Origin of the sequence: Frigoribacterium sp. CFBP 8751 (assembly GCF_014841545.1) — a bacterium.
Taxonomy (GTDB): domain Bacteria; phylum Actinomycetota; class Actinomycetes; order Actinomycetales; family Microbacteriaceae; genus Frigoribacterium.
In genome coordinates this window covers 167,234-280,220 of sequence record NZ_JACYUB010000001.1, presented here as the reverse complement: position 1 = coordinate 280,220, position 112,987 = coordinate 167,234, and the positions used below count along the sequence as shown (strand labels likewise).

Here is a 112,987-nt window from a genome sequence, read left to right as displayed (position 1 = left end):
TCGGGGTAAAAGTCGCGTTTCGGGAGCCGTCCAGGACGCCTAATCGAGACAGGCCTGTGAGCAGGCCCGGGGCGACGTTTCCAGCCTGTGGAGGCAGGCACTTGCAACAAAGGTGCAAGCAAGTCTGGGATAGCAAGGTGCCTTTGATCAAGCTTTTTGTCGCACCTGTTTCAAAGGGCGCACCGACGTGCAAGCAAATTAGCGCTTCGGCGCCGAGTCAGGAACATAGGAACGGGCCTTCGCTCCGACCGAGGTGTCGTAGGTCTTGATGACGCCCTCGATGATTCGTGTGCGGATGAGGCGGGAGACCTTCGCATTGTCCTTCTCAGGGATGCCAAAGCGTGTGCGCAACGAGGTGTTGGTCACACAGTCTCGGCGCGACCCGGACGGACGCTGCCCACGACTCGCTCTAGCGGGACGACGACCCACTCGGAAGTCGGGTCGATGTAGCGTCTCGCGCGGAACGTCAAGCCGACCGTGAGTCAGGCCCCTCCGCATAACGCCCGAATATCTGGCACATCCCGAAAAGCCAGATGAGACCCCGATTGCCGCCAAATGAGGCCGAAAGCATCACATCTTTTTCGCGGCCGCACCCCGAAAACGCACATCCCAAATGCGGACAAACAAAGGCGCCTCGGGCCCAGAACACTGAACCCGAGGCGCCTTCAGGGCTGAACTAGCCTGTGGCGGTACCGGTGGGATTTGAACCCACGGTGGAGTTAACCCCCACACATGTTTTCGAGACATGATCCTTCGGCCGCTCGGACACGGTACCGAGGACGAGTTTAGTACATCCGGCGGCAGGGACGAAACCGGGGGATTGCTCGTCCACCGCACCGCGCCTCCTCGGGGTCGTGCACAGGGTGCACAGACGCCCGGCACGGGCATCGGAGCCCGGCGTAGCCTCGGCCCATGCCCTCACGCCACACCGTCACCGCCTTCCTCTCGGGCGTCGGCGTCACCCTCGCCACCACGGCCGCCGCCGGCGCCGGCGTCAGCCGCTTCATGCAGCGCCGCAATGCCGCCGCCGCCGACCTGAACGCCCTGCTGCCCGTCCACTCCGCCTGGTGGCGCGACCGCTTCGACCGCAAGGGCAAGCTGCTCTACGTCGCGATGGGCGACTCCGCGGCCCAGGGCATCGGCGCCTCGAGCCCGGCCCGCAGCTACGTCGGCCGCCTCTCCGCATACATGCGCCGCCAGAGCCACACCTCGCTGCGCGTCGTCAACCTCAGCGTCAGCGGCTCGACCACCTGGCTCTGCCGCAAAGACCAGCTGCCCAAGTTCGAGAAATACGAACCCGACGTCGTCACCGTGGCCATCGGCGCCAACGACATCATCCAGTTCAACCCCGAATCGTTCGAGAAGAACCTCCGCGTCATCTACGGCGCCCTGCCCTCACACGCGATCGTCGGCGACCTGCCCGCCATGTGGATTCCCGACCGCGAGAAGAAGCTCGTCGAGGCCAACGACATCGTCCACCGCATCGCCGGCGAGTTCGGCCTCACCGTCGCCCCGCTCTACGAGACCACCCGCCGCCAGGGCTTCTTCCGCACCTACCGCAACTCGGCCGGAGACCTCTTCCACCCCAACGACCGCGGCTACCGCGTCTGGGCCTCCGCCTTCGAACCCGCCATCGCCGCCCGCCTCGCCCGCATCGCCGCCGACGAGGCCGCCACCACCCACGAGGCCCGCGAGGCCGAAGCCGTCGCGGCCCACACGGCCGCGGCAGCCGCGGCCCCGACTGCCGGCACCAGCAGCGACACCCCGACGACGGACACCGCAGGAGGCGCGACCACGTCCCCGACGGAGGCCTCCGCCGATGTCGGGGGCGCCTCCTAGGCTGACGGCATGGCTCGCACCACCACTCCCCCGTTCCGCTGCACCGAGTGCGGGTGGACGTCGCTCAAGTGGGCCGGGCGCTGCGGCGAGTGCCAGAAGTGGGGCACCGTCGTCGACGTCACCTCGGCCCTCGTCAGCGCCCGCGGCACCGCCTCGGTCCGCGTCGAAGGCGACCGGGTCGCCCGACCCATCACCCAGGTCGAGGCCAACAGCGTCGCCTACTGGCCCAGCGGCATCGCCGAGTTCGACCGCGTCCTCGGCGGGGGCATCGTCCCCGGCGCCGCCATCCTGCTCAGCGGCGAGCCAGGCGTCGGCAAGTCGACCCTGCTGCTCGAGGTCGCCTCCCGCGCCGCCGCCACCGGCGCCCGCGTCCTCTACGTGACCGCCGAAGAGAGCGCCTCCCAGGTCCGCCTCCGCGCCCAACGCACCGGGGCCATGCACGACAACCTCTTCCTCGCCGCCGAGGTCGACCTCGCGGTGATCCTCGGCCAGATCGACCAGGTCGACCCCCAACTCGTCATCGTCGACTCGGTGCAGACCGTCTCGTCCTCGACCATCGACGGCATCGCCGGCGGCACCTCCCAGGTGCGCGAAGTGGCGTCGACCCTCATCCGCGTCAGCAAAGACCGCAATCTGCCCGTCCTGCTGGTGGGGCACGTGACGAAAGACGGGACGATCGCCGGCCCGCGCCTGCTCGAACACCTCGTCGACGTCGTCTGCCAGTTCGAAGGCGACCGGCAGACCGCCCTCCGCTTCATCCGCGCCCACAAGAACCGCTTCGGACCCACCGACGAGGTCGGCTGCTTCGAGATGACCGGCGACGGCATCGCCGAGGTCGCCGACCCCAGCGGCCTCTTCATGTCGCGCAACGGCACCCCCGTCAGCGGCACCTGCATCACCGTCGCCATGGAAGGCCGCCGGGCCCTGCCCGTCGAGGTCCAGGCGCTCATCGTCGCCAGCTCGACACCCCAACCCCGCCGCGTCGTCAACGGCGTCGACTCGTCCCGCGTCGCCATGCTGCTCGCCGTGCTCGAACGCCGCGCCGGCATCCGCCTCGGCGACGCCGACGTCTACGTCAGCACCGTCGGTGGCATCAAGATCACCGAACCCGGCGCCGACCTCGCCATCGCCCTCGCCCTCGCCAGCGCCAGCCGCGAGAAACCCTTCCCCCAGACCATGGCCGCCGTCGGCGAGATCAGCCTCGCCGGCGAGATCCGCCCCGTCTCCTCCCCCAAACAACGCGCCTCCGAAGCCCGACGCCTCGGCTTCACCCAGCTCGTCGACGCCGAATCGGGCAACCTACGCGAAGCGCTCCGTCGGGCGTTCAGCGCCGCGGGCTCCGAACGCGACCGCGAGCTCGACCGGGCCTTCTGAGTCGAGTCGACCCGCGCCTCCTGACCCGGGACCCCCGTCTCTCGGCCCGACCCGCACCACTTGACCCGAGGCCGACGCGGGCGTGCTGACGCGTCCCGCGATTCCTGACCCGGGCCAGGGGCCGGGCCCGGCCGGCGGGCGCCCGATCCAGCACGTCCGACACCGGGCGCGGGTGGGCAGAAGATGCGGCTCCCACGCACCTGACGAGCACCTTCCGCCCACTCGACGCCCGAACCCACACCCGCACCTTCGCGCCCACGAGCACACACCCGCCGAGTGGTCCCGAACCGTCCTTCCGACGCACCCGCAGGACGATCTGCGACCACTCGACCCGCGCCTCCAGAACCAGAGCCACACACACCGGCCCGTCCCACACGAGGCCAGGGCACGAGTGGGCAGAAGATGCTCCTCCCTCGCCCACGACGAGCATCTTCTGCCCACTCGGCCCCACGTCCCGACCACCCGATCCCCCGCACCAACCCGGCAGAGCCCGCACCGGGGTACACCCGGGTCGGCGGCCTCACCAGGCCCCTGCACCCCGCTCCACGCGGATTCTCAGCCCACACGCCGCGCTGGTCCCGGCCAACCCCCTGACCGGCCCTTAACCTGTGCCCATGTCGACGTTCAAGAACCCGGTCGGGCCGCAACCGCCCTCGGTCTACTGGCGTCGTCGTGCGGTGCTCGCGCTCGGTCTGATCGCGGTCGTGGTCATCATCGTGTTGATCGTCGTCCGACCCGGGTCCGGCTCGGCAGAACCCGGTGCCGCCGCGACGACCTCCGCACCCCCTGCCGATGCCGCCCCCAGCGAACCGGCCGCCACCGAGACCGCCCCTGCGGCTGACGCCACCGCCGACCCGGCCGACACCTCGACCGAGGGCGCCTCCGACGCCGCGACCTGCTCGACCCGCGACATCGAACTGAAGCCGGTCACCGACAAGACGAGCTACGCCGCGACCGAACTGCCGCAGATCTCGATGTCGATCACCAACTCGGGTCGCTCCGACTGCTCGATCGACCTCGGCTCGGCGCAGCAGACGCTCGTCGTCACGAGCGGCGAAGAGCAGTACTGGTCGTCGAAGGACTGCCAGGTCAACGGCACCAACCAGGTCGTCACGCTCACCGCCGGCCAGACCCTCAGCACTCCCCCCATCGCCTGGGACCGCACGCGCTCGTCCGCCGACACCTGCGAGTCGACCTCGCGTGAGCCCGTCACCGCCGGCGGCGCGACCTACCGCCTCGCCGTCTCGGTCGGCGACATCACCTCCGCCGACACCGCCCAGATGATCCTGAACTGACAGTGACCCACCCGTGAACGCCACCCCTGCTGCCCCCACGCCCTCCGAGCCCGTAGACCCCCGCGAGCCCGTCGACCCGGCCGATCGCAACGGCACCTTCCGCTCCGAGTCGCTCGAGCTGGCCCTCGCCGCCCAGGACGCCGCCGCCGTCGCCTTCGCCCTGCGTCACGACGTGGTCGTCGTCCCGAAGCTCGTGCTGCCGACCGACGCGAGCGCCACGAACGACACCGCCGACGCCGCACCCTCGACCGGCGGCCCCGACGACGGAGCCCTCCCCGACGAAGGCGACCAGGTCCGTGTCTTCGGCCGCGAGAACACCGACAAGCGCATCCTGCTGCTCTTCTCGTCGGACGACACCTACGCCGCGATGGTCCCCGACGACCCGAACCGCCAGGTCATGCTCTACGACGCGCTCTCGCTGCGCGCCTTCCTCGAGGCCCACCTCGACGTCATCGAGCAGGTCTTCTTCGACATCGCCGGCCCGCACACCATGGCCGCCAACCCGGAAGACCTCCTCAAGGCCCTCGGCTAGCGCCGGAGCCCCCAGAGCCCAGGAGGCGCGGGTCGAGTGGTCCCGAATCGTCCTTCCCGGCGCGACGAGGGACGATTCGCGACCACTCGACCGGCCGCAGCGAACGCGAGTTCGTGCGCGAGTTCGCGAACGACTACAGCGCGGGCAGCGCCTTCAGCATCCGCGAGTTGCCCAACGTGTTCGGCTTCACCCGGGCCAGGTCGAGGAACTCCGCCACACCTTCGTCGGTCGACCGGACGAGCTCGCCGTAGACGTCCGGCGGCACGAGCCCTTCGTCGCCCACGTTGAGGTACCCGTGCTTCTCGAAGAAGTCGACCTCGAACGTCAGGCAGAACAGCCGGCCGATCTCGAGCTTGCGGGCTGCCCCTTCGAGCGACTCGAGGAGGCGGTGGCCGACCCCCTTGCGAATCCAGGCGGCGTCGAGGGCGAGCGTGCGCACCTCGGCCAGGTCGTCCCACATGACGTGCAGCGCACCGCAACCGATCGGCACCCCGTCGGGCCCGACCGCGATCTGGAACTCCTGCACGTCGCCGTACAGCGTCACGAGGTCCTTGCCGAGCAGGATGCGCTTCTGCACGAACGGCTCGCACAGCCGCTGGATGTGCGGCACGTCGCTGACGACCGCGTTCCGCACCGTGATGCCGTGCCGGTCGGCCCCGCCGAGCCGGTCGGCCCCGCCGAGCCCGTCGACACCGGTGGGCGCGTCTGCCGCGTCTGACATGGGACTCCCTCGAAGACCACGACCCGAGGAGGCGCGGGCCGCCGCCCAGCCTAGCGACGCGTTCGCGACCCGGCCCCGGGTACGCCGAAGGGCGGCCTCCGTCGTGGAAGACCGCCCCGGGCGTCGAAGGCGACCCGCGCCTCCTTCGGTGTTGCCGTCGTGCCGGTGTTGCTGTCGTGCTGGTGTCGCGCCTAGCTCTCGATCTCGGGGGCGTCGCCCACGAGGACCTCTTCGCGACCCGGCTGACGCGAGGTGGCGAAGGTGAACTCTCCGTCGACGAAGTCGACCTGGACGTGGTCGCCCGCGTTGAGCTCACCCTGGAGGATGCGCTCGGACAGGCGGTCTTCGACCTCGTGCTGGATGGCACGACGCAGCGGCCGGGCACCGAGCGACGGGTCGAACCCGATCTCGATGAGCCGCTCTTTCGCGGACTGCGAGAGGACGGCCGTCATGTCGCGGTCGAGCAGACGGTCGGACAGGCGCTTGATGAACAGGTCGACGATCTGCAGCAGCTCTTCTTGGTTGAGCTGCGGGAACACGATCGTCTCGTCGACGCGGTTCAGGAACTCGGGCTTGAAGTGCTTCTTGAGCTCTTCGGTGACCTTCGAACGCATGCGCTCGTAGGAGGTCGCCGTGTCGCCCTCGATCTGGAAGCCGACGGGGCCGCCGGTGATGTCCTTCGTGCCGAGGTTGGTCGTCATGATGATGACCGTGTTCTTGAAGTCGACGACACGACCCTGACCGTCGGTGAGACGACCCTCTTCGAGCACCTGCAACAGCGAGTTGAAGATGTCGGGGTGGGCCTTCTCGATCTCGTCGAACAGCACCACGGAGAACGGCTTGCGGCGGACCTTCTCGGTCAGCTGCCCGCCCTCTTCGAAGCCGACGAACCCGGGAGGGGCACCGAACAGACGCGAGACGGTGTGCTTCTCGCCGTACTCGGACATGTCGAGCGAGATCAGCGCGCCCTCGTCATCGAACAGGAACTCGGCGAGCGCCTTGGCCAGCTCGGTCTTGCCGACGCCCGTGGGCCCGGCGAAGATGAACGAACCCGAGGGACGCTTGGGGTCCTTCAGGCCGGCACGCGTGCGGCGGATGGTCTTCGAGAGGGCCGCGATGGCCTGCTCTTGTCCGATGACGCGCTGGTGCAGGGCCTTCTCCATGAAGACGAGACGCGAGGTCTCTTCTTCGGTGAGCTTGAAGACCGGGATGCCCGTGGCCTGGGCCAGGACCTCGGCGATGATGCCCTCGTCGACGGTTCCGCCGGCTCCGGCCTCGCCCGAACGCCACGTCTTCTCGAGACGGAGGCGCTCACCGAGCAGCTTCTTCTCTTCGTCGCGCAGCGAGGCGGCCTTCTCGAAGTCCTGGTCCTCGATCGCGCCCTCTTTCTGGCCGCGGACGCCGGCGATGCGCTCGTCGAACTCGCGCAGCTCGGGCGGCGCGGACAGGATCGACAGACGCAGGCGGGCGCCGGCCTCGTCGATCAGGTCGATGGCCTTGTCGGGCAGGAAGCGGTCGCTGACGTAACGGTCGGCGAGGTTCGCCGCCGCGACGATGGCGCCGTCGGTGATGGACACCTTGTGGAAGGCCTCGTACTTGTCGCGCAGCCCCTTGAGGATGTTGATCGCGTGGGGCAGCGAGGGCTCGTTGACCTGGACGGGCTGGAAGCGGCGCTCGAGCGCGGCGTCCTTCTCGAAGTGCTTGCGGTACTCGTCGAGCGTGGTCGCACCGATCGTCTGCAGCTCGCCACGGGCGAGCAGCGGCTTGAGGATCGACGCGGCGTCGATGGCGCCCTCGGCGGCACCCGCACCCACGAGGGTGTGGATCTCGTCGATGAAGACGATGATGTCGCCGCGCGTGCGGATCTCTTTGGTGACCTTCTTCAGGCGCTCCTCGAAGTCACCGCGGTAGCGGCTGCCGGCGATGAGCGAACCGAGGTCGAGCGAGTAGAGCTGCTTGTCCTTCAGGGTCTCGGGGACCTCGCCCTTGACGATCGCCTGGGCCAGGCCCTCGACGACGGCGGTCTTGCCGACGCCGGGCTCACCGATCAGGACGGGGTTGTTCTTCGAGCGACGGGAGAGGATCTGCATGACCCGCTCCATCTCTTTCTCGCGCCCGATGACCGGGTCGAGCTTGTTGTCGCGCGCGGCCTGCGTCAGGTTGCGACCGAACTGGTCGAGCACCTGGCTGCCGCCCTGCGCGCCCTGGGTCTGTTCGCCGCCCACGGCCACCGCCTCTTTCCCCTGGTAGCCGGAGAGGAGCTGGATGACCTGCTGGCGGACCCGGTTGAGGTCGGCGCCGAGCTTCACGAGCACCTGGGCGGCGACTCCTTCACCCTCGCGGATGAGGCCGAGCAGGATGTGCTCGGTGCCGATGTAGTTGTGGCCGAGCTGCAGCGCCTCGCGCAGGCTCAACTCGAGGACCTTCTTCGCACGAGGCGTGAAGGGGATGTGGCCGGTCGGCTGCTGCTGGCCCTGGCCGATGATGTCTTGCACCTGCTCGCGCACGGCGTCGAGCGAGATGCCCAGCGACTCGAGGGCCTTGGCGGCGACGCCTTCGCCCTCGTGGATCAGACCGAGCAGGATGTGCTCGGTGCCGATGTAGTTGTGGTTCAGCATCTTCGCCTCTTCTTGGGCGAGGACGACGACGCGACGGGCACGGTCGGTGAATCTCTCGAACATCTTCTTTGCTCCCTAGGTGGCGGGGTGGTTGTCGCCACCGAATGTGCATCTGGCGCCCGCAGGGTTCGGCACCGGTTTACAGAGAGAGTAACCAGGCCCCGCGGCTTAATCTGCCCCTGTTCGCTGGGGGCATAGAGCAGTGCGCAGGCGGGCTGACAGGGCGCGCTGACAGGGGTGGCGGCTAGCCTCGCGTCCATGGGCAAGTTCACGGTCGGCCTCGTTCCGCACCCCACGAAGTCGGTGCTCGACAGCGTCGAGATCATCCGCGGCTGGACGACCCGCTCACAGGCGCACCTCGTCGCCATGACGAGCGACGCGGCCCGGGTCGGCGACGGCGTCGAGCTGGTCGACGAGCGCACCTTCCGCGAGCGCGTCACCGTCGTGGTGGCCCTCGGCGGCGACGGCACGATGCTGGGCGCGATGCGGCTCGTCGCCGAACGTCCCGTGCCCGTGCTGGGTGTCAACTACGGCAACGTGGGCTTCCTGGTCGAGGTCGAGCCGCACGAGTTGCCCGAAGCGCTCGACCGCGTCGGCCAGAAGCAGTTCTCGCTCGAACCGCACCACGCCCTCGAGGTCACGCACTCGACGACCGGCTTCGAGAACACCTACCTGGCCTTCAACGACGCCTCGGTGGCCCGCCGCCCGGGCGAGGGCGTCGTCTCGGCAGACCTCGTGCTCGACGAGACGCCCTACGGCTACTACAAGGCCGACGCGATCGTCGCGGCGACGCCGGCCGGCTCGACCGCCTACAACTACGCCGCGGGCGGGCCGATCCTGTCGCCCGCGATCGCCGCCGTCGTGGTCACCCCGGTGGCGCCGATGTCGGGCATCGACCGCTCGGTCGTCCTCGGCCCGCGCGAGCAGCTGCGGTTCGAGATCGGCGACGGCACGCACTCGGCGGCGCTCGAGGTCGACGGCCGCGTGGTCGCCGACGTCAGCGAGGGCTGCGTGATCAAGCTCGTGCTGCGGCGTGACGCGGGCCAGGTGATCCGGCTCGACGCCGACCGGCACGGCCGCAAGGGCCGCCTCAAGCTCAGCCTGCTCGACCTGCCGCTGAGAGAAGACCAGTTGCTCGAGCTCGTCCCGACCGACGTCCGGGCCCGCTTCCGCGAACGCGCCGAACGCGCCGGCGGCCTCGCCGGTGTCGCCCACGACGACGACACCGCCGTCACCGGCATCAGCCCCCTGCACTGACGCGGCCGCCCGGGGGCATCAGCCCCGGGCACCGACGCACCCGCCTTCAGGAGGCGCGGTGCGCGGTGGTCGCGCGCCGCGCCTCCTGCGCTCTGCCGCCGTCGTGCGGCCCGGCCGCTCGGCCGCCGCGAACCCGGGCGGCTTCGGCCTCGGCGGGCGGTCGCGGACGCCCGACTCACACGAACACGCCCGCCCTGCTCTGGCCCCCGGCCCCGGCCCCGGGCCCGGCCCCGGCACGAACCCGGGCGGCTTCGGCCTCGGCGGGCGGTCGCGGCCGCCCGACTCATACGAACACGCCCGCCCTGCCCTGGCCCCGGCCCGACCCCCGGCCCCGGCCCCGACTCCGGCCCCCGGCCCCCGGCCCGCCCCGCCTAGTACACCTCGCCCAGCGCCTCGGCGAAGACCTGCTCGGGGTCGCGGACGAACCCGCGCCGGGCGAACCAGGCGCAGACGTTGCGGCAGTCGCGTTCGAGCAGCTCGACGCCGGTCGGGTTGCTCGCGACGTCGACGAGCTGGGGCACGTCGATGGCGACGACCCGTCCGTCGTGGACGAGCAGGTTGTACGGCGAGAGGTCCCCGTGCGCGAAGCCGGCCCGGGCGAAGCCGATCACGATCTCGTGCACCTGCTCGAACAGCGGCCAGAGGGTGGCGCCGTCGTCCTTGACCTGGGCGAGGCGTGGCGCGGCTTCGACCCCGTGCCCGATGAACTCCATCAGGATCTCGGTGCCGCTGATCTGCACCGGGTACGGCACGGCGACGCCGAGGGAGTGCATGCGGCAGAGCGCGTCGAACTCGGCCGCGGCCCAGAGTCCGGCCTGCACCCGGCGCCCGTGGGCCGACCCGCGTGCCATCGCCCGGCCGTCGCGGGTGTTGCGCACGCGACGGCCCTCGCGGTACTCGGACGAACGGTGGAAGTCGCTCTGCTCAGGCCCGCGGTACCGCTTCGCGGCCAGTAAGGAGGCGCGGGCTCCGTCACCGGCGCCCAGAACGACGTCCGCCGGCACGGCTCGGTCGATCAGGTGGACGTCGGCCTCCTTGCCGGACTTGACGACGCCGAGCTCGGTGTCGATCGCGGCGGCGGAGGTGACGACCCAATCGGGCCACGGCCGGGGCCCGCGTTCGGTGGGGGTGGCGGCCGGCCAGGTGGACCAGCGCTGGTCGGCGTCGGGATCGACGGCGGAGAAGGTGGGTACGACGAAATCGTCGGAGAAGGTCAAGCGGTGCTCCAGGGGAGGCGTGAGACCGGCCCGGTGGGCGCGACGAGCGTCGCGCGACTGTCGCTACGGGCGGAGGGTCTCGGGGTGAGTGGGGTACGCGTGGCGTGCGTTGACGGCAGTCATGCTCATCACCCCTCTCGTGGAGTGTCTCGTGGCCCGGCCAGCTCGTGGCCCTGGTCCGCTCACGGTACCGCGCCGCGCCTCCCCTGTCGACGGTCGTCCGGGCCCGAGGGGCCGACCAACGATCGGCCGGGTGGGCAGAAGATGCTGCTCGGACCCCGACGAACAGCATCTTCTGCCCACTCGATCGCGTCACGAGAGGCGACGACGCACGCGGGCGACGAGCTCGTCGGCCCGGCGGCCGCGGAGGTCGTCGTCCGTGCATCGGACGGTCCACCACCCGGCGTCGGCAAAGCGCTCACGGCGGAGGATGTCGGTGCGGAACCTCCACGGATCGCGGCGGTGTTCGTCGCCCTCGTACTCGACGGCGAGCTTGCACCACGCGTACCGGAGGTCGGGCCTGCCGAGGTAACGCCCGCGATCGTCGTACGTGCGCACGTTGATCTCGGGTTCGGGAAGCCCAGCCCGCAGCAGGAGGAGGCGTAGCTCGGTCTCCTTCGGCGACTCGACCCCGGGCCGCACGAGCTCGAGGGCCTCGCGTACACGTCCCACACCACGTCGACCCCGGGCAGACGCCACCGCGCGTCGGAGTTCGTCGACGGTGCGCCCTCTTGCCACGTCGAACTCGGACCAGGAGCCGAGGAGTGCATCGCCGGCACGCACGAGGTCGTCGACCGTCATCAGAGACCCGCTCTCCACCCAGGCGACGACCGGATCGTCGACCGGCAGACCGTCGGCCAGCAACCTCAGACGAGCTGGCCCGGCCGATGCCGCACCCGCACTCGTCACACCCTGGACGTCGAGGGACGACCGTGCCCGGTGCGTCACGACGCCCGGCCGACGTGGACCCCGTCCGTCGGTCGAGGTGACGTGCAGGGGTTCTCCGCCGTCGCGGACCCGCCACGGCACCGGGAGCCCCCAGAGACCCAGGGCCGTCACCCGGGAGAAACGCCAGTCGTCGAGCATCACCGGAAGCAACGCCCGGGCACTCGCCAGCAGGGCGGTCTGCGGGTCGTGCGGGTCGTGCGGGTCGTCCGGGTCGTGCGGTTCGGAGCCCCGGCCGACGAGGCGCCGGACGCCGCGGTGCGGAGCCTCGAGGTCGGCACCCCGGAGACGCCCGACCCCGAGACCCGCACGGCGGGCCTCGTCGACGGCGAAGGGGCGATCGGCAAGCGGAAGGGGGACGACGATGCGCGGCACCCGTCGAGACTGACCGCCGGGACGCGGCCCGCGCCTCCTGATGTCGTCGCCTGGGGACAGGCGTGAGTACATCGGCCCTGGGGACCAGACGACCCACCGCCCGAGTGGGCAGAAGATGCTCCTCGACGACCCCCGAAGGGCACCTTCTGCCCACTCGGCAGAACGGGACTCCGGCTGGCACGACCGAACGGCGACGAGTGGGCAGAGGATGCTGCTCGCCGACTCCGGACGAGCATCTTCTGCCCACTCGAGGGTCCGAGGCCGAGGAGGCGCGGTGCGGGAGACCACGCACGACCGGCGAGGCGGGCCGATGCGAGGGCCCGGGCATGACGGAGGGCCGCCGCCCCGGGATGACCCGGGGCGACGGCCCTCGCGTGGTGCGGCATGCGGCGTGCGGCGTGACCGCAGACGACCTACTGCAGGTAGAGCTGCAGGTCCTGGCTGACGGCCTTCGCGAACATGCGGAGGCGGGCACGGCTCTCGACGCGCGAGACGGCTTGGCGTGACGAGTGGACGCGCTTCGAGATCTCGTCGAGGGTCATCGGCTGGTCGTCGTCCAGGCCGAAGCGCATGCGGATCACGCGCGCCTCGTCCTCGGGCAGCGTCGCCACGAGGGCGTGCATGTCGCGGTTGAGCAGCGAGCTCTCGGTGGCCTGCGTGGGCGACGGGGTCTCTTCGTCCTCGATGAAGTCGCCCAGCTCGCTGTCTTCGGCATCGCCGACGACGGTGTGGATCGACACCGGCTCGTGCGAACGGGACTTGAGCTCGATGAGGTCGGCGACGTCCATGGCGACCTCTTCGGCCACCTCGTCGACGGTGGGCGCACGGCCCAGGTCGACGGTCAGGTCGCGCTCGGCCCGCGAGATGCGGTTGATGCGCTCGACCGTGTGCACCGGGATGCGGATGGCGCGCGCCTTGTCGGCGAGGCCGCGGGCGATGGCCTGACGGATCCACCAGGTGGCGTAGGTCGAGAACTTGTAGCCCTGCGTGTAGTCGAACTTCTCGACGGCACGGACCAGCCCGAGGTTGCCCTCCTGGATGACGTCCATGAAGGGCAGGCCGCGCTGCGTGTAGCGCTTGGCGATGCTGACGACGAGGCGGAGGTTCGCGGTGATCATGCGGTCCTTCGCACGCTCGCCGTCGTGCTGCAGCCAGCGGAGGTCGCGGAGCATCTCGGCGTGGGCCTTGGTGCGGTTCTTCTTGACCGCGTCGGCCGCCTGCAGCTCTTTGAGCTTCTCGCCGGCGAACAGGCCGACCTCGATGCGGCGGGCGATCTCGGTCTCTTCCGCTGCGTCGAGCAGTGGCATGCGGCCGATGTGGCGGAGGTAGTCGCCGACCTGGTCGGTGGAGGCCCCTCGGACCTGCGACAGGACCTCGACCTCGGTGTCGTCGGTGGCTGTGGTGGTGTTGCGCGTGGTGACGGAAGTGGTCGTCATCGTTCTCTCCCTGCTCGAGTACTGACCTGGTGTCGCGTCGATTAGTTCGTGAAGCTCGTCGGCGTACTTCGAGTCTGGCGTGCGGAGGCGTGCGGGAAAAAGCTGGTGCAGGCCCTGACGGGACTACTCCGAGCGCACGTCCAGAGTTTCGACGTCGACGGGGTACGAAGGCGAACGACGTTTGACAGCAGCCCCGATCGGGTATAGGCGACCGCTATCACGCCGGGGGTACACATTCCCAGGTCGCTCACCGGAAACTCGGCCGCTGATCTGTCGGGGTACGACGAACGGCACCGCGAGCCCAGGAGGCGCGGTGCCGTGACCCGAGGACGCGCGCGTCGGCGACGCCCCCGGTGGTGGGACGGACCGAGGTCAGACCGCGCTGCGACCGCTGCGGTCGGCGCGACCGCTGCGGTCGGCTCGAGCGGCGACGCCGGCGCGGTCGGCGAGGTCGGCCAGGTCGCGCGACTCAGCGCGCTCCTCGGCCTCGGCCTTGGCGCGCTCTTCGGCCTCGACCCTGGCGTAGACGGCCCGCTCGGTGCGGTCGGAGCGCAGCAGTGCCCGGACGATGAACCAGAAGATGAGGCCCACGACGATGGTGGGCGTCACGGAGAAGACGATGGCTCCGGCAAGGGACTCAGGCACCCGACCAGGGTACGTCGCCCTCCCGGGGAAAACCACGTGCACCTCTCGACGACGAGACGACGGAGGCGCGGTGCCCGACCGGCACCGCGCCTCCTGAACTCGAGCACTCGAGCACTCGAGCACTCGAGCACTCGAGCACCCCACGAACCACGTCCCGCGCGATGAACCACGAAGACTCGGGGTTCATCGCACGGAACGTGGTTCACGGGCGGACGAGCAGACTCGCCGCCCGCCGCTTACTTGACCAGCGGGAAGAGGATCGTCTCGCGGATGCCGAGGCCCGTGATCGCCATCAGGAGGCGGTCGATGCCCATGCCCATGCCGCCGCTCGGCGGCATGCCGTGCTCGAGCGCGGTGAGGAAGTCGTCGTCGAGGCGCATGGCCTCGGCGTCGCCGCGGGCCGAGAGGGCGGCCTGCTCGACGAAGCGCTCGCGCTGGATGACGGGGTCGACCAGCTCGGAGTACGCGGTGGCGAGCTCGAAGCCGCGGACGTAGAGGTCCCACTTCTCGACGACGCCGGGCTTGGAGCGGTGCTGGCGGACGAGCGGGCTCGTGTCGACCGGGAAGTCGACCACGAAGGTCGGGCGGTCGAGCGACGGCTTGACGAAGTGCTCCCAGAGTTCTTCGACGAGCTTGCCGTGGGTCTCGTGCGGAACGACCAGGTCGACGGTTGTGGCGAGCGCCTGCAGGTCGGCGACGGTGGTCGACGGCGTGATCTCGACTCCGGCGGCCTCGCTGAGCGACTCGTACATCGGCACGCGGGCCCACTCGCCGCCGAGGTCGTACTCGGTGCCGTCGGCCAGGGTGACGAGGTGCGAACCGGACACGGCCATGGCGGCGTTCTGCACGAGCTCTTGCGTGAGTCGGGCCATCTGGTCGTAGTCGCCGTAGGCCTGGTACGCCTCGACCATCGCGAACTCGGGCGAGTGCGTCGAGTCGGCGCCCTCGTTGCGGAAGTTGCGGTTGATCTCGAAGACGCGGTCGATGCCGCCGACGACGGCCCGCTTGAGGAACAGCTCGGGCGCGATGCGCAGGTAGAGCTCGGTGTCGAACGCGTTGCTGTGCGTCTGGAACGGACGGGCCGCGGCGCCGCCGTGCATCGTCTGCAGCATGGGCGTCTCGACCTCGAGGTACTCGTACGAGTCGAAGGTGCGGCGCAGCGACGAGACCGCAGCGGCCCGGGCGCGGACGGTGGCGCGGGCCTGGTCGCGCACGATCAGGTCGAGGTAGCGCTGGCGCACGCGCGTCTCTTCGCTGAGCTCGGAGTGCAGGTTCGGCAGCGGCAGGATCGCCTTGGCCGCGATGGACCACTCGGTGACCATGATCGACAGCTCGCCGCGACGCGACGAGATGACCTCGCCCTTGACGAAGACGTGGTCGCCCAGGTCGACCAGCTCTTTCCAGTCGGCGAGGCGCTGCTCGCCCACCTCGGCCAGCGAGACCATGGCCTGGATGCGGCTGCCGTCGCCCGCCTGCAGCGCGGCGAAGCAGAGCTTGCCGGTGTTGCGGGCGTGCACGACGCGACCGGCGAGGCCGACGACGTCACCCGAGCGGCTGTCGGTCTCGAGCTCGGCGTACCGGGCGCGGACCGCACCGATCGTGTCGGTGATCGGCACGCCGACCGGGTACGCCTCGACGCCGGCCTCGAGCAGGCGGGCGCGCTTGTCGAGTCGCACCTGCTTCTGCTCCGACGCCTCGCGCGCGGCGGTGGCCGCCTCGTCGTCGGGGGTGGTGGTCGGGTCGGGCGCGGCGGTCATGTGTCAGGTGCTCCTGGGGTGGTGGAGGGGGCGGGAGGCGCGGGCCGGGTCAGGCGCGCGGGTCACCGAACGCGGTGGGGCCGTCGTCGAACGAGGCCATGTCGATGGTACCGGGGCCGACCGCGCCGCTGGCCTCGCCGAGGGCGGCGTCCATGGCCGACCGCATCAGCGGCGCGAGCAGGCGGCCGGGCTCGGGCAGGCCCAGCTCGGTCAGCAGTCCGACCGACTGCGCGACGATCGCGGCCGAGAACTCGGTGGCCGTCGCGATCGCCTCGGCGTAGCGCTCCCGGTCGGCCTCGGCCACGATGACGGGCTCGGCTCCCATCTCGACGACGAGCGCCTGGCCGATCGGCTGGACGGGGGTCGGCGCGGTGACGGCGCACCACGCGTCACGCAGCCGGACGAGGTCGATGGTCGTGCCCGTGAAGGCGAGGGCCGGGTGGATCGCCAGCGGGATCGCCCCCGACGAGAGCGCGGGCCGCAGCACCTCGAGCCCGTGCCGGGGAGACGTGTGCACGACGAGCTGGCCGGGCTGCCAGGTGCCCGTCGCCGCGAGGCCCTGCACGAGGTCCGCGAGCTGGTCGTCGGGCACGGCGAGCAGCACGAGTTCGCTGCGCTCGACGATCTCGGGCACGGTCAGCACGGGCACGCCCGGCAGGATCGCCTCGGCCCGATCGCGGCTGCGCTCGGACACGGCCGAGATGCCGACGATCGCGTGACCCGCGGCGGCGAGTGCGGCGCCGAGCACGGGCCCGACCCGACCGGCACCGACGATGCCCACGCCGAGGCGGCCGCTGCGGCGGTCGGAGCCGCCCGCGGGCCGGCGGGTGGCGTCGCGCGAGTCGCGGGGGTCGCGGGGGTCGGTCATGGGGTCTCCTCGCTCCAGCGGTGGGTGCGGTCGGCGTGGGCGGCGGCGACCGCCTCGCGGCTGGCGGTCGTGAAGAAGCCGAGGGCGTCGTCCTGGTCGAGCGCGCCGATCTCGGCCACGATCGGCCCCTGGACGGTGTGCAGGTGCACGGTCGCGAGCCGCAGCCGGCGGCGCAACGGACCCTGCACCAGGCCGACGCTCTGCACCCGGGGCAGCGGCACGATGACGAGCTGACGCCAGATCGCGCCCTTGCGCAGCAGCAGCGCGCCCGGTGCAGAGCGGAACCCGTTGCGCCGCCACGAGAACCAGCGCAGCACGGCGGCCCGCCGCGGCGACACGGTGAACCCGCCGTCGGTGCCGCTCGACCTCAGGCCGCCCTCGACGAGCGAGAGGGTGTGCTCGGTCGTCGCCTCGACGGCGTCGCGGACGGCAGGGGGCGCGGCGTCGCCGGCCACGGAGGCATCCGTCTCCGGGCCTGTCGCGGAGGCGACCGCCTCGGGGACGTCGGCCGACGCGCTCGACCCGGCCCGCGCCTCCTCGGCGGCGACGCCCACGGCGGCCACGCCGACCAGCTCGGGCAGGACGAGTTCGAGGACGCGGCGGACGTCGTCCTCGTCGCCGACCGGCAGGATCGTCGTGTTCTCTTGTCCGGCGGCACCCTTGGTGCTCGAGCGCGAGGCGCGGTTGATCTTGACGTCCCACCAGCCGAACGGGCGCCAGAGCAGCGGTTGGCTGACCTTGACCGAATGGATGCGGCCGGGCGGCAGCGTCTCGTTCGAGGTCGAGAACAGGCCGTAGCCGATGCGGACCCCGTCGCGCGTGCCCGCGATCGTGTAGCGCAGCGACTTCGTGATGCGGTTGACGTAGAACCCGCCCGACCCGAGCACGGCCGGCAGCAGCACGAAGAGCAGGAACCACTCGCCCGTCGTCACCACGCTGATCACGATCGCCACGACGGCGGCCAGCAGGAAGAGGGTGTAACCGCTGAGGACGGTCGACCCGATCAGGCGGCCGGGCGAGAGGGCCACGACGGACTGCGGCGGCGCCTCGTCGGGGTCGAGCTCGGGCGCGAGGAACTCGTTCGCGCGCTGCTCGACGAGGCCGCCGAAGCCCTGGCGGTGCGGAGCGTGGGCGTCGGGGTGACCCGGACCCGCGGTCCCCGCGACGGCGGCGGCGTCGGTCACATCGCCCGTGCCGGCGGCTGGCGCCTCGACCGGCGAACCGGCCGCACTCGGGGCCGGCGCGTGCGGCTGCTGCGCCCCGCCCGCGCGCCGCAGGATCTCGCGGCGCAGGTCGTCCGCCGACGCCGACCGCAGGTAGGCGAGGTTGACGTTGGCGTCCTGGCCGGCCTGGTTGACCTCGAGCTTGGCGGCGCCGAAGACGCGGGCCAGCAGCGGACGCTGGATGTTGATCCCCTGGATGCGGTCGAGCCGCGCCCGCCGGTTCGTGCGGAACACGATGCCGCTGCGCACCTCGACCACGTCCTCGCCGACCCGGAAGGTGTGCATGCGCCACGACAGCCAGAACCCGCCGACGAACAGGGCGATGACCACGACCACGGCGAGCAGCAGCAGGCCCAGCCAGCCCTGGTCGACGACGTACCCGAACGGGTCGCCCTCGTCGCCCCGCCGACCGCCGGGCACGAACAGCTCGACGACGTACTCGCGCGCGTTGTTGAACAGGATGACGAGCACCGCGGCCAGCGCGATGCCGCCCTTGAGCAGCGGGGTGGCCGGGTGCAGGCGGTGCCACTCGCCGTCGGTGAGGGCGGCGACGTCCGGAGGCGCGGGTCGGCCCCCGCCCCCGTCCGCACCGGTGCGGGGGTCGCTCACAGGCCGGCCCGCCGCGATTCGGCCAGCTCGACGAGGCGGTCGCGCAGCCGCTCGGCCTCGTCGGCGGGGACGCCCGGGATCGTCACGGCCGAGGCCGCGGCCGCGGTGACGAACTTCAGGTCGCTGAGACCGAGCGCCCGGACGACCGGGCCCCGGTTGATGTCGATGAGCTGCATGCGGCCGTAGGGCACGGCGACGACCCGCAGGTACAGGATGCCCTTGCGCAGCAGCAGGTCGTCCTCGCGCAGCTGGTAGCCGATCGCCCGGACCCGACGCGGGGTCAGGGCGGCGACGACGATCGTCACGAGCACGACGGCGGCGGTGATCGCGTAGGTCCACCACTCGCCGATGAACCAGAGCGGGACGGTGGCGGCGGCCACGATCAGCCCGGTGACGACGTAGCCGATCAGCTCGGGCCAGACGTACCGGGGCGAGACGCGGGTCCACTGCGCGTCGGGGATGTCGAGTCGGTCCATGTCGGCGTCTCTTCCGGTCGGCGGCGGTGTCGTGCGGCAGCGGTGTGGTGCGACGGCGGCGGGGCCGCGGGCGGTCAGACCGCTTGCGTCCCCGGGCCCTGGCCGTTCTCGTCGTCGGCGGGCGGGACGGTGCACATGCGTTCGGCGACGATGCCGGCCACCAGCAGCCCCACACCGCCGACGACGGCGACGATCGCGGGCACGAGCGAGCCTACAGCGACCCCCACGCCACGCGAGAGGACGAACAGCAGGACTCCCCCGGCGAAGCCGCCGAACAGGGCGCCGGACAGGCTGCTCGCCTTGGCCAGCAGCAGCACGCGCGTCGCGTAGTAGGGGTCGACGCGCTCCTTGCTCGACCCGGTCGCGACGCGGTGCACGGGCACGGCCATCGAGACGACGACCCCGCCGATGCCGAGCAGCACGAGGCCGAGGGCGACGGGCAGCACGATGGACGGCTGACGCATGGCGACCAGCACCGAGTCGAGGACGAAGCCGGCGGCCACGGCCACGATGATCAGGCCGACCAGGGTGGAGGGGCGGGTGTGCTTCACGGGGCTCCTGGGCTGGGGTCGGTGGTCGGGTCGTGGGCGGACCCGTGGTCGGACGGTGCGTCGGTCAGCGGAGGGTCGGGCTCGGGGTCAAGCAGCGAGGTCGCCCCCGGCACGGGCCTCGTGCGCTCGGTGAGGCGGGACGCGAGGTCGGCGACCAGCCCTGCTCCGGCGAGCCGCGCCTCCGGGTCGAGCCGGAGCCAGGGCTCGAGCACGAACGCGCGCTCGGCGGCGCGGGGGTGCGGCACCTGGAGGCGCTCGGTGTCGATGCGCTCGTCGTCGAGGGCGACGACGTCGAGGTCGAGGGTCCGGTCGCCCCACCGCACGTCGCGGGTGCGCCCGTGCGTGGCCTCGATCGCCTGCAGCGCGTCGAGCAGGGCGTCGTCGTCGAGCGTGACGTCGGCGAGCAGCACGGCGTTGAGGTAGGTCGGCTTGCTCGGATCGAGGCCGTCGAGCGTGACGGCGGTCGACGACACGGGGGCGGACGCGGCGACCACCGTGATGCCCGGCGTCGCGTCGACGGCCCGGACGGCGTCGCGCAGCAGGGTGTCGCGGTCGCCGAGGTTCGAGCCGAGGGCGATCACCGCACGGCGGACGCGCGGCACGCTCACGCTCAGCACGCTCACGCTCGCTCCCGGCTGATGGTGATCGACACGTCGCCGAACGGCACGGTGATGGGGGCCCCCGGCTTGTGCACGGTGACCTCGGTGGCGACGGCCGCTCGGTGCGCGAGTACGACGCCGGCGAGGCGCTCGGCGAGGGTCTCGATCAGGTCGACCGGGTCGCGCTCGACGGCGGCCACGATCTCTTCGGCCAGGACTCCGTAGTGCACGGTCTCGCCGAGGTCGTCGCCGGACGCCGCCGGAGAGGTGTCGAGGTGCACGACGACGTCGATGACGAACTCCTGACCGTCGCGGCGCTCGTGGTCGAAGACGCCGTGGTGGCCGGTGGCCCGCACGCCGCCGAGACGCAGCACGTCGAGGCCGCGGGCACGGAGGGCCGGCACGCCGGCCGGACCGGTCGTGGCGACGGAGTCGTGCTCGCGCCCGGGCAGGCCGTCGGGCCCGGTCGCGCCGCCGCTCACGCGTGCCTCGCCGGTCGTCGGGGAGCCGCGGCGGCTTCGGTCCAGGCCTGCAGCACGTCGAGGGCCGCCCGGGTGCCGGCGACGTCGTGCACGCGCACGCCCCAGACGTCGGCCTGCGCCGCCAGCACGCTGATCACGGCGGTCGCGGGGTCGCGGTCGACGGGCGGCGCGCCCTCGGGCAGGAGGTCGGCCAGGAACCGCTTGCGCGACGCGGCGACGAGAACGGGCAGGCCGAGGCCACCGAGCACGTCGAGGTGGGCCAGCAGCTGCCAGTTCTGGGTGGCGTCCTTCGAGAATCCCAGGCCGGGATCGAGGACGATCGTCGACGGGTCGACGCCCCGGGTCACGAGGTCGTCCACCCGTGCGGCGAGCTCGTCGGCGACGGTGCCGACGACGTCGCCGTCGTAGTCGCGCGACGCCGCGGAAGGTGCGTGCCCCGAGCCGTCGAGTCGACCGCGCCAGTGCATGACCACGAAGGTGCGGCCGCTCTCGGCGACGACCCGGGCCATGTCGACGTCGGCGAGACCGCCCGACACGTCGTTGACGATCTCGGCACCGGCCTCGAGTGCGGCGGCGGCGGTCGACGCGTTCATCGTGTCGATGCTGACGCGCACCCCCTCGGACGCGAGCTGACGCACGACCGGCAGCACTCGACGGAGCTCGTCGGCCGGCTCGACGCGGGCGGCACCGGGCCGGGTCGACTCCCCGCCGACGTCGACGATGTCGGCCCCCCGCGAGACGAGGGTGCGGGCGTGGGTCAGGGCGGCGTCGAGGTCGAGATGACGACCGCCGTCGCTGAACGAGTCGGGCGTGACGTTGAGCACGCCCATGACGGCCGGGCCGGGTCGTCGGACGGTGGACCGGTCGCGCGAGCGTCGGAGGACCGGCTCAGGAGGCGCGGCGTCCGGCCCCGGGCCGGTCGCGACCCGGTCATGCACCGCCGGTGCCGCGTGCGAACCGCTGCGCTGCCGCTCGGGTCGTGGCCGGGCCTCGAGCACGGGGTCGGCCTCGTCGAACGACCGCTCGTGCAGCGGCCCCTCGAACCGGCCACCGGCCACCAGCCGACGCCCCGAGCGGCCGGCGGGAGCCACGGCCGCCGAGGTCTCGGCAGGGGCGGGGCCGGGATCACCGGTCGCGGGGCGGACGGCGGCAGCCACGGCGGGCGGCTGCGCGGCGACGGGCACCTCGGCGGGGAGGCTGGTCGCGGGGGTCGTCGCGGGCGTGTGCGTGACGGGCGGCAACTGGGCCGGAGGACGGACGGCCGCGGTCTCGTTCTGCGCCAGGACGAGTCGTCCCTGCGTGATCGGACCCGCGGCGAGCCCGTCGGCGGCCGCCCGGGCAGAGGCGGGTGGCGCGTCGACCACGACGTCCGCCGGGTACCGCTCACGACCACGAGGACGCTTCGACGGGGCGTCGCCACCCTCTCGGGCCGCAGTGGTCGGACGGATGTCGTCACCGGACGCGGCGGGGGTGCCGCGGGACGGGTCGGTCACGAAGCGGTACCTCCGTTCGGTGCTCGGGACGAGCCCTCAGGCTAGCGACCGGCTGCGCCTCGGCGCAGCCGGTCGGGCCGGTCGTGCGTCAGGCCGTGGCGATGCCGGGCGTCGTGCGGGGCGGGCGCGTGCGGGCCGGCTTGGTCGTCGGCTCGGAGTCGACGCCCCCGTCGACGGCTTCGGCGTCGACGGGCGACTTCGTCGGCATGGGGATCGCCGGGCGGTCCGACACCGGACGCTTGTCGCTCGAGAGCCACTGGGGACGCTCGGGGAGCTTGCGGACGTCCTTGAAGATCTCGGCCAGCTCGTCGTGGTCGAGGGTCTCTTTCTCGAGCAGCTCGCGGGCGAGGAAGTCGAGCACGTCGCGGTTGTCGTTGATGACCTGCCACGCCTCGTCGTGCGCCTGCTCGAGCAGCACGCGCACCTCGGCGTCGACCGTCTCGGCGATGTTCTCGGAGTAGTCGCGCGAGCTGCCGTCGCGGCCCATCATCATCTCGCCCGACGCCTGGCCGAGCTTGACCGAACCGACCTTGTTGCTCATGCCGTACTCGGTGACCATCTTGCGGGCGGTCGCCGTGGCCTTCTCGATGTCGTTCGAGGCGCCGGTGGTCGGGTCGTGGAAGACGAGCTCTTCGGCGACACGACCGCCCATGGCGTACGTGAGCTGGTCGAGCAGCTCGTTGCGGGTGACCGAGTACTTGTCTTCGAGGGGGAGGACCATCGTGTAGCCCAGGGCACGACCGCGGGGCAGGATCGTGATCTTGGTCACGGGGTCGGTGTGGCGCATCGCCGCGGCGGCGAGGGCGTGACCACCCTCGTGGTACGCGGTGATGAGCTTCTCGTGGTCGTTCATGATGCGGCTGCGGCGCTGCGGACCGGCCATGACGCGGTCGACGGCCTCGTCGAGGGCGCGGTTGTCGATCAGCTGCGCGTTCGAGCGTGCCGTCAGCAGGGCGGCCTCGTTGAGGACGTTGGCCAGGTCGGCACCCGTGAAGCCGGGCGTCTTGCGGGCCAGGACCTCGAGGTTGACCGAGGCGGCGAGGGGCTTGCCCTTGCCGTGCACCTCGAGGATCTGCTTGCGGCCGTCGAGGCCCGGAGCGTCGACGCCGATCTGGCGGTCGAAGCGACCGGGGCGCAGCAGGGCCGGGTCGAGCACGTCGGGACGGTTGGTCGCGGCGATCAGGATGACGTTGGTCTTGACGTCGAAGCCGTCCATCTCGACCAGCAGCTGGTTGAGGGTCTGCTCGCGCTCGTCGTTGCCGCCGCCGATGCCGGCACCGCGGTGACGACCGACGGCGTCGATCTCGTCGACGAAGATGATCGCCGGGCTGTTCTGCTTGGCCTGTTCGAACAGGTCGCGGACGCGGCTGGCGCCGACGCCGACGAACATCTCGACGAAGTCCGACCCCGAGATCGAGAAGAAGGGCACGCCGGCCTCGCCGGCGACGGCGCGGGCGAGCAGGGTCTTGCCGGTGCCGGGAGGGCCGTAGAGCAGCACGCCCTTGGGGATGCGGGCGCCGACGGCCTGGAACTTGGCCGGCTCTTTCAGGAACTCTTTGATCTCTTCGAGCTCTTCGATCGCCTCGTCGGCCCCGGCGACGTCGGTGAACATGACCTGCGGCGTCTCTTTCGAGGCCAGCTTGGCCTTGGACTTGCCGAACTGCATGACCTTGCTGCCACCGCCCTGCATGGACGAGAGCAGGAACCAGAAGATGACGCCGATGATCAGGAACGGCAGCAGGATGCTGAGCAGCGACATGAACCAGCTGGTCTGCGTGACGGTGTCGTCGAAGTTCTCGAGGTTCGCATCGGTGACGGCGTCGACGACCTCGGAGCCACGCGGCGTCGCGTAGTAGAACTGCTCGGCCTTGTCGCCGTCCTTCAGGACGAGGTCGACGCGCTGCTCGTTGCTGAAGATCGTCGCCGACTTGACCTTGTCGGTCTGGATCGCCTCGAGGCCCTTCTGGGTCGAGATCTGGGTCGTGCCCGCCCCACTGATGAGGCTCCACCCGATGCCGATGCCGATGACCGCGATCACGATGTAGATGATCGGACCGCGGAAGAGTTTCTTGAAGTCCATGTCAGTACGGGCGACGCCCGACACCTTTCTGCAGGAAGAACGTGAGCAAAAGGGTACATCGGGGCTGCTATGCCCTGGATGGGTGTTCGCCGAGGGCTTGATCGGCCCCGCCCGGGAGCGGACCGCTAGCTGTAGACGTGCGGGGCCAGCACCCCGACACCGCGCAGGTTGCGGTACTTCTCGTCGTAGTCGAGGCCGTAGCCGATGACGAAGTCGTTCGGGATCTCGAAGCCGACGTACTTGACGTCGACGGCGACCTTGGCGGCGGCCGGCTTGCGGAAGAGCGCGAAGATCTCGACCGACGCCGCCCCGCGCTTCTGCAGGTTCTCGAGCAGCCACGACAGCGTCAGGCCCGAGTCGATGATGTCCTCGACGATGATGACGTCGCGGCCGTGCAGGTCGCTGTCGAGGTCTTTGAGGATGCGGACGACACCCGACGACTTGGTGCCCGAGCCGTACGACGAGACGGCCATCCAGTCCATGGCCGAGGCCAGCTTGAGCTCGCGCGAGAAGTCGGCCATGACCATGACGGCGCCCTTGAGGACTCCCACCAGCAGCGGCTCGCGACCGACGTAGTCGGCCTCGACCTGCCGGGCGACCTCGGCGATCTTGGCGTGGATCTGCTCTTCGGTGTAGAGCACGCTGGTCAGGTCGGCCTCGATGTCGCTGAGTTCCATGGTGGTGTCGTGCTCCTGGGGTCGTGGGGTGCCGAGGGGGGTCTCAGGAGGCGCCGGTCGCCGAGAAGTGCAGCGCGCCTCCGGTGCGTTCCACTGTAATGCCCGGCAGCGACACCGCCCCCTGCCCGTGCCAGTCCGTCACCAGCCGGGCGACCTCGAGGGTCTGGACGCGGCTGAGCGAGACCCCGAACTCGCTCTGCACCGCGAGCCGGATCAGTCGCTGGCGCAGGGCCGCCGGGTTCGCGGCGAGCCCCCGGACGTCGAGCGAGATGCCCGCCTCGGCGTGGTCGGCCAGTTCTTCGGCCAGTTCGTCGGCGAAGTGGTCGAGGGCGGACGAGTCCTCGCGCAGCGCGTCCGCCGTGCGCGCCAGGGCCTCGGTGATGCCCGGGCCCAGCTCGCGCTCGAGCATCGGCAGGACGGTCCGCCGCAGCCGCACCCGCGTGAAGGTCGGATCGTCGTTGTGCGGATCGGCCCAGGCCTCGAGGCCGGCGTCGGTGCACGCCGCCGCCGTGGTCGAGCGGCCGACGGCCAGGAGGGGGCGGGCGTACAGGCCCGAGCGCGCCTCCATGCCGCTCAGGCTCGTCGCACCGCTGCCCCGGGTGAGGCCGAGCAGCACCGTCTCGGCCTGGTCGTCGCGGGTGTGGCCGAGCAGCACGGTGCGGGCGCCCTGCTCGGCGGCGACGGACGCGAGCGCGTCGTAGCGGGCCGTGCGTGCCGCCGCCTCGGGGCCGCCCTCGGTGCCGACCGTGACCCGGACGACGACGACGGGGTCGAGCCCGAGGCCGCGGGCCTGCTCGGCCGCACGTGCGGCGACGGTGCGCGAGTCGCCCTGCAGGTCGTGGTCGACGACGACCGCGCCGGCGCGCAGCCCCGCACGCGGCGCCTCGAACGCGAGCCCCGCGGCGAGCGCGAGGGAGTCCGGCCCGCCGCTCAGCGCGACGAGCACGAGGTCGCCCTCGTCGTGACCGGACAAGGAGGCGCGCACGGCACGTCGGACGTCGGCCGTCGCGGGGGTCAGGCGGGGTCTGTCGGGCATCTTGTAACGTTAGCGACACCGCCGACCCGTCGGGTCGGACCCCCCAACGACGCATCGCAAGGAGCACACCCATGGCCGCGTACGACGCCGTGATCGAGATCCCCAAAGGCAGCCGCAACAAGTACGAGGTCGACCACGAGACCGGTCGCGTCTACCTCGACCGCGTCCTGTTCACCGGGTTCGTCTACCCGACCGACTACGGCTTCTTCGAGAACACGCTCGGCCTCGACGGCGACCCCGTCGACGTGCTCGTGCTGCTCGACTACCCGCTCTTCCCGGGCGTGGGCGTCAAGGTGCGTCCGGTCGGCGTCTTCAACATGACCGACGACGGCGGCAGCGACGCCAAGGTCATCGCCGTCCCCGCGAAGGACCCGCGCTGGGAGCACATCCAGGACGTCACCGACGTGCCCGAGTACCTGCGCAAAGAGATCGAGCACTTCTTCGAGCACTACAAGGACCTCGAGCCCGGCAAGTGGGTCAAGACCGAGGGCTGGGGCGACGCCGCCGAGGCCGAGGCCATCGTCGAGGCCGGCATCACGAAGTTGGCCGACGAGGGACACTGACCTCCCGCACCACGGCATGACGTAGGGCCCGACACCACCTGGTGTCGGGCCCTACGTCGTGCCGCCGTCCGCGGACGGTGCCTACAGGCGGATGCCGCGGTCGGCCATGAACGGCTGCGGGTTCTGCGCGACGCCGCCGACGCGGGTCTCGAAGTGCAGGTGGCAACCGGTCGAGTTGCCGGTCGAGCCGACGTGACCGATCTGCTGGCCGGTGCCGACGGCCTGCCCGACGCTGACCATGATGCCGCCGTTCGGCTGGTGGCCGTACCCGGTCGTGAAGCCGTTGCCGTGGTCGATCAACACGAAGTTGCCGTAGCCGCCGTACCAGCCGGCGTAGGTCACGACGCCCGCGGTCGCGGCGTAGATCGGCGAGTTGCAGCCCGCGGCGAGGTCGGTGCCCGCGTGCAGGATGTACGCGTGCGTCACCGGGTTGACGCGCATGCCGAAGCCGCTCGAGATGTTGCCGCCGGCCGGGCGGGTCCAACCCTGGGGCGAGACGACCCCGAGGGCCGTGCCGGCGGTCGCCGCCGCTGCGGCGGCCGCGGCCGCCCGGGACTCCTCGACGCCCTTCTGGTACTCGGCCTCGGTGTGGTCGACGTTGGTCTTGAGGGTCTCGAGCTGGGCCTGGAGCCGCGCCTGGTTCTCCTGCTGCGCGGCGAGGGCGTCGCTCGCGGCCTGGGCGGCGTCGTTCGCGTCGGCCAGGGCCTTCTGCGCGGTGTCGGCCAGCACGGCGAGGGCGGCCTCGGCGACGGCGGCCTGGTCGCTCAGCCCCTGGGCGGTGTTGCGGTCCTGGGTGGCCTGCGAGTAGATGCCGTCGGCCTGCTCGGTGAGCTTGCTCATCGCGCCGAGCTTGTAGAGCAGCTGCCCGGCCTCACCCGGGTCGGCGATCAGGCTGCCGCTGACGCCGTTCGTGCCACCGGAGCGACCGAGCTGGGCGGCGAGCTGACCCGCGCGCTCCTCGCTGGCGGCGGCCACCTCGTCGGCGGCGTCGGCCTGCGACTGCAGCTGCGCGGTCTTGTACTGGGCGTCGTCGTAGGCGGACTGGGCCTTCTGCAGCTCGTCGCCCCGCTTCTCGGCCTCGGCGTTCTTGGCGTCGAGGTCCGACTGCATCTGGGTGAGGATGCCCTCGAGGTTGGTGATCTCGGCCTGCTTCGCGGTCTCGTCGCCCCGGGCCTTCTGGACGTCCTCCCACGAGGGGTAGGAGGCCGCGTGGGCCGACGACGCGGGCAGTCCGACGACGCCCGCGGTGAGCAACAGGGACGCGGCGGCGATCGAGACGACGACGCGGGCGAGTCGCGACGACGGCGCGAGGGGACCCGACGTGAGGCTCGCCAGGCGGGCTCGACCGGGTCGGCGGGTGGTGGTCATCGAGTGGGTCCGATTCGTCGTGACGGCGTCGAGTCCGTGAACCGGTGGTCGCCGTGTGGGACACGGTAACCCGGGCGCGCGATCCCGTACAGCACCGCAGGCGGTGGCGACGGGCGGGCCGACCCGGGGGCGGGCCCGAACTCTCAAGAACGACTTGAAACTAGCCTCCGCTCCGACGATCGCCGGGCAATCGCGACGGAGTGGCGGGCGAGTCGCGTGACCAGAACGGGGGACGAGGAGGCGCGCGCGTCGATCCACGCCGCCCCCGTTTTGCTTTTGCCCGCGATCATCCGTATGCTCTGTGATCGGTTGCTATGACGTCCTCGGACACGGCCCCATCGTTTAGTGGCCTAGGACACCGCCCTTTCACGGCGGCAGCACGGGTTCGAATCCCGTTGGGGTCACCAGCGACACAGCACCGAGGCACCACCTGCACCAATCACAACAGAACATCGAGTACGCTGTCTCACAGCAGCAAGTTTGGCCCTGTAGCGCAGTTGGTTAGCGCGCCGCCCTGTCACGGCGGAGGTCGCCGGTTCAAGTCCGGTCAGGGTCGCCAAGGCGAGTTCATCGCCTGGGGGCTTCAGGCCCTCACGGCTGGGTAGCTCAGTTGGTAGAGCGTTCGACTGAAAATCGAAAGGTCCACGGATCGATGCCGTGTCCAGCCACAGAAGGCCCCGCTCAGGCGGGGCCTGACTCGTTTAACGGCGGGACGGCCGCGTGAGCATCGGACACGACCCCGCGGTCGTCTCCCTCCGCAGCCGCTGGCTCGACCCGCTCGTCGCCGGCCTCGCGGCGCTGCTGCTCGGGGCCGCCTTCAGCTGGGTGCCCTCGTACTGGAGCGACGAGGCGACGACGCTGCAGGTGGCGCGCCTCCCCCTCGGCGAGTTGCTGGCGTTCGTGCACCAGCGCGACGCGGTGCACACGGTCTACTACCTCGTCATGCACTTCTGGATCGGCGCCTTCGGCGAGGCCGAGGTGGCCGCGAGGTTCCCGTCGGCCGTCTTCGTCGGGGCCGGGGCCGCCGGTGTGCTCGTCCTGACGCGCATGCTGACGACCCGTCGCACCGCGCTCCTGGCCGCGGCGATCTTCGCGGTGTTGCCCCGCTTCACGCTCGAGGCCGCCGAGGCGCGTCCCTACGCGCTCTCGGCCGCGCTGGCCGTCTGGGTGACCGTGCTGCTGCTGGTGGCCTCCCGGCGTCACCGTCGACGCTGGTGGATCGGGTACGGCGCCGTCCTCGCCGGGTCGATCGCGACCTTCGTCCCCCTCGGCCTGATCATCGTGGTGCACGGCGTCTTCCTGCTGCTGGCGCCGGCACAGCGCCGACGTCGGGGAGCCCGCCACCGCCTCCTCGGCTGGTCCGTCTCGACCGGGGCGGCCCTGTTCGTGACCTCGCCGGTCATCGGGACGGTCCTCGCCGAGCGCTCGCGCCTCCTGGGGGTGGCCGACCCGTCGACGGGTGCCGACGTCACCTGGTGGACGGTCCTGGTCGAACCGTGGTTCGTGACGGGCCTGGCGTTCGCCGTCGTCTCGGCGGTCCTGCTCATCCTGCTCGGCACCCGCCTCCGCGACCGGTCGAGGACGCCGGGCAGCGTGGTGTTGCTCGGCGCGCTCTGGGTCGCGCTGCCCGCCGGACTGCTGCTCGCGCTGGGGCTCGTCCTGGCGCCCGTGTACACGTCGAGACTGGTGACCTTCTCGGCGCCGGGCATGTGCCTGCTGCTGGCGGTCGCCGTCACCGGCTTCCGGCGGCGCTGGATCAGCATCGCCCTCGTCGCCCTGCTGGTGACGGCCTCGGTCCCGACCTACGTGCTGCAGCGGCTGCCGACCGGCAAGGGGGGCGGCAGCGACCTCTCCCAGCTCTCGAGCTACATCGAGAGCCAGGCCCGTCCGGGCGACGCGTTCCTGCTCGACGCGACCGGCACCGTGTCGACGCGACCCCGTCAGGCGATCTACGCCTACCCGGAGCGCTTCGCCGAGCTCGACGACGTCGCCTTCGTGCGGTCGGGGCTGCCATCGGGCTCGTACTCGGACGTCACCCTGCGTCTCGACGACGAGGACGACGCCGTCGAGCTGGCCGACCGGCTGACGTCGGTCGACCGCCTGTGGATCGCACGTCTCTCGGTCGACGTCCTCAGCGAGGCCGACCTGCGCCAGCTGCGCGACGAGGGCTACGAGATCCGGCAGGAGCACCGCACCGGACGCAGCGTCGTCTACCTCTTCGCGCGACCACCGGCCTGACGGTCAGCGACGGAGCTCGAGGGTGCAGCACTTGACGCCGCCGCCACCGAGCAGCAGTTCCGAGAGGTCGACGCCGATCGGGTTGTAGCCCCGCTCACGCAGCTGCCGCTCGAAACCGGTCGCCCGGGCGGCGATCACGACGTTGTAGCCGTCCGAGTACGAGTTGAGCCCGAGGATGGCCGCGTCCTCCTCGCTGACGAGGATCGCATCGGGGAAGCGCTGCCGCAGGATCGCCAGCGAGGCGTCGTCGAACGCGCTCTCGAGGTACGCGATGGTGTGGCGGCCGTCCACCGGCTCGGGGTCGAGCACGGCGATGGCGGTGTCCAGGTGGTAGAAGCTCGGGTTCACGAGGGTGAGGCTGACGACCTCGCGCCCGAAGACGCGACCGATCTCGTCGTGCGAGCTCGAGTCGCTGCGGAAGCCGGTCCCGGCCAGGATGACGTCGCCGACCAGCAGGAAGTCCCCCTCGCCCTCGTTGGTCTCGGCGGGCTCGGCCACCTCGAAGCCGGCCGAGGCGAACCAGCGCATGTAGGCCGGGCCCTCGGCCTGGCGCTCGGGGTAGGTGAATCGTGCACCGTACGCGACGCCGTCGAGGACGAAGCCGCCGTTGGCCGCGTAGACCATGTCGGGCAGGCCCTCTTCGGGGTCGATAAGCTCGACGTCGAACCCGAGGCCGACGTAGGTGTCGTAGAGGGTCTGCCACTGGGCCAGCGCCAACGAGGTGTCGGTCGGCTGCGTGGGGTCCATCCACGGGTTGATCTTGTAGCTGACGGTGAAGTGCTCCGGTCGGCACATCAAGATGGTGCGGTGGCTCGCCACGCGGGCGGCGTCCCGTCGGGCGGTCGCGTCGGGCAGGTCGGAGGGTTCGATCGTCAGGCTCACCGGATCAGTGTCACATCGCGAGCGCGCACGAGGACGGGCTCTCGCGCAATATTCTTGCGTATTTGTCAGCTTCGATGCATCTTATCCGCGTACCATGCTGTCGTGGACAATCTCGACTACGGCATCATCGACCTCCTGCGCCAGAACGCCCGTGCCGGGTACGGCGACATCGGCGCCTCGGTGGGCCTCAGCGCCTCGGCGGTCAAGCGCCGCGTCGACCGCCTGGTCGCCGACGGGGTGATCAAGGGATTCACCGTGCAGGTCGACCCCGCCGTGGACGGGCTCGGCACCGAGGCCTACGTCGAGCTGTTCTGCCGCGGCACCGTCTCGCCCCAAGAACTGCAACGCATCCTCGGCACGGTGCCCGAGGTCGTCGACGCCGGCACGGTGACCGGCAGCGCCGACGCCATCGTCCACATGCGCAGCCGCGACATCCCGTCGCTCGAAGAGGCCCTCGAACGCGTGCGCAACGCCCCGAACGTCGACCACACGCGCAGCGCGATCGTGCTGTCGAAGCTCATCAGCCGCCGCTCGGCCTGACGGCGACCTGACGGCGGCCCGACTGCGGCCCCACGCCGGCCCGCCGCGATCAGAGCCGCAGGTCGGCCAGCGCGGGGTCGAGACGGCCGTACCGATGCGCCGTCAGCGAGACCGACTGCTCTCGCACGAACGCCAGCAGTTCGATCCGCCCCTCTTCGGTCACCTCGCCCGAGTAGATCGTCACGTCGGGACTGCCCCGGAGCACCCGGGCGAGCGCGGCGGGGTCTCCGCCGATCATCCGGATGCGCAGGCCGCGGTAGGCGGCAACCGCCTCGGGTGACGGGGCCGGCCTCGAGTCGTCCACCCGACCCCCGTCGACGGAGGCCCGCTCGCCCCCGGCGGCCTCGGCCAGCAGGTCGAGCACGTCCGGACCGGCCGCCTCGGCCGTGGCGCCCTGCAGGGCCCCCGCGGCGGCCCGCGCGACGAACGCCTCGTCGCTCTCGACGACGACGTCGCGCACGCGCACCGGGGACGAGGAGGCGCGCCACAGGTGCACGAGCCCCGCCGGCAACGGCACGGCCGAGCTGACGGCCAGGGTCGACCCCGCCCTCGCACCGGCGGCGACGAGCCGGACGAGCGCCGCCGGGTCGGCGCCGGAGGAGAGTCGCACCGTGACCGGGTGCGGTCGGTAGCGCAGCACGTTGCGCTCGACCACGAGGCCGGTGACGTCACGGGCCAGCCCGAACTCGGACTGCCAGGCACGCTGGTCGCTCTCGACGGCCGTGCGCAGCGAGTCGAACTGCTCGAACGACAGGGTCGGTCGGGCCGCGTCGACCAGGCGGGTGACTCCCTCGGAGACGTCGTGCAGGCGCAGCGAGGGGCGCGGGTCGTGGGGACGGTGCCGCCAGGCCCCCTGGCCGATCAGGGCGTTCGGGCCGCCGGGCTTGAGGCCCCGACCGATCGCCCGTCGGCCCCACCCGCCGGTGGGCCTGCGGCGCACCCGCGCGCCCGTCGTCGGACCACCGACGACGAGGTCGCCCGCCCGCACGGTGTGCAGCCAGTCGTCGATCTCGTCGACGTCGAGGGAGTGCAGGCCCGCCACGTCGCCACCGTTCTCGGCGTTCTGCACCGCGACCGCCTCGGCGAGCGTCTCGACGGCGACGAGACCGACGACGGGCACCCCGTGAGCGCTCGAGGCGAAGGCCCCTCGAGGGTCGACGCCGTCGCGCACGCCCGGCGAGCAGAGGGCCCCGGTCCCGTCGAGCGGACGCGGCTCGAGCAACCACGACTCGCCGGGCCCGAGCACGGTCAGCACGCCGAGCTCGGACCCGGTCGGGGCGGAGGCGAGCGGCCCCATCACGGTGGCGACGTCGTCGGCCGGACCGACGACGACCGCCTCGAAGGCCTCGCGCAGCAGGCGGCGGAACGTCTCGCCGTGACCGACGGAACCGACGGCGAGCACGAGGTCGAGCGCACCGTGGCCGCGGCCGGCGTGGTCGACGACGCTCGCGACGACGTCCGCGGCGGCGAGTTCGAGGTCGGCCGAGGGGGTGACGACGATCGAGGTGACCCCCCTCGTCCGCACGGCGAGGTCGAGGTCGGGGCGTACGTCGCGGAGGCCGACGGCCGTCTCGACCGGCACGTGGGCGACGACCCGGTCGACCACGGGGTGGGTCAGCAGGGCCCGTTCGTGGTCGGGACCGTCGGCGACGACCAGGGCGAGGAGCGAGTCGGGGACGCCGACCGCCCAGAGCGCCTCGGCGACGACGGCGACCGCCCGCCGCCGGCTGGGGGGCAGGTGGACGACGACCGCGCTGCCGGCACCGAACGCCGCGAGCACTCCCTCGACCGTGCTGGCGACGGGCGTGACGAGGTCGGGCACGACGACCGTGAGCCGCGGGGGCCGGTGCTCGGCCGTGTCGACGGTCGCGAGGTCGCGGGTCAGGATCGCCAGCCGGTGGGCCGAGTCGACGGCCGCACCGACCTCGTGGTCGGCCTCGGACAGGGTCGAGCCGGACTCGCTGACGCACACCTCGACGAGGCGCGAGCGCCGCAGCGCGAGCTCGCGGCCCGCGAGGTCGAGGAGTTCGGCACGGGTCTCGGGGTCTTGGCCGCCCCAGGCCGCCCCGGCCGCGGAGGCGCGGGTCACGACGGCCTCGAGGGCTGCGTGGTCGAGGGCTGCGTCGTCGAGGGCTGCGTCGTCCGGGGACGCGAGCCCGAGGGAGGGGGCCGCGTCGGCGGTCTCGACGCCGGCGACCGACCGACGAGCGCGCCCGAGCACGCCCCGGGCCCACCGGCGGTTGCCGTCGAGCGAGGGATCGGTGTCGGCCTCGGCCGCGAAGTCGACGATGTGGTCGGGGCCCTCGTCGAGCGGTCCGGACCGGTCCCGCCGCCGCCGCGGCACGGAGGGCAGCTCGGAGACGGCCGCGACGGCCCGGTCGTGCCGACGAGCCTCGCGGGCGAACGCGGCCTCGTGGTCGACGTCGAGGGTGCTCGAGAGGAATCCCTCGGGGTCGGCGAGCGCGTCCAGCCGGCCCACCAGGTGTCGCACGGCGGAGTCGAACTCGCCGGAGACGATCACCGGCGCCTGGAGGACGAGCGAACCGAGCTCGGAGCGGACGACCTCGGCGAGACCGGCCGCGGACCCCAGCCACATCTCGACGTCGAGCAGGTGCTCGGTGCCGTGGCGACGGGCGACCGTGACGGCGTGGGCCAGGTCGAAGACGTCGTGCCCGGCGAGTCCGACCCGGGCGACCGCGGCGTTCTCGGGCCTCAGGGCGAACTCGACCAGCCGGAGGTGGCTGGCGTCGGTCTCGTGCTTGGCCTCGAAGGTGACGACGGGCCAGTCGTGCAGGCGGGCGTCGACGATCTCGTCACGGCGCGAGCCGCCCTTGACCAGCCGGACCGAGATCGGGGCGCCGCCCCGGTCGACACGGTCCCGGGCCCAGTCGGTGAGCAGCCGCAACGAGTCGAGTGCCTCGGGGACGTACGACTGGACGACGATGCCCGCCGTGACGGACTCGAGCCCGGGACGGTCGAGCAGTCGGGTGAAGACGTCGATCGTGAGGTCGACGTCGGCGTGCCGGTCGACGCCGAGGGTGAGGAGGGTGCCCGTCGAGGCCGCGAGCTCGAGCAGGGGCCCGAGCGTCGACTCGGCCAGGTCGCTCGTCTCGTCGAAGGCCCACGGCGAGGTCGGTCCGACGAGCTCGCGGACGGTCGTCGTGACGCGTTCGACGTCGGGCCGCTCGATCAGGGCCCGGACCGCGGCGACGCGCCGCTGGGCCTGGGTCGGCCCCGACACCACGGGCCCCCAGGCGGTCAGGTCGAGCCGCACGCCGTCGTTCCGCAGGCCGGCGAGGGCCTGCGTGAGCTTCTCGGGTGGCGCGTCGACGAGCAGGTGCCCGACCATGTGGCGCAGCGCCCGCCGTGCGACCGGCATGATCGGCTTGGGGGCGAGCGGGCCGAAACCGCCGCCGAACGAGATCGCCGCCCGTAGGTGCCAGGGCAGCAGCGCCGGAGTGCGGCGGCTGAGCGAGTCGAGCGCGGACGCGGCCGCCCGGTCGTCTTCGGGGCGGACGACGCGGTCGGCGAAGTCGCGGGCGAAGTCGAGCCCGCGGGGGTCGCGCAGCACCTCGGTCAGACGGGCGGCCGGGCCCTGCACCGGGACGGCACGCGCGGCGTCCCACCAGCGACGGGCCGTCTCGACGGTCTGCTGCGTGACATCGTCGGCGTGCACATCGGACATGGGTCGAGGATATGCCGCACCACCGTCCCTACACTGGGCGAATGGCCGACGAACTCACCGACGAGGAGTGGGTCGTCTGGGACTCGTTCTACGCCATGAGACGACGGCTCGACCGTGCCCTCGAAGTCCGCCTCCAGAGCGACTCGGGCGTCTCCGCCCCCGAGTACGAGATCCTCGTCGGCCTCGGTCGCAGCAGCGACCGGCGCTCGCGCGTGCGCGACATCGCCGAGCAGATCGGCTGGGAGAAGAGCCGGGTCAGCCACCAGGTCACCCGCATGGAGCGCCGCGGGCTGGTGCGTCGCACCGAGTGCGCGTCCGACGCGCGCGGCACCTGGGTCGAGCTGACCCCGGACGGCCGTCGGGCCATGCTCGCCGCGACCCGAGGCCACACGGCCGCCATCAAGAGGTACTTCGCGGACGTGCTCGGGGCGGACGCCGAGGTCGTCCAGGCGTTCTCGGGCCGTGTGCTCGAGGCGATCGGCACGGACGCGTCGCCCGACCCGCAGGGCTGACCCGCGCCTCCTCGGCGTCCCGACGCGGACGCGTGACCGTCTCGGCCGACGACCGCGTCAGTGGGAGCGGTGGTCCTGGATGGTCATGCGCGGGCCGAACCTCGGCTTCGAGAACCCGCTGCCCGTGATCAGCCGCATGACGCGTTCGCGGTGGCCGCGCCAGGGCTCGAGCAGCTCGAGCATGCCGTCGTCGTCGACGGGACGACCGATGAGCGCCCACCCGACCACGGCGGGCAGGTGGTAGTCGCCCACGCTGGGACTGTCGGGGTCGCCGTGGGCCCGCTGGGTCGTCTCGGCGGCGGTCCAGACGCCCACGCCCGGGATCGACCGGAGGCGCGTCGCGACCTCGTCGCCACCCCGACCGACGGCGAGCGTGCGCTCGAGTGCGGGTGCCACCGCGCAGACCCTCATGACGGTCGCCGACCGCTGGGGACCGACACCGGCCCGGTGCCACTCCCAGCTCGGGATGCGACGCCAGCCCTGGGCGTCCGGCGGGACGACGAGCCCCTCGGGCGCCGGACCGGGCGCCGGCGTGCCGTGACGACGAACGAGTTCGCGCCAGGCACGCCAGGCCTCGACGCTCGTGACCTTCTGCTCGAGGACGGCGGGGACGAGCATCTGCAGCACCTGGTTGGTGCGGGTCAGCCGCAACCCCGGCAGCCGTCGGCGGGCGTCGGCGAGGAACGGGTTGGCCGAGACGTCGAGGCCCGACCAGTCGTCGCCGCGGCCGAGCAGCTCGGGCACGTTCTCGATGGCCCACTCGGCGCCCGGCCCCCAGGCGCTCGCGCCGACCGCCGAGGAGGCGCGGGTCGGGGTGACGCACAGGGTCGCCTCGCCGAGGGGCGTGCGCACGCCCCGCCACACGCTGCCCCCCACGACCCGGAACGTGGGATCGCCCGAACCCCGGCCGAGGGGCCTCAACACGGCCCGGACGTCGAGGGGACCGTCGGGGTGGTAGACGGTGTCGACCCGGGACGCAGCGGGGGCCGGCACGGAGTTGTCCATGCCGCGATCGTAACCCCGGCCGCCGACACCGACGGGGTCTTCCGAATGTTCAACGTCTGTGCAATATTTAAGGCATTCATGCCCCATGCCAGGTCGAGGAGGACACCCGCGCGCGATGACGAGCACCACGAGACTCACCACCCACCGGATCGTGGTGGCACCACCGCGGCCCGGCTCCGCCACCCGCCCGCGGCACCACCGGGGTGACGCCCACGACCCCCTGGCCGTGGCGACCGTCCCTCGTGCCCGTCGCGCGACGGCTCGTCGCCTGAAGCGACTCGTCGACGCCGTGGGATCGGCCCTGGCCCTGCTGTCCCTCGCCCCGCTCTTCGCGCTGCTGGCCCTCGCGATCGTGCTCGACAGCCCCGGCCCCGCGCTCTTCCGTCAAGAGCGGTGCGGTCTCGGTGGCCGCCCCTTCACGCTGCTGAAGTTCCGGTCGATGCACGCCGAAGCAACGACCGAGCACCCGATGCCGGGGGCGAACGACGCGGACGGGCCGCTCTTCAAGCTGCGGGCCGACCCGAGGGTGACCCGCGTCGGGCGCCTCCTGCGGCGGCACTCGCTCGACGAGCTGCCCCAGCTCGTCAACGTGCTGCGGGGCGAGATGAGCCTGGTGGGGCCCCGCCCCGCCCTGCCCCGCGAGGTCGACCAGTACTGCGGCCACGCGAGGGCCCGCCTGCTCGTCCTGCCCGGGCTCACCGGCCCCTGGCAGGTCGGCGGCCGTTCCGATCTCGACTGGGACGCCGGCCTGCGACTCGACCTCGCCTACGTCCACGCGTGGACGCCGTCGACCGACGCCCGCGTCCTCGTCCGGACGATCGGGGCCGTCCTGCGGCCGACCGGCGCCTACTGAGGCTCCACCGCCTCGATGTCGATCGAGGCGAGCAACCCGCGCACGGCCTCGGCGCGGCGACGGCCGTCCGGGCCCCCTGCGACACCGGCCGCTCGCTCGAAGGCCTGCCACGCCCCGGGGCGGAGACGGCCCCGGCGGGCGACCACGGCGTGCGCGAGTCGCGGCTCGAGTCGGTCGACCTCGTGGGCGAGGGCGCCGACCTGCGGCACGAGGGCGACCCGTCGGGCCTGCCGCATCAACCACGAGAACGCCGCGAGGGTGATCGGCTCGCTCCCGTCCGGCAGCGCCACGTCCCGCGGGGCCACGGCCACGGACACGGAGCGATCGAGCGGGCGGACCGCCGACGCCGACGGGTCCCCCCGGAGGGCCGACCAGGCGAGCAGTCCCGAACACAGGTGCCGCGCCTCCTCGAACGAGGCCCGGTCGGGTCGGGCCACACGGGTGTAGCGATTGGCGGCCAGCTCGACGACGCCCACGTCGCTGAGCCGCTCGAGTGCCGCTCGGATGGGCGTGCGCGACACCCCCAACCAGGCGATCAGCTCGTCGTCGACGAGACGCTCGCCCGGGCCCAGGGTGCCGTCGAGGACGACCTTCAGCAGCGCGTCGTGGACGTCGTCGCTCAGGAGGCGCGGTGCCCGGAACGACGCGGCCGTCACCTCGGTCGCCCCCACGACGCCCGGCTCACGACCGGGTCCGACGACCCCCCGTGCCCCCGGGGCCGACGCCGGGAACGAGGCCACGGCGGCCGCCGCGGCGAGGCGCGCGGCCTCGACGACACCCGGGGCGTCGCCCCGCTCGACCGCCGCGGCGGCGAGGTCGAGGGCGCGGGCGAGCCCGGTCGGCAGCCCGGTCGGCAGCGCCCGCAGGTGGTGACGCAACGGCAGGCCGACGAGGCGCAGCCGTTCGGCCGCCAGCCCGCCGGGAAGCCCCCGGTCGAGGGCGTCGGCCATCGGCCCGACCAGCTCGGCGAGACGGCCGGCAGCCCCGGCCCCTTCGGCACCCGCGCCGCTCGACGCCACCGCCCGCAGCTCGGCCGCGAGTCGGGCCCGATCGGGGTCGTCCGACGCCGCGACGAGCCCGTCGGCCTCGGCGGCGACCATCGCGCAGGCCGTGGCGAACAGGTCGGCCGCCTCGGCGGCGCAGGGCACGACGACGCGGGTCGCCCGCTTGGAGGTGGTCTCGACGAGTCGCAGGTCGCCGAGCTTCGCCAAGGCGACCCGGATGGGCGTGCGCGAGACGCCGAGCCACCGTTCGAGGTCGACGTCGCGCAGGCGCTCCCCCGGTGACAACGTGCCGTCGAACACGGCGGCGAGCAGATGGTCGAAGACCGCGTCCTTGTGCAGCCGGCGCGGGATGACGGGTCGTGCGGTGGCGGGGACGGGCATGGTGACCTCTCGGTGGCGCGTGGCATGTCTCATCCCATGATGAGGCATGCATGCCTCGTGTCGCCAGCACCCAGGGCGGTGAGGTGCAACTACAGTGAGCCGGTGGCCACACCCAAGATCGTCCTGTTCTACCTGTTCACCCCGTTGGCCGATCCCGACGCGGTGCGGCTCTGGCAGCGCGAACTGGCGGAGGCCCACGGGCTCACCGGGCGGGTGATCGTGTCACGCCACGGCATCAACGGCACCCTCGGCGGCGACCTGCCCGAGGTGAAACGCTGGCTGCGCCGCACCCACGAGTACGCACCCTTCCGCCCGCTCGAGGTGAAGTGGAGCGAGGGCACGGGGGACGACTTCCCGCGGTTGTCCGTCAAGGTGCGCGACGAGCTCGTCACGTTCGGCGCCCCCGACGAGCTCGAGGTCGACGAGCACGGCGTGGTGGGCACCGGCGAGCGCCTGTCGCCCGACGAACTGCACGAGCTGGTCGCCCGGGAACAGGTCACGTTCTTCGACGGACGCAACGAGTTCGAGTCCCGCATCGGGCGGTTCCGCGGGGCCGTCGTGCCCGACGTCGACACCACCGGCGACTTCGTCGCCGAGCTCGACAGCGGACGCTACGACCATCTGAAGGACGAGCCCGTCGTCACCTACTGCACGGGCGGGGTGCGCTGCGAGGTGCTCTCGTCGCTGATGACGGCCCGCGGCTTCTCACGGGTCTACCAACTCGACGGTGGCGTCGCGCGGTACGGCGAGCGCTTCGGCGACGACGGCCTCTGGGACGGCTCGCTCTACGTCTTCGACGGTCGCGGCTCGGTCGAGTTCAGCGACCACGCGGCCGTGATCGGTCGCTGCGAGGTCTGCGGCACCGCGACCAGTCGCATGCAGAACTGCGTCGACGTGCAGTGCCGAGTGCAACTCGTCGCCTGCGACGGGTGCGGGGCACGAGGCGACGTGACCTGCGACCGGCACCGCGCCTCCTCGGTCCTCACCGCCGACGGGGCCCCGGCGCGGTGACGACCGACGGACCCCCGGTGCTGTGACCTCGGTCGGGGCTCCGGCGTAGGGTCCCCGGCATGACTGAGACCAACGACACCAAGAAGATCGGCGAGGTCCTCGACGCGGGCCGCATCGGCATCCTCACCACGCAGAGCAGCCACGGCCACCTCGTGAGCCGCCCCCTCGCGCTCGTCGACCGCGACTTCGACGGCAAGGTGTACTTCTTCACGCGCGACCCCTCCCCCAAGGTCGACGACGTCAAGGCGCACCCGCAGGTGAACGTCGCCGTCGAGACCGGCAAGGGCTACCTGTCGCTCGCGGGCAAGGCGTCGATCGTGAAGGACTCCGCGCTCATCGACGAGCTGTGGACGACCGGCGCCGAGGCCTGGTTCGACAAGGGCCGTGAGGACCCGACCGTCGCCCTGCTCGAGGTGGACGTCGACACGGCCGAGTACTGGGTCAGCAACGAGCCGAAGGCCGTCACCCTCTTCAAGTACGCCAAGGCGGCCGTGACCGGCGGACACCCGAAGAACGTCGCCGACACCGGCACGGTCTCGCTCTAGCCGAGGAGGCGCGGCGCGGGTCGTGCGGGACGGCTCGCGCCCCCGCCGTCCCGCGTCCGGTGTCGGTCCCCGCACGGTGTCGGCCCGCGGACGGTGCCGGGCGGGGCGCATGCCGCGCGGTGGCCGGCCGGATCAGCCGCAGCTGACGGTCTGGCCGTCGCCGTTCACGTAGTCGCCCGGACCGAGCTGGGCGCAGGCCGTGGCGAGTTGCGAGTAGTAGTCGAGTAGGGCGATGCCGTACGCGAGGCTCAGGACGATGACGATCGAGGCGATCACCATGCCGGTCAGGGCGAGGGTGGCCGGTCGGCCGGCGGCCCGGGCGCGTCGAGCGGCCACGATGCCGAAGACCAGGCCGAGGGGCGCGAAGAAGACGCCGAAGACGATCGACGCGATCGCGAGACCACGGCCCTCGTCGTCGGTACGGGGCGGCGCTGACGACCAGTCGTCGTCGGCGGGGAAGAAGTACGAGCCGAGGCCCGCGTTCTCGGGCCGGGCGTCGGGCGCGGAGACGGTGTCGGGCGTGGGCCCGGGCGGCGGCGCCCAGACCTGACGACCGTCGGAGTCCCACGTCGGCGCGGCGGCCTGCCCGCCGACGGGCTGCCCGCCGACGGGCTGCGTCGAGGTGGGCTGCGGGAAGAACGGCTGCTGCTGTCGCGTGGCGGGCATCGACGGTGCGCCGGAGGGGTCGAGCGGCCAGCCGCGATCGGCCACGCCCGCCTCGGGGTGCACCGGGCGAGGCGGACCGAACGGGAACTCGCCCCGGTCGGGCTCGGTCGGCGTCGGCCGGGCGAAGCGTGCCCACGGCGACGGCGGACGCCCCGGCTGCTCGTTGCTCATGCAGGCGAGGGTAGTACGGCCGCCTGCGCGACCGGGCAGGGCGGCGACCGGCCCCGTGGACAGGTGCCGCGCCTCCTCGTGGTCCATGATGGGTCTCGACCTCGGCCCGTCGATCGGGCCCTTCGATGCGATGGAGCCCCTCGATGCGAATCGGAATCCTCACCAGCGGTGGCGACTGCCCCGGTCTCAACGCGGTCATCCGCGGTGCCGTGCTCAAGGGCACGCAGATCCACGGACAAGAGTTCGTCGGCTTCCGCGACGGCTGGCGCGGCGTCGTCGACGGCGACGTGATGCCCCTCACCCGCAAAGAGATCCAGGGCATCGCCAAGCAGGGCGGCACGATCCTCGGGACGAGTCGCACGAACCCGTTCGAGGGCAATGGCGGCGTCGACCGCATCGCCGAGAACATGGAGCGCTTCGGCATCGACGCCATGATCGCCATCGGCGGCGAGGGCACGCTGGCCGCGGCCAAGCGGCTGACGGACGCCGGCCTCAAGATCGTCGGCGTGCCCAAGACCGTGGACAACGACCTCGGGGCGACCGACTACACCTTCGGCTTCGACACCGCGGTCCAGATCGCCACGGACGCCATGGACCGCCTGCGCACCACCGGCGACTCGCACAGCCGCTGCATGGTCGCCGAGGTCATGGGCCGACACGTGGGCTGGATCGCCCTGCACTCGGGCATGGCCGCCGGTGCCCACGCGATCCTCATCCCCGAGCAGGCGACGAGCATGGACCAGATCGTCGAGTGGGTGCAGTCGGCCTACGACCGGGGGCGCGCACCGTTGGTGGTCGTCGCCGAGGGGTTCGTGCCCGACCACGAGAGCGACGTGCACTCCGAGCGCGGCCTGGACGCCTTCGGCCGACCGCGCCTCGGCGGCATCGGCGAGCGCCTCGCCCCCGTCATCGAGGAGCGCACGGGCATCGAGACCCGCGCCACGACGCTGGGGCACATCCAACGCGGCGGCACGCCCACGTCGTACGACCGCGTGCTCGCCACACGGCTCGGCATGGCGGCGAGCGACGCGGTGGTCGAGGGACGCTGGGGTCGCATGGTCGCCCTGCGAGGCACCGAGATCGTCCACGTCTCGTTCGAGGAGGCGCTCGACAGCCTCAAGGTCGTCCCGCAGAACCGCTACGACGAGGCCGCGATCCTCTTCGGCTGACGGGAGCGGGGGGCGGGGGTCGGGCAGGTCGTGGGCGGGGTCCCGTGGAGCCGTCGTCGCCTCGTCCCCAGGGCCGGCCATCTCGTCGTCACCCCGGGGTCCGTCGCGCAGGCGATGTGCGCCCGGCCGGACTCTGACAGGCTCGACACATGATCACGTTCATCGTGGTGGGGGCGATCGGACTCCTGCTCCTGCTCGTCAGCATCGTCGTGGGCGACCTGCTCGACGTCTTCGACGTCGGCGACGGGCTCGTCTCGGGCGTCGCCCTGGGCGCGGCCTTGGCCATCTTCGGGCTCGCCGGGGTCGTCACGTCACAGACCGACCTCGCGTCGGGGTGGACGTACGCCGTCGCCGTCGGCATGGCGCTCGTCGCCCTCGTGTTGATCCAGCTCGTCGTCCGCCGCGTGACGCGCCGCGAGAGCGGGGGCCACTGGTCGCCCGTCGGGTTCGTCGGCGTCACGACCGAGGCCACCGGTCCGGCCGGCGGCGAGGTGCGGCTCGACGACGTCCGCGAGCTCGAGCGGCGGCTCGCGACCAGCGACGCGCGCATCGAGCGCGGCGTCCGCGTCCGCGTCGTGGCCGAGAACGGCCCGCGCGTGCAGGTCGAGGCGCTCGACGCCGACGACGCCTCCGCGTCGCGTGATCCCCAGACCAACTGAAAGGAAGCCCCGTGGACTTCATCTCCTCCAACGTCAGCGTCGTCGCCATCGTCGTCGCCGTCGTCATCGTGCTCGCCCTGCTGTCGTTCGTCGCCAGCCGCGTCCGCCGCGTCCCGCCGAACGAGGCGCTCATCGTGGTCGGCCGTGGCGCCGAACGATCCGAGGGCGGGGGCATCTCGAGCCCGCAGAAGGTCATCATCGGTGGCCGCACCTTCGTCTGGCCCATCTTCCAAGAGGGCTTCAAGCTGTCGCTCGAGCAGTACCAGACCCCGGTCGAGGTGCAGGCGATCGACGCCAACTACATCCGCACCGCGGTCAAGGCGACGGTCAACTTCAAGGTGACCGGCACCGAAGACGGGGTGCGCCGCGCCGCCCAGCGATACCTGCTGCAGCAGCAGCAGCTCCCCGTCATCGTGCAGCAGTCGCTCGAGGGGTCGATCCGCGGTCTCATCGGCGGCCAGCCGGTCGACGACCTGGTCAAGAACTTCTCGCGCCTGGCGGCCGACGCCGTGAACGAGACGAAGGGCGAGCTCGCCGAGCTGGGCCTCCAGATCGAGACGATGAACATCCGCGAGATCGAGACGCCGGGCAGCACCTACCTGGCCGACCGTGGTCGCGCCGAGGCGGCCGTCGCGAAGCAGAACGCCGACGTCGCCGAGGCAGAGGCCGAGCGCATCGCCGCCCTGGCCCGCATCGGCAACACCCAGCAGACGGCCGAGCGCCAGCTGCAGCTCGACGTGCGCCAGGCCCAGATCAAGGCCGAGACCGACCGGGCACAGGCCGAGGCCTCCGCCGCGGGTGAGCTCGCCCGGGCCATGCAAGACAAGCTGGTCGCCGAGCAAGAGAGCATCGCCGTCGCCGAGCAGGCCAAGGTCAACCAGGAGCGACTCAACATCGAGGTCCGTCAGCCCGCCGAGGCCGCGGCCTACGCGTCGGTGCAGAACGCCGAGGCCGAGCGCGACGCGGCCAACGCCGCCGTCGAGGCCGAGGCGTTCCGCCGCACCCAGCTCGCCGACGCCGCCCGCAACGCGGCCGAGAACGAGGCCGCGGCGGTCGAGGCCGCCGGTCGGGCCGAAGCCGCGGCGATCAAGGCCAAGGGTCTCGCCGAGGCCGAGGCGGTCGACGCCCTGGCCGAGGCGCAGGGCAAGTTCGGCCAGGCGGCGCTCGCGTCGCAGGTCATCTCGCGTCTGCCCGAGATCGCTCGCGAGATGGCGGCCCCGATGGGCAACATCGACGCTCTGACGGTGGTCTCCACCGACGGCGCCAACGAGCTGACCAAGTCCGTCGCCAACAACATGACGCAGCTGCAGGACGTCGTGAAGGCCACGACGGGGCTCGACCTCGTCAGCGCGCTGGGTGGCTTCCTCGGGGGTAAGGCCGGGACGTCCGGCCCCGTCGACCGCCCCTGACCTCCCCTGGCCTCGCCTGATCGCGCCCGCGTAGCCTCGGTCCCATGCGTGCGATCGTGGTCGAGAAGGGCAGGGCCGCCGAGCTGAGAGAGCTCGACGAACCGGTCGCCGGGCCGGGTGACGTCGTCGTCGACGTCACCTGGTCCGGCGTCAACTACAAGGACGGGCTCGCCCTGCGCGGCGACCCCGGGGTCGCCCGGGTCGATCTACTCGTGCCCGGCATCGACCTGGTCGGCGTCGTGGCCTCTTCGGGCTCCCCACGCTTCGCACCGGGCGACGAGGTGCTCGTCAACGGTGCCGGCCACGGCGAGACCAGGCCCGGCGGCTTCGCCGAGCGCGTCGTGGTCGACCCGGGCAGCGCCGTGCTGGTCCCCCGCGGCATCGATGCTCGGCGTGCCGCCGCCATCGGCACGGCGGGGTTCACGGCGATGCTCAGCGTCCTCCGGCTCGAACGCGACGTCGGCCCGGACGACGGCGACGTCGTGGTGACCGGGGCGGCCGGAGGAGTCGGGTCGGTGGCGATCGCGGTGCTGAGCCGCCTCGGGTACTCGGTCAGCGCCTCCTCGGGTCGCGTCGCCGAGCAGGGCGACTACCTCCGCTCGCTCGGGGCCTCCACCCTGATCGACCGAGACGAGCTGTCCGGCGCGGGCAAGCCGATGCAGCGGGCCCGCTGGGCCGGCGGCGTCGACTCGGTCGGCAGCCACACCCTCGCCACCGTCCTGGCACAGACCCGCTGGGGCGGCACCGTGACGGCGTGCGGGCTCGCCCAGGGGGCCGACCTGCCGACGACGGTGCTGCCCTTCATCCTGCGGGGCGTGACCCTGGCCGGCGTGAACTCGGTGGACGCGCCGCTCGAGCTGCGGCAGCGTGCCTGGGACCGGCTGGCGCGAGACCTCGACCTCGACCTGCTCGACTCGATGACCGACGAGGTCGCCCTGGCCGACGTCGTGGACGCCGGCGAGGCGATCCTGGCGGGTCGGACCCGAGGCCGGACGGTCGTGCGGGTCGGCGCATCGCGAATCTAGAACTCCGGATCACCCATACGTACTCAGCCCACGGGTTTATGCTCGACATGTCGGCGACCGGTTCAGGGCCGGGTCGACGAATCCGACCGACCGCGGTGCCCCGCACCGACGACCGTCGCCACCCATCCGCACACACGACGGAGGCCCCCGATGCCGATCCCCCAGAACGACGACCAGACTCCCGCTCCCCGCCGCCTGCTGCGCGACGTCGTCTACGACAAGATGTTCGCCGCGATCATCGACGGCACCCTCGAGTTCGGCGAACGCCTGAACGACGACCAGCTCGTCGCCTGGCTCGGCGTCTCCCGCACGCCCGTCCGCGAGGCCATCGCCAAGCTCGCCGACCAGGCCCTGGTCGACATCGAGGCCAACCGATACACGCGCATCGTCGACCCCTCGTACGGCGAGTTCGTCGACACCGTCGACGTCGGTTACGCCGTCTGGTCGCTCTTCGTCGAGCGGGCCGTGCCCAAGCTCGACAAGGCTCAGCGTGCCGAGGTCGTCGGCCTGCTCGACACCCGGGCCAAGGCCTTCAAGGCGAAGAAGGAAGAAGACATCGCGGGCCTCGTACGGGCCAACGAGATCCTGCTGGCCGCGGCCGACAGCGAGTCCTTGACGCGCCTGTGGTCGAACACCGGCCCGCGCCTCCTGCTGCTGCTGCGTCGCCCGTCGGCCAACGGCATCTTCGACTACCCGCAGGCCCACGCGTTCACCGTCGCGTTCCGTGACGCCGTCAAGGCGGACGACGCCGAGGCGGCCGCCGCCGCCGTGCGCGAGCAGCCCGCGCGCCTCCAGGGCCTGTTCGACCAGGTGCGCGAGGCGGGCATCTACCGCGCGTGACCTCAGCTCCCCCCGCGGCCGCCCCGGCGCCGCCCGTGCTCGACGTCGTCGACGCGCGGGTGACCCGGGGCGGTCGTGATCTGCTGCACGACGTGTCGTTGCGAGTCGAGGCCGGCCAGCACTGGGCTCTGATCGGCCCCAACGGAGCCGGCAAGACCACGCTGCTGACGCTGTGCGGTGCGCTCGGCCATCCGACCGCCGGCACGGTCGACGTCCTCGGCCGACGCCTCGGACGCGTCGAGCTGAGCGAGCTCCGCCGTCACATCGGCCACGTCGACCCCCGCCACCGCATGGTGGGCGACAACACCGTGCGCGAGGTCGTGCTGAGCGGCTTCACCGGCAGCAGCGACCCGGTGCCCCGCTGGTCCCCCACCGACGAGCAGGAGGCGCGGGTCGTCGACCTCGTCGCGAGCGTCGGCCTCTCGTCCCGCATGTCGGCACGGTGGAGCGTCCTGTCCCAGGGCGAACGTGGTCGGGCCCTGATCGCCCGCGCCCTGGTCTCGCAGCCGGCCCTGCTGCTGCTCGACGAACCGGCGACGGGACTCGACGTCGCGGCACGGGAACACCTGCTCGACACCGTCGACGAGCTGCGCACGATCCACCCCGGGATGGCCTCGGTCACCGTCACCCACCACCTCGAGGACCTGCCGAGCAGCACGTCGCACGCCCTGCTGCTGCGCGACGGCGGGATCTTCGCCACCGGCCCGGCCGACGACGTGCTGACGTCCGACCTCGTGTCGGGGGCGTTCGACCACCCGCTCGTCATCGACCGGGCCGACGGTCGCTGGTCGGCCCGGGCCCGCCGCCGCTGACCCGACCGGTGCATCACGGCGCCCCGCGCAGCCGCTGCCGGAGTGCCCGCCGCCGGCCCACCCCGCCAACCCGCCACGATGTAAACAACCCGCCAAGAAATGATGTGGCGGGTTGTTTACCTCGTGGCGGGATGCGGCTGAGCAGGCATGGCCCCGAATGACGGGCACGCGAGCCCGGCGCGCAGAGTCGGCCGAGCCCCCGGCGAGCAGGAACGGAGGCGCGGCGCGCGCTCGAGCGGGCTAGTGCGGCGCCTGCGCGGCCGCGGCGGCCTTGGCCGCGGCGGGCACGGCGTCGAGGATGCGCGACACCACGTCGTCGTCGTGGGCCGCCGTGACGAACCACGCCTCGAACACCGACGGCGGCAGGTTGACCCCGGCGTCGAGCATGGCGTGGAAGAACGGCGGGTAGCGCCAGGTCTGCTGGGCGCGGACGTCGTCGTAGTCGTTCGGTGCCGTCGGCGTGAAGGCGAACGAGAAGAGGGACCCGGCGCGCTGGACGCTGTGCTCGACACCCTCGGCCGACAGGGCGGCCGAGACACCGGCCGACAGCTGGTCGGCGACGGTGTCGAGCCGGTCGTAGACCTCGGGCGTCGCGAGCCTGAGCGTGGCGATGCCCGCGGCGACGGCCACCGGGTTGCCGCTGAGCGTGCCCGCCTGGTACACCGGCCCGAGCGGGGCGAGAAAGTCCATCACCTCGGCACGTCCACCCAAGGCCGCCAGGGGCATGCCCCCGCCGATGACCTTGCCGAACGTGACGAGGTCGGGCTCCCACCCGGCGCCGTCCGGGACGACCTGGGCGGCCTCGAGACCCCACCAACCCGCGCGGCCCACACGGAAGCCGGTGAGCACCTCGTCGACGATCAGCAGCGAGCCGTGTCGTCTCGTGATCTCGGACAGGCTGCGGTTGAAGCCACGCTGCGGCGCGAGGACGCCCATGTTCGCGGCGGCCGCCTCGACGATGACGGCCGCGATGCGCGGGCCGTGCTCGTCGAAGGCCGCGCGCACGGCGTCGAGGTCGTTGTAGGGCAGGACGAGCGTCTGGGCCGCGGTCTCGGCCGTGATGCCGGCCGAGCCGGGCATCGACAGGGTGGCGACGCCCGAGCCGGCCTCGGCCAGCAGCGAGTCGGAGTGCCCGTGGTAGTGCCCGGCGAACTTCACGAGCAGGTCGCGACCGGTGTAGCCGCGGGCGAGACGGATGGCCGTCATGGTCGCCTCGGTGCCGGTGGACACCATGCGCAGCTTGCCGATCGGACGCTGGTCGCCGACGGCGACGCGTTCGCGGACCAGTTCGGCGAGTTCGGTCTCGGCCGGGGTCGACGCCCCGAACGACAGGCCGCGCGCGGCCGCCTGCTGCACGGCCTCGAGCACCTCGGGGTGGGTGTGCCCGAGGATCGCGGGGCCCCACGAGGCGACGAGGTCGACGTAGTCGCGCCCCTCGGCGTCGGTGACGTACGCACCCTGGGCGCCCACGAGGAACCGGGGCGTCCCGCCGACGGAGCCGTAGGCGCGGACGGGCGAGTTCACGCCGCCCGGGATGGACCGCTTGGCCCGGGTGAAGTAGGTGTCGTTGCTCTGCTCGGTCATCAGAACCGCTCTTTCTGGAGGCGCGTGGCCAGTTCGGTGGCCCAGTACGTGAGGATCGCGTCCGCCCCCGCCCGCTTGATCGACAGGACGCTCTCGTACGACGCGGCGTCGAGGTCGATCCAACCGTTCGCGGCGGCCGCGTGGATCATCGCGTACTCACCGCTGATCTGGTACGCCCAGACCGGCACGGTGCTGGTCGCGGCGGTCTCGGCGAGGACGTCGAGGTAGCTCATGGCCGGCTTGACCATGACGACGTCGGCACCCTCGGCGATGTCGAGGTCGACCTCGCGGAGGCCCTCGCGCCCGTTGGCGGCGTCCATCTGGTAGGTGCGGCGGTCACCGACGAGGGTCGACTGGACGGCCTCGCGGAAGGGGCCGTAGAAAGCGGAGGCGTACTTGGCCGCGTAGGCGAGAAGTGCCGTGCCGCCGAAGCCGGCCTCGTCGAGCGCGTCGCGGGCCGAGCCGATCTGGCCGTCCATCATGCCGCTCATGCCGATCAGCTGCGAGCCGGCCTCGGCCTGGACGACCGCCATCTCGTCGTAGCGGACCAGGGTGGCGTCGTTGTCGACCGAGCCGTCGGCGGCGAGGACGCCGCAGTGGCCGTGGTCGGTGAACTCGTCGAGGCAGAGGTCGGTCTGCACGACCAGCGCGCCCTGCGCGGCGTCGACGGCCACGCGGGTTGCCACGTTGAGGATGCCCTCGGGGTCGGTCGCGCCCGATCCGACGGCGTCCTTCTCGAGGGGTACGCCGAAGAGCATGACCCCGCCGACGCCGGCCTCGGCGGCCTGCTCGACGGCCCGGGGCAGGCTCGACAGGCTGTGGTGGGCGACGCCCGGCATGGACGAGATCGGGGTGGGTTCGTCGATGCCCTCGCGGACGAACATCGGCAGGACGAGATCGGCGGGGTGCAGGCGCGTCTCGGCCGTCAGGCGGCGCAGGGCAGGGGTGGCGCGGAGGCGACGGGGCCGCACTCGGGGGAAATCGGACATCAGTCCTTCTCGGTGGGGGGCGTTCCGGCGGACGGGCCGTCGAGGGCGTGGTCCACCACGGCCTCGACGAGGGCGGCCGCCGATCGGGTCTCGGCGATCAGGTGCACGGGCAGCCCCGCGGCACGGGCGTCGAAGGCGGTGCGCGGGCCGATGCACGCGACGAGGGTCTGCGGGGGCAGGGGCGCCAGCTGGGCGGCGATCTGGCGGGCCACGCTGCCCGAGGTCACGAGGAGGACGCCGATCGAGCCGTCGGCGACGCCGTCGCGCACCTCGGCCGAGACGGGCACTCCCACCGTGCGGTACGCCGAGACGAACTCGGCGTCGAACCCGCGGGCCGACAACCCGGCGACGAGGGTCGGCTCGGCCAGGTCGGACTGCGGCACGAGCACGCGACCGGTGACCTCGTCGGCCGGCCACTCCTTCACGAGTCCGCGGGCCGAGTTGTCGCCCTCGGGGACGAAGTCGACTCGGATGCCCGCCAGGCTCAGAGCGGCCGCGGTGGTCTCGCCGACCGCGGCGACGCGGGTCGACGCCGGGGGCCGGATGCCGTTGCCGACCAGGACGTCGACCGTCGTGGCGCTCGTGACGACGAGCCACTCGTAGACGCCGGACTCGAGGCGGGCCAGGGCGGCGGCGAGCAGCTCGGGCGTCTCGGCCGGGGCGAAGTTGATGAGGGGGGCGATCACCGGCGCGGCACCGCGCGACCGGAGCGAGGCCGCGACCCCGTCGCCCCACTTGCCACCGCGCGGCACCAGGACGCGCACGCCCTTGAGCGGCTTGTCGGCGGTCACGAGGCGCTGCCCAGGGGGTCACCGCCGGCCGGTCCGCCACCCAGCGGGGCGAACTCGGCCGCACCGGAGTCGAGCAACTCGTCGACGACACGGCCGGCGACCTCGTGGACGTCGGCGAGACGTGCGACGAGCGGGCCGTCGTCGAGGGAGACGGCATGCGACGAGCTGAGGCGTCGGCTGCCGTCGGGGCTGTAGACGGTCGCGCTGAGCAGCAGCAACCCGGCGTCGACGACCGCACTCGCACCGACGGGTGCCGCGCAACCGGCCTCGAGGCCGGCCAGCACGGCCCGCTCGGCCGTCACCACGAGACGGGTCTCAACGTCCTCGATGGCGGCCAGACCGCGGGCGAGTGCCTCGTCGGCGTCGCCTTCGCGGACCTCGACGGCCAACGACCCCTGGCCGGGCGCGCTGGGCCAGAAGCCGAGCCCCAGCAGTTCGGTCGCGGCGTCGAGGCGGCCCAGTCGGCCGAGACCCGCCGCGCTGAGCAGCACGGCGTCGAGGTCGACGCCGACGCGACCGAGCCGCGTGTCGACGTTGCCGCGGATGTCGACGACCTCGAGGTCGGGGCGTCGCGAGAGCAGCTGGGCGGCACGACGCGGTGACCCCGTGCCGACGCGAGCCCCCTGGGGCAGTCCCTCGAGGGTCAGTCCGTCACGGGCGCAGAGGGCGTCGCGGGCGTCCGCGCGTCCGGGCGTCGCGCCGATGACGAGACCGGGGTGCGTGGCGGTGGGCAGGTCTTTGAGCGAGTGCACGAGCGCGTCGCACTCGTCCGCCAGGAGCGCCTCACGCAGGGCGCTGGCGAACACGCCGGTGCCCCCGAGCGACACGAGCGACTCGCCGGTGCCCTGCGACCGGTCCCCCTCGGTCTTGATGCGGACGAGCTCGACGTCGTGGCCGGTCGCGGCGGCGATGCGGTCGGCGACGGTGGTCGACTGGGCGACGGCCAGGGCGCTGCCCCGGGTTCCGATGCGGATGGTCGCCACGGGGTCAGGGCACCAGCCCGGACAGGGCGGGCTTGAAGCCGAGTCGCACGTTCTCGCAGCAGCCGGGACGACACACGTCGTACCACGGCCCGAGATCGGTCACGTGGGGGCGGTCTTCGGCCGGCACGCCGTCACGACGCTCGAGCACGAGGTCGACCAGCCCGGTGACGTAGTTCGGGTCGATGCCCGGCGTCGGGGTGCGCGTCGCCCAGAAACCGTTCTTCTCGCTGGTCTCCATCGCCTCGTTGTCGAGGTCCCACATGACCTCCATGTGGTCGCTGACGAACCCGAGAGGCACGATGACCACGGCACGGGTCGGGCCGCCGGCCAGGTCGTCGATGGCGTCGTTGATGTCGGGCTCGAGCCACGGCATCGAGGGCGGGCCGCTGCGCGACTGGTAGACGAGCTGCCAGGGGACGGTCGTGCCGCCACCCTCGGGCAGGTCGAGGTCGAGTGCGGCCTCGGCGGCGGCCATGACGACCTCGGCGACGGCCTTGTGCTGGGCGGCGTAGGCGCCGTCGGCGTCGAAGCCGCGCGCCTCGGGGCCGCTCTTGGCCGCGTCGGTCGACGGGATCGAGTGCGTCGCGAACAGCACCTGGACCTCGGTCGACAGGTCGAGGCCCTCGTTCTCGGCGCGAGCCTCGACCAGCGCGTCGCGCACGCCGTCGATGAACGGCTGCACGAACCCGGGGTGGTCGAAGAACTGGCGCACCTTGTCGATCTGCATGGTGCCCTCGAGCCCGGTGGCGTCGAGCGCCATGGCGAAGTCCTCGCGGTACTGGCGGCACGAGCTGTAGGACGAGTAGGCGCTGGTCGCGACCGCGATGAGCTTGCGGAACCCGCGCTCGTCGGCCTCACGCACGGCGTCGGCCATGTAGGGCTGCCAGTTGCGGTTGCCCCAGATGACCGGCAGATCGATGCCGCGTCGCTCGAGTTCGGCCTCGAGGGCCGCCTTGAGCTCGCGGTTGTGCTCGTTGATCGGGCTGACGCCGCCGAAGTGGCGGTAGTGGGTCGCGACCTCTTCGAGCCGTTCTTCGGGGATGCCCCGACCGCGCGTGACGTTGCGCAGGAACGGGATGACGTCGTCCTGCCCCTCGGGCCCGCCGAAGCCGGCCAGCAGGATGGCGTCGTAGTCGGTCGGCTCGGAAACGTGCTCCGGGCCGGAGGCCGCGGCGGGGGTGGCGTTGCGGACGAGCTGCCCGTTGGTGATGTTGCTGGTGTCGGTCACGACAAGACCTCGATGATGTCGGTGGTGGGGATGCGTCGGCCCGTGAAGAACGGGATCTCTTCGCGGACGTGGCGGCGGGCCTCGGTGTAGCGCAGGTCGCGCATGAGGTCGACCAGTTGGACGAGCTCGGGAGCCTCGAGGGCGAGGATCCACTCGTAGTCGCCGAGCGAGAAGCTGGCGACCGTGTTCGTCAGGACCGCGCGGTGCTCGGAGCCCTGCTTGCCGTGCTCCGCGAGCATCTGGCGGCGCTCGGCCTCGGGCAGCAGGTACCACTCGTAGCTGCGCACGAACGGGTACACGGTCAGCCAGGTCTCGGGCGCCTTGCCCCGCATGAAGGCCGGGCTGTGGTTGCGCGAGAACTCGGCCTCGCGGTGCATGCCCATGGCGTTCCAGGTGGGCAGCAGGCCGCCCAGCACGTCGGTGCGCAGCAGTTGCCGGTAGGCCGACTGGACGGCCTCGGGCACCTCGCCGTGCAGCCAGATCATGATGTCGGCGTCGGCCCGCAGGGCGCTGACGTCGTAGAAGCCGCGCACGGTGACGCCGAGCCCGGCGAGGGCGTCGACGACGGCGTCGAGCTGCGGGACGTCGTCGAGCTCGGGGGCGTAGGGGTTCTGCGGGTCGCGACGCAGGACCGCCCAGAGCGTGTAGCCGAGGCGTTCGACGGGCGGCGGGGTGCTCGCCGCCTCGTCACCGGACTCGGTCTGGACGGGTGCTGCGGGTGAATCGGACGTCGGCAGATCGGGCGCTGCCGCATCGGCGCTGGAACTCATGCAGTCATTCTCCCTCTCGGCACGCTGGGAGCCCAACCAGGTTGCTCCCGGTCGAGCGAACGGGTCCGGGTGCTCGTCGGGGACGAGCCGTCGGGCGAGCCCGGCGACCGGTCAGCGGCGCTTGACGACCGCGACGACGACGCCCGCGACGGCCAGGGCGCCCGCCCCGGCGGCGGCGAGCCACGGGGTCTTGTCGCGGTCGAACGACGCCTTGGCGCGGTGCCCGGCGATGCCCAACTGCTTGGGCACGTTCAGTTTGTCCTCGAGCTCGTTGAGGGTCGCGGCGAGCTCGGCGCGCGTGCGGTCGATGTGGGCCTGGATGTCGCTGCTGTCGCTCACGGTGCTCCTGTCGGGAACGGGAAGGGTGGGGGTGTCGAGGAGGCGCGTCAGCGCTCGTCGAGGCGGGCGCCGGGGATCGACCCCACGCCCTTGACGGCCTTGAGGTCGGCCTTGAGGCTCGCGATGGTCTTCTCGGGAACCGCGGGGAGCCCCTTCTTGATGGCCTTGTACCCGAGGAACGCGAGCAGGGCCGCGACGAGCAACAGCACGCCGGCGACGATGAGGGCCGAGGCCCAGCCGGGAAGCCAGATGGCGAGCAAGAGGACGATGCCGGTCAGCAGGACGCCGAGCATCGCGAAGACGAAGACCAGGGCCCCGACCAGGAAGCCGGCACCGATGCCGAAGGCCTTGAGCGTGCCGATGACCTCGTACTTGAGCAGGGCCAGCTCGCCCTTGACCAGGTCGGTGACCAGCGTGGGGACGTCCTGCACCAGGGCGAAGAGCGATCGCGGCCTGGTCTTGTGCCGCACCTTGTCGCTGCGCGTCGAGTCGGTCATTTCTTGCGGCCGCCGCCGAAGGCCTTGGAGATTCCGCGGGTGATGCCCGTGACGACGGCGTCGACGCCGTCGGCCGTCTTGGCACCGGCGAAGTCCTGGCCCTTGGCGACCTGGCGCTGCACGGCCCGGCTGTTCCAGACCTTGGACGCCCTCTCGGTGATCTGCTCGTACCGGTCGTGGCCGGCGCGGGCGCCCAGCACGAATCCGACAGCGGCTCCGGCGACGAAGATCAGTTTGCCTCGCACGGGGGACTCCATTCGTGGTCGTACGCGCGACGGCATGTGCCGCACACGTCCCTCCAATGTAGCCCGAGGCGGGCGGCCGACGCCCGCGCCGGACCGAAGCGGTCCGACCCCGAGGCCTCAGTCGCGGGACGGGGGCGACGAGAGCGCCGCCACCAGGGTGGCGGCCTGACGACGCGAGTGGGCGACGATCGCGGCGAGCCCGCGGCCCGCCACCGCGCCTCCGGCCTGGACGACCTCGACCACGGGCTCGGTGACGGCCGCCGCCTCGGCCCGGCGCGGGGCGTCCCAGGTGGCCCGGCCGAAGCCGACCAGGTGACGCTCGGCGAGGTCGACGCCGAGCAGGGTCGAGGCGTCGGCGAGCGCCGCGTCGCGCACCTCGACGTCGGGCGTGCCGCGGTCGACGACGGGTGAGTCGAAGCTGAGCCGCAGCACGTGGCGTCCCCCGGCGAGCTCGGCCAGCCAGCTCCACTTGACGGTCGCGTGGGTGAGGGCCTTGGCGCGCAGTCCGGTCGAGCCGGGGGCGACGAGCACGCCCGTGCCCCGGGGCGCCGCGTCGAGCTCGGGCCGGTCGACGACGAGGGTCGCGAGGGTGATCGCTCCGGGCGGCACCGAGGAGGCGCGGGTCGTCAGGGCCACCGCGTCGTGGTCTCCCACGGCCAGCACGACCCGTCTCGCCCGGACGTGCTCACCGCCGGCGGTCTCGACGCTCGTCTCGTCGATCGAGCGGACGCGGGTGCCGAGACGGACGTCGACGCCGTGCCGCTCGAGGTCGGCGACGATCGGGTCGACCAGTCGCGCGAGGCCGCCGCGGATGCCCGCCACCGCCGAACCGGCCGGGGCCAGGGCCCGCAGCCCGAGCACGGCGGCGGCGAGGCTGCCCTCGCGCTGCAGGGCCGAGCGCAGCCCGGGGGCGACGCGGTCGACGGCGAGGAGGTCGGGGTGGAGCGAGTGGACGCCCGAGACGATGGGGCTGACGAGCCGGTCGACGACCGCCTCACCCATGCGGGCGCGGACGAGACCCCCCAGGGTGGTTTCTTCGGTCCCGACCTCGGCCGGCAGGTCGGCGTCGGCGAGTGCGCGCCTCACCCCGTCCTCGCCGACGACGGCCCGGACGTCGGCGGCGGACGGATCGCCGGGGATGCCGAGCAACCCCGTGCGCGGGATCGGGAACGACTCACCGTCGGCTTCGTGCAACCAGGCGCCGCGGGGGTCCGGCAGGACGATGTCGTCGCCGAGACCGAGTTCGGTGGCGAAGCCGGCGACCGTGCCGCCACGGGTCGCGAAGCTCTCGGCGCCGGCGTCGAGCGCGATGCCGGCGACGACGTGTCGCGAGACCTCGCCGCCGAGACGGTCGGACGCCTCGAACAGGACGACGCTCAGCCCGGCGGCGGCCAGGTCGCGGGCGAGCACGATGCCGCCCATGCCGCCGCCCACCACGGCGACGTCGACGACGGCGCCCGGGGTGACGACGGGGGGGGTCACAGCGTGTGGGCGAGCTCGACGATGCGGGTGAGCACGTCGGGGTCGGTGTCGGGGCTGACGCCGTGGCCGAGGTTGAGGACGTGCGCCGGGGCCGCCCGACCACGCTCGACCACGTCGCGGACGTGCGCCTCGAGCACGGCCCACGGCGCCTGCAGCATGGCCGGGTCGATGTTGCCCTGCACCGGGGTCGAGCCGCCGAGGCGACGCGAGGCCTCGTCGAGCGGGATGCGCCAGTCGACGCCGACGGCGTCGGTGCCGACGTCGCGCATGGCGGTCAGCACCTCGCCGCTGCCCACGCCGAAGTGGATGCGCGGAACGTCGAGGTCGGCGACGTGCGACAGCGCCCGGGCCGAGTGGCGGGCGACGTGCGCGGTGTAGTCGGCCAGCGAGAGCGACCCGACCCACGAGTCGAACAGCTGGGCGGCGCTCGCACCCGCCAGGACCTGCGCCCGCAGGAAGGCGCCGGTCACGTCGGCGGCCCAGGTGAGAAGGGCGTCCCAGGTCTCGGGGTCGCTGTGCATCAGGGCGCGGGCGCGGATGTGGTCCTTCGACGGCCCGCCCTCGACGAGGTAGGCGGCGAGGGTGAACGGTGCACCGGCGAACCCGATCAGCGGCGTGCTGCCGAGCTGCGCGACGGTCTGGGCGACGCCCGCGGTGATCGGGGCCAGCGCCTCCGGATCGAGGGGCCGCAGGGCCGCGACGTCGGCCGCCGTGCGGATCGGCGTCTCGAGCACCGGCCCGCGACCCGGGACGATGTCGACCGCGACGCCGGCCAGCTTGATCGGCACGACGATGTCGCTGAAGAAGATGCCGGCGTCGACACCGTGACGGCGGACCGGCTGCAGCGTGATCTCGCTCGCCAGGTCGGGCGTGAGGCAGGCGTCGAGCATCTTGGTGCCGACGCGCAGCTCGCGGTACTCGGGCAGCGAGCGCCCCGCCTGGCGCATGAACCACACCGGCAGCGTCTCGGGCCGGTCGCCGCGCAACGCGCGGACCAGAGGCGAACGCGTCGTGAGGCCGGCGGCTAGCGGGTGCTGCTCGGGCAGGGCGGAGGTCTGGGTCACGTGGTCGATTGTCCCATCGCCCGCTGGACGTCGCGTCGAGGCGACCCACCGCCGGCCCCGCCACGGCGGGACCGTCTCGGCCGGGTCGCCTCGAACGCGCGAGCGGACGAGGAGGCGCGGGTCAGGAGACCGCGACGACCATCTTCCCGACGTTGTCGCCGCGCATGAGCCCGGTGAAGGCGTCGAACGCGTTGTCGATGCCCTCGACGACGGTCTCGTCGTACACGACGTCGCCGGCGGAGAGCCAGGGGCCCATCTCGGCCTGGAACGCGGGTGCGAGGTGGCGGTAGTCGCCCAGCGTGAAGCCCTTCATCGTCAGACCGCGGGTGACCATGTTCGTCATCCCCGTGATGCCGACCGGGGCACCGGTCGAGTTGTAGTTCGCGATCGAGCCGCAGAGCGCGGCGCGGCCGCCGGTGCGGAACGAGGCGAGGGCGGCCGACAGGTGGTCGCCGCCGACGTTGTCGAAGTAGAGGTCGATGCCGTCGGGCGCGGCCTCGGCGAGCAACTCGGAGACGTCGCCGTCCCTGTAGTTGAACGCGGCGTCGAAGCCGTACTTCGAGGTCAGCAGCTCGACCTTCTCGGCCGAGCCGGCGCTGCCGATCACGCGCGAGGCTCCCTTGAGGCGCGCGATCTGGCCGACCATGGTGCCGACGGCCCCGGCGGCGCCCGAGACGAAGACGACGTCGCCCTCGCGGATGCCGGCGATCTCGGTGAGGCCGACGTACGCCGTGAGGCCCGTGAGGCCGAGCACGCCCAGGTACGCCGACAGGGGCACGCCGTCGACGGGCTGCACGGCACGGAACGTGGACGCGCCTCCCTGGGCCACGTCCCGCCAGCCCTGCTCGTGGAGCACGACGGTGCCGACCGGCAGGTCGTCCGACCGCGACTCGACGACGCGGCCGACGGCACCGCCGGTCATGGTCTCGCCGAGGGCGAAGGGCGGGACGTACGACTTCACGTCGTTCATGCGACCGCGCATGTAGGGGTCGACCGACAGGAACTCGTTCTGCACGCGGACCTCGCCGTCGCCCAGCTCGGGCAGGGTCACCTCGACGCGGGCGACGTCGTCGGGGGTGGGCTCGCCGTGCGGGCGGGCGACGAGCTGCCACTGGGTGCTGGTGGTCGAGGTCATGGTGTCTCCTTGGTTCGATGCGGTGCGGGCCGGTGGCCGGAATGCGGCCCCGGGCTCCGTTGTTGCAAGCTGCAACCGTGGTGTGGCATTCCCGGCCACTCGACGTCGAGTCAACGCCCAGCCGAAAACGCCGATCAGAGTTAGGATCACTCAGTGCTCATCTGCCTCACGGCGTCCCACCAGAACGCCAGCTTCGACCTCCTCGAGAGGCTGAGCATCGGCGCACCCTCGGCGGCGGGCACCCTGGTCGACGGCAGCGACTTCGTCAGCGGAGCGGTCGTGCTCGCGACCTGCAACAGGTTCGAGGCCTATCTCGACGTCGACGAGCCCCTCACGGCCGGCAGCGCCCTCGCCGTCGAGGCCACGATCGAGACCATGAGCACCGCCAGCGGCGTCGAGCCCGACGACCTGCGCGACAGCGTGCGGGTCATCACGGGCGACGAGGTCGTCGAGCACCTCTTCGCCGTCAGCTCGGGCCTCGAGTCGGTCGTCGTCGGCGAGGACGAGATCTCGGGCCAGGTGCGGCGTTCGCTCGAACGCGCCCGCCACGACGGCACCACCTCCCGCGACCTCGAGCGCCTCTTCCAGAAGGCGTCCCAGACCTCGCGCGGCATCAAGAACCAGACGAACGTCGGAGGCGCGGGTCGCTCACTCGTGCGCCTCGCCCTCGAACTGGCGTCCTCACGGGTGACCGACTGGTCCGAGGCGCGCGTCCTCATCGTGGGCACCGGCCAGTACGCCGCCACCACCGTGGCCGCCCTCCGCGACCGCGGCGCCGACCAGCTCGCCGTCTACTCGGGTTCGGGCCGCGCCGAGTGGTTCGGCCTCAAGCACGCCGCGACGCCCTACGACGACCTCGCCACCGCCGTCGCCTGGAGCGACGTGCTCATCACCTGCACCTCGACCACCGAGCCGGTCGTCACCCGCGACGTCGTGCAGCCCGGCGGTCGCCGCCTCGTGATCGACCTCGGCCTGCCCCGCAACGTCGACCCGCTCGTCTCGGGCGTCGAGGGCGTCGAGCTGCTCGACCTCGAGACCATCAGCCTGCACGCCCCGTTGCCCCAGCTCAGCGCGGCCGACGACGCCCGCGCCCTCGTCTCGTCGGCGGCCGCCGAGTTCCAGGCCGTCGCCGCCGAGCAGTCGCTCACCCCGTCGGTCGTCGCGCTGCGCAAGCACGTCTTCGACCTGCTCGACGCCGAGATCGAACGGGCGCGGTCGCGCGGCGACTCGTCCGAGCGCACCGAGTCGGCCCTGCGGCACCTCGCCGGCGTCCTGCTGCACACCCCCTCCGTCCGGGCACGCGAACTGGCCCGCGAGGGCCGGGGCGACGAGTTCCGCGACGGTCTCGAGGCGCTGTTCGGCGTGACCGACGCGCGCCGCGCCTCCTCGTCCTCGCCGCTGCGCGCGATCGACGACGAGCGTCAGGCCTCGGCGGGCTGACCGCCGTCGCGACACGACGTCCCCCGGTCGTGCCCGAAGATGGCCTGATGGACACCATCGTCGTCAGCGCGCTCGCCCTCGTCCGCGACCGGCGGATGCTGATGGTCACGGCGCGGGGTCGTGACGTGCTCTACCTGCCGGGCGGCAAGCGGGAGGCCGGCGAGACCGCGGCCGAGGCGCTGGTGCGAGAATCGCGCGAGGAGGTCGGCGTCGAACTCGACCCGGTGACCGTGACCGAACTCTTCACGGTCGTGACGCAGGCACACGGCGAACCCGAGGGCCGACAGGTCGCCATGACGGTCTTCGCCGCCGAGCTCGCGGCGACGAGCCCCGAACCGGCTCCCGCCGCCGAGGTCGGCGCGGTGCACTGGGTGACCTCGGCCGACGCCGACCGGTGCCCGCCGGCCGGGGTCGCGACGCTCGATCGCCTGAAGCGGCTCGACCTGGTCGACTGAACCGACGCACGGCGCACGCGGTCGCTCAGTGCACGTACTCGAGCACGTCGGTGCCCACAACCCGCAGGGCGTCGAGCGCGCGGAGACGGTGGGCGAGCGTCAGGTCGTCGAAGGTGACGATCACGCAGTACGCGACGCTGCGGTGAGGACCGCGCAGCACCCCGAGCTCGGAGCGCACCCCCGGGTCGCCGCCCGTCGCGTGGACGATCTGGAGGTCGTGGTCGAGACGTCGGTGCCCGAGCGGATCGAGTCCGAACGGTGCGGCGACGAGCGACGTGTCGGCACCCAGCGACAGCCAGCCGAGCACGCGGTTCGACACGGCCCGGTCGACGACCTCGCCTCGGGCCAGGGACACCATCAGGCCGGCCAACTCGTGGGCCGAGCCGACGGCGAGCGCGGGCGCGTCGTCGGGGCCGCGCGACGACCGCGTGACGTCGAGGAGGGCGGTCTTCGTGAGACCGAGCGACTCGCCCCGTGCCCGCACCGCGGCCAAGCCGACCCGCCCGATGAGCGCGTCGATCGCGGCCGCGTCGCGGAAGGCCCCGACGAGCGTCGCCGCGTCGGTCACCGGGAGGCTCGTCCGGCGGAGGTAGGGCCAGAGACCGCCGGGCCCCTGGTCGCCGGGATCGCCCGGCCGGTCGAGTTCGTCGAGCGGGCGCAGCGTGCCGTCCTCGATGCGGGCCGACACCTCGATCAGCAGCAGGACGGCCCCGAGCTGCCCGACCGGCAGCGCCAGGTGCTCGTCGACGCCCAGCAGGTCGACGCCCGAGTCGAGGTCGCTGACCGACGCCGAGACCTGACCACCCGCGAGGGCCAGATCGCCCAGGGCCGCGAACGACGACGAGAACGACTCGAGCGCGCGACCGCCGCCGTGACGCGGCTCGTGGTCGGCGCCGTCGGCGTTCTCGCGGCGGGCGCGGCGCCCGGGCCCCGGACCTACCAAATCGTGACGCGCTCCTCGGCCGGCAGCCACAGCGCGTCGCTCTCGGTGACGCCGAAGGTCGTGTAGAACTCGTCGATGTTGCGCACGATCTGGTTGCAGCGGAACTCGTTCGGCGAGTGCGGGTCGATCGAGACGAGGCGGATCGCCTCTTCGTCGCGCAGCTTGATCTGCCAGGCCTGGGCCCAGCTGAGGAAGAACCGCTCGGCGCCGGTCAGGCCGTCGATCACGGGCGGCTCGCTGCCGTCGAGCGAGATGAGGTAGGCCTTCCAGGCGATCGAGAGGCCCCCGAGGTCGCCGATGTTCTCGCCGATCGTCAGGGCCCCGTTGACGTGGTGGTCGGGCACCTGCTTCGGGGCCAGCGCGTCGTACTGCGCGATGAGCGACGAGGTGAGCTTCTCGAAGGCCTCACGGTCGGCGGGGGTCCACCAGTCGGTCAGCTTGCCGTCGCCGTCGTACTTCGAGCCCTGGTCGTCGAAGCCGTGGCCGATCTCGTGGCCGATGACGGCGCCGATGGCCCCGTAGTTGGCGGCGGCGTCGCGGTTCTCGTCGAAGAACGGGAACTGCAGGATCGCCGCGGGGAAGACGATCTCGTTCATGCCCGGGTTGTAGTACGCGTTGATGGTCTGCGGCGTCATGAACCACTCGTCACGGTCGAGCGGCTTGCCGATCTTGCCCAGCTCGCGGTCGAACCCGAAGGCGGCGGTGGCGCGCACGTTGCCGACCAGGTCGGCGGGGTCGATCGACAGGGCCGAGTAGTCGCGCCATGTCGAGGGGAAACCGATCTTGGGCGTGAACTTCTCGAGTTTGTCGAGGGCCCGGGCACGGGTCTCGTCGGTCATCCACTCGAGGCCCGTGATGCTCTGACGGTAGGCCTCGACGAGGTGGGCGACGAGGACGTCCATCGCCGTCTTGGCCTCGGGTGCGAAGTGCCGCTCGACGTAGATGCGGCCGACGGCCTCGCCGAGGGCGCCCTCGACGAGCGAGACGCCGCGCTTCCAACGGGCGCGCTGCACGGGGGTGCCCGTGAGGGTGCGACCGTAGAAGCCGAAGTTCGCCTCGACGAACGGCGTCGACAGGTAGGCGGCCGTCGAGCGGACGATCTGCCAGCGCAGCCAGTCGCGCCAGGCGTCGACGCGGTCGTCGGTCAACAACGTGGCCAGCCCGGTCACGAACGACGGCTCGCGCACGACGAGCTCGTCGAAGACGCCGGCCGGGCCGCCGACGGCGTCACGCCAGGCCGTCAGGTCGACCCCGTCGGCGAGCGCGTCGAACTCGGCCCAGGGCAGCAGGTTGTAGGTCTTGTCGCTGTCGCGGGTGGCGACGTTGCTCCAGTGGTGCGAGGCGAGGGCGGTCTCGAGCTCGATCACCCGGTCGGCGCGGGACGAGGCGTCGTCGAGGCCGGCGAGCCCGAGCATCTGCTCGACGAACGCCCGATAGGCGGTCCGCACGGACTCGAACTTCTCGTCGCGGTAGTACGACTCGTCGGGCAGGCCGAGGCCGCCTTGTTCGACGAAGACGACGTAGCGCTCGGGGTCGCCCGGGTCGTTGTCGACGAAGAGCTGCACGAAGCTCGGCATGCCCTGCTTCTCGAGCGAGCCCAGGAGGCGCGTGAACGAGGTCACGTCGGTGACCGTCTCGACCTCGGCCAGGAGCGGTTCGAGGGGTGCGGCGCCGAGCGCCTCGATGCGCTCCTCGTCGGTGAAGCTGGTGAAGAGGTCGCCGACCTTGCGGGCCTCGGTGCCGGGCTCGGCGGACTGCGACTCGACCACGATCTCGCGGACGGCCTTCTCGGCCTCTTCGGCGAGCAGGTAGAAGGAGCCGTAACGCGCCTTGTCGTCGGGGATCTCGGTGCGGTCGATCCATGCGCCGTTGACGTGCCGGAAGAGGTCGTCCTGCGGGCGGACCGCCGGGTCGAGTTCGTCGGTCTGGATTCCGCTGCTCAGTGCGTCGCTGGTCATGCTCGTCAGCCTAGGTGAGGCCCCCGACGGCGGGCCGGGCCGAACCCTCTGCGGCCCGAGCGGGCGAGGCCGTCTCAGGAAACACGGAGGAAACGGCACCCCCAGTACAGTTCTCGGCATGGCACTCCCCTGGGCACTGCACGGTGACGGCAAGACGGTCGACCCGACCGAGATCGTGGCCCCGGAGGAACGGCTCAGCTGGCCGCGCACCATCGGCCTCGGCGGCCAGCACGTCGTCGCGATGTTCGGCGCCACCTTCCTCGTGCCGATCATCACCGGGTTCCCGCCGAGCACGACGCTGTTCTTCTCCGGCATCGGCACCCTGCTCTTCCTGATCATCACGAAGAACCGGCTGCCCAGCTACCTGGGCTCGTCCTTCGCCTTCCTCGCCCCGATCGCGGCCGCCACCGACGTGGGAGGCATCCCCCTCGCGCTCAGCGGCATCATCGTCGTCGGCGCCCTGCTCGCGGTGATCGGCGTGGTCGTGAACCTCGCGGGCACCCGCTGGATCGACGCCCTGCTGCCCCCGGTGGTCAGCGGCTCGATCGTCGCCCTGATCGGCTTCAACCTGGCCCCGGCCGCCCGCGACAACTTCGCGCTCTCACCGGGCATCGCCCTCATCACGCTCGCCGCGGTCGTGCTGAGCGCCGTGCTGTTCAGGGGCCTGCTCGGCCGTCTGTCGATCTTCGTCGGCGTCGTCGTCGGCTACGTGGCCGCCGTGATCGCGGGCGCCGTCGACTACAGCGCCGTCGCGGCCGCGCCGTGGGTGGGACTCCCGACCTTCACGGCCCCCGCGTTCGACCTCGGGCAGCTGCCGATCTACCTCGGCTTCCTGCCCGTCGTGCTCGCCCTGATCGCCGAGAACGTCGGCCACGTCAAGGGCGTCGGCCAGCTCACGAAGCGCAACCTCGACCCGCTGACCGGCCGCGCCCTCTTCGCCGACGGCCTCAGCACGGTGCTCGCCGGCCTCGGCGGCGGCTCGGCGACGACCACCTACGGCGAGAACATCGGCGTGATGAGCGCCACCCGCATCTTCTCGACGGCCGCGTACTGGGTCGCCGGCGTCGTGGCGATCCTGCTCGGCCTTTCGCCCAAGATCGGCGCCGTCATCTTCACCATCCCGCCGGGGGTGCTCGGCGGCGTGACGACCGCGCTCTACGGCCTGATCGGCGTGATCGGCATCCGCATCTGGGTCGAGAACAAGGTCGACTTCAGCCGCCCGAAGAACCAGCTGACGGCCGGCGTCGCGCTCATCATGGGCATCGCCGACTTCACCCTGGCCCTCGGAGGCGCGAGCTTCGGCGGCATCATCCTCGGCACGGTCGCGGCCATCGTGGTGTTCCACGTGATGAGCGTGCTGGGTCGGCTCCGGGGCACCGACTGAGCGTGCGCCTCCGCTCGCCCCTCGACCGCGAGATCCTCCGCCTGGCCGTGCCGGCGCTGGGGGCGCTCGTGGCCGAGCCGCTCTTCCTGCTCACCGACACCGCCCTCGTCGGCCACCTCGGCTCGGTGCCGCTCGCGGGGCTCGGGGTGGCGAGCGTGATCCTGCAGACGGCCCTGGGGCTGCTGATCTTCCTCGCCTACGCGACCACCCCGACGGTCGCGCGGCGGCTGGGGGCCGGCGACCAGCGGGGCGCGATCCGCGCCGGGGTCGACGGCATGTGGTTCGCCCTGCTCGTCGGCATCGTCGTCGCGGGAGCCGGCGCGGTGGTCGCCGAGCCGCTCGTGGGCCTCTTCGGCGTGGCCGACGAGGTCGCCGCGGCCGCCACGACGTACCTCTCGGTCTCGCTGCTCGGCCTGCCCGGCATGCTGCTCGTGATCGCCGCGACGGGCCTGCTGCGCGGCCTGCAGGACACCCGGACGCCGCTGGTCGTCGCCACCGTCGGCTTCGCCGCGAACGCCGGCCTCAACGCGCTGTTCCTCTACGGCTTCGGCTGGGGCATCGCCGGCTCCGCGGCCGGCACGGTCGTCGCCCAGTGGGGCATGGGCGCCGTCTACGTCGTGATCGCGGTGCGGGCGGCCCGGGCCGTCGGCGCCGACCTCCGCCCGGGGCTCGCCGGGGTCGGCCGCACCGCACAGGCGGGCGGCTGGCTGCTCGTGCGGAACGCGGGTCTGCGGGCCGCGCTCCTCGCGACCGTCGCGGCCGCCGCCTCCGCCGGGGTGACGGGCCTCGCGACCATCCAGATCGCGCTCACCCTCTTCAGCACGCTGGCCTTCGCCCTCGACGCCCTCGCGATCGCGGGGCAGGCGATGGTCGGTCACGCCCTCGGGCAGGGTGACCGTGAGCGGGTGCGGGCGATCACGCGACGGCTGATGCTGCTCGGCGTCGGCGGCGGCGTGGTGCTGGGCGCCGTCCTGGCCCTGCTCGCGCCGGTGCTCGCGCCCGTCTTCAGCCCCGACCCGGGCGTGCAGGCGCTGCTGCCCTCGGTGGTCGTCGCGATGGCGGTCGGCATCCCGCTCGCCGGCTTCGTGTTCGTGCTCGACGGCGTGCTGCTCGGCGCGGGCGACGCCCGCTACCTCGCGATCGCGTCGGTCGTCAGCGTGCTCGCCTACCTCGCGGTGCTGTTCCCGGTGGAGGCGCGGGTCGGTGCCACGACGTCGGGTGCCGTCGCGCTCTGGCTCGCGTTCGGCCTCGCGTACATCGGGGCGCGGGCGGTCACGCTCGGGCTGCGGGCCCGCACCGACCGGTGGATGGTGGTCGGCGCGCGCTGAGCGTCACGCCGCCCGGCACACGCCCCCGGCGCGGAGTCAGCGTGCGGGCGGCCCTGTCGTCGACCCGGGGCGGAAGACGCTCGTGAAGGTCGTGCCCTCGACCGGGTCGCCGGCGAGCAGCGCGAGCACCGCGCGACCGGCCGCGCGGCCCTTCTCGACCGCGGGTTGGACGACCGTCGTGAGGTCGGCGGCTCGCGGGTCGTCGAGCCGCACGCCGTCGTAGCCGACGACGCTCAGGTCGCCCGGCACCGAGAGGCCCAGGTCGTCCGCCGCCGCGATGACGCCCGACGCGAGCAGGTCACTCTGCGCGACGATCGCCGTCGGCCGCTCGGCCTCGGGCACGTCGAGCAGCCGCAGGCCGGCGCGGTGCCCCTCGCTCGTCCAGCTGCCGCGCGTGGCCAGGCCGCCCACGCCGGGGAAGACCTCACGGGTGCCGCGCAGCCGCTCGAGGGTCGGCCACGAGGTGCCGCGGGCCACCCGCTCGTCGGTCAGTTCGTCGTCCTGCCCGCCGGTCGAGCGCCCGGGGCCGAGTTCGAGGGCGACGACGGCGACCCGTCGGTGGCCGAGGTCGTGCAGGTGCTGCGCCAGCAGTCGGGACGAGCCCACGTTGTCCTCGGCGATGTCGAGCACGCCCTCGGTCGGTGGGGCCTCGATCGAGACGACGGGGATGCCGCGCCGCCGCATGATCGACACGGACTCGTCGAGGCGGGTGCTGCAGCCGAACAACACGACCGCGTCGACGGGGGCGTCGAGCAGGCGGGAACGCTCGCCCGCGCTCTCGGTGAGCAGCAGCAGCGAGTTGTCGGCGGGCCCGGTCACGTCAGCGATGCCGTCGAGCATCGCGACGTTGATCGGGTCGCGGAAGGCCGTGCTGAGCGTGGACTCGAGGACGGCCCCGACGATGCCGGAGCGCCCGCGACGCAATGACCTCGCCCGAGGGTCGGGCCCGGCGTAGCCGAGTTCGTCGGCGGCGGCGAGCACCCGCGCGCGGGTCTCGTCCGACACGGGTCCGGTCCCGCTGAAGGCCAAGGAGGCGGTGCTCGCGCTCACCCCGGCGACCCGCGCGACCGACGCGAGGGTCGGCCTGGCGGCGACGTCGCCCTCTGCCCGGCTCATGCTGCCGCAGCCTAGCCGACGGGGCCGGACGGCCTCCGGGTGGCCGGTGACGGTCGGCGGGGTGTCAGTCGACGGGTCGCACGGGCGGTTCGTCGACGCCCAGGGCCGTGACGTAGTCGGACGCGAGGCCGGGCAGCTGTGCCCAGTCGCCGTAGTGCGCGGCGGCCTCCATGAGGTCGACGATCGCGCCGCGGACGGTCTCGCCGAGGGCGGGCCGCATGTCGTGCACCGCGACGGCCCTCGCGCTGCAGAGGATCTCGAGCGGCAGCAACAGGTCGTCCAGCACGTGCTGGCGGGCCGACGGCGAGAGCACCTGCGCGATCGCCCGGGTCAGATCGAGGAAGTGTGCGACGTCCGCCGGCAGGACCAGCCCGTGAGCGGTGCAGGCCGGTCGGCGCACACCGGGCTCGGCGACGTCCTCGAGCGAGGTGGCCTTCGTCGACGCCACGGAGATCATGCGCACGAGGTCGCGCAGCAGCACCTCGTTGAAGCGCCGGTGCCAGACGACGACGTGGGCCCCGCTGAACGGAGCCCGCACCACGACCTTCATGCGCCTCAGCTCGAAGAGGGCGAGGTGCACCTCGCCGCGGGTGACCCGGTGCTCCCGCACGACGGTGTCCACGTCGAGGGAGTTGCCGGGTGCGTAGCGCGCCGTGGCCAGGTCGACCAGCAGCAGCTCGGCCGTGTCGTGGGTCGTCGTCCGCAGCGGACGGGTCGTGGCGGGCATCGGGTGGGGCATCGTTCCTCCTGGAAGCGTCTCGGTGGTCTCCTGCCGACCATCTGTCATGAATGTATTTCACATATGAATGCATGTCAACACGGTGATCTGAGGCCGTTCTCGTCGCCCCGTAGGATCGTCGGGTGCGCCTCGTCATTGCCCGCTGTTCGGTCGACTACGCCGGTCGACTGTCCGCCCACCTGCCCCTGGCCACGCGCCTCCTGATGGTGAAGAGCGACGGCAGCCTGCTCGTCCACTCCGACGGCGGCAGCTACAAGCCCCTCAACTGGATGAGCCCGCCCTGCACGATCCGCACGGTCGAACCCGACGACGACCAACGTGAGGCCGGCGTCGTCCAGCTGTGGAAGGTCACCCAGGCGAAGACGGCCGACATCCTCGTGGTCTCGATCCACGAGGTGCTGCACGACTCCTCGCACGAGATGGGCGTGGACCCGGGCCTGACCAAGGACGGCGTCGAGGCCGACCTGCAGAAGCTGCTGGCCGAACAGATCGACCTGCTCGGCGAGGGCCACACCCTCGTCCGGCGCGAGTACATGACCGCCATCGGGCCGGTCGACATCCTGGCCCGCGACGCGAAGGGTGCGGCCGTGGCCGTCGAACTCAAGCGTCGAGGCGACATCGACGGGGTCGAGCAGCTCACCAGATACCTCGAACTGATGAACCGCGACCCGCACCTCGCCCCCGTGACGGGCGTCTTCGCCGCACAAGAGATCAAACCGCAGGCCCGCACGCTGGCGCACGACCGGGGCATCCGCACGCTGCTGCTCGACTACGACGCGATGCGCGGCCTGGACGACTCGCACTCCCGCCTCTTCTGACGACACGCCAAGACCCTTGTGATACTCAAATTTCAGGGTTATATTCCTGCTACGAGCCCCATCGACCGCAGGAGCAACCCGTGACCTCACCGATCTTCGACACCCTGACCGCCGAACGCGAGGCGACCCCGCTCTTCGAGTCCCTGGCCCGGGGCCTCGACGACCCGATGTGGTCGTTCGAGACCGTGACGCCTCCGTCGGCCCGGGCCGCGGTCCCGGCCGTGGCGACCTGGCCACTGCGGGCCGTCCCGCGCTGACCCCCGATCCCTAAGCTGGGGGCGATGACTCTCCCCTACACGGCCGTCCTCTACGACCTCGACGGCACCATCGCCGACTCGGCGCCCGCGATCACCGCCAGCCTCGCCCACACGATCGGCGCACTCGGCCTGCCGGTGCCCTCCGCCACCGACCTGATGGCCTGGGTCGGCCCGCCCCTGCCGCAGAGCTTCGAGGTGCGCCTCGGCCTCGACGGCGAGCGCCTCGTCGACGCCATGCGGCTCTACCGTGCGCACTACCTCGCCCACGGCGCCCTCGAGGGCGAGGTCTTCCCGGGCGTGCCCGACCTCATGGCGGCCGTGCACGCCGCCGGCATCCCCACGTCGACCGCGACCTCGAAGCCCGAGACCCCGGCCACGGCGATCCTGCGGGCGCACGGACTCGACCGCTACCTCGACGTCATCACCGGCGCCTCCGACGACGAGGTGCGCAACACCAAGGCCGACGTCGTCGAAGAGGCCCTGAAGCGACTGCGGGCGCGCGGCGCCGACCTCTCGCGGCCCGTCCTGCTCGGCGACCGCCGCCACGACGTCGAGGGCGCGGCCGTGCACGGCGTGCCCACGATCCTGGTCGGCTGGGGCTACGGCGAGCCCGACGAGCACGTCGGCGCGGTCGCCGTCGCGGCGGACGTCGACGAGGTGGCCGACCTGCTGGGCGTCTCCCTGCTGCGCGGCGCCGCGTGACCCGCGCCGCGGCCGTCGTGCGGTCGCCCGCCGCCTGGCTGCTCACCCTCGCGATCGTGCTGATCGCCCTCAACATGCGTGGGCCGATCGTGGCCCCGGCTCCCGTGCTCGACCAGATGAGCGCCGACCTCGGCCTCACGGCGGTCGTGGCCGGACTGCTCACCAGCATCCCCGTGCTCTGCTTCGCCGTGGCCAGCCCGTTCGCCTCGGCCCTGATCGGCCGCATCGGCGCCGAGCGGGCCGTCACGCTGGGGCTCGCGGGCGTCCTGCTCGGCACCCTGTTGCGCACGGCCGGTGGCACGGTCTGGCTCTACGTCGGCACGATCGTGATCGGCGTCGCCATCACGATCGGCAACGTCGTGCTGCCCGTCGTCATCCGCCGCGACTTCAGCCCCGAGCGGGCCGGCTTCGTCACGGGCATCTACACCTCGGCCCTCAACGTCGGATCGATGATCACGTCGTTGGCCACGGCCCCGATCGCCTCGGTCGTCGGCTGGCCCCTGGCCCTCGTCACCTGGGGGCTGCTCGCCGTCCTGGCCGCCGTCGTCTGGTCGATCGCCGTGGGCCCCCGCGTGGCGGTGCGGGGCGGCAGCGTGGCCGTGGTGCCGGGGTCGCAGGCCGACGTCGACGACCGGCACCGCGCCTCCTCGGCGACCGACGTCTTCACCGGGGGCATCGACGTCGTCGAGCCCGGCGAGGCCGAGGCCGACGCACGCGAGCGCCGACGCAGCGCCACCCCGCTGCTGCGTCGGTGGACCACCTGGGGCCTGACGCTGGCGTTCTCGGGTCAGGCCTTCGGCTACTACGGGCTCACGGCCTGGATGCCGACGCTGCTGCGCGACGAGGTCGGTCTCACCCGCGAGGCGGCCGGCGCGAGTTCGTCGGTGTTCCAGATCCTCGCGGTCGTGGGTGCGCTGGGCGTGCCGTTCCTCGCGCTGCGCGTGCGGCCGGCGGTCGTCATCGGGCTGATCGCCGTCTTCTGGTCGGCCATGCCGCTGGGCCTGCTCTTCGCTCCCGAGCACTGGCTGCTCTGGTCGATCTTCGGCGGAGCCGCGCAGGGCGGCGGGATCACGATCATCTTCATCGTCATCGTGCGCATGGCGTCGACCGACGTCGAGGCGCGGCGCCTGTCGGCCCTCGTGCAGGGCGGCGGCTACGCGATCGCGGCGCTCGGCCCGCTCGCCATCGGCGGGCTGCACGACGCCAGCGGCAACTGGCAGATCCCGATGATCGGCGTCGCCGCGGCGGTCGTCGTGCTCGGCGTCAGCGGCGTGCTGTCGTCGCGACGCGTGCCCTGAGCCGCCCGGACGGGCGGCCCGGGGGCCCGGCGGGCAGGGTCAGTGCTGCACGCCGCCGGCGAAGAGCACCTCGAGCGTCAACGGGTCGCGTCCGGTCAGGTCGCGCACGGACGACGTCACCTGCGCCACCTCGCCCGAGGCCATCGACGTGTAGGTGCTGACCCAGGCGTCCGCCTGGAAGGGCTCCGGCTCGAAGACGCGGCGGGACTCGTAGGCCTCGTCGACCGTCTCGTCCACGAACGTGAACGACCGCCCGCCGAGGGCGGTGAGGCGGGCAGCCGCCTCGGTCAGGGTGAACGCCTCGGACCCGGTGAGGTCGTAGGTCGCCCCGGCGTGCGACTCGTGGTCGAGCAGCACGACGGCCGCCACCGCAGCGACGTCGGCCCGGGCCACCGCCGCCACGCGCCCGTCGCCGGCCGGGCCGCGGATGACGCCCTGCTCGTCCGCGAACAGCGGGATGAAGTCCAGGTAGAAGTTGTCCCGCAGGAACGTGAAGGCCAGCCCCGACTCGCGGATGTGCTGCTCGGTCGCGAAGTGGTCCCGCCCGAGCGTGAACACCGACTCGGCCGACGCACCGGCGAACGACGTGTAGACCACGTGCCGCACGCCCGCCTCCACGGCGGCGTCGACGAACGAGCGGTGCTGGTCGACGCGGTCGGGGGCCTCGGCCGCCGACACCATGAACAGGGTCTCGACCCCGCGCAGCGCCTCGACGGAGGCCTCCCGGTCGCCGTAGGTCGCGACGGCGACCTCGGCCTCGGCCCCGTCGAGCCGGGGCGCGCGGGCGGCGTCGCGCACGACGAGCCGCAGCGGCACGCCCCGCTCGGACAGGTGCGCGGCCACGATGCCGCCCACGGCACCCGTCGCACCCGTCACGGCGACGACGGACGAGGAGGCGCGGGCGGGTTCCCCGAGGGAGGCGGAGGAGGTCTCGGTCGAGTCGGTCATGCCTCACTGAACCATGCGCGGTGGGGGCGGCTCCCAGGCGGGGCCGACCCGCGCCTCCTCGTCCGCCCGGCGCGCCCCGATCGGCGTCGTTGCAGGGATCGAGACTCGTTATCGACTGCCCGGATCGGTGGCCGTCGCCGTCGGGCGCCGGTAGATTCGACGCCGGCCCGGAACGCCGGCGGACCGATCCGGCGGGCCGATCCGCCGGACGGATACCCACCCCGATCCGCCACCCCCGACCCTCATCCCGACGAGAGGCGCCCATGGGCCACGACCACGGACACGGACACGTCGCCGCCGACGGACGACGGCTCCGCCTCGCGATCGCGATCATCGCCCTCGGGCTCGTCGCCCAGCTGGTCGGCGCCTGGCTCTCGGGCTCCCTCGCGCTGTTGGCCGACTCGGGGCACATGCTCTCCGACCTGGCCGGATTGGTCATCGCCCTCGTGGCCACGATCGTCGCCGCCCGACCCGCGAGCGGCCGACAGACCTACGGCTACCGGCGGGCCGAGGTGTTCGCCGCCTTCGTCAACGGCCTCGTGCTGCTCGCCGTGTCGCTCTCGGTCGCCGTCGCCGCCGTCTCCCGTCTCGTGGCGGTCGGCGGGCACGAGGTGCTCGGGCTGCCGATGCTGGTCGTCGGCCTGGTCGGCGGGGCGACGAACGTCGCGGCACTGCTCGTGCTGCGGGGCGGGGCGACGCACTCGATCAACATGCGCGGGGCCTACCTCGAGGTGCTAGGCGACCTGCTCGGCTCGGCGGCCGTCGTCGTGGCCGCCGTCGTCGTGCTGACCACGGGCTTCACGCAGGCCGACTCGGTCGGCTCGTTGATCATCGCGGCGATGATCGTGCCACGGGCCTGGTCGCTGCTGCGCGAGGCCATCCGGGTGCTGTTCGGCTCGGCTCCCGGCGACATCGACCTCGAGTCGGTCCGCACGCACATCGGTGACACCCCGGGCGTCGTCTCGGCACACGACGTCCACGCCTGGCAGATCACCAGCGGGGCGACCGTCTTCTCGGCGCACGTCGTCGTCGAGCGCGAGGTGTTCTGCGACATGAAGGTCGACGAGACCCTGGACGCCCTCGACCGGTGCCTCGCCGCCCACTTCTCGGTCGAGCACGCGACGTTCCAGCTCGAGCCGGCCGACCACGCGGGGCACGAGCGCGAGACGCACGCCTGAGCGGGGATTTCCTCGTCGCCATCCCCCGGAGGCGCGGGTCGAGTGGGCAGAAAAGGTCCTTCACCAGCCACCGAAGGACAGTTCCTGCCCACTCGGCGTTCCGGCCCGTCAGGCCGGCGAGCTCGTCAGGCGAGCGAGCCGAGCCACAGCCCGAGCGATGCGACGCCCACGCACGCGACGAGCATGCCCAGGCCGTTCGCGACCGCGGCCCCGCGGCGCCCGGCCGCCAGCAGCCGCACCGTCTCGACGCTCGCGGTGCTGAACGTCGTGTACCCACCGAGCAGGCCGGTGCCGAGGACGGCCTTCCACTCGGGCGCGACGACCGCCTGCAGGGCGAGGCCGGTCACCAGCCCCAGCGCGAACGAGCCCGACACGTTGATGGCGGTCGTGCCCCACGGGTAGGCGGAGCCGAGGCGGTCCTTGACGAGGCCGTCGACGACGAAGCGCGCGGCGGCACCGATCCCGCCGGCCGCCGCGACGGCGACGAGGAGCAGCGGGCTCACGAGGCGCGCCCCGCCAGACGTGCCCCGACCCGGATGCCGGCCGCCGCGGCGAGCACACCCAGCACCAGGCTCAGCAGTCCGTAGAGCGCGGCGACGGCGAGGTCGCCCCCACCCGCCCCGGCGAGCGCCGCGGTCTCGGTCGCGAGCGAGCTGTAGGTCGTGAACCCGCCGAGGACGCCCGTCCCCACGAGGAGTCGGAGCCGGCGACGCCCGCCCTCGTCGGGCCCGGAGCGCAGCAACCGCTCGAGCAGGACGCCGAGCACGAACGCCCCGACCACGTTGATCGCGAAGATCGCCGTGTCGAACGCCCCCCACGACGGCACGACGAGCGTCACCCCGACCCGTGCGGCCGTCCCGAGGGCGCCGCCCAGGGCGACGAGGGCGATCAGGGACGGACGGAGGTGCGGGGCGCGAGGGCGCGCGGCACCCGTCACCGGCGGCCTCGCGTCACAGTTCGTCCTCCCACGGCAGCGTCTGGCTGCGGGGGACGGGGGCGAGCGGCACGACGACGACCGGTCGGTGCTGACGGTGGCTGAGGTGCAGGGCGACCGAGCCCGCGAAGAACTCGCGGACGCTGCCCCGCAGGCCGGCCTCGCGGCTGCCGACGACGATCAGCGGGGCGTCGAGCTGCTCGGCCAGGTGCGACAGGCACCGGGCGGGGTCGCCGGCGACGATCGAGGTGCGCAGCTCGACGCCGCGAGCCGAGGCGACCGGCCGCAGCCGCGCCTCCAGGTCGGCGTCGAAGGACAGGGTCTCGGTGTAGTCGTCGGGGTCGAGGGGGTACGACAGGACGGTGCCGTCGATGCCCTCGGCGAAGGCGAGCCGGTCGGGCTCGACCGAGACGCAGAGCAGACCGGTGCCGTAGCGCGCCGCAAGGTCGGCCGCGGTCGCCACGACGGCCTCGCCCGAGTTCGGCACGACGCCCGCGACGACGAAGCCGCGCGCGGGGTTCTGCTCGTCGGACATGGTCACCACCCTCTCACCGTGTCGCCGTCCCACGCGGCGCCACGGCCACAGTGAACCACCGTCATACCCCTCCGCGGAAGAGCAGACTGTCGGCATGTGCGGTCGCTACGTCGTTGCCCGGGCCACGTCCGATCTGCTGCCGAGCCTGCTCGACGGCCTGGGGCCCCTGCCCGACGACTTCAACGTCGCTCCGACGACCGTCGTGCCGGTCGTCCGTGAGCGGCACGGCGAGAGGCAGCTACCCGGCGCCCGCTGGGGATTCGTGCCGTCGTGGTACCCCGACCTGAAGAAGCGTCCGCAGCCGATCAACGCACGCATCGAGACCGTGGCGACGAGCGGCATGTTCCGCCGGGCGTTCGCGACCAGCCGGTGCATCGTGCCCGCGCAGGGGTACTACGAGTGGGTCGTGACCGAGACCGGCAAGCAGCCGCACTACGTGCACCAGCCCGACGCCGGGCTCGCCATGGCCGGCCTCGTCACCGCGTGGCCCGACCCCTCGAAGGGCGAGGACGACCCCGACCGCTGGGTGCTCTCGACGACGATCATCACGCGCGACGCCCACGTGGCACCGGGCGAGGTGCACGACCGGATGCCGGCCTGCCTCAGCCCCGACTCGTACGACGACTGGCTGGGCGACGGCCTCGACGCCGACGAGCTGCTCGCGCTGCTCGACCGGGACTCGTTCGATGTCGCCCACGACCTCGTGCAGCACGAGGTGAGCCGGGACGCGAACAACGTCCGCAACAACGGCCCGCACCTCATCGAGCCCCTGCGCTGACGCCCGTCGGACGAGGAGGCGCGGCTCGCGTCCCGGCCGGAGGCGCAGGCCGGCGCCTCAGCGCGCGTCGCGGTGGCTCGCCAGGCGTTCGCGCAGGTACGACACGAGTTCGCCCTGGGCCCGTCGGGACTCCCGGGTCAGCCGGTTGAGCGGCACGCGACCGCCCGCCGCGAGGGCGGGGTCGCGCGGGACGACGACGAGCGAGCGACGGCCGAACTCGTTCTGCAGTGCCTCGCTCGAGCGCGTGGTCCGGTGCTCGCCGAAGACGCCGACGACCACGAGCATCACCCGACGCAGGCCGCCGACCCCGTGCCGCTCGCGGATGCGGGCGAGGACCCGTTGGGCGTCGGCGAAGCCGACCGGGGTCGTCGGGGCCACGACGACCCCGAAGACGCTCGCGTCGTCGAGCAGGTCGAGGAGGGCGCCGTCGGCGTGGGCGCCGAGGTCGTGCAGCGTCAGCTCGTGGTCGACCCGCGGCGCGTCGTCGCCCCCGGTCAGCCGGCTCCCGAGGTCACCGCCCGAGTGGTCGATCAGCCGAGGCACCGACTCCCCCGAGAGCTGGGTGAAGAGCAGGGCCGTGACCGTCGTCGTCCCGACGCCGCCGGCGACGCCCGCGACGACGACCGTCCGGCCCGTCACGAGCCCGCTCCGGCGGCGTCGGACGGCTCGGTGTCGGCTCGCTCGGCGTCGGCTCGCACGTCGGCCTCGAACCGGGCCACCTGGACGATGCGCGGCGCCTGGCCGCGACGGACCAGCCGACCACGACCGGCGGTCATCTGCTCGGCGTAGACCTGCGGCACGATCGGTCCCTCGCTGCGCTCGCCCGACATGATGAACGACGACCCGCCCGTGTCGCGCAGCGTCTGCAGCGCCGGGTCGTAGAGCGCCCGTGCCGAGCCGGCGACCGGCCGGCTGATCAACACGTGCAGCCGGAGGTCGCGCGCCGACGGCAGGAACGGCAGCAGTGGCTTGAGCGGTTCGGTGCCCCCCGAGGCGACGATGTCGTAGTCGTCGATCACCACCACGATGCGCGGCCCGGCGTCGCGGTCGCCGGCCTGGCGCTTGGCGAGCTCGTCGGCGACGGCGACCGCGAGGGCGCGGGCGTCCGTGCTCGTCGAGGCGTGCCCGCCCAGGTAGTCGTCGGGCACCTCGGCGACGAGGTCGCCACGGAGGTCCATGAGGGCCACGACGAGCTCGTCCGGTGTCGCCCGGTCGACGAAGCCGCGGACGAGTCCGCGCAGCAGGGTCGACTTGCCGGCCTTGGAGTCGCCGAAGACGAGCAGGTGCTGGTCGGCGCCCGGGTCGAGGGCGACCGGCTGCATGGTGTCCTGCCGGAGGCCGAACGGGATGGCCTCGGGCTCGTCCAACGCGTCGGGCAGCTCGTCCGGCGACAGCTCGGTGGGCAGCAAGCGGATCGGCGCGGCCGCGGGGCCGTTCCAGCTCGCCGCGGACCGGCGGGCGAGGGCCTCGAGCGCGTCGCCGACCTCGTCGTCGTCCGTGTCGTCCAGCACCGGCAACGCCACCTGGGCGAACAGGTTCTCGTCGGTCAGGGCCCGACCGGCCTGGTCGGCCCGGATGGTCTGGGCCAGCTTGCGACCGATCACCGAGTCCGCCGGATCGTTCAGGTGCAACTCGACCCGGGTGCCGACCAGCGGTTGCTGCGCCATCCGCAGTTCGTTCCACCGCGTCATCCCGAGCACGACGTGCAGTCCGTAGCTGCCGCCGCGCAGCAGCAGGTCGCCGAACGCCGTCTCGAGCTCGGTGAAGTCCCCGCGCAGCTGACCGGTGCCGTCGACGACGAGCACCACGTCGGCCGAGATCAGTTCGGGCACCTCGCCCGCCGCGTGCAGTCGCCGCAGCATGGCGAGCGAGTCGATGCCGTGGTCGCGGAACACGCGTTCCCGGGTCGTCAGCATGGCCGCCAGTTCTTCGAGCAGGCGCAGGAGGCGGTCCTTGCTCGCTCGCGTCGCCACACCGCCGACGTGCGGGAACCCCTCGATCCGGCCGAGTCCACCACCCGTGAGGTCCATGCCGTAGATGCCGACCTCCTGGGGCGTGTGCGTCAGGGCCAGCGAGGCGACGAGCGTGCGCAGGAACGTGCTGCGACCCGTCTGAGGCGCCCCGATCACGGCCACGTGTCCGCCGGCCCGGGCCAGGTCGAGCAGCCACGGGTCCTGCCGTTGGCGCGCCGGGTCGTCGAGCAGTCCCATCGGCACCCGCAGGCCGCCGGCCTGGTCGGCCCCGACCACCCGCGAGAGCGCGAGCCGGTCGGGCAGGGGCGGCAGCCAGACGGGGTCGACGTCGGTGCCGCCGCCCATCAGGCGGTCGACGGCCTCGTCGATGACGGCACGACCGACGTCGGGGCGCGAGAGTTCTTCCTCGCCGCCCTCGTCGTCACCCCCCGCGATGCCGTTGAAGGTCGGCAGCAGCAGGGCGGTCGGCCGTGCGTCGTCGCCCGCGAGCGAGCGGGCGGCCTCGGTCGGCAGGGGGCCCGACACGTAGCCCGCACGGAACCTGCGGTACACCGAGGTGTCGACCTTGAGGAAGCCGAACCCCGGGACCGCGGGCAGGTGGAACGCGTCCGGCCGGTCGAGCACGATCGAGCTCTCGGCCTCGGAGAAGGTCCGCAGGCCGATCCGATACGAGAGGTAGGTGTCGAGGCCGCGCAACTTGCCGGCCTCGATGCGTTGGCTCGAGAGCAGCAGGTGCACGCCGATCGACCGTCCGATGCGCCCGATCGTGAGCAGCAGGTCGACGAACTCGGGCTCCGCCGTGAGCAGCTCGCCGAACTCGTCGATGACGACGAACAGGTGCGGCATCGGCGGAAGCTCGGGGCGGCCGACGCGCAGCTCGCGGTAGTGGCTGATGGACGACGCGCCACCCGCGTCGCGCAACTGCTCCTGACGCCGGACGACCTCGCCCTGGATGCTGACCCGCGCGCGCTCGGTGAGCTGCGCGTCGTCGGCCAGGTTGTCGATCAACCCGGCGACGTGGGGCAACCCCGCGAACGGAGCGAACGCCGCGCCTCCTTTGTAGTCGACGAGGACCATGCTGAGGTCGTCGGGTGAGTGCGACAGGGCCAGGCCGAGGACGAGCGTGCGCAGCAGCTCGCTCTTGCCCGAGCCGGTCGCACCGATGCAGATGCCGTGCGGGCCCATGCCGAGCTGCGCGGACTCCTTGAGGTCGAGCAGGACCGGCGCCCCGAAGTCGTCGATGCCGATCGGCACGCGCAGGAAGTCCCGCGGCGAGCGCGGCGTCCACGCGGTCGCCGGCGTCAGCGTCGTCACGTCGTCGATGCCCAGCAGGTCGGTGATCTCGACGGCCTGGGCCGAGTCGACCTCGTCCTGCCGGCTGAGGCTGAGGCGCAGGGGGGTGAGCGTGCGGGCGACGGCCTCGAACAGCTGCGGGGTCGTGGCGTCGATCGTCGCCGTCTGCACGCGGACCTGGCCGTCCTCCTCGACGCGGGCGTCGGTCACGACCGCCTCGTCGCCCTCGACGGTGATGCGCAGGGTCACGTCCGACGGCTCGTGCAGGCGGTCGCTGAGCAGGTGGACGGTCGTGACGCCGAGGTCGGTCAGCGAGAGGTCGGCGTCGGGCACCGGGATGCTCGAGGCGACGTGCCCCCAGTCGTCGACGAAGACGACGAGGCGCGATCCCTCGGTGCGCGCCGTCGTGCCGATCGAGCGCTTCGTCGTGGCGGCCTCCTGCGCCCGGTCGCCCAGTTCGCCGCCGATCACCGAGAGCAACGAGGAGGCGCTGGTCGCGACCCGTCGCGCCGGCACCGGTCCGTCGTACAACGAGTCGTCCACGGCGTGCGGGACGAGGTCGAAGCCGCGCCAGTCGGCGGCCGCGCTCTCGGGGAACGCCGCGGCCAGGTGCACGTCGTCGGGCGAGTGCAGGGCGGCGAGCTGCAGGATCATCGAGCGGGCGACCCGCAGCGCGGACTCGCGGTCGCCCAGCACGGCGACCGATCCGGCTCGGTCGAGGTCGACCGTGATGGGCATGCCCCGGACGGTCGAGAGGTGCTCGACCACGGACTCGGCCTCGCTGGCCATGATCGGGTCGAACGGCTGCACGGGGTTCGGGTCCTCGGGGACCGACATCGGGAACCAGGTCAGGTCGCCCTCGCCGATCCGCACCGAGAGGAAGTCGTCGTGCTGGCGACGGCGCTCCCAGAGTCGCGCGGGGTCTCGCACCAACTCGAGCAGGGCGGCGGGTTCGGGGTCGAGCACGGCCGCCGTCGCCCGGACGGTCCGGGCCTTGGTGCGCATGCGCGACCGCAGTCGTTCGAGGAAGTCGAGGTAGCGCTCGCGCTGCAGTCGTCGCTGCCGCGCGGCGTTGCCCCGCTGGCTGAGGGTGACCGCGAGGCCGCCGACGAGGGCGACGATCAGCAGCACCGCGCCGACCAGCAGGAAGAGCGGGTTCGAGCTGCCGCGGTAGACGACGATCATCACGACGCTCGAGAGGGCGCCCACGACGGGCAGCAGGGCCTGCACGGGCACGCCGCCGACCTTGCCGTCGGCCAGCTGGGGCGGCGGCGTGATGTCCTCGTGCTCGGCGGGCTGGACGGGTCGCGTGATGCGCGTGGGCCGGTGGACGAGCTTGACGGTCATCGTCGCGCCTCCTGGTCGTCGGTGACGGCCGGGCGGGCGTCCCGCCCCCGGGCCTGACGGCGTTCCGAGGGGCGGCGCTCCGACGGGCCGGGGTCGGCTGCGGACGGGGCCGGGCCGGGGGCGTCGACGGGCGGGGTGCCCCGCGGGACCGACGGGGCGTCGAGGGGCAGCAGGGCCGCCGCGAGGCGGGCGTACGCGATGCGGGTGCGGGTGCCCAGCGCCGCGCTCGACACCGGTCGACCGCCGGAACGGGCCGCGTCGTAGGGCACGCGCACGACGGGCACGGTGGGGTCGTCACCGACCGTGACGGGCGCCGCGCGACCGGCGTCGCCGACGTCGACCAGGGCGATGACCACGTCGGGCCGGTCGGGGTGGTCCTTGATCGCCGGCACGAGCGCCGCAGCCTCCTCGGCGGCGTGGCGGTCGGCGCGGGCCACGATGCAGACCGTCCGGCTGGCCGACACCACGTCGGTGAGGTCCGCGCGCCAGTCGCGCACTCCCCAGTCGGTCACGACGAGGTCGAAGAACCGGCTGATCGGCGTGACCTCGTCGAACCAGCCCGCCGCGGCGGCCACGGCCCGGGACTCACCGCGGGGGTCGAGCGAGAGGGCGTACAGGCCCGAGGGCGTCCGGGGCAGGCCGTCGACGGCGTCGACCGACCGGCGGGCCGTGCGTCGTCGGGAGCTCGGCGCCGCACTCGAACCGACCGGCGCACCGGCCTGCCAGAGCATGCCGCGAGGACCGCGCGACGCGTCCACGCCGAGGACGAGCCCGGGACGACGCCGGGCGAGGAGGGCGGCGACGTAGCCGGCGGTCGAGCTCGCCCCGGCTCCGCCGCGCGCCTGCACGAAGCCGATGCGGCGGGACACCGGCAGCGGTCGCCGGACGATCTCGTCGACCGTGGTCACCTCGTGCACCCGGGCGCTCACGCTGCCGAGGAGGGCGAGCGGTGCCGATCGGACGAACGCGTCGAAGGCGCTCACGAGAAGGCCCCGAGCAGGTCGGCGTACACCCCGAACACCCCGAGCAGGACGGGCAGCAGGGCCACGACGCCCAGCGCCTCGACGAGGTTGCCCACGCGGCGCAGCGAGGCGCGCTGGTGGGCGACCGGGTCGACGCCGCCGGCCACGACCGCGACCACGACGCCGGCCGCGAACAGGACGACGACGAGCCACCCGGGAGCGAGCGGTTGGACGAGCAGGCCCCCGAGCAGGCCGATCAGGGCGGCGGCCCAGAGCACCCAGCCCTGGGCGGCGATCGGCAGGGCCCGGGTGCGGGCCGCGACGACGAGCACCACGGCGACCCCGAGACCGACCTGCCAGAGATCGGCCGACCCGACGGACGAGACGGCCGTGACGGCCACGGGTCCCGCCACCGCGAAGGTCGACCAGGTCAGGGTGCGGTAGGCGTCGCCGACCGTCAGCAGCACCTCGTCGCGGCGGCCCCGGCGCCCGTCGACCACCTGGTCGTCGAGACCGGTCAGACCCGAGGCGCTCATGGCGAACCAGGGCAGCAGGCCGCAGACGACGACGGCGAGCACGGCGCCGACGCCCACGGCCCCCGCGTCCTGGACGCCGAGGGACCGCAGCACGATCGGCACGGCCCCGAGCACGACGCCGAGGACGCCGCCCCACCAGGCCGACCGGGAGCCGAGACCGGCGCCAGCGCCGAGCGCCAGCGCGACCCAGGCGAGCACGATCACGGCGAGCGCCACGTCGACCGGCGGCAGCTCGAGGGCCGGGACGGCTCCGAGCACGACCGCCAGGGGGGCCGCACAGCCGAGGGCGACCGAGGTCGCGGCGACGGCGAGCCAGCGGCCGCCGAACCGGCCGGACACGAGGGCGACCACGACGGCGAACCCGTAGACGATCGCGAGCGTGCCGACGGGCTCGACGTCGGACGCCCTGGCCAGCACCGTCGAGAGGGCCAGCGAGAGCAGGCCGATCGCGACGGCCGCCGTCGCCGTGCGCGACCGTCGAGTCCAGAGGCCCGGTCGGCTGGCGAGCGACTCGGCCAGCACGTCGGTGACGTCCGCGACCTCGGGCGGCGGGGGCGCGGCGTCCTCGCGCAGCAACCGCAGCAACTCGCCGTCGACGATGCGTTGTTCGGCGACCGACAGCGAGGTGTCGAGCTGCTCCCCCGTCGACCGGACGAGCGTCAGCGGGCGCGACACGGCACCCGGGCGCTCGTCGAGCAGCTCCATCAGCCGCGGGATCAGACCACCGATCGGCTCGTCGGCGGGCACGACCATCTCGGCCTTGCGCGCCGTGCCGACGATGGTCAGCCGGGTGTAGTCGGTCATCGGGGCTCCGTCGTGGGGGTGGGGTCGGGGACGTCGGTCGACGCGGGAGAAGGCGACGGCGAGCCGGTGACCGGCACCGCGCCTCCTGACCCTCCGGTGGTCTGCGACTGGGTCGCGCGCTGGTCGGCCAGCACCGAGAGCACGAAGGACGTGCCGGCACAGCCGGCGCAGGCGACCGCCGCGATGACCAGGCTCACGACCAGGCGACGCACGTTGTCGTTGACCAGTCGACGCTCGTCGAGTTCGCCGAACAGGAGGGCCGAGACCAGGCGGGCGCGGTGCGTCTTGACGGTCTCGAGCAGGACGACGTCGCGGTCCCCGCTCATGCGTCCACCACCCCAGACGGCTGCACGGTGAGGGTCCGTTCGCCGAGCTCGACGACGTATCCCGGTGCGGCCGGCCCGCGCAGGCCCGCCACGAGCGGTTGGCGCGTGCCGTCCGGCGCCACGAGGGACGATCCGTTGGTCGAGCCGAGGTCGGTGACCCACAGCACGGCCCCCTCCCACGCGAAGAGGGCGTGGGTCTTGGTGAGGCTGCGGGCGAGATCCGCCCAGGCGAAGACCGGGTGCTCCTCGCCCTCGCGGTTGACCGGGGCGCGGCCGATCAGCAGGGTCGACTCGAGGTCGAGGCGTTCGCCGCTGTCGAGCTCGAGGACGATCGACGGCGCGGTGGTCGTGGGTCGGCCCTGGCCCGTGCGCCCGAAGGTGTTCTCGTCGGGTCGTCCCGCGGCGTCGAGCGGATCGGTCGGGTGGGGCGGCAGCGGGGCGGAGGCCGCGGCGGGCAGGGCCGGCCTCTGCACGAGCGGTGGCGACGACGTCATGGGATCGCGGCCCCGCCGCAGGTCGACCGTCACCGCCTGACGACGGATGCTGAAGCGCCCGCGCCGGTCGACCCTCAGCACGGCCGGCGGACGGCCGGTCAGGTCGTCCACGGTTCGCAACGAGAGCAGCAGGCGGCCCACCGAGCGACCGCCGCGCACGTAGAGCACGACGTCGAGCGCCACGAAGCCCAAGGCGACGACCACGACGGCGACCTCGACGGGGACGGGGACGAGCGCCGCGCCGGCCGTGGCGGACGAGGCGCCCGTGGCCACGCCGACGACGAGGACGCCGAGCAGGAGGAGGGGCACTCCCCAGTCGATCGCGACCGCGCTGCGACGCCTCGACGGGGTCGCCGTCTGCACGCCCGCGAGCAGACCCGAGTAGGTGCCGATGGCGCTGCCGGTGGCCGCCGAGACGATCCGCACGCCGCACCAGAAGCACCAGGTCGCGCCCGCACCGAGCGGCTGACCGCAGCGTCCGCAGCTTCGCGCGCCCACCAGTGCGCCCACGGTTCCGCCTCTCGCCTGCGGGGTCCGGACCAGGTCGTCGAGGCCGACGAAGAGCGACCGCCCGCGTCCCCGGAGCGCACGATCGGCCCCAGGCTAGCCGACCCCGCGTCCCCCGGTGAGACACCCGTTCCGGGGTCGACACGCACCTGTCCCCCGCCCTGGTCCCCCGACATGTACCCCGCGAACGGGTGGCGATCGAGACGTAATCGTGATTTCCTCATGAGTCGACCCGTGACGGGTCGCCATCAGATCGAAGCAAGGGGAGAACGACATGATGAAGTTCGCCATGGGGAGCGAGACCCTCACGCAACTGAGCCAGAAGACGAGCGGGGCCGGCGACGACCTCGGCGCGCTCGTGCGCCAGCTCGCCGACGCGGCCGCGCCGCTCGAAGGCCGCTTCAACGGAGCCGGCCGCGCCGCCTTCGACCGCTTCAAGGGCGAGGTCGACGGCATCTCCGTCGAGCTCAACGCCGCCCTGTCGTCGGTGCTGACCGGCATCACGGGCCAGAACCGTGCCTTCGTCGAGGGTGAGCAGCAGATCGCCGACGAGACCACCTCGGCCCAGTCCGGTGCCGGATTCGAGAGCGCCCGCTTCGGCGGATCGCGCGCATAAGGGGGAACGACCATGGCCAACGCAACCGACCGCCGCGACTTCGACCTCGGAGCCTCGGGCAACGCCCAGGACAACTTCAACGCCGTCGCCAGCCGCCTCGAGGCGCTCATCACGCAGCGCGACTCCGACGTCAAGACCGCCATGGCGGACTACCAGGCCGACGGCTCCAGCGAGGAGTACGCGGGCAAGGAGCAGCGCTGGAACCGCGTCGCCACCGAGGTGCGCACGATCATCAACACGCTCCGCCAGTCGCTCGCGTCGAACGACGAGTCGGCCCAGACCGCCATGCAGCGGGCCAAGGCCGCCGTCGACGGCATCTAGGCCGGGCCCGTGAGCGACTCACGGGCGACGACCCTGCCCCACCCGCTCGCCGACGCGAGCGGGCCGGGGTGGATCGCGACGATCAGCACCGCCCCCGTCGTCGGCCTGACCTCGGGGCGGCAGGCCCTGCTCACCGACGCGACCCGCGCCGGCGTCCGCGTCGTCGTCGTCACCCACGACGACGCCCGCCTCAGCTGGGCGCTCTACCAGGCCCTGCGCCTCGTCGCCGGGGCCTGGCTGGTGCGGGACGCCGACGGCCACCTGCGCCACGCCATCGGCGGTGCCCGGGTGGCGTCGTACGACGAGGCCCTGCTCGACCCCCTCGCCGACCCGGTCGACGGATCGGCGCGGGCGACCGCGCCCGCCGACGAGTTCGCCCTCCTGCCCCAGCCGGCGGTCGAGACGACGCGTCCGTGGCTGCAGTTCTCCGTGGCCGTGCACCACGCGGCGAGGGCGGAGGCCCTGACCGGCACGACGACGGAGGCGCTGGTCACCGCCGTCGCGGGCGTCGCGCCCACCGTGTGGGGCACCTCCGAACCCCCCGCCACCGTCTGGGACCGAGGTCGCATCACGGCCCTGGCCCGGGCCCGCATGCCGCGGGACTCCCGGGTGCACGTCGCCGGCTCCGCGCCCGACGGCACGGTCTGGACCGGCACGATCCGCATCGCGCGCAGCGAGACCGGACTGACCGAGGAGACCCGGCTGCTGTTCGCGCTGCCCGAGGCGACCGGCGTCGACGACGCGGCCCGTGCCTCCTCGGCTCTGCGCAGCCTGTCCGAGAAGCAGCAGGTGCTGCTGGCGACGGCGTGGAGCCTGCGGGGAGCGGCCGACGCGACGATCACGCCCTACCGGCCGACGACGCCGCAGCCCCTCGCCGCGGTGGTCGGCGCGCGGGCCGTGCGACGCCTGGGGCTCGACGCGGCCTCCTTCGCCGCCGAGCACGGCGGGACCACGACCGGCAACGCCCGCACGCCCTCGCTCGTGGTGCCGTTCGGTGCCGACGCGACCCGGTGGCAGCGCTTCGCGGCGGCCCTCGACGCGATCGGCCCGGGTGTCGTGGCCGACGCCCTCCTCCCCCCGGCGGTGCGCCGTGCCCCGTGAGTTCGTGATCCTCTCGGCCGAGCCCGTGACGGCCGTCGAGGTCGTGACCGCGGCCGCGGCCGTCGACGGCGGCCTCGGTGCCGGGCGCCTCTGGCAGGGCGGCGGCATCCAGATCGCGTCCGGCGAGGGCCTGGTCCTGGCCGTGCTGCGCAGCACACAGCTCGAGGACCCCCGGGAGGCGCGGCGCGGCCTCGGCCTGCCGGTGATCGACCCGGCGTCCCAGGACCACCCCGCGGGCCGACCGAACGACCACCCCGCCACCGACCGCTGGTGGACGGAGGCCTACGGCCCCTTCGACGGGCCTCTCACCCAGGCGCTGGCCCGGCGCCTGGCCGACGACGTGCAGGGCACCCTCGTGACGACAGGAGACGACCGATGAGCTCGTGGAGCATCCAGACCGACGGCGTCGTGAGCGTCCTGACCAAGGTGCAGGGCTCGGCCGAGACGTTCGCGGCGACCTTCACCGGCGTCGAGACGGCCCAGACCGAGCTGAACGCCGGCGTGGGCAGCGACATCCTCGTGTCGTCGGCCGTGGCCGTCGTCGACCTGATCTCGTCCGAGACGAACCGCGTGCAGGGCATCAACGCGCGCATCCTCGCCTGCGCGACCGGGGCGGGTGACGCGACGCTGGCCTACGTGAACGGCGACGAGGAGATGGCCGCGCAGACGCAGGCCGCCGCCGTGCAGGCCGCCGAGTCGGGCGACCTCAGCTTCTTCGAGGGGGGTCGCTGATGGCCACGAAGGGGTCGCTGATCGCACCGTCCGAGTTCTACGGTCTCGACATCGTGCCCGAGTCGATCGCGTCGGCGGCGGCGGGCTACAAGACCACGTCGACCGCGGTCACGACGAACGCCGAGGCCGTGATGACCGACTGGTCGGGGCTGTCCGCGTCGTACACCGCACCCGAGGGGCCGCAGTTGTTCGCCTCGATGGACCCGGTGCGCACCGACGCCGAGGCCGTCGCCGGCAAGCTCTCGACGGTGGCCGACCTCCTCGAGACGCTCGCCGAGTCGGTCACGGCACCGGTCGCGCGCATCAAAGAGCTCGTGACCGAGGCGAACGCCTTCCGCGCGTCGGTGGCCGGCGGCGTGACCCTCGACTTCTACGACCCCGACAACCCGCTCTTCCAGGCCAGCCAGATGAGCGGCGGCGGGGTGCCGATCGTGCCCGAGGGCCAGGGCGAGACGACCATCCCGTGGAACGAGCACACACCGTCGGTCGAGCGCAACAACGAGCTGCAGTCGCAGTACAACGCCGAGATCGCGAAGATCGACGCGGCCCGGGTCGAGTTCGAGAACGGCGTCAACGCCCTGCGTGACGACCTCTGCGTGGCTCCGCAGACCGCCGTGACGGGTGAGCAGCTCGACCTCGCCGAGGACAACCCGTGGGGTGCCCAGGGCAAGGGCGAGCGGTCGTGCCAGGAGTCGGTCGGCGACGGACTCGTCGAGTTCGGCACCAGCTTCGTCGAGGGCACCGTGTCGCTCGTCGGCTTCGACGCCGCGAACGGCTGGAAGCACGACTGGTCGTTCGCCGGCGAGGCGTGGACCGGCATGCTGACCGGTCTCGGCGCCCTCGCCATCACGGTGGCCTTCCCGGTGGCGCCCGCCCTCGCGAACCTGCCCGACTCGGCCGTACCGGAATCGCTGCGCGGCCTCCGCGACAACTACAAGCAGACGATGGACGGCATGGTCGGCGGAATCGTCGGCACGCCCGAGCAGTGGGAAGAGGACCCGGTCGCCGCCGGCACCTTCGCGGTGGCGAACGTCGCCTCGTTCTTCATCCCGGGTGCGGGCCAGGTCGGAGCGGGCCTCAAGGTCGGGTCGGGCGCGGCCCGGGCGGCGACCCTCACCGGCCGGCTGGCCGAGGTGGCGGAGGACGCGTCGCACCTGCCGAAGGGCCTGTCACGGGTCGAGGACCTCGTCGCGGAGTTCGGCGAGCACGCCGGCGGCCTGTCGAAACTCGACGACCTCGACGGTCTGACCGACACGATGGCCGCCCTCGAGCGCATGACCGACGTCGAGTTCTCCGGTCTCACCGGCGCCCTGAAGGCGGGCGAGACCGTCGACTTCGGCTCGCTGTCGAAGCTCGAGGACTTCGCCGACTACGGCGACCTCGGTCGAACAGCCGAGGAGGCGCGAGCCGCGTCCGCCACGCACGCCGACGCGTCCGCTCACGCGGGTGGTGGCACCGGCTCCGACCCGGCCGCCGGTGCCGCCCGCGCCGCCGACCCCGGATCAGGCGGCACGACGCTGCTCGAACGTGGCGACGGAGGCGGAGCGGGCGATGCAGGTCGGGCCGACGGTGCCGGATCGAGCGATGCCGGTCGGGCCGACGGCCCTGGGACGAGCGACGCAGGTCGCGCGGACGGCCCTGGGACGGACGAGCCCGGTCGGGCCGACGGTCCCGTCGACGGCGCGGGTGCAACCCCTGACCGGTCAGCCGGTGGCGGCCATGACACGGACATCGGGGAGCTCGACCTGTCGGGCCCTGACCGGACGCCCACCCCGACCGAACCGACGCCGCACGCCACACCGGCCGTCGAGCACCACGTGACGGTCTCGGGCTCCGACCTGCCGACGAAGGAGAAGCCGTTCGCCCACGGTCAGGTCCTCGCCCCGGACACGGCGTACACGGTGCCTGGCCGGGGTGTGTTCTCGACCGACGCGACAGGTCGCATCGTCCACGTCGAGACCGAGTACGGCGGCAAGGGCAACCTGAACTACGACCTCATGCAGCCCGCCGCGGACACGACCTACGTCGTCGGTGGCAAGCACGTTTACGTCACGGACCACGCCAGCCGCACGGTGCTCGCCGAGTTCGACGACCTCCAACTCGGCGATGCCGACCGGTCCGAGTCGGTGCAGAAGCGCATCGGCAAGGAGGGCGGTGTCGGGTACGAGGGAGGCCACCTCCTGGCCAACATGTTCGGCGGCGGCGGCGAGAAGATCAACATCGTGCCGATGCTCCGAGAGGTCAATCGCGGCCGGGGCCACTCCTTCGGTAACCTCGAACGCGAACTCCGGCAAGCCCTGACCGCGTCCGACGGAGGCGCCGCCGACCTCAAAGTGCTTCCGGAGTACGAGGGCACGAACACAGTCCCGACCGGTGTCCAAGTCAAGATCCAGGCTCACGGTCAACCGCTACGACAGGAGTTCTACGACAATGTCCGGTGACGACAAGGTGAAGTCGGGTCTCGAAGCAGAACGTGATGCACTGAGAGAACTGGGTTCGCAGCTCCTTGCACTGATTCCTTCGGGTTCCGACCGCATCCGCATGCAGACAAGCATGGCTCGGGGTGTGATGGCCGGCGAGACGTTGCTCTTCGCAGCCGACGGCTCCCAGGAGTCGGCTGCTCCCGCGCGACGCACGTTCGAAGCGGCTCGTCGACTGAGGCGCCTGATGTACAAGCCAGGGGCAGGCACGTGGTTCACCGCCGTCTTCACCGTGACGGCCGCCGGGAAACTCAGCGCACAGTACGACTACGACAACGAACCCGAACTAGGTCACTTCGGTGCCGAGGAATATCGTGCCGACTTCGAGGATTTTCCCCGGACTGCCGAGAACACGCCCGAGTGGCTCGCCGCGATCCTCGCGGGTGCGCCCACCCGGCACGACCTCGTCGGCCGTGACGAGGGTCCCGTCTGAGAGTCGAGACATGGACTCGCGCAACAGGGCTGGAGTCACGTGACGCAGCCGTTGATGCCAGGGCCTCCACTGTCCTCCGCCAGCCTCGACGCCGCTGTCGAGCGTCTTCCCGACGACGTCGTGGCCCTGTGGCGTGACCACGGGCTGGGCGCGACGGCTGACGGGTACCTGCGCATCGTCGAGCCCACCGCGTGGCAGGACGTCCTCGCCGAGGTCGCACCTCGATTCGCGGCGGCCACGCCCCTGATGTCGTCCGCCCTCGGAGACCTGGTCGTCTGGCTCGACGGCCGAGCGCACCTCCTCGAATTTCGACGGGGCACGAGCCGGATCATCGCCAACAGGCTCTCGACGCTCCTCGTCATCCTCGGCTACGAGTCGTTCCTGGCCGACCCCGACTACTTCGACTGGAGCCCCTTCCCGGAGGCGCGGGAGCGTCTCGGGGTGCCCCGCTCCGACGAATGCTTCGGTTTCAGCCCGCTGCTCGCCCTCGGAGGCCGACGATCTGCTGCGTCCCTCGAGGTCGTCGACATGCGCGAGCACGTCCTCCTGATCTCCTCCGTCGCGGGCCCACTGCCGTGACTCACGCCAGCGGCACAGACGCCGCATGCTCGCATCCACTTGCACGTGAGGTGGGGCTGTCGGTCGCGACCGCGCAGTCGACGACGGGCGGGACCCTGATCCTCGTCGGAGGCGGCACATCGCCCGATGCCTACCTCGAGGCATGCCTCACGACCTCGAGAGAACTGGCGGACTCAGGAGTACTCGGGCCCGTGCCGTCCGCTCACGACTCGGAGCCCCACGGCATGCCTGCCGAGAGGGACGCACTCCGCATCCTCGGCAAAGCGCTCCATGCCGTCATCCCGCGCGACCACGATCGAGTGATCGCCCGGATCAGCGTGGTCGGCGGAGTGACAGCCGGCACGATCGAGCTGCATGCCGCAAACGGCAGCTCGACCTCTCTCTCGTCCGGTCGTGGCGTCTTCCGGGCGGCCCGCGATCTCCGGAGGGTCATGAGCAAACCCGAAGCCGGGACGTGGTTCACGGGCGTGTTCACCGTCACCGCCGGGGGGAAGCTCAGTGCGAGGTACGACTACGACCACGAGCCCGAGCTCGGGTCTTTCGCCGCCGAGGCGTACCGCGCCGACTTCGACGAGTTCCCCCGCACGCCGAAGAACACCCCCGACTGGCTGGCCGCCATCCTCGCCGGTGCCCCGACCCGCCACGACCTCGTCGGCAGGGGTGGCACACATGAGCCGAAGGGAGAACCCGAGTCATGACACGACATGAGAACCCACCCGGACTCGAGCAAGGGCGCTCTGCGCTGAGAGGGGTCGGTCTGGCTCTTCATGGCGAGATCGCAGCGGGCTTCGATCGCATCGAGGCCGAGATCAGCATCGTCGGTGGTGTCTCCTCCGGAAAGAAGCGCCTCTACCGCCCGGACGGGACGGACGACTCCATCATGGGCACGAGGGACTCCACCCTCCGTGCTCGTGAACTCAGAGAGGCCATGTACAGGCCGGGGGCCGGAACATGGTTCACCGCCTCGTTCACGGTCACGGCGGAAGGGAAGCTCCGCACGCGATTCGACTACGACAACGAACCCGAACTGGGCCACTTCGCCGCCGAGGCCTACCGAGCCGACTTCGATGAGTTCCCCCGCACCCCCGAGAACACCCCCGACTGGCTCGCCGCCATCCTCGCCGGTGCCCCGACCCGCCACGACCTCGTTCGCCTCGGACACGATGACCGGCGCTGAGGAGAGCCGCTCTGCTTCACGTGACGGGCAGCCGGCGGGACTCGAAGCCGAACGCGTCCAACTGCGCGCCATCGGTCGTCTGCTGTATCCGACTCTGAACTCAGAACACGATCGTGTCGAGATGCAGGTCAGCGTGGCGGGCGGCGTCCTCGCCGGCCGGACCCGTGTCCATCGACTCGACGGTTCGCTCGAATCGATCATCGGGCCTGTCGATGCGTTCGAGGCGGCCGAAGTCCTCCGCGGCGCCATGCACCGTCGAGATGCGGGGACCTGGTTCACCGCGGTGTTCACGGTCACGGCGGCCGGCAAGATGAGCGCGTCGTACGACTACGACCACGAGCCCGAGTTGGGCCACTTCTTGGCGGATGCCTACAGGGCCGATCTGGCTCGATTTCCCCGCACCCCCGAGAACACCCCGCATTGGCTGGCTGCCATCCTCGCCGGCGCCCCGACCCGCCACGACCGCAAGTGATCGATGACCGAAGGGATACACGCATGTCCGACGGCCCACCGACGACCGGCATCGAGGCCGAGCGCACGATCCTCCGAGACATCGGCCGGCAGCTGTACGGCCTGCTCCCGACCGGCTTCGACCGGATCGTCATGAAGACCAGCATCGCTGGGGGCGTCATGGCCGGTGAGACGGTCCTGCCCCGCATCGACGGGAGCGAGGACCACGCGCTGCCCGACGAGACGACCTTCCGGGCGGCACGCGACCTCCGGAAGGCGATGTACCGACCCGGTTCGGGTACCTGGTTCACCGCGGTGTTCACGGTCACGGCGACCGGCAAGATGAGCGCGTCGTACGACTACGACAACGAACCCGAGCTGGGCCACTTCGCCGCCGAGGCCTACCGAGCCGACTTCGACGAGTTCCCCCGCACCCCCGAGAACACCCCCGACTGGCTCGCCGCCATCCTCGCCGGCGCCCCGACCCGCCACGACCTGGCCGGCCGAGCCGACGGTGGCGGCGGGGCCGAGCGATGAGCGAACACGACGACGGCGGTGGCCGCGTGCCGACCGAACGTGATGCCCTCCGTCGGGTGGGTCTCGCCGTCCACCGCATGATGCCTCGAGGCTCCGTCCGGGCGGAGTTCGACTTCTCCGAGGTCGGAGGCGTCCGGGTGGCATCCGTGGGTTTCTTCGACGAAGCCGGCCACGAGTCGTCCACTCCCGACACGGACGAGGCGGGCGCCGCCGCCTCCGACCTCCGACGGCTCATGTACCGAGCCGACGTTGGATCGTGGTTCAGCGCCCGCTTCCGGGTCACCGCCGCCGGCAAGCTCGGCACCTCGTTCGACTTCGACCACCGCGCTCCTCACACCTGGATCGACGACCAGGCCTACCTCGACGATCTCGAGTCGTACCCACGGCCCGCCGAGGCGATCCCTGGCTGGCTCGCCGCCGTCGTCGCCTCGCGATCGGCCGGAGGCTCTCCGTGACCGGCCTCACGGGCTGATCGGGCCGAGACGCCTCAGAGCGGCAGCACGGCCTCGAGGGCGAGCGGGTCGCCGTCGATCGCGATGTCGTTGAGCTGCCGGCCGACGAACTCCGCGGCCTCGACCGTGTCCGTCTCGATCCGGTGCCCCGTGCCCTCGACGACGAGCGCCCAGGCGACCGGACCCCCGGAGGCGCGGGTCACCTCGAGACGGCAGCGCGTCAGTTCGCGGTCCTGTCCGAATCGCATCTCCGACAGGTCGGTGATGACCATGCACTCGAGGTCGTCGAGGAACCCGTGCAGGGTGGCGTCCCTCGCGATCTCGAGCCGCGCCTCCTCGTCGAGGCCGTCGGCGGACGAGGTGAACCGCGTACCCTCGACGGTCCGGACGATCCATGAGACGTGGTCGCCGACGGTGATGAAGGACTGCATGCTGCTGATCTTCGGCCCGATGTCGGCGTGCACGTAAACCGGGGGCAGGTCGGTGACGCTGACGACGATGCCGTCGCGGCGACCCACGACGCGGCGGTCGGAGTCGACGACGATGCGCTGGTTGCGGGGCACCCACAGGGCCTTCGGGAACTCGTCGAAGAGCACCTCGGCGAACTCGAACACGACCGCGCTCTGCTGGCTCATCGCACCAGACAACCACTGCACGGGCCGACGGCGACGGGTGGGACGAGAGCCGGGAAAGAGAGAAGGCCCACCCGGAGGTGAGCCTTCTCGTTCGTGCGCGAGGGGGGACTTGAACCCCCACGCCCTTTCGAGCACTGGCACCTGAAGCCAGCGCGTCTGCCAATTCCGCCACTCGCGCGAACTCGTAGACTTTAGCATGCGTGGGACGTCCGAAAGAGCACCGGTGAGTCCCTTTCACTCGTTCGGGCTAAGATCGGGCGACCAGAGACCCCGAACCTGGAGACCCATGGGACTGCTCGACAACTTCGAACGCGGGCTGGAGCGCGCCGTCAACGGCGCCTTCGCCAAGACGTTCCGTTCGGGCGTGCAACCACTCGAGATCACGAACGCGCTGCGCCGTGAGCTCGACACCAAGGCCGCGGTGGTCTCGCGTGACCGCATCCTCGTGCCCAACGAGCTCCAGGTGCGCCTCGCCCCCATCGACTACGAGAAGATGTCCGGCATCGGTCCGGCCCTGATCGACGAGCTCACGCAGCTCACCCAGCGGCACGCCACCGCCCAGGGGTACCAGTTCGCCGGGCCCCTCGGCATCCGCCTCCGCCAGGACGACTCGCTGAGCGTCGGCATCATGTCGGTCGACTCTCGCAACCTGCGCGGCGAGGTGCAGTGGAAGCCGTTCGTCGAGATCGACGGCAAGCGCCGTGAGCTCAGCGGTGCCCGCACGATCATCGGCCGCGGCAGCGACGCCGACATCACCGTTCAAGACACCGGTACCTCCCGTCAGCACGTCGAGATCCTGTGGGACGGGTCACGCGCCCAGGTCCGCGACCTCGGCTCGACGAACGGCTCGAAGCTCAACGGCAACCCCCTCACCAAGGCGCCGCTGCAGCCCGATTCGGTGATCCAGATCGGTCGTACGCGTATCGTGTTCCGCGTGCTCCCCCAGTCATCGACGCCCGACCCCTTCGACGGGCCCGACTCCACGGGTGGCCGACGATGACCTCAGCCCTCACCCTGCTGGTGCTCCACTTCGGCTTCCTGGCCGTCCTGTGGCTGTTCGTCTTCGTGATCGTGTTCGCGCTGCGGAGCGACCTCTTCGGGCAGCGGGCGCGCAAGATGCCCGCCGACGCCACACCCGGCAAGGCGAGCTCGACCGCCACCGCGCCTCCTGCCCCCGCCCCGCGTCCCGCGCCCGCCGCGCCGGCACCGACGCCGCAGGGTGACGGGCGCGCCACGCGCCTGGTCATCACCAAGGGCGCCAAGGCCGGCCTCGAGATGCCCCTCGGCGACGGGCCGCTCACCATCGGGCGATCCCAAGAGAGCAACCTCGTGATCCGCGACGACTACACCTCGACCCACCACGCGCGCCTCATGCTCTGGAACGGCCGCTGGGTCGTGCAAGACCTCGACTCCACCAACGGCACGTTCCTCGCCGGTGAGCGCGTGTCGGTCCCCACCCCCGTGCCCACGGGCGCGACCGTGACGATCGGGCAGACGAGCTTCGAGCTCCGGCGGTAGGCCCTCATGACGACGCACGCCAAGAGTGCCGCTCTGTCCAACGTGGGCAAGATCCGGTCCAACAACCAAGACAGCGGCTACGCCGGCACGCAACTCTTCGTCGTCGCCGACGGCATGGGCGGGCACGCGGGCGGCGACGTGGCCTCGGCCATCGCGATCCGACGGATCCGCGAGACCGACCGCGTCTACACCTCGCCGGGTGACGCCGAGTTCGCGCTGCAGTCGTCGTTGATCGCCGCGAACCAGTTGCTGGCCGAGACCGTCTTCGAACACCAGGAGCTCACCGGCATGGGCACCACCGTCAGCGCCATGCTGCGCGTCGGTGACAGCATGGCGATCGCCCACATCGGCGACTCGCGCATCTACCTGTTCCGCGAGGGCGAGCTCAGCCAGATCACCGCCGACCACACCTTCGTGCAGCGCCTGGTCGACAGCGGACGCATCACGCCCGAAGAAGCGGCGGTCCACCCCCGACGCAGCGTGCTGATGCGCGTGCTCGGCGACGTCGACGCGGCACCCGAGATCGACACGGCCACCCTCGGCACGCAGCCCGGCGACCGCTGGCTGATCTGCTCGGACGGCCTCAGCAGCTACCTCGCCGAGGAGCGCATCAAGAAGGCCATGGCCATGGGTCTCGACGCCGAGCAGACGGCCCGGCGCCTCGTGAAGGAGACCCTCGACCACGGCGCCCCCGACAACGTGACCGTCGTCATCGTCGACGTCGACGAGTCGGGCGACTCGGCACTCGACGAACCCGTCACGGTCGGGTCGGCCGCCGCACCCCTCAGCTTCGACAGCGACGCCGGGCGCAAGCAGCTCCGTCTGCCGACGATCCTGCTGCACCCGCTCAAGGTCGCCACGACGCCGGAAGACAGCCACTTCGAGCCCGAGAGCGACGAGTACCTCGCCGAGCTCATCGCCGAAGACAAACGTCGCCGTCGCCGTCGCCGCATCACCTGGCTGACCGCCCTCGTCGTCGCGATCGCCGCGCTCGTCGCCGGGCTCGTGCTGACCTACCAGTGGACGCAAGACCACTACTACGTGGGCGAAGAGCGGGGCACGGTCGTCATCTACAAGGGCGTGCAACAGAGCCTCGGGCCCATCGGCCTCTCGAGCGTCTACGAGACCACCGACGTCCAGGTCGACGACCTGCCGAACTACACGCAGACCACCGTCGAAGACACCATCAACGCCGGTTCCCTCGCGGACGCCCGGGCCATCGTCGAGAGGTTGGCCGATGCCAGCAACCCCTGACGCACCCGGTGGTGACGCGACCGAGGTCATCGGTCGCGTAGGAGGCGCGCGCAAGCCGTCCGCGAAGGCGTCGCGTCCCACGAACATGACGCAGGCGATCTCGCTGCGCCTGCGCGAACCCGCGCGCCTCCGCAACCTCGAACTGCTCATGCTGCTGATCGCCTGCGGCGTCGCCGCCGGAGCGATGGTGCTGGTCCAGCTCGGTGCGACCGGCGAGGTCGACCCGACCGTGCTGATCGCCGGCTCGATGGTGCTGGGCCTGGCCCTGATCTTCCACGTCGTCCTGCGGGTCGTCGCCCGCGAGGCCGACCCGTTCGTCATGCCGATCGCCGTCACCCTGAACGGCATCGGCATCGCGATGATCTACCGCCTCGACCTGGCCGAGGGGCGTGAGGGCTGGGGCGCGCTGGGCATCAAGCAGATGGTCTGGACCGTCCTCGCGATGGTGATCGCCCTCGCCGTGCTGCTCGTGATCCGCAACTACCGGGTGCTGTCGCGGTACCGCTACATCGCGATGTTCGTGTCGATCGTGCTGCTGCTGCTGCCCCTCCTGCCGGGCATCGGCCGCGAGGGGCTGAACGCCCGCGTGTGGATCGACATCGGCCCGTTCTCGTTCCAGCCGGGTGAGATCGCCAAGATCACGCTGGCGATCTTCTTCGCCGGCTACCTCGTCACCGCCCGCGACAACCTCTCGCTCATGGGGCCGAAGATCCTGGGCATGCGGTTCCCGCGGCCGCGCGACCTCGGGCCGATCCTCATCGTCTGGCTCGTCGCCATGGGCGTCCTGATCTTCCAGCGCGACCTCGGCACCTCGTTGCTCTACTTCGGGCTGTTCCTCGTCATGATCTACGTGGGCACGGGGCGCGCGAGCTGGATCGTGCTCGGCGTCGGCCTCTTCCTCGGAGGGGCCCTGATCGCCAGCACCTTCCTGGGGTACGTGCAGGGCCGTTTCGCCGCCTGGCTCAACCCCTTCGCCCAGTCCGAGTACGACGCCGTCGGCGGGTCGTTCCAGCTCGTCCAAGGCCTGTTCGGCCTGGCGAACGGCGGACTGATCGGCACGGGGCTCGGTCAGGGCCGTCCGCAGACCACACCGCTCGCCGAGAGCGACTACATCTTCGCATCCCTCGGTGAAGAACTCGGCCTCACCGGGCTCTTCGCCATCCTGGCGCTCTACCTCCTGCTCGTCTCCCGCGGGTTCCGCATCGGCTTCGTGGGTCAGGACGACTTCGGTCGCATGCTCGGGGTCGGCGTCGCGTTCGTCGTGGCCCTGCAGGTCTTCGTGGTCATGGGTGGCGTGACGAGGGTGATCCCGCTCACGGGCCTCACCGCTCCCTTCCTCGCCGCGGGCGGTTCGTCGCTCGTGGCCAACTGGATCATCGTGGCCCTGCTGCTGCGACTGTCCGACTCCGTGCGCAACCAACCGAGGCTGGTGATCGGCTGATGAACAAAGAACTCCGACGCGTGAGCTACGTGGTGCTCGCCATGTTCGTCGCGCTCTTCCTCTCGACGACCTACATCACGGCGTTCCAGGCCGACGCGCTGAACGCCGACGCCCGCAACTCGCGGGCGCTGCTCGCCAGCTACTCGGCCCAGCGCGGCCCCATCCTGGTCGGCGGCCAGGCGATCGCGCAGTCGACCCCCGTCGACGACCAGTACGAGTTCCAGCGCACGTACTCGCAGCCCGACCTCTACGCACCCGTCGCCGGCTACTACACGCTGGGCCAGGGGTCCCGGGGCATCGAGGACGCCATGAACCGGTACCTCACGGGCAACGCGAACTCGCAGTTCTTCGACCAGGTCAACTCGCTGCTCACGGGTCAGGACCCCGAGGGCGCCACGGTCAACCTCACCCTCGACCCCACGGTGCAGCAGGCCGCGTACGACGCGCTCGGCTCGAACTCCGGCTCGGTCGTCGCGATGGACCCGAAGACCGGCAAGATCCTCGCCATGGTCTCGAAGCCCAGCTACGACCCCAACCCGCTCGCCAGCCACGACCGCCAGACCGTCACCGACGCCTACGACTCGTTGATCGCCGACCCCTCGGCCCCGCTGCAGAACCGGGCGATCCAGGGCGACCTCTACGCGCCGGGATCGACCTTCAAGCTGATCACGACGGCGGCGGCGCTCGAGAGCGGTGACTACACGCCCGACAGCGCGTTCCCCAACCCGTCGACGCTGACGCTGCCCGGCACCAGCACGAACATCAACAACGCCGAGGGCGGAAGCTGCGGCGGCGGTGAGACGGCGACGATCGCGACGGCCCTCCGCCTGTCGTGCAACATCCCTATGGCCCAGCTCGGTCAGGCCCTCGGGGCGAAGGCCCTGCAAGAGCAGGCCGAGAAGTTCGGCTTCGGCGACGAGTCGATCGGCGTCCCCCAGGCCGTCACGCCGAGCCAGTTCCCCATCGAGGACTCCAAGGGCCAGGCCATCAACGACGCCACCCTCATGCTCCAGTCGTTCGGGCAGGGGTCCGACCGAGTGACGCCCCTGCAGATGGCCATGGTCTCGTCCGCCATCGCCAACGGCGGCACCGAGATGAACCCGACGTTGATCGAGAGCGTCCTGAACCCCGACCTGAGCCCGGTCGAGGATTTCTCGCCCTCCGAGTACGGCAAGCCCATCAGCTCCCAGACTGCGGCCACGATGACCGACATGATGGTGCAGGACGTCGCGAACGGTGCGGCGAGCAATGCAAGAATTGACGGCGTCGACGTCGCCGGCAAGACAGGAACGGCCGAGAACGGCCCCGGCGAGCCGTACACCCTCTGGTTCACCGGGTTCGCGCCTGCTGCTGACCCCGAGGTCGCGGTCGCCGTCGTCGTCGAGAACGGCGGCGGACAGGGCCAGTCCGCATTCGGCAACAGTGTCGCGTCACCGATCGCGAAGAAAGTACTAGAGGCGGTGCTGAACAAATGAGACCATCCGGCGGAGTCACCTTCGGTGGGCGTTACCAGCTGTCGACCCGAGTCGCCATCGGCGGCATGGGCGAGGTCTGGGAAGCCACCGACCTCGTCATCGGCCGTACGGTCGCCATCAAGATCCTCAAGGACGAGTACCTGGGCGATCCGGGCTTCCTCGAGCGCTTCCGCGCCGAGGCCCGCCACGCGGCCCTCGTCAACCACGAGGGCATCGCGAACGTCTTCGACTACGGCGAGGAAGAGGGCAGCGCCTACCTGGTGATGGAGCTCGTCCCCGGCGAGGCCATGTCGACGGTCCTCGAGCGCGATCGGGTCCTGCCCACCGACAAGGTCCTCGACATCGTCGCGCAGACGGCGTCGGCCCTGCAGGCCGCCCACGCCGCCGGACTCGTGCACCGCGACATCAAGCCCGGCAACCTGCTCGTCACCCCCGACGGCCGGGTGAAGATCACCGACTTCGGCATCGCACGCATCGCCGACCAGGTGCCGCTGACGGCCACGGGTCAGGTCATGGGCACCGTGCAGTACCTCTCACCCGAGCAGGCGAGCGGCCACCCGGCGTCCCCGAGCACCGACATCTACTCGCTGGGCATCGTCGCCTACGAGGCCCTCGCCGGTCGCCGCCCGTTCACGGGCGAGTCCCAGGTCGCCATCGCCATGGCGCAGATCAACGAACAGCCGCCCGATCTCCCGTCGACGGTCTCCGAACCCGTGCGCCGTCTCGTCCTGTCGTGCATCGCCAAGAAGCCCGGAGAACGGCCCGCGACGGCCTCGGCCCTCGCCCAGGCGGCACGCGCCCTCCGTCGCGGCGACGTCGCCGCCGCGACCGTCGCCGTGCCGGCGATCGGTGCGGCAGCCGCCACGCCCGCCGACGCCGCGACCCAGGCCTTCAACGCCCAGGACGCCACGACGCAGCTGTTCGATCCGATGGCCACCCGAGCCCAGAGCGCCGCGGGTGGTGCGGCCGCGGGCTACGTGGCCGGCTCGGCCGATCCCGACGCCCTGCGCGACGGCGACGACGAGCCCGCCGACGAGAAGAAGCGCAGCCCCTGGTTCTGGCCGTTGATCGTCCTGGCCGTCCTGGCCGTCATCGCCCTCGTGGTCGGCATCGTCTTCGCGGTGGGAAACACCGACGACCCGGCGCCCGCGCCGACGACCTCGAGCAGCACGCCGTCGCCGACCCGGACGACTCCGACGCCGACCCCGACCCCGACATCCGTGACGGTGTCCTCGGGCGACTACGTGGGGCTGACCGAGGCCGCTGCCCGCGCCTCCCTCGAAGAGCTGGGCCTGCAGGTCGACTCGGCCGACGCCGGATCGAGCGCTCCGAGCCCCGACCAGGTCGGCACGGTCGCCAGCATCGACCCGACGGGCGCCCTCGAGAAGGGCTCCTCGGTGACGATCTACATCTACCGCGCGGCCCCGACCCCTGCCCAGCCCTCGACGCCCACGGCGACGCCGGGTCAGATCGCCGCCGGCCAGACCGCCACGATCAACTGGCCCGCCTACACGGGGTGCCCGACCGGCTACTCGCTCACCGGGTACTCGTACACGATCACCGGCGGAACCGACACCTCCGGTCAGTCGGCCGGCGGCCTCGGCGCGAACGCGACCTCCCTCACGGTGACGGCCACGGCCGCCGGAAACCTCACGGTCAGCTACGTGGCCAACTGCGGTCAGATCGCGTCCGAGCCGTCTCCTGGCGTCACCGTCACCGTGACGGCGCCGGCCACGTCGCCCGCTCCGAGCCCCTCGGAAGGCCCCGACCAGCAATAGGTTCCTCGTGACCCCGGTCGTGCGGTCGACCGGGGTCGCGAAGGCCTGACAATCATCCCTGCGGCCTAGGCCCGTACCCAGTCCGGGGGCGGCCGCCCCGGTACACTGGCTCCGACCGTGTCGCCAGACAGGGGTGGGTCGTTGGGAGAACAGGCGTGGCTGAAGGTGTGAGAGAGAGCATCCATCTCCTCGCCAACCGGTACCAGATCGGTGACCTGATCGGCCGCGGTGGCATGGCCGACGTCCACGTCGGCACCGACGCCCGGCTCGGTCGCAAGATTGCCGTCAAGCTGATGAAGCCCAGCCTCGCCACCGATCCGGCCTTCCGCTCGAGGTTCCGCCAAGAGGCCCAGGCCGCCGCCCGCATGGCGCACCCGACCATCGTCCGGGTCTTCGACGCCGGCGAAGAGGTCGTCCGCGACAGCCGTGGGCTCGACGTGGTCGTCCCGTTCATCGTCATGGAGTACGTCGAGGGGCGTCTGCTCAAGGACATCGTCGCCGAGGGTCCGCTCGACCCCGACGAGGCCGTCCGGGTCACCGCAGGGGTGCTGACGGCCCTCGAGTACTCGCACCGCGCGGGTGTGGTGCACCGCGACATCAAACCCGGCAACGTCATGCTGACCAACTCCGGTCAGGTCAAGGTGATGGACTTCGGCATCGCCCGAGCCATCAGCGACTCCGCGGCCACCGTCGCGCAGACCACGGCGATCCTCGGCACCGCCCAGTACTTCAGCCCCGAGCAGGCGCGCGGTGAGACCGTCGACGCCCGCACCGACCTCTACTCGACGGGCGTCATGCTCTTCGAGTTGCTCACGGGCAAGCCGCCCTTCACCGGCGACAGCGCCGTCGCGGTCGCCTACCGTCACGTCAGCGAGCCCCCCGTCCCGCCGAGCACGGTCGAGCGGGGCGTCAGTCCGGCGCTCGACGCCGTCGTCCTGCACGCGCTCACCAAAGACCGCTTCGACCGCTTCCAGAGCGCCGCCGAGTTCCGTGACGACCTCGAGGCCGCCGGTGCCGGTCGCGCGCCGGCCCGCCGCCCGCATGCCGTCGACGCAGGTTCCACGCTCTTCGGCGTCAACCCGCACTCGAGCGCCGGCAGCGAGGCCGCGTTGAAAGAGCTCCAGTCCGACGACACGGGACGACCCCAGCGAACGCAGACCCGCCCTCCGGTGGCCTGGATCTGGGCGGGCATCGTGCTCGTGGCCGTCGTCATCGTGGCCGTCGTCTTCTGGGTGGTCAATCTCACCCCGCCCACGGTCGACAACGCCCAGTCGTCTCGCATTCCCGACCTCGTCGGGGTCAGCTTCGAGACCGGGTCCGCCCGCCTCGACGACCTGGGCCTGACGGTCGTCCGTGCCGACGCCAGCAGCCCGACCATCGACGCCGGCGACATCGTCTCGACCGATCCCCTGCCCGGCACGTCCGTCCCGAAAGAGTTCGCGGTCACGGTGACCGTCTCGTCCGGGCCGCAACTCGTCGCGATGCCCTCGGTCACCGGCCAGACGGTGGATGCCGCGTGGCAGGCCGTCACCGACGCCGGTCTCGAACGAGGTCAGCAGAGCACCGATTACTCGCCCACGGTGCCCGAGGGTTCCGTGCTCTCGTCGGATCCGGCGGCGGCCTCGCAGGTCGCCCTCGGCTCGGATGTCGACCTCGTGGTGTCCAACGGCCTCGTGCAGCTTCCCGACGTCAGTCGTCAGCCTTCCGAAGAGGCCATCACGACCCTCCGTGACCAGCTGGGTCTGACGGTCACCCCTCAGGCCGACCCCGGCTGCACCGGCGAGACCGTGTCGGGCATGAGCGTCCCGCCAGGCGACGTCGCTGCGGGCTCGGCCGTCACCCTCCGCATCTGCACCGGCTGATCCCCTCGCGATCCAGACTTCCCTCTGCGGGTTCGACGCGAGAGCACCCTGCCGACGGTTCTGTGCCGACGGTTCGACGCAGAGACCGTGACGGTCAGCCCAGGTCGACGAGCGGATCGAGCCCTCTCGCCGTCTCGGCCGCTTCCGGCAGGCCGGCGAACGACAACCAGTTGCCGATCATCTGGTAGCCGCCCTGCGTCAGCACCGACTCGGGGTGGAACTGCACGCCGTACACGGGCGCGGAGCGGTGGCGCAGGCCCATGATGACGCCACCCGTGGTGCGCGAGGTCACCTCGAGCGTCTCGGGCACCGTCTCGTCCACGACCGCGAGCGAGTGGTACCGCGTCGCGGTGAAGGGCTGAGGGACCCCGTCGTAGAACGCGCTGTCGTCGTGCTCGACGGCCGACGTCTTGCCGTGCATCAGTTCGTCGGCATGGGTGACCGTGGCCCCCAGGGCCTCGGCGATGGCCTGGTGCCCGAGGCAGACGCCCAGCAGCGGCTTGTCAGCGGCCAGGGCGGCGTGGACGACGTCGATCGAGACACCGGCGGCCGCGGGTGTCCCCGGGCCGGGCGAGAGCAGCACGGCGTCGTACTCGGCGATGCGGTCGGCGATGTCGGCCGCCTCGAAGGCGTCGTTGCGCACGACGTCCGTCTCGGCCCCCAACTGCTGGAGGTAACCATTCAGCGTGTAGACGAAGCTGTCGTAGTTGTCGAGGACCAGGATGCGCGTCATGGTTGCTCCACGGTGACGTCGGGGGTGGGCAGGAGTTCGTTGACGTAGGGGAAGACCCACTCGACGAGGGCGAACAGCACGGCGGCGATCAGGACGAGCACGAGCACGAGCCTCACCCACCAGGGGCCGGGCAGGATGCGCCAGAGGGCGGAGTACACGGTCAGCCTCCGATTCCGGCAGCGGCGAGCTCGGCGGGTGCACCGGCCGACAACGGCTGCCACGAGTCGAACACACCGTAGGCGACGATGCGTTCTTGGGCGGTGAACATCGGGTTGCAGCTGGTCAGGGTGATCAGGCGGTCGCCCGAGGTCGCCGACACGTCGGGGGCGTCGGGGACCTGCTGCAGCACGGAGACCTGGGTGGCCTGGACGTACTGCAGGTTGCGGAACGAGTAGGTGAACCAGCCGTCCTGCGTCTGGACGTACATCTTGTCGCCCTCTTGAAGGTCGGCGATCTTGTTGAAGGGCGCCCCGTAGGTGGTCCGGTGGGCGGCGATGCCGAAGTTGCCGACCTGACCGGGCATCTGGGTCTCGTCGTAGTGACCGATGCCGATCTTGTTGAGGGTGCGCACGGTGCTCGTGCCCCCGGCGATCGGGACGGCGTAGTCAGCGCCGAACCGTGGGACGTAGAAGTTCGCGAACGTCTCGGCCTCTGCCGGCGCCGCCCCGACGGGCGGTTCGCCGTACGATCCGTCGCTCGACGGCTCGGGTGCCGGCGTCGCCACCTGGTCGAACTGTTCGCTCAGTCGTGCTGCGTCGCCTTTGTAGGCGTCGGCCACGACGAGGTCGTTGAACCACTGCTGCCACCCGATGAAGAGCAGCACCAGCACACCGGCGGTGATGAGCAGTTCTCCGAGGACGCTGACGAAGGAGGCGCGTGAACGAGGTCGACGCCTCGTGCGCCTCGAGATCATGGCCTCGCCCCCGTGGTCCGTCATGACTCGATTCTAGGCGGGCATCCGGTCCCCGGAGACGGCGGAGACCACCGGTGGACAACGTGTGGAGAGCATGTGGAGAACCCGGCCGTTCCCATGGACGGCCGAGACGGCCTTCCCAGGACCCAAAAGGGCCTCACGGTACACTGTGCGCCATGGCCAAAGACACGAACCGCAGCACGAAGCCCGCCCGCACCGCAGAGGACGCACCGAACCCCGTGTGGTTCAAGCCGGTCATGTTCGGCTTCATGCTCGTCGGTCTCGCCTGGATCGTGGTCTTCTACGTCAGCCAGAGCACCCTGCCGGTGGCGTCGCTCGGCTCGTGGAACATCTTGGTCGGCTTCGGCATCATGTTCATCGGCTTCTTGATGACCACCCGGTGGCGCTAGAACGCACCTTCGAACTTACACGCCTGTAACTATCCCCATTGTGGGAAACCCTGTGGATAACTTTCCTGTGGATAACTCGGGCAGGTGAGATCGCGTCGGCCGACGAGAAGAGGCGGCTCCCCGATGGGGAGCCGCCTCTCGTCGTTCGCAGGCCGATCGTGTCAGATCAGCCCGGCGAGTTGGGCCGATCTGGCCAGGAGCGCCACGACCACGATCAGGCCGATCGCCACGAGTGCAGCGGTCTGCAGGGCGTGCTTGGAACGGTGCCGTGTCTTCGAGAACAGGAACGCGATGGCCCCGCCCACGACGATGCCCCCGAGGTGGGCTTGCCAGGCGATGCCCGGCACGACGAAACCGATCGCGAGGTTGATGCCCACGAGCACCAGGAGTTGGATGCTGCGTCCGCCGAGGCTGCGGGCGATGACGAAGAACGCCGCCATCAGACCGAAGATCGCCCCGGAGGCGCCGACCACGAAACTGCCCGGTGCCAGCAGGGCGACCGCGGCCGAGCCACCGATGCCCGAGAGGAAGTAGAGGGCGGCGAACCGACCTCGCCCCAACTGTCGTTCGAGCTCTGCCCCGAAGATGTACAGCGAGTACATGTTGAAGAGGACGTGAAGGATGCTGCCGTGGACGAACATCGTCGTCACCGCACGCCAGGGCTGCACGATCTCGAGCGGCGGGTAGAAGGCCAGGGCGCGGGTGACCACGCCGTTGCCCGTCCCCGTGACGAGCTGCAACAGGAACACCGCGACGGTCACGGCCATGATGCCGTAGGTCACGACGGGAGCTCCACGCCGGGAGGCGCTACGGACGCGGCCGACGACCTGCGGTTGGAGGCGCGGTGCGTTGCCCCGCGCCTCCTTCACGCACTCCGGGCAGTGCACGCCCACCGCGGCGGGCGTCTGGCACTCGCCGCAGATGGTGCGACCGCACCGCTGGCAGAGGACGAAGCTCTGCCGATCGGGGTGGCGGTAGCAGTAGTTCGACCGATCGTGTGGATCGGTCACCTAGACCTCGTCGACGGTGACGCTCTGGAGCACCACGTCCTCGAGCGGCTTGTCGCGCGCATCGGTCTTGACGGCTTCGATCGCGTCGACGACCTTCTTCGACTCGTCGTCGGCGACCTCGCCGAAGATGGTGTGCTTGCCCTGCAGCCACGGAGTCGGGACCGTCGTGATGAAGAACTGCGAACCGTTGGTTCCCTTGCCACCGCGCGTGCCGGCGTTGGCCATCGCGAAGATGTAGGGGGCGTTGAAGTTCAGCTCGGGGTGGATCTCGTCGTCGAACTGGTAGCCGGGCCCGCCGACGCCCTGGCCGAGCGGGTCGCCGCCCTGGAGCATGAAGTCCTTGATGATGCGGTGGAAGACGACGCCGTCGTAGAGCTTGTCGGTGCTGACCTTGCCGGTGGCCGGGTGGGTCCACTCTTTGGTGCCGGTGGCGAGGCCGACGAAGTTGGCGACGGTCTTCGGGGCGTGGTCGCCGAAGAGGTTCACCTTGATGGTGCCGTGGTTGGTGGTCAGGGTGGCGACAGCGGTGTGCGTTGACATGTCGTCATTCTTCCACAGCCACCTCGACGCACCAGGGACTCCCCAGGCACCGTTCCGTGACCTGTCAGGAACCTCCGTGCCACACTGGGACGGGCCAGCAACTCTGGCTCCACTGCCTACTCGTTGGAGGAACGTTCATGGCCCTGTCACGCAAGCAGAAGAAAGAACTCAAGAAGTTCAAGAAGCACGCTGCGGCGGTGTGGGGTGAACAGCGCGGCGTGATCGACCACGCCGGCAAGGTCATCGGCGGCTACCGCGACGACGCCGTCAAGATCGCGAACAAGAAGGTCGTCCCCCAGATCAAGCACGCGGTGGACTCCAACGTCCGCCCCGTGGTCTCGCAGGGCCTCTCCACCGGCTCGCACTACGCGTCGGTCGCTCAGGACCGCCTGAAGCACGACGTGTACCCGGCGTTCTCGTCGGCTCTCGGCAACCTCGACCTCGCGAACGACCCGAAGGTCAAGAAGGCCGTGAAGAACGCCAAGAAGCAGGGCAAGAAGGCTGCAGCCAAGTACGTGCCTCGCCAGCAGAAGTCGGGCCCCGGCGTGGGCGGCGTCCTGCTGATCGGCGTGGGCGTCGTCGCTCTCGGTGCCCTGGTGTTCGCAGCCGTGCAGACGCTGCGTGCCGACGACGAGCTCTGGGTCGCCGACGACGACGCCGACGCCAAGGCGTAGTCTCCGCACCCCCACGAAGGGCCCGCCTCCCCGGAGGCGGGCCCTTCGTCGTCCCTGCCCCCGACGGCTGCAGCAGTCGACGCTGATCCGGCCCCAGCACCAGCACCAGCACCAGCACAGACACTGCCTAAGGCCCAACGTTGCACGCACGTCGGCGAAGCCGACACGGGCCCGGAGGGCCCCCCGGCCAGCACGCTTCCCCCTGCGCCGCAGGGGCGGCGGCGCAGCACACAGCGCAGAACGAGAATTGCCCCCGTCAGCTGACATCGTCAGCGGACAGGGGCAAGGCAATTCGATCGTGGAGCCTGGGAGAATCGAACTCCCGACATCCTGCTTGCAAAGCAGGCGCTCTACCAACTGAGCTAAGGCCCCGGCCCCCCGGTCACCGGGGGAACGAGCACGATCTCACCCTGTGCGCGTCGTGAGACGAACTCGAGATGAGACCGGTACTGCGTGGGGCTAATAGGACTTGAACCTATGACCTCTTCGTTATCAGCGAAGCGCTCTAACCGCCTGAGCTATAGCCCCCGGACCGTCGTAAAGCCTACAGCACGACGACGGCGAACTCGAATCGGCGGATTTCACCGACGCGAGCAGTGGATCAGTTGTTGGTGAAACCGACGAGCAGGCCGCCGGTGATGCGCACGCTCAGGTTGTAGAGGACGGCGACGATGGCCCCGAGGACCGTGCCGACGACCACGTTGAGGATGGCGACGACGATCGAGAAGAGCATGATCTGGCCGACGTTGAAGGTGTCCTGGATCGAGAAGCTCGAATCTCCGAGGATGTCCCGCAGCAGGGCGTCGAGATCGTCGAAGATGCCCGTCTGGTTGAGGATGGCCCAGATGAGGAAGGTGGCGACGACCGTGATGATGCCGATCGCGACGGAGATCAGGAAGGCCAGCTTCACGACCGACCAGAAGTCGATGTAGACGAGCTTGAGGCGGACCTGCTTGGTGCCGGACGGTCGTTTCGCCTTCTTCTGCAGTCTCTCGGCGACACTACTCATTGTTCGTTTCCTCTCCGGAGGTTCCGGTGGCCTCGTCGTCGGTCGACTCGGCGTCGACCGACGTGGCGTCGGTCGTGGGGATCTCGGTGTCGGCGTCGACGGACTCGACGGACTCGACAGACACTACGGCCTCGGCCACGGCGTCCGCACTCTCGTCCACCTCGGCAGCGAGATTGCGCTCACTGTTGCGGGCCACCGCGATGATGCGATCGTCGCTCGCGAATCGGGCGAAGACGACGCCCATGGTGTCACGGCCCTTGGCGGGCACCTCGGAGACGGCGGAACGGACCACCTTGCCTCCGGACAGGACCACGAGCACCTCGTCGTCCTCGCCGACGATCAGGGCGCCGGCGAGGTCGCCCCGCGCCTCCGCGAGCTTGGCGACCTTGATGCCGAGGCCGCCACGGTTCTGGACGCGGTACTGGTCGGCGGCCGTGCGCTTGGCGTAGCCGCCCTCGGTGACGACGAAGACGTAGCCCTCTTCACCGACGACGGACGCGCTGAGCAGCGTGTCGTCGTCGCGGAAGGTCATGCCCTTCACGCCCGAGGTCGACCTGCCCATGGGGCGCAGCGACTCGTTGGTCGCGGTGAAGCGCAGCGACATGCCGTGACGGGACACGAGCAACAGGTCGTCGTGCTCGTCGACGAGCAGGGCCGAGACGAGTTCGTCGTCGTCGCGCAGGTTGATCGCGATGATGCCACCGGTGCGGTTCGTGTCGTACTCGGTGAGCGAGGTCTTCTTGATCAGACCGTCGCGAGTGGCGAGCACGAGGTAGTCGGCCACCTCGTAGTCGCGGATGTCGAGCACCTGCGAGATCTGTTCGTCGGGCTGCATGGCGAGCAGGTTGGCGACGTGCTGGCCCTTCGCGTCACGGCCGGCCTCTTGCAGCTCGTACGTCTTGGCGCGGTAGACCCGGCCCTTGTTCGTGAGGAACAGCAACCAGTGGTGGGTGGTGGTCACGAAGAAGTGGTCCACGACGTCGTCCGCACGCAGCTGGGCACCGCGGACTCCCTTGCCGCCGCGGTGCTGGCTGCGGTAGTTGTCGCTGCGGGTGCGCTTGACGTAGCCACCCCGCGTGATGGTGACGACCATCTCTTCTTCGGGGATCAGGTCCTCGACGCTCATGTCGCCGTCGAAGCCGAACATGATCTCGGTGCGGCGGTCGTCGCCGTACTTGTCGGTGATCTCGGCGAGCTCGTCGCTGACGATCGTGCGCTGACGCTCGGGCTTGGCCAGGATGTCCTGGTAGTCGGCGATCTCTCGCTCGAGCTTGTCGGCGTCGTCCTGGATCTTCTGACGCTCGAGGGCGGCCAGGCGACGCAGCTGCAGGTTGAGGATGGCCGAGGCCTGGATCTCGTCGACGTCGAGGAGGTCCATGAGACCCGCACGCGCCTCCTCGACGGTCGGCGACCGCCGGATGAGGGCGATGACCTCGTCCAGGGCGTCGAGGGCCTTGAGGTAGCCGCGCAGGATGTGCGCGTCCGCTTCGGCCTTCTTCAGGCGGAACTGCGTCCGGCGGACGATGACTTCGATCTGGTGGTCGACCCACGCCGAGATGAAGCCGTCGAGCGCGAGGGTGCGCGGCACGCCGTCGACGATCGCGAGCATGTTCGCGCCGAAGTTCTCTTGCAGGCTGGTGTGCTTGTAGAGGTTGTTCAGCACGACCTTCGCGACGGCGTCGCGCTTGAGCACGATGACGAGTCGCTGGCCGGTACGCCCCGAGGTCTCGTCGCGGATGTCCGCGATGCCGCCGATGCGACCGTCCTTGACGAGCTCGGCGATCTTGATCGCGAGGTTGTCGGGGTTGACCTGATAGGGCAGCTCGGTGACGACGAGGCAGGTGCGCCCCTGGAGCTCTTCGACGTTGACGACCGCACGCATCGTGATCGAGCCGCGGCCCGTGCGGTAGGCGTCCTGGATGCCGCGGACGCCGAGGATCTGCGCGCCCGTCGGGAAGTCGGGGCCCTTGACGCGCTGCATGAGCGCCTCGAGCAGCTCTTCTCGCGACGCGGTCGGGTTCTCGAGATACCACTGGGCGCCCGATGCCACCTCGCGCAGGTTGTGCGGGGGGATGTTCGTCGCCATGCCGACGGCGATGCCGACCGAGCCGTTGACCAGCAGGTTGGGGAACCGGCTGGGCAGGATGGCCGGCTCGCGGGTGCGACCGTCGTAGTTGTCCTGGAAGTCGACGGTGTCCTCGTCGATGTCGCGCACCATCTCGAGCGCGAGCGGGGCCATCTTCGTCTCGGTGTACCGCGGGGCGGCGGCGCCGTCGTTGCCGGGCGAGCCGAAGTTGCCCTGGCCGAGCGCGAGCGGGTAGCGCAGGCTCCACGGCTGGACGAGGCGGACCAGCGCGTCGTAGATCGCCGTGTCGCCGTGGGGGTGGAACTGGCCCATGACGTCACCGACGACGCGCGAGCACTTCGAGAACGCGCGGTCGGGGCGGTAGCCGCCGTCGTACATGGCGTAGATGACACGGCGGTGCACGGGCTTGAGGCCGTCACGCACCTCGGGCAGGGCCCGGCCGACGATGACGCTCATCGCGTAGTCGAGGTACGAGCGCTGCATCTCGAGCTGCAGGTCGACCTGCTCGATGCTGTCGCGCTTCGGCGCCTCGGCGAAGGTCTGGGTTCCCTCGGCGTCGATGCCCTCGGGGGTGTCTGTCGGCTCGTCGGCCATGATTCTCCGTTTGTCGTGGTCTGCCCCGTGGTGCTCGTCGGGGCGCGGGCGTGCTCCGGATCAGCCGGATGCGCGCATCAGATGTCGAGGAAGCGGACGTCTTTCGCGTTCTGCTGGATGAAGTTGCGTCGCGATTCGACGTTCTCGCCCATCAGGGTGTCGAAGATGGTGTCCGCGGCCACGGCGTCCTCGAGGGTCACCTGCAGGAGCGTGCGGGTGTCGGGGTCCATGGTGGTCTCCCACAGCTCTTTGTAATCCATCTCGCCGAGGCCCTTGTAACGCTGGATCGCGTTCTCTTTCGGGATGCGCTTGCCGGCCGCGCGGCCCGAGACGAGCACCGCGTCGCGCTCGGCGTCGCTGTACACGTACTCGTGGGCGGCGTTGCTCCACTTGAGCTTGTAGAGCGGCGGCTGCGCCAGGTAGACGTAGCCGAGGTCGATCAGCGGGCGCATGTAGCGGAAGAGCAGCGTGAGCAACAGCGTCGTGATGTGCTGGCCGTCGACGTCGGCGTCGGCCATCAGGACGATCTTGTGGTACCTCGCCTTGTCGGGGTCGAAGTCCTCACCGATGTCGGCGCCGAAGGCCTTGATCATGGCCTGGACCTCGTTGTTGCCGAGGGCACGGTCGAGACGGGCCTTCTCGACGTTGAGGATCTTGCCCCGCAGCGGCAGGATAGCCTGGGTCTCGGGGTTGCGCCCCTGCACCGCCGAGCCACCGGCCGAGTCACCCTCGACGATGAAGATCTCGCTGCGCGAGGGGTCCTTGCTCTGGCAGTCCTTGAGCTTTCCGGGCATGCCGTTCGACTCGAGCACGCCCTTGCGGCGGGTCTGCTCACGCGCCTTGCGCGCGGCGAGACGGGCCTGCGACGCGAGGATGCCCTTGCGGACGATCTCGGCGGCCTGCTTGGGGTTGCGGTCGAACCAGTCGTTCAGCTGTGAGCCGGCGACCTTCTGCACGAACGACTTGGCCTCGGTGTTGCCGAGCTTGGTCTTCGTCTGGCCCTCGAACTGCGGCTCGCCGAGCTTGATCGAGATGACGGCCGTCAGGCCTTCGCGGACGTCGTCGCCCGAGAGGTTGTCGTCCTTCTCCTTGAGGAAGTTCTTCTCGCGCGCGTAGCGGTTGATCAGCGTGGTCAGCGCCGCGCGGAAACCCTCTTCGTGCGTCCCGCCCTCGTGCGTGTTGATCGTGTTCGCGTAGGTGTGGACGCTCTCTTGGTACGAGGTGTTCCACTGCATCGCGACCTCGAGCGAGATCTTCTTCTCGGTGTCTTCTTGCTCGAAGGCGATGATGTCGTCGTGGACGGTCTCGACCTTCTTGGTCGTGTTGAGGTACTCGACGTAGTCGACGAGGCCCTTCTCGTAGTGGAAGACGTCGTGACGGGGCTCGGCGTCGTCCTCTTGCACGCGCTCGTCGCTGAGCTCGATGCGCAGGCCCTTGTTCAGGAAGGCCATCTGCTGGAACCGCGTGCGCAGCGTCTCGTAGTCGAACTCGACGGTCTCGAAGATCTCGGCGTTGGGCCAGAACGTGATCGTCGTACCGGTGGTGTCGTCGTCCTCGCCCTTGGCGAGCGGCGCGACGGGGACGCCGTCGGTGAAGCTCTGACGGTAGACGTTGCCCTGTCGGCGCACCTCGACGTCGAGCTCGCTCGACAGGGCGTTGACGACCGAGCTGCCGACGCCGTGCAGACCACCCGACACCGCGTAACCGCCGCCGCCGAACTTGCCGCCGGCGTGGAGCACGGTCAGGACGACCTCGACGGTCGACCGGCCCTCGACGGGGTGCACGTCGACCGGGATGCCGCGGCCGTTGTCGACGACGCGCACGCCGCCGTCCTCGCGCATGGTGATCTCGATGTGGTCGCAGTGGCCGGCGAGGGCCTCGTCGACCGAGTTGTCGACGATCTCGTAGACCAGGTGGTGCAGGCCACGGGGACCCGTCGAGCCGATGTACATGCCGGGACGCTTGCGCACGGCCTCGAGACCCTCGAGGACCTGGATCGCACTGGCGCCGTAAGTGTCGTCGGGCTGGGCGTCGGTGGGATCAGCTGACATGTGCGTGGGGGCTCCTGCCGGACGGGACGAAGGTGTGCCGACCGGTCGAGACCGCTGTCTGGGCGGCCCTCGGACGACCTTCCGAGTCTACCGCAGGCCCGTCCGTCGCGGGGCGAAATCCGCCCTCAGACGGATTTTCCCACCGCACTTGGACGATTCACCCTCGTCAACCATAAGTATCGCGAGGGCCCCGCCCTGGAACCGATCTGGGGCCGCGTTTCCAGGTCGGGGCGTTGGGTGCCAGGAAACGCACCGACTGGATGCCCGCGTCCGGGTACCTCTGCACGATGGTCGTCGTGACCTGCGTGCGCATCAACCGGAGTTGGGTCGCCCAGGCCGTCGAGTCGCACTGGACGGTCAGGGTGCCGTCGTCGATCGACACCGGGTCCGAGTGGCCGGCCAACTCGGCGCCCACCATGTCGGGCCAGGCGGTCATCAGCTCGGACTGGGCCAACGGGCTGTTCCAGCCGAGTTCGTTGGTGACCGCCGACAGCACGTCGGCGATCCCTCGGGGCTCGCGTCC

Annotated in this window: 110 protein-coding genes and 7 tRNA genes (1 of these 117 only partly in view); 53 read left to right on the top strand and 64 right to left on the bottom strand. The window is 71.7% G+C overall.

Annotated features, from left to right (window positions below; all coding sequences use genetic code 11):
* Positions 1-198 precede the first annotated feature (198 nt).
* Complete coding sequence (locus IFT88_RS01430; RefSeq protein WP_192118473.1) at positions 199-366, bottom strand: hypothetical protein; 168 nt, start codon at positions 364-366, stop codon at positions 199-201.
* A 318-nt stretch (positions 367-684) separates the two neighbouring features.
* Positions 685-775 (bottom strand) — tRNA-Ser (locus tag IFT88_RS01425).
* A 137-nt stretch (positions 776-912) separates the two neighbouring features.
* Here IFT88_RS01425 and IFT88_RS01420 point away from each other — a divergent pair.
* From IFT88_RS01420 to IFT88_RS01405, 4 genes are all read left to right on the top strand, one after another.
* Positions 913-1,839: an SGNH/GDSL hydrolase family protein gene (locus IFT88_RS01420; protein WP_192118471.1), complete on the top strand. Its 927-nt coding sequence runs from the start codon at positions 913-915 to the stop codon at positions 1,837-1,839.
* Between the two features lie 9 nt (positions 1,840-1,848).
* Complete coding sequence (radA, locus tag IFT88_RS01415; protein WP_192118469.1) at positions 1,849-3,213, top strand: DNA repair protein RadA; 1,365 nt, start codon at positions 1,849-1,851, stop codon at positions 3,211-3,213.
* Between the two features lie 614 nt (positions 3,214-3,827).
* Complete coding sequence (locus tag IFT88_RS01410) at positions 3,828-4,508, top strand: hypothetical protein (RefSeq protein ID WP_192118467.1); 681 nt, start codon at positions 3,828-3,830, stop codon at positions 4,506-4,508.
* A gap of 13 nt (positions 4,509-4,521) precedes the next feature.
* Positions 4,522-5,040, top strand: a complete 519-nt coding sequence (locus IFT88_RS01405) for a dehydrogenase (protein ID WP_342212044.1) — start codon at positions 4,522-4,524, stop codon at positions 5,038-5,040.
* Positions 5,041-5,173: 133 nt separating this feature from the next.
* Here IFT88_RS01405 and IFT88_RS01400 read toward each other — a convergent pair whose 3' ends face one another.
* Positions 5,174-5,761 carry an amino-acid N-acetyltransferase gene (locus tag IFT88_RS01400; RefSeq protein WP_192118466.1) on the bottom strand — a complete coding sequence of 196 codons (588 nt, stop codon included), beginning with the start codon at positions 5,759-5,761 and terminating at the stop codon, positions 5,174-5,176.
* 191 nt (positions 5,762-5,952) lie between these two features.
* Positions 5,953-8,442, bottom strand: a complete 2,490-nt coding sequence (locus IFT88_RS01395) for an ATP-dependent Clp protease ATP-binding subunit (protein ID WP_043594568.1) — start codon at positions 8,440-8,442, stop codon at positions 5,953-5,955.
* Between the two features lie 195 nt (positions 8,443-8,637).
* Between IFT88_RS01395 and IFT88_RS01390 the strand changes: the two genes are divergently transcribed.
* On the top strand, positions 8,638-9,636 hold the full coding sequence (locus IFT88_RS01390; RefSeq protein WP_056228151.1) for an NAD(+)/NADH kinase: 999 nt from the start codon (positions 8,638-8,640) through the stop codon (positions 9,634-9,636).
* A gap of 371 nt (positions 9,637-10,007) precedes the next feature.
* On the opposite strand, the gene IFT88_RS01385 is transcribed toward IFT88_RS01390, so the two are convergent.
* From IFT88_RS01385 to tilS, 15 genes are all read right to left on the bottom strand, one after another.
* Positions 10,008-10,853 (bottom strand): serine protein kinase RIO, encoded by an 846-nt coding sequence (locus IFT88_RS01385; protein WP_192118463.1) that lies wholly within the window; start codon positions 10,851-10,853, stop codon positions 10,008-10,010.
* Between the two features lie 312 nt (positions 10,854-11,165).
* A complete protein-coding gene (locus tag IFT88_RS01380) occupies positions 11,166-12,173 on the bottom strand; it encodes a hypothetical protein (protein WP_192118461.1) in 1,008 nt (335 codons plus the stop codon).
* Between the two features lie 413 nt (positions 12,174-12,586).
* A complete protein-coding gene (locus IFT88_RS01375; RefSeq protein WP_056044073.1) occupies positions 12,587-13,609 on the bottom strand; it encodes a sigma-70 family RNA polymerase sigma factor in 1,023 nt (340 codons plus the stop codon).
* Positions 13,610-13,981: 372 nt separating this feature from the next.
* Positions 13,982-14,254: a hypothetical protein gene (locus IFT88_RS01370; RefSeq protein WP_192119488.1), complete on the bottom strand. Its 273-nt coding sequence runs from the start codon at positions 14,252-14,254 to the stop codon at positions 13,982-13,984.
* A 236-nt stretch (positions 14,255-14,490) separates the two neighbouring features.
* The gene (lysS, locus tag IFT88_RS01365; protein WP_192118459.1) at positions 14,491-16,011 is read right to left on the bottom strand and encodes a lysine--tRNA ligase; all 1,521 of its coding nucleotides are present in this window, start codon (positions 16,009-16,011) and stop codon (positions 14,491-14,493) included.
* Between the two features lie 49 nt (positions 16,012-16,060).
* A complete protein-coding gene (locus IFT88_RS01360) occupies positions 16,061-16,879 on the bottom strand; it encodes a Rossmann-like and DUF2520 domain-containing protein (RefSeq protein WP_192118457.1) in 819 nt (272 codons plus the stop codon).
* Entirely contained in the window at positions 16,876-18,711 is a 1,836-nt protein-coding gene (locus tag IFT88_RS01355; protein WP_192118455.1) for a PH domain-containing protein, read from the bottom strand. The genes IFT88_RS01360 and IFT88_RS01355 overlap by 4 nt, the downstream gene beginning before the upstream one ends.
* Complete coding sequence (locus IFT88_RS01350) at positions 18,708-19,187, bottom strand: PH domain-containing protein (protein ID WP_043595810.1); 480 nt, start codon at positions 19,185-19,187, stop codon at positions 18,708-18,710. The genes IFT88_RS01355 and IFT88_RS01350 overlap by 4 nt, the downstream gene beginning before the upstream one ends.
* A 74-nt stretch (positions 19,188-19,261) precedes the next feature.
* Positions 19,262-19,738: a DUF3180 domain-containing protein gene (locus IFT88_RS01345; protein WP_043595812.1), complete on the bottom strand. Its 477-nt coding sequence runs from the start codon at positions 19,736-19,738 to the stop codon at positions 19,262-19,264.
* A complete protein-coding gene (gene folK / locus IFT88_RS01340; RefSeq protein WP_342212043.1) occupies positions 19,735-20,346 on the bottom strand; it encodes a 2-amino-4-hydroxy-6-hydroxymethyldihydropteridine diphosphokinase in 612 nt (203 codons plus the stop codon). Before folK ends, IFT88_RS01345 begins: the two co-directional genes overlap by 4 nt.
* A gap of 11 nt (positions 20,347-20,357) precedes the next feature.
* Positions 20,358-20,819, bottom strand: a complete 462-nt coding sequence (gene folB / locus IFT88_RS01335; RefSeq protein WP_342212042.1) for a dihydroneopterin aldolase — start codon at positions 20,817-20,819, stop codon at positions 20,358-20,360.
* Positions 20,816-22,312 (bottom strand): dihydropteroate synthase, encoded by a 1,497-nt coding sequence (gene folP, locus IFT88_RS17525; protein ID WP_342212041.1) that lies wholly within the window; start codon positions 22,310-22,312, stop codon positions 20,816-20,818. Before folP ends, folB begins: the two co-directional genes overlap by 4 nt.
* A gap of 88 nt (positions 22,313-22,400) precedes the next feature.
* Entirely contained in the window at positions 22,401-24,392 is a 1,992-nt protein-coding gene (gene ftsH, locus IFT88_RS01325) for an ATP-dependent zinc metalloprotease FtsH (protein ID WP_043593237.1), read from the bottom strand.
* A gap of 125 nt (positions 24,393-24,517) precedes the next feature.
* On the bottom strand, positions 24,518-25,069 hold the full coding sequence (hpt, locus tag IFT88_RS01320; RefSeq protein WP_043593236.1) for a hypoxanthine phosphoribosyltransferase: 552 nt from the start codon (positions 25,067-25,069) through the stop codon (positions 24,518-24,520).
* A gap of 43 nt (positions 25,070-25,112) precedes the next feature.
* Positions 25,113-26,105, bottom strand: coding sequence for a tRNA lysidine(34) synthetase TilS (tilS, locus tag IFT88_RS01315; protein WP_137847891.1), 993 nt, complete (start codon positions 26,103-26,105; stop codon positions 25,113-25,115).
* A gap of 71 nt (positions 26,106-26,176) precedes the next feature.
* On the opposite strand from tilS, the gene ppa reads away from it, so the two are divergent.
* Positions 26,177-26,668 (top strand): inorganic diphosphatase, encoded by a 492-nt coding sequence (gene ppa / locus IFT88_RS01310; protein ID WP_043593233.1) that lies wholly within the window; start codon positions 26,177-26,179, stop codon positions 26,666-26,668.
* 81 nt (positions 26,669-26,749) lie between these two features.
* On the opposite strand, the gene IFT88_RS01305 is transcribed toward ppa, so the two are convergent.
* Positions 26,750-28,036, bottom strand: coding sequence for a M23 family metallopeptidase (locus IFT88_RS01305; protein ID WP_192118446.1), 1,287 nt, complete (start codon positions 28,034-28,036; stop codon positions 26,750-26,752).
* Positions 28,037-28,367: 331 nt separating this feature from the next.
* Here IFT88_RS01305 and IFT88_RS01300 point away from each other — a divergent pair.
* The 4 genes from IFT88_RS01300 to IFT88_RS01285 all read left to right on the top strand — a co-directional run bounded on the left by IFT88_RS01300 (position 28,368) and on the right by IFT88_RS01285 (position 30,274).
* Positions 28,368-28,443 (top strand) — tRNA-Glu (locus tag IFT88_RS01300).
* 75 nt (positions 28,444-28,518) lie between these two features.
* Positions 28,519-28,595, top strand: a tRNA-Asp gene (locus tag IFT88_RS01295).
* A gap of 36 nt (positions 28,596-28,631) precedes the next feature.
* Positions 28,632-28,704: transfer RNA gene (locus tag IFT88_RS01290), tRNA-Phe, on the top strand.
* A 52-nt stretch (positions 28,705-28,756) separates the two neighbouring features.
* Positions 28,757-30,274 carry a glycosyltransferase family 39 protein gene (locus IFT88_RS01285; RefSeq protein ID WP_056228132.1) on the top strand — a complete coding sequence of 506 codons (1,518 nt, stop codon included), beginning with the start codon at positions 28,757-28,759 and terminating at the stop codon, positions 30,272-30,274.
* Positions 30,275-30,277: 3 nt separating this feature from the next.
* Here the strand turns inward: IFT88_RS01285 and ddaH are convergent, their stop codons facing one another.
* Positions 30,278-31,156, bottom strand: coding sequence for a dimethylargininase (gene ddaH, locus IFT88_RS01280; RefSeq protein WP_342212040.1), 879 nt, complete (start codon positions 31,154-31,156; stop codon positions 30,278-30,280).
* Between the two features lie 102 nt (positions 31,157-31,258).
* Here ddaH and IFT88_RS01275 point away from each other — a divergent pair, with 102 nt between their 5' ends.
* Entirely contained in the window at positions 31,259-31,696 is a 438-nt protein-coding gene (locus IFT88_RS01275) for an Lrp/AsnC family transcriptional regulator (RefSeq protein WP_043593232.1), read from the top strand.
* Between the two features lie 49 nt (positions 31,697-31,745).
* On the opposite strand, the gene IFT88_RS01270 is transcribed toward IFT88_RS01275, so the two are convergent.
* Complete coding sequence (locus IFT88_RS01270) at positions 31,746-35,381, bottom strand: proline dehydrogenase family protein (protein ID WP_192118445.1); 3,636 nt, start codon at positions 35,379-35,381, stop codon at positions 31,746-31,748.
* A gap of 41 nt (positions 35,382-35,422) precedes the next feature.
* Here IFT88_RS01270 and IFT88_RS01265 point away from each other — a divergent pair, with 41 nt between their 5' ends.
* Positions 35,423-35,893, top strand: coding sequence for a MarR family winged helix-turn-helix transcriptional regulator (locus tag IFT88_RS01265; protein WP_043593230.1), 471 nt, complete (start codon positions 35,423-35,425; stop codon positions 35,891-35,893).
* 57 nt (positions 35,894-35,950) lie between these two features.
* Here IFT88_RS01265 and IFT88_RS01260 read toward each other — a convergent pair whose 3' ends face one another.
* On the bottom strand, positions 35,951-36,898 hold the full coding sequence (locus IFT88_RS01260; RefSeq protein ID WP_192118443.1) for a DNA-3-methyladenine glycosylase family protein: 948 nt from the start codon (positions 36,896-36,898) through the stop codon (positions 35,951-35,953).
* Positions 36,899-37,013: 115 nt separating this feature from the next.
* On the opposite strand from IFT88_RS01260, the gene IFT88_RS01255 reads away from it, so the two are divergent.
* Positions 37,014-37,751: a sugar transferase gene (locus IFT88_RS01255; protein WP_249408729.1), complete on the top strand. Its 738-nt coding sequence runs from the start codon at positions 37,014-37,016 to the stop codon at positions 37,749-37,751.
* Here the strand turns inward: IFT88_RS01255 and IFT88_RS01250 are convergent.
* Entirely contained in the window at positions 37,745-39,136 is a 1,392-nt protein-coding gene (locus IFT88_RS01250) for a GntR family transcriptional regulator (protein ID WP_249408728.1), read from the bottom strand. The two genes, IFT88_RS01255 and IFT88_RS01250, sit on opposite strands and share 7 nt — an antisense overlap.
* A gap of 102 nt (positions 39,137-39,238) precedes the next feature.
* On the opposite strand from IFT88_RS01250, the gene trhO reads away from it, so the two are divergent.
* Positions 39,239-40,147 (top strand): oxygen-dependent tRNA uridine(34) hydroxylase TrhO, encoded by a 909-nt coding sequence (gene trhO, locus IFT88_RS01240; RefSeq protein WP_043596540.1) that lies wholly within the window; start codon positions 39,239-39,241, stop codon positions 40,145-40,147.
* 59 nt (positions 40,148-40,206) lie between these two features.
* Entirely contained in the window at positions 40,207-40,692 is a 486-nt protein-coding gene (locus tag IFT88_RS01235) for a pyridoxamine 5'-phosphate oxidase family protein (RefSeq protein WP_043596539.1), read from the top strand.
* Between the two features lie 132 nt (positions 40,693-40,824).
* On the opposite strand, the gene IFT88_RS01230 is transcribed toward IFT88_RS01235, so the two are convergent.
* Positions 40,825-41,529, bottom strand: coding sequence for a hypothetical protein (locus IFT88_RS01230; protein WP_192118439.1), 705 nt, complete (start codon positions 41,527-41,529; stop codon positions 40,825-40,827).
* A gap of 143 nt (positions 41,530-41,672) precedes the next feature.
* Between IFT88_RS01230 and IFT88_RS01225 the strand changes: the two genes are divergently transcribed.
* The 6 genes from IFT88_RS01225 to IFT88_RS01200 all read left to right on the top strand — a co-directional run bounded on the left by IFT88_RS01225 (position 41,673) and on the right by IFT88_RS01200 (position 47,443).
* Positions 41,673-42,698 carry a 6-phosphofructokinase gene (locus IFT88_RS01225; RefSeq protein ID WP_192118437.1) on the top strand — a complete coding sequence of 342 codons (1,026 nt, stop codon included), beginning with the start codon at positions 41,673-41,675 and terminating at the stop codon, positions 42,696-42,698.
* A gap of 149 nt (positions 42,699-42,847) precedes the next feature.
* Positions 42,848-43,357: an NfeD family protein gene (locus IFT88_RS01220; RefSeq protein WP_043596535.1), complete on the top strand. Its 510-nt coding sequence runs from the start codon at positions 42,848-42,850 to the stop codon at positions 43,355-43,357.
* 11 nt (positions 43,358-43,368) lie between these two features.
* Positions 43,369-44,766 (top strand): SPFH domain-containing protein, encoded by a 1,398-nt coding sequence (locus tag IFT88_RS01215; protein ID WP_192118435.1) that lies wholly within the window; start codon positions 43,369-43,371, stop codon positions 44,764-44,766.
* Between the two features lie 44 nt (positions 44,767-44,810).
* The gene (locus IFT88_RS01210) at positions 44,811-45,791 is read left to right on the top strand and encodes an MDR family oxidoreductase (protein ID WP_192118433.1); all 981 of its coding nucleotides are present in this window, start codon (positions 44,811-44,813) and stop codon (positions 45,789-45,791) included.
* A gap of 150 nt (positions 45,792-45,941) precedes the next feature.
* Entirely contained in the window at positions 45,942-46,631 is a 690-nt protein-coding gene (locus IFT88_RS16765) for a GntR family transcriptional regulator (protein ID WP_052505395.1), read from the top strand.
* Positions 46,628-47,443: an ABC transporter ATP-binding protein gene (locus IFT88_RS01200; RefSeq protein WP_342212039.1), complete on the top strand. Its 816-nt coding sequence runs from the start codon at positions 46,628-46,630 to the stop codon at positions 47,441-47,443. The genes IFT88_RS16765 and IFT88_RS01200 overlap by 4 nt, the downstream gene beginning before the upstream one ends.
* Before the next feature lie 240 nt (positions 47,444-47,683).
* Here IFT88_RS01200 and hemL read toward each other — a convergent pair whose 3' ends face one another.
* The 12 genes from hemL to IFT88_RS01140 form a co-directional block, all read right to left on the bottom strand.
* Complete coding sequence (hemL, locus tag IFT88_RS01195) at positions 47,684-49,027, bottom strand: glutamate-1-semialdehyde 2,1-aminomutase (RefSeq protein ID WP_192118431.1); 1,344 nt, start codon at positions 49,025-49,027, stop codon at positions 47,684-47,686.
* Positions 49,027-50,016: a porphobilinogen synthase gene (gene hemB, locus IFT88_RS01190; RefSeq protein ID WP_192118429.1), complete on the bottom strand. Its 990-nt coding sequence runs from the start codon at positions 50,014-50,016 to the stop codon at positions 49,027-49,029. The genes hemL and hemB overlap by 1 nt, the downstream gene beginning before the upstream one ends.
* Positions 50,016-50,807 (bottom strand): uroporphyrinogen-III synthase, encoded by a 792-nt coding sequence (locus IFT88_RS01185; protein ID WP_043595220.1) that lies wholly within the window; start codon positions 50,805-50,807, stop codon positions 50,016-50,018. Before IFT88_RS01185 ends, hemB begins: the two co-directional genes overlap by 1 nt.
* Entirely contained in the window at positions 50,804-51,790 is a 987-nt protein-coding gene (hemC, locus tag IFT88_RS01180; RefSeq protein ID WP_192118427.1) for a hydroxymethylbilane synthase, read from the bottom strand. Before hemC ends, IFT88_RS01185 begins: the two co-directional genes overlap by 4 nt.
* Positions 51,791-51,794: 4 nt before the next feature.
* A complete protein-coding gene (locus IFT88_RS01175; RefSeq protein ID WP_082059997.1) occupies positions 51,795-53,018 on the bottom strand; it encodes a ferrochelatase in 1,224 nt (407 codons plus the stop codon).
* Entirely contained in the window at positions 53,015-53,788 is a 774-nt protein-coding gene (gene hemQ, locus IFT88_RS16920) for a hydrogen peroxide-dependent heme synthase (protein WP_082059998.1), read from the bottom strand. Before hemQ ends, IFT88_RS01175 begins: the two co-directional genes overlap by 4 nt.
* 111 nt (positions 53,789-53,899) lie before the next feature.
* Positions 53,900-54,127 (bottom strand): DUF3618 domain-containing protein, encoded by a 228-nt coding sequence (locus IFT88_RS01165; protein WP_043595223.1) that lies wholly within the window; start codon positions 54,125-54,127, stop codon positions 53,900-53,902.
* Positions 54,128-54,174: 47 nt separating this feature from the next.
* A complete protein-coding gene (locus IFT88_RS01160; RefSeq protein WP_054147459.1) occupies positions 54,175-54,624 on the bottom strand; it encodes a phage holin family protein in 450 nt (149 codons plus the stop codon).
* A complete protein-coding gene (locus IFT88_RS01155) occupies positions 54,621-54,869 on the bottom strand; it encodes a hypothetical protein (protein WP_043595360.1) in 249 nt (82 codons plus the stop codon). Before IFT88_RS01155 ends, IFT88_RS01160 begins: the two co-directional genes overlap by 4 nt.
* 117 nt (positions 54,870-54,986) lie before the next feature.
* Positions 54,987-56,351: a protoporphyrinogen/coproporphyrinogen oxidase gene (locus IFT88_RS01150; RefSeq protein WP_342212038.1), complete on the bottom strand. Its 1,365-nt coding sequence runs from the start codon at positions 56,349-56,351 to the stop codon at positions 54,987-54,989.
* Positions 56,348-57,415 carry a uroporphyrinogen decarboxylase gene (gene hemE, locus IFT88_RS01145; RefSeq protein WP_342212037.1) on the bottom strand — a complete coding sequence of 356 codons (1,068 nt, stop codon included), beginning with the start codon at positions 57,413-57,415 and terminating at the stop codon, positions 56,348-56,350. The genes IFT88_RS01150 and hemE overlap by 4 nt, the downstream gene beginning before the upstream one ends.
* A gap of 121 nt (positions 57,416-57,536) precedes the next feature.
* Positions 57,537-58,550 carry an NADP-dependent oxidoreductase gene (locus IFT88_RS01140; protein WP_192118425.1) on the bottom strand — a complete coding sequence of 338 codons (1,014 nt, stop codon included), beginning with the start codon at positions 58,548-58,550 and terminating at the stop codon, positions 57,537-57,539.
* 153 nt (positions 58,551-58,703) lie between these two features.
* On the opposite strand from IFT88_RS01140, the gene IFT88_RS01135 reads away from it, so the two are divergent.
* Together IFT88_RS01135 and IFT88_RS01130 are read left to right on the top strand one after the other, a co-directional pair.
* Positions 58,704-59,990 (top strand): glutamyl-tRNA reductase, encoded by a 1,287-nt coding sequence (locus IFT88_RS01135; RefSeq protein ID WP_192118423.1) that lies wholly within the window; start codon positions 58,704-58,706, stop codon positions 59,988-59,990.
* A gap of 47 nt (positions 59,991-60,037) precedes the next feature.
* Positions 60,038-60,445 (top strand): NUDIX hydrolase, encoded by a 408-nt coding sequence (locus tag IFT88_RS01130; RefSeq protein ID WP_192118421.1) that lies wholly within the window; start codon positions 60,038-60,040, stop codon positions 60,443-60,445.
* Positions 60,446-60,470: 25 nt separating this feature from the next.
* Here the strand turns inward: IFT88_RS01130 and IFT88_RS01125 are convergent, their stop codons facing one another.
* Entirely contained in the window at positions 60,471-61,388 is a 918-nt protein-coding gene (locus tag IFT88_RS01125; RefSeq protein ID WP_082452537.1) for a serine hydrolase, read from the bottom strand.
* Entirely contained in the window at positions 61,382-63,346 is a 1,965-nt protein-coding gene (locus tag IFT88_RS01120) for a M13 family metallopeptidase (RefSeq protein ID WP_192118420.1), read from the bottom strand. Before IFT88_RS01120 ends, IFT88_RS01125 begins: the two co-directional genes overlap by 7 nt.
* A gap of 118 nt (positions 63,347-63,464) precedes the next feature.
* Here IFT88_RS01120 and IFT88_RS01115 point away from each other — a divergent pair, with 118 nt between their 5' ends.
* Together IFT88_RS01115 and IFT88_RS01110 are read left to right on the top strand one after the other, a co-directional pair.
* Positions 63,465-64,730, top strand: coding sequence for a uracil-xanthine permease family protein (locus IFT88_RS01115; protein WP_192118418.1), 1,266 nt, complete (start codon positions 63,465-63,467; stop codon positions 64,728-64,730).
* Positions 64,727-66,058, top strand: coding sequence for an MATE family efflux transporter (locus IFT88_RS01110; protein ID WP_446718818.1), 1,332 nt, complete (start codon positions 64,727-64,729; stop codon positions 66,056-66,058). Before IFT88_RS01115 ends, IFT88_RS01110 begins: the two co-directional genes overlap by 4 nt.
* Before the next feature lie 36 nt (positions 66,059-66,094).
* Here IFT88_RS01110 and IFT88_RS01105 read toward each other — a convergent pair whose 3' ends face one another.
* Together IFT88_RS01105 and IFT88_RS01100 are read right to left on the bottom strand one after the other, a co-directional pair.
* Entirely contained in the window at positions 66,095-67,174 is a 1,080-nt protein-coding gene (locus IFT88_RS01105; protein WP_043595236.1) for a LacI family DNA-binding transcriptional regulator, read from the bottom strand.
* A 64-nt stretch (positions 67,175-67,238) separates the two neighbouring features.
* Positions 67,239-67,901: a hypothetical protein gene (locus IFT88_RS01100; protein ID WP_192118416.1), complete on the bottom strand. Its 663-nt coding sequence runs from the start codon at positions 67,899-67,901 to the stop codon at positions 67,239-67,241.
* 134 nt (positions 67,902-68,035) lie between these two features.
* Between IFT88_RS01100 and nucS the strand changes: the two genes are divergently transcribed.
* The 4 genes from nucS (at position 68,036) to IFT88_RS01080 (ending at position 70,988) form a co-directional block, all read left to right on the top strand.
* Complete coding sequence (nucS, locus tag IFT88_RS01095; protein ID WP_192118414.1) at positions 68,036-68,731, top strand: endonuclease NucS; 696 nt, start codon at positions 68,036-68,038, stop codon at positions 68,729-68,731.
* An 80-nt stretch (positions 68,732-68,811) separates the two neighbouring features.
* The gene (locus tag IFT88_RS01090) at positions 68,812-68,988 is read left to right on the top strand and encodes a hypothetical protein (protein ID WP_156155552.1); all 177 of its coding nucleotides are present in this window, start codon (positions 68,812-68,814) and stop codon (positions 68,986-68,988) included.
* 24 nt (positions 68,989-69,012) lie between these two features.
* Complete coding sequence (locus IFT88_RS01085) at positions 69,013-69,690, top strand: HAD hydrolase-like protein (RefSeq protein WP_192118412.1); 678 nt, start codon at positions 69,013-69,015, stop codon at positions 69,688-69,690.
* The gene (locus IFT88_RS01080; RefSeq protein WP_056228072.1) at positions 69,687-70,988 is read left to right on the top strand and encodes an MFS transporter; all 1,302 of its coding nucleotides are present in this window, start codon (positions 69,687-69,689) and stop codon (positions 70,986-70,988) included. The genes IFT88_RS01085 and IFT88_RS01080 overlap by 4 nt, the downstream gene beginning before the upstream one ends.
* A 39-nt stretch (positions 70,989-71,027) precedes the next feature.
* Here IFT88_RS01080 and IFT88_RS01075 read toward each other — a convergent pair whose 3' ends face one another.
* Positions 71,028-71,936: an SDR family oxidoreductase gene (locus IFT88_RS01075; RefSeq protein WP_192118410.1), complete on the bottom strand. Its 909-nt coding sequence runs from the start codon at positions 71,934-71,936 to the stop codon at positions 71,028-71,030.
* Between the two features lie 263 nt (positions 71,937-72,199).
* Between IFT88_RS01075 and IFT88_RS01070 the strand changes: the two genes are divergently transcribed.
* A complete protein-coding gene (locus IFT88_RS01070) occupies positions 72,200-73,114 on the top strand; it encodes a cation diffusion facilitator family transporter (protein WP_043595247.1) in 915 nt (304 codons plus the stop codon).
* Between the two features lie 125 nt (positions 73,115-73,239).
* Here the strand turns inward: IFT88_RS01070 and crcB are convergent, their stop codons facing one another.
* Genes crcB through IFT88_RS01055 form a run of 3 tightly spaced genes read right to left on the bottom strand, consistent with a single transcriptional unit; the run spans position 73,240 to position 74,583 of the window.
* On the bottom strand, positions 73,240-73,617 hold the full coding sequence (crcB, locus tag IFT88_RS01065) for a fluoride efflux transporter CrcB (protein WP_043595249.1): 378 nt from the start codon (positions 73,615-73,617) through the stop codon (positions 73,240-73,242).
* Complete coding sequence (locus tag IFT88_RS01060; protein ID WP_137847605.1) at positions 73,614-74,051, bottom strand: CrcB family protein; 438 nt, start codon at positions 74,049-74,051, stop codon at positions 73,614-73,616. Before IFT88_RS01060 ends, crcB begins: the two co-directional genes overlap by 4 nt.
* 13 nt (positions 74,052-74,064) lie before the next feature.
* The gene (locus IFT88_RS01055; RefSeq protein ID WP_056229464.1) at positions 74,065-74,583 is read right to left on the bottom strand and encodes a universal stress protein; all 519 of its coding nucleotides are present in this window, start codon (positions 74,581-74,583) and stop codon (positions 74,065-74,067) included.
* Between the two features lie 94 nt (positions 74,584-74,677).
* On the opposite strand from IFT88_RS01055, the gene IFT88_RS01050 reads away from it, so the two are divergent.
* Positions 74,678-75,361, top strand: a complete 684-nt coding sequence (locus IFT88_RS01050) for an SOS response-associated peptidase (protein ID WP_192118408.1) — start codon at positions 74,678-74,680, stop codon at positions 75,359-75,361.
* A 57-nt stretch (positions 75,362-75,418) separates the two neighbouring features.
* Here the strand turns inward: IFT88_RS01050 and IFT88_RS01045 are convergent, their stop codons facing one another.
* The 6 genes from IFT88_RS01045 to IFT88_RS01020 are packed head-to-tail and all read right to left on the bottom strand — an operon-like array spanning position 75,419 to position 83,606.
* Positions 75,419-76,000, bottom strand: coding sequence for a hypothetical protein (locus IFT88_RS01045; RefSeq protein ID WP_043595254.1), 582 nt, complete (start codon positions 75,998-76,000; stop codon positions 75,419-75,421).
* Positions 75,997-79,974, bottom strand: coding sequence for a type VII secretion protein EccCa (gene eccCa, locus IFT88_RS01040; protein WP_137847607.1), 3,978 nt, complete (start codon positions 79,972-79,974; stop codon positions 75,997-75,999). Before eccCa ends, IFT88_RS01045 begins: the two co-directional genes overlap by 4 nt.
* Positions 79,971-80,957 carry a hypothetical protein gene (locus IFT88_RS01035; protein ID WP_192118406.1) on the bottom strand — a complete coding sequence of 329 codons (987 nt, stop codon included), beginning with the start codon at positions 80,955-80,957 and terminating at the stop codon, positions 79,971-79,973. The genes eccCa and IFT88_RS01035 overlap by 4 nt, the downstream gene beginning before the upstream one ends.
* Positions 80,954-82,276, bottom strand: coding sequence for an EsaB/YukD family protein (locus tag IFT88_RS01030; protein WP_137846908.1), 1,323 nt, complete (start codon positions 82,274-82,276; stop codon positions 80,954-80,956). The genes IFT88_RS01035 and IFT88_RS01030 overlap by 4 nt, the downstream gene beginning before the upstream one ends.
* The gene (locus IFT88_RS01025; RefSeq protein WP_056228052.1) at positions 82,273-82,602 is read right to left on the bottom strand and encodes a hypothetical protein; all 330 of its coding nucleotides are present in this window, start codon (positions 82,600-82,602) and stop codon (positions 82,273-82,275) included. Before IFT88_RS01025 ends, IFT88_RS01030 begins: the two co-directional genes overlap by 4 nt.
* Complete coding sequence (locus tag IFT88_RS01020; protein ID WP_192118404.1) at positions 82,599-83,606, bottom strand: RDD family protein; 1,008 nt, start codon at positions 83,604-83,606, stop codon at positions 82,599-82,601. The genes IFT88_RS01025 and IFT88_RS01020 overlap by 4 nt, the downstream gene beginning before the upstream one ends.
* A gap of 271 nt (positions 83,607-83,877) precedes the next feature.
* On the opposite strand from IFT88_RS01020, the gene IFT88_RS01015 reads away from it, so the two are divergent.
* The 13 genes from IFT88_RS01015 to IFT88_RS00955 all read left to right on the top strand — a co-directional run bounded on the left by IFT88_RS01015 (position 83,878) and on the right by IFT88_RS00955 (position 92,484).
* Positions 83,878-84,219: a WXG100 family type VII secretion target gene (locus tag IFT88_RS01015; RefSeq protein ID WP_307785006.1), complete on the top strand. Its 342-nt coding sequence runs from the start codon at positions 83,878-83,880 to the stop codon at positions 84,217-84,219.
* 12 nt (positions 84,220-84,231) lie between these two features.
* The gene (locus IFT88_RS01010; RefSeq protein ID WP_043595262.1) at positions 84,232-84,540 is read left to right on the top strand and encodes a pore-forming ESAT-6 family protein; all 309 of its coding nucleotides are present in this window, start codon (positions 84,232-84,234) and stop codon (positions 84,538-84,540) included.
* Between the two features lie 9 nt (positions 84,541-84,549).
* Positions 84,550-85,641, top strand: a complete 1,092-nt coding sequence (locus IFT88_RS01005) for a DUF6177 family protein (protein ID WP_192118401.1) — start codon at positions 84,550-84,552, stop codon at positions 85,639-85,641.
* Positions 85,631-86,020 (top strand): hypothetical protein, encoded by a 390-nt coding sequence (locus IFT88_RS01000; protein WP_192118399.1) that lies wholly within the window; start codon positions 85,631-85,633, stop codon positions 86,018-86,020. The genes IFT88_RS01005 and IFT88_RS01000 overlap by 11 nt, the downstream gene beginning before the upstream one ends.
* Positions 86,017-86,373: a DUF6507 family protein gene (locus IFT88_RS00995; protein ID WP_055975732.1), complete on the top strand. Its 357-nt coding sequence runs from the start codon at positions 86,017-86,019 to the stop codon at positions 86,371-86,373. The genes IFT88_RS01000 and IFT88_RS00995 overlap by 4 nt, the downstream gene beginning before the upstream one ends.
* Entirely contained in the window at positions 86,373-88,814 is a 2,442-nt protein-coding gene (locus tag IFT88_RS00990; protein WP_192118397.1) for a DNA/RNA non-specific endonuclease, read from the top strand. The genes IFT88_RS00995 and IFT88_RS00990 overlap by 1 nt, the downstream gene beginning before the upstream one ends.
* A 112-nt stretch (positions 88,815-88,926) precedes the next feature.
* On the top strand, positions 88,927-89,286 hold the full coding sequence (locus tag IFT88_RS00985; protein ID WP_192118395.1) for a hypothetical protein: 360 nt from the start codon (positions 88,927-88,929) through the stop codon (positions 89,284-89,286).
* A gap of 54 nt (positions 89,287-89,340) precedes the next feature.
* Positions 89,341-89,865, top strand: a complete 525-nt coding sequence (locus tag IFT88_RS00980) for a T6SS immunity protein Tdi1 domain-containing protein (RefSeq protein WP_192118393.1) — start codon at positions 89,341-89,343, stop codon at positions 89,863-89,865.
* A 431-nt stretch (positions 89,866-90,296) separates the two neighbouring features.
* Positions 90,297-90,563, top strand: a complete 267-nt coding sequence (locus IFT88_RS00975; RefSeq protein ID WP_192118391.1) for a hypothetical protein — start codon at positions 90,297-90,299, stop codon at positions 90,561-90,563.
* A complete protein-coding gene (locus IFT88_RS00970; protein WP_192118389.1) occupies positions 90,560-91,042 on the top strand; it encodes a hypothetical protein in 483 nt (160 codons plus the stop codon). The genes IFT88_RS00975 and IFT88_RS00970 overlap by 4 nt, the downstream gene beginning before the upstream one ends.
* Complete coding sequence (locus IFT88_RS00965) at positions 91,029-91,514, top strand: hypothetical protein (RefSeq protein WP_192118387.1); 486 nt, start codon at positions 91,029-91,031, stop codon at positions 91,512-91,514. The genes IFT88_RS00970 and IFT88_RS00965 overlap by 14 nt, the downstream gene beginning before the upstream one ends.
* 23 nt (positions 91,515-91,537) lie before the next feature.
* Positions 91,538-92,029 carry a hypothetical protein gene (locus IFT88_RS00960; protein WP_052505276.1) on the top strand — a complete coding sequence of 164 codons (492 nt, stop codon included), beginning with the start codon at positions 91,538-91,540 and terminating at the stop codon, positions 92,027-92,029.
* The gene (locus IFT88_RS00955) at positions 92,026-92,484 is read left to right on the top strand and encodes a hypothetical protein (RefSeq protein ID WP_056228025.1); all 459 of its coding nucleotides are present in this window, start codon (positions 92,026-92,028) and stop codon (positions 92,482-92,484) included. Before IFT88_RS00960 ends, IFT88_RS00955 begins: the two co-directional genes overlap by 4 nt.
* A gap of 32 nt (positions 92,485-92,516) precedes the next feature.
* Here the strand turns inward: IFT88_RS00955 and IFT88_RS00950 are convergent, their stop codons facing one another.
* Together IFT88_RS00950 and IFT88_RS00945 are read right to left on the bottom strand one after the other, a co-directional pair.
* On the bottom strand, positions 92,517-93,116 hold the full coding sequence (locus tag IFT88_RS00950; protein ID WP_192118385.1) for a hypothetical protein: 600 nt from the start codon (positions 93,114-93,116) through the stop codon (positions 92,517-92,519).
* A 94-nt stretch (positions 93,117-93,210) separates the two neighbouring features.
* Positions 93,211-93,294 (bottom strand) — tRNA-Leu (locus IFT88_RS00945).
* Between the two features lie 108 nt (positions 93,295-93,402).
* Between IFT88_RS00945 and IFT88_RS00940 the strand changes: the two genes are divergently transcribed.
* The 7 genes from IFT88_RS00940 to pknB all read left to right on the top strand — a co-directional run bounded on the left by IFT88_RS00940 (position 93,403) and on the right by pknB (position 102,444).
* Entirely contained in the window at positions 93,403-94,116 is a 714-nt protein-coding gene (locus IFT88_RS00940) for an FhaA domain-containing protein (RefSeq protein ID WP_123571116.1), read from the top strand.
* Complete coding sequence (locus IFT88_RS00935; RefSeq protein ID WP_043595274.1) at positions 94,113-94,634, top strand: FHA domain-containing protein FhaB/FipA; 522 nt, start codon at positions 94,113-94,115, stop codon at positions 94,632-94,634. Before IFT88_RS00940 ends, IFT88_RS00935 begins: the two co-directional genes overlap by 4 nt.
* Before the next feature lie 6 nt (positions 94,635-94,640).
* Positions 94,641-95,888, top strand: coding sequence for a PP2C family protein-serine/threonine phosphatase (locus IFT88_RS00930; RefSeq protein ID WP_043595276.1), 1,248 nt, complete (start codon positions 94,641-94,643; stop codon positions 95,886-95,888).
* Between the two features lie 85 nt (positions 95,889-95,973).
* Positions 95,974-97,329 carry an FtsW/RodA/SpoVE family cell cycle protein gene (locus IFT88_RS00925; RefSeq protein ID WP_043595278.1) on the top strand — a complete coding sequence of 452 codons (1,356 nt, stop codon included), beginning with the start codon at positions 95,974-95,976 and terminating at the stop codon, positions 97,327-97,329.
* A complete protein-coding gene (locus tag IFT88_RS00920) occupies positions 97,329-98,804 on the top strand; it encodes a peptidoglycan D,D-transpeptidase FtsI family protein (RefSeq protein ID WP_192118383.1) in 1,476 nt (491 codons plus the stop codon). The genes IFT88_RS00925 and IFT88_RS00920 overlap by 1 nt, the downstream gene beginning before the upstream one ends.
* Complete coding sequence (locus tag IFT88_RS00915) at positions 98,801-100,582, top strand: protein kinase domain-containing protein (RefSeq protein ID WP_043595281.1); 1,782 nt, start codon at positions 98,801-98,803, stop codon at positions 100,580-100,582. Before IFT88_RS00920 ends, IFT88_RS00915 begins: the two co-directional genes overlap by 4 nt.
* Before the next feature lie 155 nt (positions 100,583-100,737).
* Positions 100,738-102,444, top strand: a complete 1,707-nt coding sequence (gene pknB, locus IFT88_RS00910) for a Stk1 family PASTA domain-containing Ser/Thr kinase (protein WP_192118380.1) — start codon at positions 100,738-100,740, stop codon at positions 102,442-102,444.
* A 94-nt stretch (positions 102,445-102,538) separates the two neighbouring features.
* Here the strand turns inward: pknB and IFT88_RS00905 are convergent, their stop codons facing one another.
* From IFT88_RS00905 to IFT88_RS00895, 3 genes are read right to left on the bottom strand one after another with little or no spacing between them, the layout of a single operon-like run.
* Positions 102,539-103,177: an anthranilate synthase component II gene (locus tag IFT88_RS00905; protein WP_192118379.1), complete on the bottom strand. Its 639-nt coding sequence runs from the start codon at positions 103,175-103,177 to the stop codon at positions 102,539-102,541.
* Positions 103,174-103,335: a hypothetical protein gene (locus IFT88_RS00900; protein WP_043595285.1), complete on the bottom strand. Its 162-nt coding sequence runs from the start codon at positions 103,333-103,335 to the stop codon at positions 103,174-103,176. Before IFT88_RS00900 ends, IFT88_RS00905 begins: the two co-directional genes overlap by 4 nt.
* Positions 103,336-103,337: 2 nt before the next feature.
* Positions 103,338-104,114, bottom strand: a complete 777-nt coding sequence (locus IFT88_RS00895; protein WP_082452533.1) for a class E sortase — start codon at positions 104,112-104,114, stop codon at positions 103,338-103,340.
* A 152-nt stretch (positions 104,115-104,266) separates the two neighbouring features.
* On the opposite strand from IFT88_RS00895, the gene IFT88_RS00890 reads away from it, so the two are divergent.
* Positions 104,267-104,500, top strand: a complete 234-nt coding sequence (locus tag IFT88_RS00890; protein ID WP_043595289.1) for a cell division protein CrgA — start codon at positions 104,267-104,269, stop codon at positions 104,498-104,500.
* Positions 104,501-104,661: 161 nt separating this feature from the next.
* Here IFT88_RS00890 and IFT88_RS00885 read toward each other — a convergent pair whose 3' ends face one another.
* Both IFT88_RS00885 and IFT88_RS00880 read right to left on the bottom strand, forming a co-directional pair.
* Positions 104,662-105,510, bottom strand: coding sequence for a rhomboid family intramembrane serine protease (locus tag IFT88_RS00885; RefSeq protein ID WP_137846894.1), 849 nt, complete (start codon positions 105,508-105,510; stop codon positions 104,662-104,664).
* The gene (locus IFT88_RS00880; RefSeq protein WP_043595292.1) at positions 105,511-106,050 is read right to left on the bottom strand and encodes a peptidylprolyl isomerase; all 540 of its coding nucleotides are present in this window, start codon (positions 106,048-106,050) and stop codon (positions 105,511-105,513) included.
* Between the two features lie 137 nt (positions 106,051-106,187).
* Between IFT88_RS00880 and IFT88_RS00875 the strand changes: the two genes are divergently transcribed.
* Positions 106,188-106,724, top strand: coding sequence for a hypothetical protein (locus tag IFT88_RS00875; RefSeq protein ID WP_192118378.1), 537 nt, complete (start codon positions 106,188-106,190; stop codon positions 106,722-106,724).
* 299 nt (positions 106,725-107,023) lie between these two features.
* Here the strand turns inward: IFT88_RS00875 and IFT88_RS00870 are convergent.
* From IFT88_RS00870 to IFT88_RS00845, 6 genes are all read right to left on the bottom strand, one after another.
* A tRNA-Ala gene (locus IFT88_RS00870) sits at positions 107,024-107,096 on the bottom strand.
* Positions 107,097-107,178: 82 nt separating this feature from the next.
* Positions 107,179-107,252: transfer RNA gene (locus tag IFT88_RS00865), tRNA-Ile, on the bottom strand.
* A gap of 73 nt (positions 107,253-107,325) precedes the next feature.
* Positions 107,326-107,733 (bottom strand): DUF3566 domain-containing protein, encoded by a 408-nt coding sequence (locus tag IFT88_RS00860; protein WP_043595295.1) that lies wholly within the window; start codon positions 107,731-107,733, stop codon positions 107,326-107,328.
* Entirely contained in the window at positions 107,726-110,413 is a 2,688-nt protein-coding gene (gene gyrA / locus IFT88_RS00855) for a DNA gyrase subunit A (RefSeq protein ID WP_082452532.1), read from the bottom strand. Before gyrA ends, IFT88_RS00860 begins: the two co-directional genes overlap by 8 nt.
* Positions 110,414-110,490: 77 nt before the next feature.
* Positions 110,491-112,464, bottom strand: coding sequence for a DNA topoisomerase (ATP-hydrolyzing) subunit B (gyrB, locus tag IFT88_RS00850; protein WP_043595296.1), 1,974 nt, complete (start codon positions 112,462-112,464; stop codon positions 110,491-110,493).
* Between the two features lie 166 nt (positions 112,465-112,630).
* A protein-coding gene (locus IFT88_RS00845; RefSeq protein WP_082060004.1) for a DUF721 domain-containing protein crosses the window boundary here: on the bottom strand, positions 112,631-112,987 show its 3' portion. Its footprint extends 198 nt past the window's final position; the window shows 357 of its 555 coding nt (coding positions 199-555); its start codon lies beyond the right edge, outside the window; it ends in the stop codon at positions 112,631-112,633.

Bases quoted from the DNA above. Each gene is read 5' to 3' on its own strand.
- IFT88_RS01420 (WP_192118471.1), top strand. From the start codon at position 913: ATGCCCTCACGCCACACCGTCACCGCCTTCCTCTCGGGCGTCGGCGTC.
- radA (WP_192118469.1), top strand. From the start codon at position 1,849: ATGGCTCGCACCACCACTCCCCCGTTCCGCTGCACCGAGTGCGGGTGG.
- IFT88_RS01410 (WP_192118467.1), top strand. From the start codon at position 3,828: ATGTCGACGTTCAAGAACCCGGTCGGGCCGCAACCGCCCTCGGTCTAC.
- IFT88_RS01400 (WP_192118466.1), bottom strand. From the start codon at position 5,761: ATGTCAGACGCGGCAGACGCGCCCACCGGTGTCGACGGGCTCGGCGGG.
- IFT88_RS01395 (WP_043594568.1), bottom strand. From the start codon at position 8,442: ATGTTCGAGAGATTCACCGACCGTGCCCGTCGCGTCGTCGTCCTCGCC.
- IFT88_RS01390 (WP_056228151.1), top strand. From the start codon at position 8,638: ATGGGCAAGTTCACGGTCGGCCTCGTTCCGCACCCCACGAAGTCGGTG.
- IFT88_RS01375 (WP_056044073.1), bottom strand. From the start codon at position 13,609: ATGACGACCACTTCCGTCACCACGCGCAACACCACCACAGCCACCGAC.
- lysS (WP_192118459.1), bottom strand. From the start codon at position 16,011: ATGACCGCCGCGCCCGACCCGACCACCACCCCCGACGACGAGGCGGCC.
- IFT88_RS01360 (WP_192118457.1), bottom strand. From the start codon at position 16,879: ATGACCGACCCCCGCGACCCCCGCGACTCGCGCGACGCCACCCGCCGG.
- IFT88_RS01350 (WP_043595810.1), bottom strand. From the start codon at position 19,187: ATGGACCGACTCGACATCCCCGACGCGCAGTGGACCCGCGTCTCGCCC.
- ftsH (WP_043593237.1), bottom strand. From the start codon at position 24,392: ATGGACTTCAAGAAACTCTTCCGCGGTCCGATCATCTACATCGTGATC.
- hpt (WP_043593236.1), bottom strand. From the start codon at position 25,069: ATGGAACTCAGCGACATCGAGGCCGACCTGACCAGCGTGCTCTACACC.
- tilS (WP_137847891.1), bottom strand. From the start codon at position 26,105: ATGCCCGACAGACCCCGCCTGACCCCCGCGACGGCCGACGTCCGACGT.
- ppa (WP_043593233.1), top strand. From the start codon at position 26,177: ATGGCCGCGTACGACGCCGTGATCGAGATCCCCAAAGGCAGCCGCAAC.
- IFT88_RS01305 (WP_192118446.1), bottom strand. From the start codon at position 28,036: ATGACCACCACCCGCCGACCCGGTCGAGCCCGCCTGGCGAGCCTCACG.
- IFT88_RS01270 (WP_192118445.1), bottom strand. From the start codon at position 35,381: ATGTCCGATGTGCACGCCGACGATGTCACGCAGCAGACCGTCGAGACG.
- IFT88_RS01265 (WP_043593230.1), top strand. From the start codon at position 35,423: ATGGCCGACGAACTCACCGACGAGGAGTGGGTCGTCTGGGACTCGTTC.
- IFT88_RS01260 (WP_192118443.1), bottom strand. From the start codon at position 36,898: ATGGACAACTCCGTGCCGGCCCCCGCTGCGTCCCGGGTCGACACCGTC.
- IFT88_RS01255 (WP_249408729.1), top strand. From the start codon at position 37,014: ATGACGAGCACCACGAGACTCACCACCCACCGGATCGTGGTGGCACCA.
- IFT88_RS01250 (WP_249408728.1), bottom strand. From the start codon at position 39,136: ATGCCCGTCCCCGCCACCGCACGACCCGTCATCCCGCGCCGGCTGCAC.
- IFT88_RS01235 (WP_043596539.1), top strand. From the start codon at position 40,207: ATGACTGAGACCAACGACACCAAGAAGATCGGCGAGGTCCTCGACGCG.
- IFT88_RS01230 (WP_192118439.1), bottom strand. From the start codon at position 41,529: ATGAGCAACGAGCAGCCGGGGCGTCCGCCGTCGCCGTGGGCACGCTTC.
- IFT88_RS01225 (WP_192118437.1), top strand. From the start codon at position 41,673: ATGCGAATCGGAATCCTCACCAGCGGTGGCGACTGCCCCGGTCTCAAC.
- IFT88_RS01220 (WP_043596535.1), top strand. From the start codon at position 42,848: ATGATCACGTTCATCGTGGTGGGGGCGATCGGACTCCTGCTCCTGCTC.
- IFT88_RS01210 (WP_192118433.1), top strand. From the start codon at position 44,811: ATGCGTGCGATCGTGGTCGAGAAGGGCAGGGCCGCCGAGCTGAGAGAG.
- IFT88_RS16765 (WP_052505395.1), top strand. From the start codon at position 45,942: ATGCCGATCCCCCAGAACGACGACCAGACTCCCGCTCCCCGCCGCCTG.
- hemL (WP_192118431.1), bottom strand. From the start codon at position 49,027: ATGACCGAGCAGAGCAACGACACCTACTTCACCCGGGCCAAGCGGTCC.
- hemB (WP_192118429.1), bottom strand. From the start codon at position 50,016: ATGTCCGATTTCCCCCGAGTGCGGCCCCGTCGCCTCCGCGCCACCCCT.
- hemQ (WP_082059998.1), bottom strand. From the start codon at position 53,788: ATGAGTTCCAGCGCCGATGCGGCAGCGCCCGATCTGCCGACGTCCGAT.
- IFT88_RS01160 (WP_054147459.1), bottom strand. From the start codon at position 54,624: ATGACCGACTCGACGCGCAGCGACAAGGTGCGGCACAAGACCAGGCCG.
- IFT88_RS01140 (WP_192118425.1), bottom strand. From the start codon at position 58,550: ATGACCTCGACCACCAGCACCCAGTGGCAGCTCGTCGCCCGCCCGCAC.
- IFT88_RS01130 (WP_192118421.1), top strand. From the start codon at position 60,038: ATGGACACCATCGTCGTCAGCGCGCTCGCCCTCGTCCGCGACCGGCGG.
- IFT88_RS01120 (WP_192118420.1), bottom strand. From the start codon at position 63,346: ATGACCAGCGACGCACTGAGCAGCGGAATCCAGACCGACGAACTCGAC.
- IFT88_RS01115 (WP_192118418.1), top strand. From the start codon at position 63,465: ATGGCACTCCCCTGGGCACTGCACGGTGACGGCAAGACGGTCGACCCG.
- IFT88_RS01105 (WP_043595236.1), bottom strand. From the start codon at position 67,174: ATGAGCCGGGCAGAGGGCGACGTCGCCGCCAGGCCGACCCTCGCGTCG.
- IFT88_RS01100 (WP_192118416.1), bottom strand. From the start codon at position 67,901: ATGCCCGCCACGACCCGTCCGCTGCGGACGACGACCCACGACACGGCC.
- IFT88_RS01085 (WP_192118412.1), top strand. From the start codon at position 69,013: ATGACTCTCCCCTACACGGCCGTCCTCTACGACCTCGACGGCACCATC.
- IFT88_RS01075 (WP_192118410.1), bottom strand. From the start codon at position 71,936: ATGACCGACTCGACCGAGACCTCCTCCGCCTCCCTCGGGGAACCCGCC.
- IFT88_RS01070 (WP_043595247.1), top strand. From the start codon at position 72,200: ATGGGCCACGACCACGGACACGGACACGTCGCCGCCGACGGACGACGG.
- IFT88_RS01055 (WP_056229464.1), bottom strand. From the start codon at position 74,583: ATGTCCGACGAGCAGAACCCCGCGCGCGGCTTCGTCGTCGCGGGCGTC.
- IFT88_RS01050 (WP_192118408.1), top strand. From the start codon at position 74,678: ATGTGCGGTCGCTACGTCGTTGCCCGGGCCACGTCCGATCTGCTGCCG.
- eccCa (WP_137847607.1), bottom strand. From the start codon at position 79,974: ATGACCGTCAAGCTCGTCCACCGGCCCACGCGCATCACGCGACCCGTC.
- IFT88_RS01030 (WP_137846908.1), bottom strand. From the start codon at position 82,276: ATGACCGACTACACCCGGCTGACCATCGTCGGCACGGCGCGCAAGGCC.
- IFT88_RS01025 (WP_056228052.1), bottom strand. From the start codon at position 82,602: ATGAGCGGGGACCGCGACGTCGTCCTGCTCGAGACCGTCAAGACGCAC.
- IFT88_RS01015 (WP_307785006.1), top strand. From the start codon at position 83,878: ATGATGAAGTTCGCCATGGGGAGCGAGACCCTCACGCAACTGAGCCAG.
- IFT88_RS01010 (WP_043595262.1), top strand. From the start codon at position 84,232: ATGGCCAACGCAACCGACCGCCGCGACTTCGACCTCGGAGCCTCGGGC.
- IFT88_RS00995 (WP_055975732.1), top strand. From the start codon at position 86,017: ATGAGCTCGTGGAGCATCCAGACCGACGGCGTCGTGAGCGTCCTGACC.
- IFT88_RS00990 (WP_192118397.1), top strand. From the start codon at position 86,373: ATGGCCACGAAGGGGTCGCTGATCGCACCGTCCGAGTTCTACGGTCTC.
- IFT88_RS00985 (WP_192118395.1), top strand. From the start codon at position 88,927: ATGGCTCGGGGTGTGATGGCCGGCGAGACGTTGCTCTTCGCAGCCGAC.
- IFT88_RS00980 (WP_192118393.1), top strand. From the start codon at position 89,341: ATGCCAGGGCCTCCACTGTCCTCCGCCAGCCTCGACGCCGCTGTCGAG.
- IFT88_RS00975 (WP_192118391.1), top strand. From the start codon at position 90,297: ATGAGCAAACCCGAAGCCGGGACGTGGTTCACGGGCGTGTTCACCGTC.
- IFT88_RS00970 (WP_192118389.1), top strand. From the start codon at position 90,560: ATGACACGACATGAGAACCCACCCGGACTCGAGCAAGGGCGCTCTGCG.
- IFT88_RS00965 (WP_192118387.1), top strand. From the start codon at position 91,029: ATGACCGGCGCTGAGGAGAGCCGCTCTGCTTCACGTGACGGGCAGCCG.
- IFT88_RS00960 (WP_052505276.1), top strand. From the start codon at position 91,538: ATGTCCGACGGCCCACCGACGACCGGCATCGAGGCCGAGCGCACGATC.
- IFT88_RS00955 (WP_056228025.1), top strand. From the start codon at position 92,026: ATGAGCGAACACGACGACGGCGGTGGCCGCGTGCCGACCGAACGTGAT.
- IFT88_RS00950 (WP_192118385.1), bottom strand. From the start codon at position 93,116: ATGAGCCAGCAGAGCGCGGTCGTGTTCGAGTTCGCCGAGGTGCTCTTC.
- IFT88_RS00940 (WP_123571116.1), top strand. From the start codon at position 93,403: ATGGGACTGCTCGACAACTTCGAACGCGGGCTGGAGCGCGCCGTCAAC.
- IFT88_RS00935 (WP_043595274.1), top strand. From the start codon at position 94,113: ATGACCTCAGCCCTCACCCTGCTGGTGCTCCACTTCGGCTTCCTGGCC.
- IFT88_RS00930 (WP_043595276.1), top strand. From the start codon at position 94,641: ATGACGACGCACGCCAAGAGTGCCGCTCTGTCCAACGTGGGCAAGATC.
- IFT88_RS00925 (WP_043595278.1), top strand. From the start codon at position 95,974: ATGACGCAGGCGATCTCGCTGCGCCTGCGCGAACCCGCGCGCCTCCGC.
- IFT88_RS00920 (WP_192118383.1), top strand. From the start codon at position 97,329: ATGAACAAAGAACTCCGACGCGTGAGCTACGTGGTGCTCGCCATGTTC.
- IFT88_RS00915 (WP_043595281.1), top strand. From the start codon at position 98,801: ATGAGACCATCCGGCGGAGTCACCTTCGGTGGGCGTTACCAGCTGTCG.
- IFT88_RS00905 (WP_192118379.1), bottom strand. From the start codon at position 103,177: ATGACGCGCATCCTGGTCCTCGACAACTACGACAGCTTCGTCTACACG.
- IFT88_RS00895 (WP_082452533.1), bottom strand. From the start codon at position 104,114: ATGACGGACCACGGGGGCGAGGCCATGATCTCGAGGCGCACGAGGCGT.
- IFT88_RS00890 (WP_043595289.1), top strand. From the start codon at position 104,267: ATGGCCAAAGACACGAACCGCAGCACGAAGCCCGCCCGCACCGCAGAG.
- IFT88_RS00880 (WP_043595292.1), bottom strand. From the start codon at position 106,050: ATGTCAACGCACACCGCTGTCGCCACCCTGACCACCAACCACGGCACC.
- IFT88_RS00875 (WP_192118378.1), top strand. From the start codon at position 106,188: ATGGCCCTGTCACGCAAGCAGAAGAAAGAACTCAAGAAGTTCAAGAAG.
- IFT88_RS00860 (WP_043595295.1), bottom strand. From the start codon at position 107,733: ATGAGTAGTGTCGCCGAGAGACTGCAGAAGAAGGCGAAACGACCGTCC.
- gyrA (WP_082452532.1), bottom strand. From the start codon at position 110,413: ATGGCCGACGAGCCGACAGACACCCCCGAGGGCATCGACGCCGAGGGA.
- gyrB (WP_043595296.1), bottom strand. From the start codon at position 112,464: ATGTCAGCTGATCCCACCGACGCCCAGCCCGACGACACTTACGGCGCC.